This is a genomic window from Citrobacter sp. CK189 (assembly GCF_030333505.1).
Lineage (GTDB): Bacteria > Pseudomonadota > Gammaproteobacteria > Enterobacterales > Enterobacteriaceae > Citrobacter_B > Citrobacter_B koseri.
The window spans coordinates 674,998-789,026 of record NZ_JAOWFV010000038.1 but is presented as its reverse complement, the minus strand read 5'-3'; the positions used below and the strand labels follow the sequence as shown (position 1 = coordinate 789,026).

The window sequence follows — 114,029 nt, the reverse complement described above, 5'->3', positions numbered from 1 at the left end:
ACCTATACTCAGAGCAAACAGAAAGATGGAGATAATAAAGGCGCACCACTCAGCTATACACCAAAACATATGGCAAATGCCCGCGTTAACTGGCAGGCGACAGATGATTTAAATGCCTGGCTTAGCGCCCGCTATCGCGGTAAAGCGCCCCGCTTTACTCAAACCTATGACAATCTCAGTGCGGTACAGCAGAAAGTGTATGATGACAAAGGCGCAAATCTAAAAGCATGGACAGTGCTGGATATGGGGTTATCTTATAAACTGACTAAAGATTTAACCCTGAATACCGCCGTCAATAACGTACTGGATAAAGACTTTAGCGACGTCAAATTATATCAATCTGGCCGTTCCAGCACCTATGCCGGTGATTATTTCCAGACAGCGCAGTCAACGACCGGATACGTTATTCCAGGTCGCAACTACTGGATGTCTTTAAACTATCAGTTCTAATAATACAGCAAGCGTCCATACACTCCGTATGCGGCGCTTGCTTATCTTTTTGTGAGTATAAACAGCCCAAAAACACACGGATATTAATTAATAAATATCTACCCTCACAATATGAATTACCCAATAAAATCAATCTGATTATCATTATCGCACATCTTGAAAAGATTCCAGGCATTAAAAAATAGAGAATAGTCACTGAACAACCCCACTCTTCAATGTGGTATCGCTGAGGCATTCTTTGTTGCGACGCAATTCACAACCAGGAAACCTCGCCGTCATCACCGTTGATTTCATTGATGTAAATCAATTCCCTTCATGCGTAGTTACGCGAAAGTAACAGTGATGTGAATTAGTTGCGAGAAGCACCTTATGTCGATAAAGAACTTTACAGGCAAAACAGTGATAAAAAACATCCGTTTTTCATACAGTTTGCTGAAACAAATAGAGCAAGTGATGGCGAAGGAAAAAACCAGCAATTTTTCTGCATGGGTAAAAGAAGCATGTCGTGAAAAAGCCCTGAATTCCAGTACGCCCAAAGACGTAAATAGAAACAAAAATTAACTCTTTATAGCTACGACCAAAATGAAAAGATGCTTATTTATTAGTAAATACACCTTTATCCTGATATCTATTGGGAATGTTATCTATTTCATTTTGAATTATCACGCATTAGACGCGGTGTTGATCATACTGTTTTATGTCGCTCTGATTTTTACCCCCGTCATTCTCATCCTGCGCGCCTTCTGTGCACAGCATGAGTAACTCATCGAGCATGATTCATAAACGTTCATCCATGTAAACCTGGCTTCACACGGCACTCTGACGCACAAAAATTAACATACCAATCAAAAAACCCTGGACGCACTCGGTACAGAGTATGTTATGGTTTGGACAGGATATGGAAAATTCGAGTAACTTTCGTGTGGTTTCGGGTTAGTATCTGAAAACACACTTCAAAACAAACAGATAAAAAGAGACCGAATACGATTCCTGTATTCGGTCCAGGGAAATGGCTCTTGGGAGAGAGCCGTGCGCTAAAAGTTGGCATTAATGCAGGCTAAGTCGCCTTGCCCTTTAAGAATAGATGACGACGCCAGGTTTTCCAGTCCACGACGAAAGTGGCCGGTAAAAAACGACCGTTGTCAGCCGCAACAACGAAAAAACCGCAAGTTCCTCTGCATGAGGCTTGCGGTTTTTTATTGGAAATCAGAAAGATACTTCTGGTAATTAGCAGAGCTTTTCCGCGCGTTCAATAAACGGTGCCAGGCTCATTTTTTCACCCGGTTTTGCCGGATCGTCAATCTGAATGACGGTGATAGCCTGCGCGTTGGTTTTGCCGCTTGCAACTTGCTGCTCTGCAACATCGTTCAGCGGGTATTGCACCAGCGTGCTCGGGTTGATGACATACAGGGCATGGCCCGGTCGGCAGGTTAGCATCACCTCTTCGCGGTTAAACGCCCACTTGTCTTTACCCACTTCAAAGCGGCTCACGGTGATAACCTGAGGCGCCGCCAGCGCAGCGCCTGAACTTGCCAACAAGAGCAGAGAGAGAATCATTTTTTTCATGAGTTTTGCCAGTCCATCAGAAGGGTTCCAGGGTTGCGAACAGGCTGACAATCGCCAGCACAACGGCTCCAATTCCCCATTCAATCTGAGTCATCCAGATAAACCAGAGATTCGCGCGGCGATTTTCCTGCCGCATACGTGGTACGAGAACATACCGGTTCGTTAGCGCAATTGCCACCATTAGCAGGACAAGGACACATTTTAACAAAAGAAACTGCCCGTACGCGATATGCCAGGGGGCGGAAAACCCCGTAATAAAAAGCACATTTGCGATGCCGGTGCACAATACGCCCGCGACAAACAGATGACCATAGCGGGAGAAACGCATCATTGTTTCGATGGCCTGTTGTCGCCAGCGGCCTTGCGCCATACGCATACAGTAGATAACCGGCAGCAGGCCGCCAAACCAGGCCGCAGCGCACACCAGATGAGTCGCATGGTTAATCTGCTGTACCGCGCCCACCACGCCATCATTCAGCGTGGCGTGGCCAACGCCTGCCAGCAACATAAACTGGGCAATCATCAGGATGAGCAGCAGACGCGGTAAATTTCTCGGCACAACCAGCGTCATGACCAACGTGACAAGCGCGAGAATAATCTGCCACAGCCATACGCCGCCAAATTGAGTCTGTAAAACCGCGCCCCATATCGAAACCGAGATTACGTCCTGCCAGCCCGCCCCCATTAGTCCACCCTGGATCGCCAGCATCAGCGTCGCGCTGACAAAGCTCCACACGGCAGCGTGCTGTTGCAGGCGCAGAAAGCGGCGCGTCATCAGGCGACGAACAGAAACCGGCGCCAGCCACGCGCCATATAACGCGCAGCCAAACACCAGCATCATGGCGCTAAAATGGATAAAGCGAAGCGCTACCCAGGTAAACGTCAGCATGATTACTTCACGCTAAAGGTGTATTGCCCTTTTGTCTTATGACCGTCAACCGACACCACATGCCAGTTAACCGTATAGGTTCCGGGATTAAGCGTCTGATCCAGAGGAATAATGAGCTGTTTCGCATCCTGCTCATTGCGCTTCGCAGGCCGCGTTTTGATGCTTTCCTGCTTTGGCCCGGTCAGCGTCGCCCCGCTGAAGCCAGGCTCAATGCCTTCGGAGAAATTCAGCGTCAATGCCTGCGGCGCGGCAGTCACCTCAGCGTCAGCCGCCGGGTATTGGTGCGTCAGATGCGCATGTGCCCAGGCCGCAGGCGCCGCCAGCGTTGAGGCGAGGAAAAGGAGAGCATAGCGCAAAGAAGGTGCAGTAGAAGCCATATCAATTATTCCTTTTTGTTATGTCTGATTTACAGAGAATAACCTTCTATAATGGTCGAGTCGAGAATCATCATTTCCGGCTTGCCATTGAGGCGCACTCTTAGTAACTTTTGCGCGCCATTGATGATAAGGAGAAGCGTATGCAAACGAACCTGGCTCAACTTGAACAAGCTGACATGGATAAGATCAACGTTGACCTGGCCGCAGCCGGTGTGGCGTTTAAAGAGCGTTACAATATGCCCGTCGTGGCAGAAGTCGTTGAACGTGAACAGCCAGAACACCTGCGCGAATGGTTTCGTGAACGTCTGATTGCCCACCGTCTGGCGTCGGTTTCCCTGTCACGCTTACCTTACGAACCTAAAGTTAAATAAACTTATATAGCGTTACACTTCCTTACACATGAGTTGCTACAGTATAAGTACATTCTTAAACTAAGATTTAAGGATGATTGTAGACACTATGAAAAGGAAATCATTATGTCACACTGGAAAATCGCGGCGGCGCAGTATGAACCACCTCGCGCCACGCTGGCAGAACATGTCGCGCACCATCTGCAATTTGTTGAGATTGCTGCCAGCCAGCAATGCGAACTCCTGGTATTCCCTTCCCTGTCGTTAACCGGATGCAACGATACGGCGCAGGCGCTCCCTGTCCCGCCCGATGAGTCCTTATTACAGCCGCTTGCTTATGCGGCATCCGCGTACCGCATGACGATTATTGCCGGGCTGCCGGTTGAGCATAACGGCCAGTTAGTCAGAGGCATTGCCATTTTCGCCCCCTGGGTGACATCGCCGCTGATCTTTCATCAAAGCCACGGCGCCTGCGTGGCCCGCCACCGGAAAACGATAAGCGTGATGGATGAGCAGCCGGAAGGCATTGATATCGATCCCGCCTTTTCGTTATTCACCACCAGCCAGTGCGTCAGCGAACATGATTTATTTACCTCCACCTCCCGGCTACAACGTTTTTCGCATCGCTTCGCCATTGCCGTGTTGATGGCAAACGCCGGAGGCAGCAGCGCGCTATGGGATGAAAGCGGCCAGCTCATTGTCCGCGCGGACAGCGGTTCTCTGCTGTTAACAGGTCAGCATACGACACGGGGTTGGCAAGGCGATATCATTCCATTACGCTAGGTGTTTTCGGTCGGGAGCACCCCATGTTGCGAGTTATAGATACGGAAACCTGCGGACTACAGGGCGGGATTGTTGAGATTGCCTCTGTCGATGTGGTGGCGGGGAGAATTGTCAATCCAATGAGCCATCTGGTTCGTCCCGACCGCCCCATCAGTCCGCAGGCGATGGCGATTCACCGTATCAGTGAATCGATGGTTGCCGATAAACCCTGGATCGAAGATATCATTCCGCTCTATCACGGAAGCGAATGGTATGTCGCGCATAACGCCAGTTTCGACCGGCGTGTACTGCCAGAGATGCCGGGAGAGTGGATCTGTACCATGAAGCTGTCCCGCCGGTTATGGCCGGGGATCAAATACAGCAACATGGCGCTCTACAAATCCCGTAAGCTAAGCGTGCAAACACCGCCCGGCCTTCATCATCACCGCGCATTGTATGACTGCTACATCACGGCGGCATTGCTGATCGATATTATGAACACGTCAGGCTGGACGGCGGAACAAATGGTCGACATTACCGGACGCCCGGCTCTGTTAACGACATTTACGTTTGGCAAATATCGCGGCAAAGCCGTTTCTGAAGTCGCCGAGCGCGATCCGGGCTATCTGCGCTGGTTATTTAATAACCTTGACAACATGAGCCCGGAGCTTCGTTTAACGCTTAAACACTATCTGAGCGACGCCTGAGCGCCTGCCTGCCCTGGCAACGTGCCCTGAGCGAGGCCAATCAGAAAAGCGAATTCCAGCGCCACTCCCTCATACGCTTTAAAACGCCCGGACTTCCCGCCATGCCCGGAATCCATATCCGTACACAGCAACAGCAGGTGGTCATCCGTTTTCAGTTCGCGCAGTTTAGCGACCCATTTGGCGGGTTCCCAGTATTGCACCTGCGAATCATGTAACCCGGTGGTAACCAGAAGATGCGGATAGTCCTGCGCGGTGACGTTGTCGTACGGACTGTAGCTTTTCATATACGCGTAGTATTCCGCATCCTGCGGATTTCCCCACTCTTCGAACTCTCCCGTGGTTAAAGGGATAGATTCATCAAGCATTGTCGTCAGGACGTCAACAAACGGCACCTGCGCGATGACGCCATGAAAAAGTTCAGGACGTTCGTTAATCGCGACGCCCATCAACATGCCGCCCGCGCTGCCGCCCATGCCATAGCAAAATGAAGGCGAGCCGTAGCCCAGTTTCAGCAACGCGTCGCAGGCATCAAGATAGTCATTAAACGTATTTTTCTTTTTCAGAAACTTACCGTCTTCATACCACTGATGACCTAACTCACCGCCGCCGCGAACATGCACGATGGCGTAAACAAACCCGCGATCCAGCAAACTTAACCGACTGCTGCTGAAATCAGCATCCATGCTGGCGCCATAGGAACCGTAGCCGTAGACAAGCAGTGGATTTTGCCCCTTGCGGAAATGTTTTCGATGGTAAACCAGCGAAACCGGAACCTCTACGCCATCCCGGGCGACAATCCACAGGTGCTCGCTCTGATAATTCACAGCGTCAAATCCCGGCACATCCGTTTGTTTGAGCACGCGCCGCTCGCCGGTATCCATGTCCAGCTCAAACAAGGTGTCCGGCGTCGTCATCGATGAATAACCATAACGTAAGCGGGACGTTTCCGGTTCAGGGTTATAGGCAAGCCAGGTGACGTAGGCCGGATCGTCGAACGCAATCCCCGTAACTTCACGCGTTTTACGGTTAATCTGCCGCAGGCTGGTCAAACCACGCTGGCGTTCTTCCACCACCAGCCAGTCAGTAAAAAGGGTAAACCCTTCCAGCATGATGCTCTCGCGCGGCGCAATCAGCTCTTCCCAGGCGTTTTCATCACGTACCCGGCTGCGATACAGACCAAAGTTTTTTCCGTGGCGATTGGAACGCAGATAAAACTTATGCTGGTAATGATCGAGACTGTATTCATGATCTTTACGCCGCGGTAAAAACGAGAAGGGTTCCGCATCGGCCAGTTCAGCATCCAGCAACAGCACTTCACTGGTGGTCGCACTGGCGAGATGGATCACCACATAATGCTGAGAGGTGGTTTTGTGCAAACTGACGTAAAAAGCGTCGTCCTTTTCTTCATAGACCAGTTGATCCTGCGTGGCCGGCGTACCCACGGTATGGCGCCATACCTGGTAAGGCAGCAACGTGGTGCCGTGTTTACGCACGTAGTAAAGCGTCAGCGAATCATTCGCCCAGACAAACTCTGGCGCCACGTTATCCAGCAGTTCCGGGTACCAGTTACCGCTTTCAAGATTACGAAAACGCAGCCCATACTGACGACGGGAAAGATAATCTTCCGCCAGCGCCATGATGGTGTTGTCCGGCGTAATGGCCATTCCACCGAGGGTATAAAACTCGCTGTGGGCTGCTCGCTGATTCGCATCCAGCAATAAATCCCACGCATCCGACTCTTCACTTCGCGCCGGCTGGCGTTGGTAAATAGCATATTCACACCCTGGCTCATAAATCTGCCGGTAGCGATAACCATTTTTGACGTAAGGTGCGGAAACATCTCTGGGCGGAATGCGATCGATAATCTCTTTCAGCACGCGATCCTGTAACGCCTGCTGTGACGCCATGACCTGATGTCCATAGGCGTTTTCCTGATGCAGATAGTCAAGGACATCAGGCTGCGAGCGGGAGTCGTCTCGCAGCCAATAATAGTTATCGACACGGGTGTCGCCATGCAACGTCATGGTGTGCGGAATACGGGTGGCTTTTGGTAGCATGTCTTTGTTCTTTTGTCTTTAAACACCCTATAAGGGTGGCAAAAGTCACGCACGATGCAAGCGAAACATGCTATGCAGGGGATTACGTTAGCCTGGCAGAGCCTGTTTTTGCTGTTGCAGATCCTGCTCGATGCCATCCCGCACATCCTGAGGAATTTTCAGCGCATCGCCCAACGCATTCAGATAACTGCGCTCCATAAAATGGTCGATATCAATGGCGGCACAGCTCAGGAAGTAAATTTCCAGCGCCTCTTCCTCATTACGGATGCCTTGCGCCAGACGCTGCGGATCGAGCGGCTGTTCAATCGCCTGTTCGATAAGCACACGTCCCTGCTCCTCCACCCCGGCTTCACGCAACTGGCGTTCGATGGCTGCACGCTCCTGGCTATCGATATGCCCGTCGCTTTTCGCCGCAAACACCAGGGCGAGGATCAACCGCTCGGTTCGTTGGTCCAGCGGCGTACTCTGCGCGCCGAATTGCGGCTCATCCTGATGCGCAGCACGTACCCTCTCTTTGTATTTGTTCCATAAGACGGTGCCTGCCACCGCGCCGCCGCCAACCAACAGGGCGCTGGTGCCATATTTAGTCAGTAACTTACGGGAAGATTTATTGGCGACCAGTAAACCGGCCAGACCGCCTAACGCGCCGGGAACCAGCAGTTTACTCAACCCTTGTTCGCCTGAAGAAGATGCAGAGGCTCCGTTTTGCCCGAGAAGAGATTGTAATTGGTTTAGCCAGTTAGCCATTTTACCCCTCAAATACAAACGATGAATCGTCAAAGCGTACTTGAGGGGATGTCAGGAAGTGTCTAATTCAGCAAAAGATGCGCAAATTTGCCATTAGCGGGGCTGGTATTCCGCGGTTCCGGCTTTGCAATCAACCTTTACCAGATAATGAAGATCGGCACTTTTCCCGCGAACAGTCAGAGGAACCGTCCAGTTACCCTCTTTGCCGGTAATATCCTGAGTGTTGACCCACACCACCGGATTCGCCTGTCCGACCTTTTTTTGGTCATCAGCCCAACGTACGATACGGTTTTGCTGATAATCGCGCTTTACGCTGGCGGCGATCCCATCAGCGTTCAGCCCTTCACAGGTCGGGAATTTCACCGATTTGCTGGCCGTATCGGCAGCGAAGACCGATACGCTGGCGGACAACAACAGCAGGCTCAACAGCGCTCCTCTTTTTTTATTCATACTTTTCTCCTTATATCTCCTTCGTCTTTCAGGCTGCATGTTTGCAACGCGAAATCCACGGGCATAGCACAATGATTCAGGAAAAAGCATGGTACAAAACGTCAGGAGCGCAAGTCAGACTCAGGCTGCTTGCGTGTCATCCTCCGTCGTCGCATCGCTTTTAACCACCTGCGGCGACGGCAATTTGCCGGTTTTCAGGATCGTGCTCAATACGTCTTTTTGTTCAGCCAGCCACAGAGAAAGCGCTTCGCGCTGTTCGTCTTCCATCGCTACCGGAGACTGCTCAAGCCATGTGTCGAGCAGGTCTGCCGTATCAAGCATTTTGTCATACGCATCGGCGTCCTTTTTGCTGGTAAACGACATTTTTTCCTCACCTTCCCGAATGACCACGTATTTAACTTCAACCGCCATTTTTGCAGCCTCTCAATTACCTGTAATTATGTACAGTATATTACTTTTCAGTAATGAAATCAACCTGGCAATAAAGACAGACGCAAACGTTTTCGTATATACTGCGCCCAGTTAAATCAGGGGATATATTTTATGACGTTATTAGGCACCGCGCTGCGTCCGGCGGCTACGCGCGTAATGTTATTGGGTTCAGGCGAACTGGGAAAAGAAGTGGCGATCGAATGCCAACGCCTGGGTGTGGAAGTTATCGCGGTGGATCGCTACCCGGATGCGCCTGCGATGCACGTCGCCCACCGTTCACACGTCATCAATATGCTGGATGGCGAAGCGCTGCGCCGCGTGGTTGAACGCGAAAAGCCGCATTTCATTGTGCCGGAAATTGAAGCTATCGCGACGGACATGCTGGTAGAGCTGGAGCAGGAAGGACTGAATGTGGTGCCTTGCGCCCGGGCGACGCAACTGACGATGAACCGTGAAGGCATCCGTCGTCTGGCGGCAGAAGAGCTGGCGTTGCCGACCTCTTCTTTCCGATTTGCCGACAGCGAAGAACGCTTTCGCGAGGCGGTGGCGGAGATCGGTTTTCCCTGCATCGTGAAGCCGGTGATGAGCTCTTCCGGTAAAGGGCAGAGTTTCATCCGCAGCGCCGACCAACTGTCGCAGGCATGGGAATATGCCCAACAGGGCGGCCGCGCTGGCGCAGGGCGCGTGATTGTCGAAGGCGTGGTTAAATTCGATTTTGAAATCACTCTGCTGACCGTCAGCGCCATAGACGGCGTCCATTTTTGCGCCCCTGTCGGCCATCGTCAGGAAGACGGCGATTATCGTGAATCCTGGCAACCGCAGCAGATGAGCGATCTGGCGCTGGCACGCGCGCAGGAGATCGCCCGCAAGGTTGTTCTGGCGTTAGGCGGCTATGGGTTATTTGGCGTCGAGCTTTTTGTCTGCGGCGATGAGGTGGTCTTTAGCGAAGTCTCCCCGCGACCGCATGATACCGGCATGGTGACGTTGATTTCGCAAGATCTGTCAGAGTTTGCCCTGCACGTTCGCGCTTTCCTCGGCCTGCCCGTGGGCAAAATTCGTCAGTATGGCCCTGCCGCGTCCGCCGTTATTTTACCGACGCTTACCAGCCAGAATGTAACGTTTGATAATGTACAAGCGGCCGTCGGAGCGGGTTTACAGGTGCGGTTCTTCGGCAAGCCGGACATCGACGGAACTCGTCGGTTAGGCGTCGCGCTGGCGACAGCGGAACGCGTTGAAGAGGCCGTTGAGCGTGCAAAATACGCGGCGGCACAGGTGAAAGTCGCGGGGTAAAAAAATGCCGGATGGCGCTGCGCTTATCCGGCCTACAACCCTATAAAACGTAGACCCGGTAAGCGTCGGCGCCACCGGGCATTTGAGCTTACTGTTTCGCGCCTTCTACCGCTTCGCGAGCCAGTTTCGTGATGCGATCGTAGTCCCCCGCTTCCAGCGCGTCAGCCGGAACCAGCCAGGAACCCCCGATACACAGAACGCTTTTCAGCGCCAGGTAGTCACGGTAGTTCGCCGGAGAGATACCGCCAGTCGGGCAGAAGCGTACCTGAGAGAACGGACCTGCGATCGCCTGCAACGCTTTGGTGCCGCCGTTAGCTTCCGCCGGGAAGAATTTGAACTCTTTCAGGCCGTAGTCCATACCCAGCATCAGTTCGGAAACAGTGCTGATACCTGGAATCAGCGGAATGGTGCCTTCGGTCGCCGCTTTCAGCAGAGGCTCCGTCAGGCCCGGGCTGATAGCAAACTGCGCGCCCGCTTCCGTCACTTCCGCCAGCTGTTGCGCGTTCAGAACCGTACCCGCACCGATGATCGCTTCCGGCACTTCTTTCGCGATAGCACGGATGGCATCCATCGCACACGCGGTACGTAAAGTCACTTCCAGAACGCGCACACCGCCTGCAACCAGCGCTTTTGCCATCGGCACAGCGTGTTCCAGTTTGTTCACCACGATCACCGGTACAACCGGGCCTGTGGTCAGGATTGCTTCTGCACTTGTTTTCCAGTTTTTCATCAGAGTTTTCTCTCGCCTGAGTACAAAATTTGTCGTCTTAAAACGTCATACAGGTTGCGCCCTGCTCGGCGCCGGACAGTTTTTCACGCAACGCGCTGAACATCTCACGGCCTGTACCGATGCGCGATGCGCTCAGGTCAGGAATGTGAGGCTGGCGAGCGGCAAGTTCCGCATCATCAACCAGCAGCGTCAGTTCGCCTGTCTGTCCATTCACACGAATAATGTCGCCATCGCGTACTTTCGCCAGCAGCCCGCCATCATAGGCTTCCGGGGTTACATGGATTGCTGAAGGCACTTTACCTGAAGCACCGGAAAGCCGTCCATCGGTAACTAACGCAATTTTGAAACAACGGTCCAATAATACACCAAGTGGCGGCATGAGTTTATGTAATTCTGGCATTCCGTTCGCTTTTGGTCCCTGATGGCGCACAACCACCACGCAATCGCGGTCAAGCAGACCCGCTTCAAAAGCCGGTAAAACATCATGCTGACTTTCAAAAACAACCGCTGGCGCTTCAATAATTTGATTTTCAACCGGCACCGCAGACGTTTTCATGACCGCGCGGCCAAGGTTGCCGCTCAGCACTTTCGTTCCGCCGTGGTGGGAGAACGGCTTATCAAAGGTGGCAATCACATTGCTGTCCAGGGATTTCGCCACCCCTTCGCGCCAGTCCAGTTCACCGTTGTTCAGCCACGGTTCGAAGGTATAGCGAGACAGACCAAAACCCGCCACGGTATTCACATCTTCATGCAGCAGTCCCGCATTCAGCAGTTCACGCATCAGTGCCGGTACGCCGCCTGCCGCCTGGAAGTGGTTAATATCTGCCGGGCCATTCGGATACAGACGCGCCATCAACGGTACGATTTCCGACAGATCGGAGAAGTCATCCCAGTTAATCAGGATACCTGCCGCCCGCGCCATCGCGACGAGGTGCATGGTGTGGTTGGTTGAACCGCCGGTTGCCAGCAGCGCCACAATGCCGTTCACGACCACTTTTTCATCAATCATCTTACCGATCGGCATCCATTCGTTGCCGTTACCGGTCAGGCGCGTCACCTGGCGCGCGGCGGCAGCGGTCAGCGCTTCACGCAACGGCGCGTCCGGGTGAACAAAGGATGAGCCGGGCAACTGCATCCCCATGAACTCCACCACCATCTGGTTGGTGTTGGCGGTGCCGTAGAACGTACAGGTGCCTGGCGCGTGGTAAGAGGCCGCCTCAGATTCCAGCAGCGCCATGCGATCGACCTTCCCTTCCGCATATAACTGGCGGATACGCACTTTTTCTTTATTAGGCAGACCGCTTGCCATCGGGCCGGAAGGCACGAAAACAGATGGCAGGTGGCCAAATGACAACGCCGCCATCGCCAGACCGGGGACGATTTTGTCACACACGCCAAGGAACAGCGCACCATCAAACATATTGTGAGACAGCCCCACCGCCGCCGACATTGCGATCACTTCGCGGCTCAGCAGAGAAAGCTCCATACCGTCCTGCCCCTGCGTCACGCCATCACACATCGCAGGAACGCCGCCAGCGACCTGGCCTACCGCATTCGCAGAATGCAGCGCTTTGCGGATGATTTCTGGATAGTGCTCATACGGCTGATGAGCGGAAAGCATGTCGTTGTAAGAGGTGATGATCCCGATATTGTTACGCAACATGCTCTTCAGTGACGCTTTGTCGTCAGGCTGGCAGGCGGCAAAGCCGTGCGCCAGGTTACCGCATGCCAGCTGCGAGCGATGAACAGTGGATGTTCTCGCTTGTTCAATACGGGCGAGGTAGGCAGAACGTGTCTCACGCGAGCGTTCGACAATGCGTTTTGTTACGCGTAACAAATCTGGATTCATAGAGGCTCCTGAAATTTATTTGTCTGTGCCGCCGATTAACAAAGGGTTTCAGTAAGGTTAAATATTGCTGAATCGCTTGTTATATGGCGCACTGGGGCAAAATCACTTCCGGCAGTGTAATAAAAAAAGCCCCGCGGGTGAATCCACGCGAGGCTTAAAAGTGCAAAAATTGTTCTACAATCTGTGTTAGATCATGTTACCGGTAAAATAACACCTATGGGCTAGATGGAATTTTACTCAAACTCATTCCAGGAACGGCCATCACGGGTGATCATCGCCACCGAAGCGACCGGCCCCCAGGTCCCCGCCTGATACGGTTTTGGCGCATCATTATCCATTTCCCAGGCTTCAGTGATGGAGTCCACCCACTTCCAAGCTTCTTCAACTTCATCACGACGCACGAACAGCGCCTGAATACCGCGCATGGTTTCCAGCAACAGACGCTCGTAAGCATCCGCCAGATGCGTTTGATTGAAGGTTTCGGAGTAGCTCAGATCCAGCTTGGTGATCTGCAAATTATGCTTGTGATCCAGACCCGGCACTTTGTTAAGCACCTGGATATCCACACCTTCATCAGGTTGCAGACGGATGGTCAGCTTGTTCTGCGGCAGATCCTGCCAGGATTCTTTGAACAGGTTCAGCTCAGGCGTCTTGAAGTAGACGACAACCTCAGAGCATTTGGTCGGCAGACGTTTACCGGTGCGCAGGTAGAACGGTACGCCCGCCCAGCGCCAGTTGTCGATGTCCACGCGAATCGCCACAAAGGTCTCGGTGTTGCTGCTCTTGTTCGCTCCCTCTTCTTCGAGGTAGCCCGGCACTTTTTTGCCCTGAGCAAAACCGGTGGTGTATTGCCCGCGAACCGTTTTCTCGCGCACGTTCGAGCGATCGATGCGGCGCAGCGACTTCAGCACTTTCACTTTCTCATCGCGAATGCTGTCGGCCGTCAGATCGGACGGCGGCGACATCGCAATCATGCACAGAATTTGCAGCAGGTGGTTCTGGATCATGTCGCGCATCTGGCCCGCCTGGTCGAAGTAACCCCAGCGACCTTCAATGCCCACCTCTTCCGCAACGGTAATTTCCACATGATCAATCGTGCGGTTGTCCCAGTTATTCACGAACAGCGAGTTGGCAAAACGCAGCGCCAGCAGGTTAAGAACGGTCTCTTTGCCCAGATAGTGGTCGATACGGTAAACCTGGCACTCTTCAAAGTACTCGCCCACCTGATCGTTGATTTCACGCGAGGTCGCCAGCGAGGTGCCCAGCGGTTTTTCCATTACCACGCGAGCCGGTTTAGCGTTCAGCTTCGCTTCACCCAGACCTTTACAGATGGCGCCAAAGGTGCTCGGCGGCATCGCAAAATAGTTAATGGTGGTGCGCGATTTTTGATCCAGCATGGCTCCCAGGCGACCGAACGCCTCAGTGTCGTTAACGTCCAGATTGCAAAAATCCAGACGGCCGCTCAGGGTATCCCACAAGCCTTCATCAATCTTTTCTTTCATGAAGGTTTCGAGCGCTTCGCGAACCACTTTGGTATAGGCATCTTTGTCCCAGTCCGCGCGACCCACCCCGATAATACGGGTATCCGGGTTAATCTGACCGGCTTTCTCCAGTTGATACAGGGAAGGCAGCAATTTTCGGCGCGCCAGGTCGCCTTTCGCGCCGAAAATGACCAGGTCACATGCCTGGGCTGTTTGCGTTACCGCCATGTCATTCTCCTCAGTTAAATATCCCGGTGCTTTTGCCAGGGTATAGTTGTAATTTTATTACAATGCACTGTACTGCTTTTACGTGAATCCCGAAACTGTAAACGCTTATCCACCCGTGCGATTCGGGCGATCTTCGGTTTTCCCGCGGTAAATAGCCGTAAAACAGATAAAAAAATTGTCGTTTTCGTACATGTAACAGACAGCTAAAATCAGACACCGATCATGTAATGAAAAAAAACAACAACTATTCTATCCATTTTGCCCCCTTCCCGGATGCTCAGGGGTAATATCTAACAAAATCGCATCTCGATTTCCCACATCATTGAAATCGTTATTAACTGTGAGCTTTTCTACATCATGAATATGCTAGAAAAAATCCAGTCTCAACTGGAACATTTGAGCAAGTCAGAACGTAAAGTAGCCGATGTTATCGTTGCCTCCCCCGACCGCGCGATTCATTCAAGTATTGCTACGCTGGCCCAGGAAGCGAACGTCAGTGAGCCTACCGTGAACCGTTTTTGCCGCAGCATGGATACGCGCGGCTTCCCTGATTTTAAACTGCATCTGGCACAAAGTCTGGCGAATGGTACCCCTTATGTTAATCGCAATGTGGATGAAGATGACAGCGTTGAGTCCTATACGGGGAAAATCTTCGAGTCTGCGATGGCCAGTCTGGACCACGTTCGCCAGTCGCTGGATAAATCTGCGATAAACCGTGCCGTCGATTTGCTCACCCAGGCGAAGAAAATCGCCTTTTTTGGCCTGGGTTCCTCTGCGGCCGTGGCGCACGACGCCATGAACAAGTTTTTTCGCTTCAACGTGCCGGTGATCTACTCCGACGACATTGTCCTGCAACGTATGAGTTGTATGAATTGTAGCGATGATGACGTGGTCGTGCTCATTTCCCACACCGGCCGAACCAAAAGTCTGGTGGAACTGGCGCAGCTGGCGCGCGAAAACGATGCGATGGTGATTGCGCTAACCTCTGCCGGAACGCCGCTGGCACGAGAAGCAACGCTGGCAATTACCCTTGATGTGCCGGAAGATACTGACATTTATATGCCCATGATCTCTCGACTTGCTCAACTGACCGTGATAGATGTGCTGGCAACAGGATTTACTTTGCGTCGTGGGGCAAAATTCAGAGATAACTTGAAGCGTGTCAAGGAAGCGCTCAAGGAATCGCGTTTTGATAAAGAATTACTCATCAAGAGTAATGACAGCTAAAAGCAATAACAATGTTCTATCCTTTTCGTCATTCGGATACGTTCATTTTTAACCGTTAAGGTCTCAGAACGACCGGATCAATGTTCACGCAACACCAAGTTGTTTCAGTCAACGGAGTATTACATGTCCAGAAGGCTTCGCAGAACCAAAATCGTTACCACGTTAGGCCCGGCAACTGACCGCGATAACAACCTTGAAAAGATTATCGCTGCTGGCGCGAACGTCGTACGTATGAACTTCTCTCACGGCACGCCGGAAGATCACAAAGTGCGCGCGGATAAAGTTCGTGAGATTGCCGCCAAACTGGGGCGTCATGTGGCGATTCTGGGTGACCTCCAGGGGCCAAAAATTCGTGTATCCACCTTTAAAGAAGGCAAAGTTTTCCTCAATATCGGCGATAAATTCCTTCTTGATGCCAACCTGGGCAAAGGCGAAGGCGACAAAGATAAAGTCGGTATTGATTATAAAGGTCTGCCTGCTGACGTCGTGCCTGGCGACATCCTGCTGCTTGATGATGGTCGCGTACAGCTAAAAGTGCTGGAAGTTCAGGGCATGAAAGTCTTCACCGAAGTGACCGTCGGCGGCCCGCTCTCTAACAATAAAGGGATCAACAAGCTGGGCGGCGGTCTCTCCGCCGAAGCGCTGACCGAGAAAGATAAAGCGGATATCGTTACCGCAGCGCAGATCGGCGTGGATTATCTGGCGGTCTCCTTCCCGCGCTGCGGCGAAGATCTGAATTATGCGCGTCGCCTGGCGCGCGATGCAGGTTGCGACGCCAAAATCGTCGCGAAAGTAGAGCGCGCGGAAGCCGTCTGCGACCAGAACGCAATGGACGACATTATTCTTGCATCAGACGTGGTGATGGTTGCGCGTGGCGACCTCGGCGTTGAGATTGGCGATCCTGAACTGGTCGGGATTCAAAAAGCGCTGATTCGCCGCGCTCGTCAGTTGAATCGTGCGGTGATTACCGCCACGCAGATGATGGAATCGATGATCACCAACCCAATGCCGACCCGCGCGGAAGTAATGGACGTGGCGAACGCCGTGCTGGACGGCACCGACGCCGTCATGCTGTCGGCGGAAACGGCGGCAGGACAATACCCGGCAGAAACCGTTGCGGCAATGGCGCGCGTTTGCCTGGGCGCAGAAAAGATCCCGAGCATCAATGTCTCTAAACACCGTCTGGATGTCCAGTTCGACAACGTTGAAGAAGCGATCGCAATGTCCGCCATGTATGCGGCGAACCACCTGAAAGGGGTAACGGCGATTATCTCCATGACCGAATCCGGTCGTACGGCGCTGATGACTTCGCGTATCAGTTCCGGCCTGCCGATTTTCGCCATGTCCCGCCATGAACGCACGCTGAACCTGACCTCTCTTTACCGTGGCGTTACGCCGGTTCACTTTGACAGCGCGGCAGACGGCGTTGTCGCGGCAAGCGAAGCGGTTAACCTGCTGCGCGATAAAGGCTATCTGGTTTCGGGCGATCTGGTTATCGTGACCCAGGGCGACGTGATGAGCACCATCGGCTCCACCAATACCACGCGTATCCTGACCGTCGAGTAATCGTTGGTGATAAGCCTGATGGCGCTTCGCTTATCAGGCTTACAGGCCGGGTAACAAAAAAGCCTCTCTGACGAGAGGCTTTTTTTATTTGATGGGATACCACTCTTTGCGCTTATACGGCTGAATTTCACCCGGTTTGCGGGTTTTGAGCAGTTTCAGAATCCAGGTATATTGCTCAGGATGCGGTCTGACAAAAATCTCCACCTCTTCATTCATCCGTCTGGCGATAGTGTGGTCATCCGCAGTCAGAAGATCGTCCATCGGCGGTCGCACCTGGATGGTCAGACGGTGCGTTTTACCATCATAAACCGGGAAAAGCGGCACCACGCGAGCACGACACACCTTCATTAACCGGCCAATGGCTGGCAGCGTCGCTTTGTAGGTCGCGAAGAAATCAACAAACTCACTGTGTTCCGGGCCATGATCCTGATCCGGCAGATAGTATCCCCAGTAGCCCTGACGGACAGACTGGATAAACGGCTTGATGCCATCATTGCGCGCATGCAGGCGGCCGCCAAAACGACGACGGACCGTGTTCCAGACATAGTCAAATACCGGGTTGCCCTGGTTATGGAACATCGCCGCCATTTTCTGCCCCTGGGACGCCATCAGCATCGCGGGAATATCCACGCCCCACCCGTGCGGCACCAGAAAGATCACCTTTTCATTATTCCGCCGCAGCTCATCAATGATCTCCAGCCCCTGCCAGTCGACGCGCTTTTGCAGTTTTTCAGGCCCACGAATCGCCAGCTCAGCCATCATGGTCATCGCCTGTGGCGCGGTCGCAAACATTCTGTCGACAATAGCTTCACGCTCTGCTTCGCTGTACTCAGGAAAACACAGAGATAAGTTGATCAGCGCGCGACGCCGGGCGCTTTTCCCCAGACGTCCGGCAAAACGTCCCAGCTTCGCCAGTAAAGGATCGCGAAACGACGCGGGCGTTAATGCAATACCCGCCATTGCGGCCACGCCCAGCCAGGCACCCCAATAGCGTGGATGACGAAAAGATTTCTCAAACTCAGGGATGTACTCAATGTTATTTTTTTTCGTTTCCATGCTTTTCCAGTGTTTGATGCCACGAAAAGTAAATCTGTTGATAGTGTAGCGGCGCGCTGTGCGCCACACAAAATAAAAAAGCCGGTACGCATCGCGTACCGGCTCCATAAGCGTATTTATTAATCGAAGCGCAACTGCGGCAGGACTTCTTTAACCTGCGCCAGATAAGCACGGCGATCAGAACCTGTCAGCCCTTCGGTACGCGGCAGTTTTGCCGTCAGCGGGTTAACAGCCTGCTGGTTAATCCAGACTTCATAGTGCAGATGCGGCCCGGTAGAGCGCCCGGTATTGCCTGACAGCGCGATACGATCGCCACGTTTCACTTTCTGCCCAGGTTTCACCAGCAGCTTACGCAGGTGCATATAACGCGTGGTGTAAGTACGGCCGTGACGGATAGCGACATAATAACCTGCCGCGCCGCTGCGTTTCGCTACCACGACCTCACCGTCACCGACCGACAGCACAGGCGTACCTTGCGGCATCGCAAAATCGACGCCTTTATGCGGCGCAACGCGACCGGTCACCGGGTTCAGACGACGCGGATTAAAGTTTGACGAAATGCGGAACTGCTTCGCCGTCGGGAAGCGCAGGAATCCTTTCGCAAGCCCTGTGCCGTTTCGGTCATAGAACTTACCGTCCTCCGCGCGAATCGCGTAATAATCTTTTCCATCTGAACGCAGACGCACGCCCAGAAGCTGGCTCTGTTCACGCTTGCCATCCAGCATTTCACGCGACATCAACACAGAGAACTCATCGCCTTTTTTCAGCTTACGGAAGTCCATCTGCCACTGCATCGCTTTAATGACGGCGCTGACTTCTGCGCTGGTCAAACCGGCGTCTTTCGCACTGGCGACAAAGCTTCCGCCAACCGTGCCTTTCATCAGGCTATTGACCCAGTCGCCCTGCTGCATTTCGCTACTCATTTTGAAACCCGTTCCGCTACGATCGTAGGTACGCGTTTCGCGGCGTGAGACTTCCCAGGTCAGGCGTTGCAAATCGCCGTCTGGCGTCAACGTCCAGGAGATCTGCTGGCCGATTTTCAGATTACGGAGTTCCTTATCCGCAGCGGCCAGTCGGCTGATATCGCCCATATCAATGCCATACTGATTCAAAATGCTGCTCAGCGTATCGCCAGTGGAGACAACATATTCATGCACGCCCACTTCGCCAGACGTTTTGTCGTCCAGCTCATCCTGTGGGATCGCTTCATCTTCCTGCGCCGCCTGATCAATCGGTTCGCTGGCCTCAGGCAGCAGCGAACGAATTTCACTCTTTTCCAGTTCGATAGTTTTGACGATGGGCGCAGAGTCAGGGTGGTAAACGTAAGGCCGCCATACCGCGACGGCCAGTGTCAGAACAGTAAGCGACCCCAGCATAACGCGGTGGGGTCGGGGCAGATTATTAAATGCCAGGGCGACAGAGCGGGCTATCTGTTGCACGTATTCACTTCCTCATTAATCTCCTTTCAGGCAGCTCGCATACTGGTTGGCTAATTGATTCAGAAACGCTGAATAGCTTGTTTTACCCAGTTTAATGTTCGTTCCGAGGGGATCCAACGTTCCCATTCGAACGGATGTCCCTCTCGCAACGGCTTCAACGACCGCTGGCCTGAACTGTGGCTCAGCAAAAACGCAGGTTGCTTTTTGCTCAACCAACTGTGTTCTTATTTCATGTAAACGCTGCGCACCAGGTTGAATCTCAGGGTTCACGGTAAAGTGACCAAGCGGAGTTAGCCCATAATGTTTTTCGTAGTAGCCGTAGGCGTCATGAAAAACGAAGTACCCTTTCCCCTTGAGCGGTGCGAGCTCGTTACCTACCTGCTTATCGGTTGCGGCTAATTGTGCCTCAAAATCCTTCAGGTTGGCGTCAAGTTTGGCTCGACTTTGCGGCATAAGTTCCACTAATTTTTCATGGATTGCAACCGCTGAAGCCCGCGCTATCTCTGGGGAAAGCCAAAGATGCATGTTGTAATCACCATGATGGTGATGTGCGTCACCTTTTTCACCGTGCGCATGCCCGTGATCGTGATCGTCATCGTCGTCATCAGCGCCTTTCATGAGTAGCGGTTTCACGTCGGCGAGCTGCGCAATCGTTACCTGTTTTCCGTCAGGAATGTTCTTTACTGACTTTTCCATGAACGCTTCCATCTCAGGGCCGATCCAGACAACTAAGTCCGCGCCCTGTAAGCGTTTTACGTCAGACGGACGCAGTGAATAATCATGCTCAGACGCCCCATCCGGCAATAAAACCTGGGTGTCCGTGACGCCATCGGCAATGGCGGAAGCGATGAAACCTAAGGGCTTGAGAGAGGCGACAACGGCGGCATTTGCGGCCTGTGTTGCACCACCCCATAGCGCAGCGGATAATGCTGCGAAAAGAAGCGTATTTTTATGTAACATAATGCGACTAATCATCGTAATGAATGTGAGAAATGTGATATTATAACATTCTATGACTTCTGCAAGCCTAAAATTGACATGACGACTTTGGTTTCACTGGAAAATGTTTCGGTCTCTTTCGGTCAACGCCGCGTCCTTTCTGACGTGTCGCTTGAACTCAGACCAGGAAAAATTTTGACGCTTCTCGGCCCAAACGGCGCCGGGAAGTCTACGCTGGTACGCGTAGTATTAGGGCTGGTAGCGCCTGATGAAGGGCTGATCAAGCGCAACGGGCAGTTGCGTATTGGCTATGTCCCGCAAAAACTGTATCTCGACACCACGTTGCCGCTGACGGTAAGCCGCTTTTTACGCTTACGCCCCGGTACGCAAAAAACCGACATTCTTCCTGCCCTGAAACGCGTTCAGGCCGGACACCTCATTGACGCCCCCATGCAAAAGCTGTCCGGCGGTGAAACCCAGCGCGTTTTGTTAGCCCGCGCGCTGCTGAATCAACCACAGCTGCTGGTGCTGGATGAGCCGACTCAGGGCGTGGATGTCAATGGTCAGGTCGCCCTGTACGATCTCATTGACCAGCTGCGGCGCGAGCTGGATTGCGCGGTGCTGATGGTCTCGCACGACCTGCATCTGGTGATGGCGAAAACGGATGAGGTGCTGTGTCTGAATCACCATATCTGTTGCTCCGGCACCCCTGAAATCGTTTCCATGCATCCTGAATTCATCTCTATGTTCGGGCCGCGCGGCGCAGAACAGTTGGGAATTTACCGTCATCATCATAATCATCGCCACGATTTACAAGGTCGTATCGTACTGCGCCGGGGAAATGGACACTCATGATTGAACTGTTATTGCCTGGCTGGTTAGCCGGGATCATGCTGGCCTGCGCCGCTGGCCCGCTGGGCTCGTTCGTGGTCTGGCGTCGAATGTCCTATTTTGGCGATACGCTGGCGCACGCCTCGCTGCTGGGAGTCGCTTTTGGGTTGCTGCTGGACATCAACCCGTTCTATGCGGTGATTGCCGTTACGCTGATGCTGGCAGCCGGTCTGGTGTGGCTGGAGAAACGCCCTCACCTCGCTATCGACACGCTTCTCGGCATTATGGCGCACAGTGCCCTGTCGTTAGGTCTTGTGGTCGTCAGCCTGATGTCCAACATTCGCGTGGACTTGATGGCTTATCTGTTTGGCGACCTGCTGGCCGTGACGCCGGAAGACCTGATTTTCATCGCCATCGGCGTGGTTATCGTGCTGGCGATCCTCTTCTGGCAGTGGCGTAATCTGCTGTCGATGACCATTAGCCCGGATCTGGCTTTTGTCGATGGCGTGAAGTTACAGCGCGTTAAGCTCCTGCTGATGCTGGTCACCGCATTGACTATCGGCGTGGCGATGAAGTTCGTTGGCGCGTTGATCATCACCTCATTGCTGATTATTCCTGCCGCCACGGCGCGTCGCTTTGCCCGTACCCCGGAGCAGATGGCTGGGGTTGCCGTTGGTGTGGGAATGATAGCGGTTACAGGCGGTCTGACGTTTTCTGCGTTTTACGACACGCCGGCAGGCCCGTCAGTGGTGCTGTGTGCCGCGCTGCTGTTTATCTTCAGCATGATGAAGAAGCAGGCGAGCTAAGCGTGTGTTTCCCGGTGGCGCTCCGCTTACCGGGCCTACGGCAGGCCGGATAAGGCGTAGCCGCCATCCGGCCTAACGCACATAAGTTAAGGCATTTCCGGCGGCGTTATTCCAAAATGATTCCACGCCCGCACCGTCGCCATTCGCCCGCGCGGGGTTCGTTGCAAAAAGCCCTGCTGAATCAAATACGGTTCCAGTACGTCCTCAATCGTTTCACGCTCTTCGCCAATGGCTGCGGCCAGGTTATCGAGACCGACGGGGCCGCCAAAGAATTTATCGATTACGGCCAGCAGCAGCTTGCGGTCCATATAGTCAAACCCTTCCGCATCGACATTCAGCATATCCAGCGCCTGAGCGGCGATATCCGCAGAGATGGCGCCGTTATGTTTCACTTCGGCAAAATCACGTACGCGACGCAACAGGCGGTTGGCGATACGCGGCGTACCGCGAGCGCGGCGGGCAACCTCCAGCGCGCCTTCATCGCTCATTTCCAGCCCCATAAACCGTGCGCTGCGCCCGACGATGTGTTGCAGGTCAGGCACCTGATAAAACTCCAGACGCTGAACAATACCGAAACGGTCACGCAGCGGCGACGTCAATGACCCGGCTCGCGTGGTGGCGCCAATCAGCGTAAAAGGCGGCAGATCGATTTTTATCGAACGCGCAGCAGGCCCTTCGCCAATCATGATGTCCAGCTGATAATCTTCCATTGCCGGATACAACACCTCTTCCACCACCGGTGATAAACGGTGGATCTCATCGATAAACAGCACATCATGAGGTTCAAGGTTGGTCAGCATCGCCGCCAGATCGCCCGCCTTTTCCAGCACCGGGCCAGACGTGGTGCGCAGGTTCACGCCCATTTCATTGGCGACAATGTTAGCCAGCGTCGTTTTCCCCAGCCCCGGCGGGCCAAAGATCAGCAGGTGATCGAGCGCGTCGCCGCGCAGCTTTGCCGCCTGGATAAAGATCTCCATTTGCGAACGCACCTGAGGCTGACCAATGTACTCTTCCAGCAACTTCGGGCGAATGGCGCGATCGGCAACCTCTTCCACCTGGGTTCCACCTGCTGAAATCAGGCGATCTGCTTCTATCATCCTTTACCTCATAACGCGGCGCGGAGTGCTTCGCGAATCAATGTTTCACTGCTGGCGTCAGGGCGGGCAATTTTGCTCACCATGCGGCTGGCTTCCTGTGGTTTATAGCCCAGCGCCACCAGCGCAGCAACCGCTTCTTGCTCCGCATCATCCGTTGCCGGACTTGCCGGAGAGGTCAGCACCAGGTCGGCGGCAGGCGTAAAGAGGTCACCGTGCAGGCCCTTGAAGCGATCTTTCATTTCAACGATCAGGCGTTCTGCGGTTTTCTTACCAATACCCGGCAGTTTCACCAACGCGGCGGGTTCCTCGCGCTCAACGGCATTCACAAACTGCTGAGCCGACATCCCGGAGAGGATCGCCAGCGCGAGTTTCGGCCCGACGCCGTTCGTTTTGATCAGTTCTTTAAACAGGGTTCGCTCCTGTTTATTGTTAAACCCATACAGCAACTGCGCATCTTCACGCACCACAAAATGGGTGAATACGGTCGCTTCTTTTCCAGATTCCGGGAGCTCATAAAAACAGGTCATCGGCATATGGACTTCATAGCCTACGCCGCCCACCTCAAGTAATACCAGCGGGGGTTGTTTTTCCAGAATAATGCCTCTGAGTCTGCCTATCACATTGCGCTCCTGCGTTGGGGCCGAAAAAGTAAAGTGGTATCATAAAAAAAGGCTGGATAGATATCCAGCCTCATTTGTCATTATCGTAGCCGCCCACGCGCCAGATTGAGCCGCGAGTCACTCATTTGCATCGCGTTCTGGCTAACGTGGCAGTGGGTGATGGCGATAGCCAGCGCATCCGCCGCATCCGCCTGGGGATTTGCCGGGAGTTTCAGCAACGTGCGCACCATGTGCTGTACCTGGCTTTTCTCGGCGCTGCCGATCCCGACAACGGTTTGCTTCACCTGACGGGCGGCATACTCAAACACCGGAAGATCCTGGTTTACCGCCGCGACAATCGCCACGCCGCGCGCCTGACCCAGCTTAAGCGCGGAGTCCGCGTTCTTCGCCATAAACACCTGTTCAATCGCGAAATAGTCCGGCTGGAACTGGGTGATGATTTCCGTCACGCCCGCATAAATCAGCTTCAGACGAGACGGTAAATCATCCACTTTCGTGCGGATACACCCGCTGCCCAGGTAAGTCAGTTGCCTGCCCACCTGACGAATCACGCCATAACCCGTGACGCGTGAACCCGGGTCGATACCGAGAATAATAGACATCACGCGCCTCCGATTAGAACGGAATTAAACCACGTCATTATAACGTAGCCGCAACCTCATCAGAGATCTCACCGTTATGGTAAACTTCCTGCACGTCGTCGCAGTCTTCCAGCATATCGATCAGACGCATCAGTTTCGGCGCGGTTTCCACATCCATATCCGCTTTGGTGGACGGGATCATGGACACTTCAGCGTTGTCCGCTTTCAGACCCGCAGCTTCCAGCGCGTCGCGCACTTTGCCCATCTCTTCCCATGCGGTGTAGACGTCAATCGCACCGTCATCAAAGGTCACAACGTCTTCCGCACCGGCTTCCAGCGCGGCTTCCATGATGGTGTCTTCGTCGCCCTGTTCGAAGGAGATCACCCCTTTTTTGCTGAACAGGTAAGCCACGGAACCGTCAGTACCCAGGTTGCCGCCGCATTTGCTGAAAGCGTGACGCACTTCCGCAACGGTACGGTTACGGTTGTCAGACAGGCACTCAACCATCACAGCCGTGCCGCCAGGACCGTAACCTTCATAGATGATGGTTTCCATGTTCGCATCATCATCGCCGCCGACGCCGCGCGCAATCGCACGATTCAGCGTATCGCGGGTCATGTTGTTCGACAGCGCTTTATCGACTGCCGCACGCAGACGCGGGTTAGCGTCCGGGTCGCCGCCGCCCAGTTTGGCCGCCGTCACCAGCTCACGAATGATTTTGGTGAAAATTTTACCACGTTTAGCATCCTGCGCTGCTTTACGATGTCTGGTGTTGGCCCATTTACTATGACCTGCCATAAATAATATCTCCAAAAAGCGCGCCTTCTCAGGCGACGTTAATTACAAACTCTTCAATCGCCTGCCGGTTACTCCACGACTTGGTTAACTGCGCGGCTTCATCCGCATTAACCCAACGATAGGTCAGATGTTCGGTGAACACGATCTCTCGTTCAGAGGGAAGTGCCAGGCAAAACCAGGATTCAGTATTACGCTCAATTCCCGGCGCGTAGCGATGACGTAAATGTGAAAAAATCTCAAATTCCACCGTGCGCTGACAGTCAATTAAGGTCAGTTGCTCTGCTGCAACATCTATTGTGACCTCTTCCTTTACTTCGCGCATAGCGGCTTGCGACGCGGTTTCGCCCTCTTCCAGACTGCCGGTAACCGACTGCCAGAAATCAGGATCGTCGCGTCGCTGTAACATCAGCACTCTCCCGGTGTCCTTTGCATAAATCACGACTAACACCGAGACAGGCTGTTTGTATGCCATATCAGTTATTCTCGGCCTTCTTAACGACATCAATACCCAGCTCAGCCAGCGCTGCCGGGTTCGCGAAACTTGGCGCTTCGGTCATCAGACAGGCAGCGGCAGTCGTTTTCGGGAAGGCGATAACGTCACGGATATTGTCGGTGCCGGTCAGCAGCATAGTCAGACGGTCCAGACCAAACGCCAGACCCGCATGCGGCGGCGTACCGTATTTCAGCGCATCCAGCAGGAAGCCGAATTTCTCGCGCTGTTCCTGTTCATTAATACCCAGAATACCAAACACGGTCTGCTGCATGTCGCCACTGTGGATACGCACGGAGCCACCACCGACTTCATAACCGTTGATCACCATATCGTAGGCGTTAGCAACCGCGTTTTCCGGTGCGGCTTTCAGCTCGGCGGCGGTCAGGTCTTTCGGTGAGGTGAACGGATGGTGCATCGCCGTCAGGCCGCCTTCGCCGTCATCTTCAAACATCGGGAAGTCGATAACCCACAGCGGCGCCCATTTGGCTTCGTCGGTCAGGTTCAGATCTTTACCCACTTTCAGACGCAGCGCGCCCAGCGCATCGGCAACCACTTTTTTGTTGTCGGCGCCGAAGAAAATCATATCGCCGTCTTGCGCAGCGGTACGATCCAGAATCGCTTCCACGATTTCCGCGTTAAGGAACTTCGCTACCGGGCTGTTGATGCCTTCCAGACCTTTCGCGCGTTCGGTGACTTTAATATAAGCCAGCCCTTTCGCGCCGTAGATCTTAATGAAATTGCCGTAGTCGTCGATCTGCTTACGGCTTAAGCTTGCGCCACCCGGCACGCGCAGAGCCGCTACGCGACCTTTCGGATCGTTAGCCGGGCCGGCAAAGACGGCGAATTCTACAGATTTCAGCAGGTCGGCAACGTCCACCAGTTCCATCGGGTTACGCAGGTCCGGTTTATCGGAACCGTAACGGCGCTCGGCTTCGGCGAAGGTCATGATCGGGAAGTCGCCCAGATCCACGCCTTTCACTTCCTGCCACAGATGGCGTACCAGCGCTTCCATCACTTCACGCACCTGCGGCGCAGTCATGAAGGAGGTCTCGACGTCGATCTGGGTAAATTCAGGCTGACGGTCAGCACGTAAATCTTCATCACGGAAGCATTTTACGATCTGATAGTAACGGTCAAAACCGGACATCATCAGCAGCTGTTTGAACAACTGCGGAGACTGCGGCAGCGCGTAGAATTTACCTTTATGGACGCGCGAAGGCACCAGGTAGTCACGCGCGCCTTCCGGCGTCGCTTTGGTCAACATCGGGGTTTCGATGTCGAGGAAGCCGTGGTCGTCCATAAAACGACGCACCAGGCTGGTGATTTTGGCACGGGTTTTCAGGCGTTGAGCCATTTCCGGGCGACGCAGATCCAGATAACGGTATTTCAGACGCGCTTCTTCGGTATTGACGTGATTAGAGTCAAGCGGCAGAGAATCTGCACGGTTGATGATCGTCAAATCGGACGCCAGCACTTCGATTTCGCCCGTCGCCATGTCGGCGTTGACGTTTTTCTCGTCACGCGCACGCACGGTGCCGGTCACCTGGATGCAGAACTCATTACGCAGTTCAGAAGCCAGCTTTAACGCATCCGCACGATCCGGATCAAAGAAGACCTGTACGATACCTTCGCGGTCGCGCATATCGATAAAGATCAGGCTACCAAGATCACGACGACGGTTGACCCAACCACACAGAGTCACCTGCTGCCCCACGTGGGACAGACGTAGCTGTCCGCAATATTCTGTACGCATGAGATATCCCTTAACTTAGCCGCTGGCGGATTGTTGCCTGCTTTACAGGCGACGTTGTCGCAGCTTTAGCTGAATGTCACAACTGAATGAAAAAAGGCGGCTATTATACTGGAAATTCTGCCGCACGATAAGTCCGATACTGACTGTACGCGTGTTTGCTACGCGGTTATTGCGTATTCTCACAAAAATTAACAATATTTGTCGTCACTTTCCTTCGGGAACGCGCTTAAGGTGTAGCGGAATCATCTATTTTACAGGAGTCATCATGCTGGAACTGAACGCCGCAACCACTGCCCTGGTCGTTATTGATTTACAGGAAGGGATCTTACCTTTCACTGGCGGCCCCCATGCGGCAAGCGATGTTGTCGCCCACGCAGCGAAACTGGCCGCAAAATTTAGGGCAAATGGCTCGCCGGTGGTGATGGTTCGCGTCGGCTGGTCCGACGATTATGCCGACGCGTTAAAGCAACCCGTCGATGCCCGGGCGCCAGCCAACGCGCTGCCGGAAAACTGGTGGCGTTATCCGGCGGCGCTCGGTAAAGGCGACAGTGACCTGGAAGTCACCAAGCGTCAATGGGGCGCGTTCTATGGCACCGATCTTGAGTTACAATTACGCCGCCGGGGAGTCGACACCATCGTGCTGTGCGGCATCTCCACCAATATCGGCGTAGAATCCACCGCGCGTAACGCCTGGGAGCTGGGTTTTGGTCTGGTGATCGCCGAAGATGCCTGTAGCGCCGCCAGCACGGAACAGCATCAAAGCAGCATGACACATATTTTTCCGCGTATCGCCAGAGTGCGCAGCGTGGAGGAGATCCTTAACGCGTTATGATCTACATCGGATTACCGCAATGGTCGCATCCTAAATGGGTGCGTCTGGGTATCACCAGTCTTGAAGAGTATGCCCGCCACTTTAACTGTGTGGAGGGCAACACCACCCTGTATGCGCTGCCGAAAGCAGAAATTGTCGAACGCTGGCATGCGCAAACAACGGACGATTTTCGCTTCTGCTTTAAGTTCCCCGCGACGATTTCGCATCAGGCCGCGCTGCGTAACTGCGACGATCTTGTGCAGGAATTTTTTACCCGCATGTCGCCGCTGGAGGCAAGAATTGGTCAGTACTGGCTGCAACTCCCCGCGACGTTTTCACCGCGCGACCTCCCTGCGCTCTGGCGCTTTCTTGACGCGTTGCCAAAGGCATTCACCTATGGCGTCGAAGTGCGCCATCCCGTGTTTTTCGCCAAAGGCGAGGAAGAACAACAGCTCAATCGCGGCCTGGTTGAACGCGGGGTGAATCGGGTGATCCTCGACAGCCGCCCGGTACACGCCGCGCATCCTCATAACCAGGCCATTCGCGAAGCGCAACGCAAAAAACCTAAAGTGCCGGTCCATGCCATCGTGACTGCGAAGCATCCGTTGATCAGGTTCATCGGCAGCGACAATATGGTGCAAAATCAGACATTTTTTGCCGACTGGCTGGCGAAACTCCCGCGGTGGGAAACGACCTCTACGCCGTATCTTTTTCTACACACGCCAGATATCGCGCAGGCTCCCGAGTTAGTGAATACATTATGGGAAGATTTACGCGCAGCCTTGCCCGGCATTGGAACCGCACCGTCTATTCCACAGCAATCTTCTCTTTTCTGAAATTGCCACCTATCATAGACAGTGCCATCAGGCATTTTAAAGGGAGTTTGTATGGTAAGCGCGCTATATACCGTATTAGGTGCGTTGTTGTTGATGAAGTTCTCTTTTGATGTTGTCCGACTACGGATGCTGTATCGCGTTGCCTACGGTGACGGCGGTTTTAGCGAACTGCAAAGCGCCATCCGCATTCACGGTAATGCGGTGGAATATATTCCTATCGCTGTCGCGCTGCTGCTGTTTATGGAAATGAACGGCGCCGAAACATGGATGGTGCATATCTGCGGGATTATTTTAATCGCTGGTCGGCTGATGCATTATTACGGTTTCCACCACCGTCTGTTTCGCTGGCGGCGTTCCGGGATGAGTGCGACCTGGTGCGCCTTGTTGCTGATGGTGCTGGCGAATCTTTGGTATATGCCCTGGGAGTTGGTTTTCTCCTTGCATTAGCGCACAATACGCCACTTTATTTTTCCCGGATTTTTACGTTATGTCTCACCGCGACACGCTTTTTTCTGCGCCTATCGCCAGTCTGGGCGACTGGACCTTTGATGAACGGGTAGCTGAAGTCTTCCCGGATATGATCCAGCGCTCTGTTCCCGGCTATTCCAATATCATCTCCATGATTGGCATGCTGGCCGAACGCTTCGTACAACCCAATACGCAGGTCTACGATTTAGGCTGTTCACTGGGCGCTGCGACGCTCTCGGTGCGTCGTAATATTCATCATGCCAACTGTAAAATCATCGCCGTCGACAACTCCCCGGCGATGATTGAACGCTGCCGCCGTCATATCGACGCTTACAAAGCCCCGACCCCGGTTGAGATTGTGGAAGGCGATATTCGCGACATCAGCATCGAGAACGCCTCAATGGTGGTGCTGAATTTTACCCTGCAATTCCTTGAGCCGCTTGAGCGCCAGGCCTTGCTGGATAAGATTTATCAGGGTCTGAATCCGGGCGGCGCGCTGGTGCTGTCGGAAAAGTTCAGCTTTGAAGACACAACGGTTGGCGAATTGCTGTTCAATATGCACCATGACTTTAAACGCGCCAACGGCTACAGCGAACTGGAGATCAGCCAGAAGCGCAGTATGCTGGAAAACGTCATGCTGACCGACTCGGTTGAAACCCACAAAGCGCGTCTGCATCAGGCTGGTTTCGAGCATAGCGAACTGTGGTTCCAGTGCTTCAACTTTGGTTCGCTGGTGGCGCTGAAGTCCGGGGTGCCCGCATGATCGAGTTCGGTAACTTTTATCAGCTGATTGCCAAAAGCCCGCTTTCTCACTGGCTGGAAACCCTGCCTGCGCAAATCGCGACCTGGCAGCGCGATCAGCATGGTCTGTTTAAGCAGTGGTCGAACGCGGTGGAGTTCCTGCCGGAATTAACGCCGTACCGTCTGGATTTATTGCACAGCGTCACTGCCGAAAGCGAAACGCCGTTGAGCGAAGGCCAGCTTAAGCGTATCGACACCCTGCTGCGAAACCTGATGCCGTGGCGTAAAGGCCCGTTCTCTCTGTATGGCATCAATATTGATACCGAATGGCGTTCCGACTGGAAATGGGATCGCGTTTTGCCGCACCTGTCCGATCTGACCGGCCGCACCATTCTGGATGTCGGCTGCGGCAGCGGATATCACATGTGGCGCATGATTGGCGCGGGCGCGCATCTTGCCGTGGGAATCGACCCGACGCAGTTGTTCCTGTGTCAGTTTGAAGCGGTACGAAAATTGTTGGGCAACGACCAGCGCGCGCATCTGTTGCCGCTGGGCATCGAGCAGCTTCCGGCGCTGAATGCGTTTGATACCGTCTTTTCAATGGGCGTGCTTTACCACCGTCGTTCTCCGCTGGAACATCTCTGGCAACTGAAAGATCAACTGGTGAAAGACGGCGAACTGGTGCTGGAAACCCTGGTGGTGGAAGGCGATGAAAACACCGTGCTGGTGCCAGGCGACCGCTATGCGCAGATGCGCAACGTCTACTTTATCCCTTCCGCGCTGGCGCTGAAAAACTGGCTGGAGAAATGTGGTTTTGTCGATGTGCGGATTGCCGATGTCTGCGTGACCTCCACCGAGGAGCAGCGTCGCACCGGATGGATGGTCACCGAGTCGCTGGCTGATTTCCTCGATCCGAATGACCACAGTAAAACCGTCGAAGGTTACCCTGCCCCGCTGCGCGCGGTGCTAATTGCGCGCAAGCCGTAGTCTTTTTGCCAGAAAGCATATTTTCTCCAAAATAGTTCAAGTTGCAGCAAGGCGGCAACGCAGTAAGTCCCCGGGAGCGTAGATAACTACGTGACCGGGGCGAGCGAGGCAGCCAACGCCGCTGCGGCTTGAAATATGAAGGAGAAAAAAAGGCCCCTGTTGAAATGGCAGGGGCCTGGTACGAGCAAGCATCATATTGGGCGACATGATGCAACGGTAAAAATCAATTGGCCTGATGGCGCACAATGACTCCTTTCATTTCAGCAACCGCCGCCCCGTCTACCGCATAGCGCGAATACTCGTCCGCTTGTGCGTCAGTTGACATGGACAATCCATGATTGCGATAACGCATTGGTGAGGCTTGCCACGCTCCTGCGGAGCTGTGCACTTCCTGCACCCCGGCATCAAGGAAACGTTGCAGATTCTCTGAACGTACCCCTGCTCCGGCCATAATGATTGGAGCATCGCCCTGCGCAATAAGTTCCATAATTATTGGCAAACCGTGCACCGCATCTGATTTTTGCCCTGAAGTGAGCACTCTGGCGACACCCAAATCCGCGAGATTCTTCAGTGCATTGAATGGATTAGCGCACATATCAAACGCGCGATGAAAAGTGACGGCCAGCGGCCCGGCGGCGGCCATTATTTTCTCCATTCGCGCGAGATCCACATTGCCATCGACATCCAGCACGCCAGTAACCAGACCGGGAAATCCCAGTTCTCTGACAGTACGCACATCCTCAAGCATTGCGGCAAATTCACCATCGCTATAACAGAAGTCGCCGCCGCGAGGACGAATAATGGGATGCACCGCAATCGCGACATGCTGGCGAACCGTGCGCAGCACGCCCAACGATGGCGTCAGTCCCCCCTCTTTTGGCGCCGCGCACAATTCAATGCGATCCGCGCCATTTTGCTGCGCGGTGAGCGCACATTCCATGCTGTAACAACAGATCTCCAGTAACGCCATGTTCACTCCTTTTTAGCGTTTTCGCGCGTCACGTCAGTCGGCTGACTGTTCGCTTGCCACAATGGCCTCAATTGACCAGGGATGAAATTTAATGGTCACCTTGCCGTCGGTCACGGCCAGCGTCGGGTTCGGCAGACGCTCGCGCGCCCCTTTCGGCGAACTGGTTTTCACGACAATGCCCGGCTGGCTCAGCCCCTCGTCGGACAACAGCGCCAGTGCCCGCGCGTTCAGGCTCTCCGGCTCGCCCGGGAGGACAATTTCGATATGTTCCCAGCCTTCATGCGGGTAGCGTTTTTCACCCGGCCACGGCAATTCAACAATCGAAAACCGCCAGTGTTCGACGCAAACAGGCTCATGTAATTTGAACAGGCAGATCGGCCTGCCGTTGATGATATTTTCCGACAGCAGCTCGCCGCACTGTTCAAATCCGCGACGCCAGCGCTCAGCGGTCGCATTCTGGTGGCAGCGCAAAGAAATGTGATCGGCTTCAAGCGGTGCGAAATCCAGACCGAGGCGAGTGGAAAGTTCTCTGAACGCCAGAGTGAATCGCGGTAAATCTGCGGAAATATCATGCAGTTCGTCAATAGTCTGCCAGTTCGCCATAATCAAAACTCTTATCGGTGTACAAAGTCGCTAATTTACTCTGTTGTGCATCGCCAACCAACCGCTGATTTCTTTGAATATAAAATGAATGCTTATGCATAATTTTATTGCGCATATTTCCAGCGATACGGCGCGCGCGCAATGCTGACGCCAACGGGCATTTGCAGTATACTCCCGCCCTAAATTCTTAAACTGGCGCGGACTCAGTTAATCCGCGTCTTACACGTAAGGTATTCCGGTGAATATTCAGGCTCTTCTCTCAGAAAAAGTTAGTCAGGCCATGATTGTTGCAGGCGCGCCTGCAAATTGCGAACCGCAGGTTCGTCAGTCAGCAAAAGTACAGTTCGGCGACTATCAGGCCAACGGCATGATGGCAGTTGCTAAAAAACTGGGTATGGCGCCGCGACAACTTGCAGAGCAGGTGCTGACTCATCTGGATCTCAACGGCATCGCCAGCAAGGTTGAAATCGCAGGTCCTGGCTTTATCAATATTTTCCTCGACCCGGCATTTCTTGCTGAACATGTTCAACAGGCGCTGGCTTCTGAGCGTCTGGGCGTGGCTAAGCCTGCGAAACAGACCGTGGTTATCGACTACTCCGCGCCTAACGTCGCGAAAGAGATGCATGTCGGCCACCTGCGCTCCACCATCATCGGCGATGCCGCCGTGCGCACGCTGGAGTTCCTCGGCCATCACGTTATCCGCGCTAACCACGTCGGCGACTGGGGAACACAGTTCGGTATGCTTATTGCCTGGCTGGAAAAACAGCAGCAGGAAAACGCAGGTGAAATGGCGCTGGCCGACCTCGAAGGTTTCTACCGTGATGCGAAAAAACATTACGATGAAGACGAAGCGTTCGCCGAGCGCGCGCGTAACTACGTGGTGAAACTACAGGGCGGCGACCCGTACTTCCTCGACATGTGGCGCAAGCTGGTCGACATCACCATGACGCAGAACCAGATCACCTACAATCGCCTGAACGTTACGTTAACCCGTGACGATGTGATGGGTGAAAGCCTGTATAACCCGATGCTGCCCGGCATCGTCGCCGACCTGAAAGCTCAGGGTCTGGCGGTTGAAAGCGAAGGCGCAACCGTTGTTTTCCTTGATGAATATAAAAACAAGGAAGGCGAACCGATGGGCGTGATCATTCAGAAGAAAGATGGCGGCTATCTCTACACCACCACCGACATCGCCTGCGCGAAATACCGCTATGAAACGCTGCATGCGGATCGCGTGCTGTACTACATCGACTCCCGCCAGCATCAGCACCTGATGCAAGCATGGACCATCGTACGCAAAGCCGGTTACGTGCCGGATTCCGTGCCGCTGGAACACCATATGTTCGGCATGATGCTTGGTAAAGACGGCAAGCCGTTCAAAACCCGCGCGGGCGGTACGGTGAAGCTGGCCGATCTGCTGGATGAAGCACTGGAACGCGCACGCCGTCTGGTGTCCGAGAAGAACCCGGATATGCCTGCCGACGAGCTGGAAAAACTGGCCAACGCGGTTGGTATCGGCGCGGTGAAATATGCGGATCTCTCCAAAAACCGCACTACTGACTACATCTTCGACTGGGACAACATGCTGGCGTTCGAAGGCAACACCGCGCCATATATGCAGTATGCCTATACCCGCGTGCTGTCCGTGTTCCGTAAAGCGGAGATTGACGAGAGCGCCCTGTCCAGCGCGCCGGTCGTTATCCGTGAAGATCGCGAAGCCCAGCTGGCTGCGCGCCTGTTGCAGTTTGAAGAAACGCTGACCGTGGTCGCGCGTGAAGGTACGCCGCATGTGATGTGCGCCTACCTGTATGATGTTGCCGGTTTGTTCTCTGGCTTCTACGAGCACTGCCCGATCCTCAGCGCGGAAAACGAAGAGGTTCGTAACAGCCGTCTGAAACTGGCGCAACTGACCGCGAAAACGCTGAAACTGGGTCTGGATACGCTGGGTATTGAGACCGTAGAACGGATGTAATCACATCGAGTGATGTGAAAACCCGCGCTATGTCGCGGGTTTTTTATTTTCCCGAATGACCGCCCTCGTAGGCCTGATAAGCGAAGCGCCATCAGGCGGTAAGGCGCACCTTGCCGGATGGCGGCGTAAACGCCTTATCCAGCCTACGAGAAACGGCTACGTTAACTGTAATTTGTAACGACTCACAAGGAATGACACATTTCCGTAGAGAGATGGAACATCTTTTGTCTGTCATGCCGGTGACGCCTCCGTATTATTAGGCGGCGAATTTATCGGGTGTGGACAATGACGTTTAAAGATTTTGCTGCGGAAGAAAAACTCTTTCTGAGACGCGTGATAGTGGCCTTTGGCCTGGTGGTTGTCTGCTTTGGCGTCCTGATTGTCAATCTCTACGATTTACAAATCCGTCAGCATCAGTATTACACGACCCGCTCAAACGAAAATGACATCAAAATGCTGCCCGTCGCCCCGACGCGCGGCATCATCTACGATCGCAACGGTATTCCGCTGGTGCGCAATATCACCTGGTATGATATTTCCGTCACCCCATACAAAATTGCCGACATGGACGCGCTGTTACGTCAGCTTACCCCTCTCGTGGATCTCACGCCTGATGATATTGCGGCCTTTCACCATGCGTTGAAATCAGGCAGCCGCTATCGCCCGGTGGTATTGAAAAACGCGCTGTCGGACGTCGAAATTGCCCGCTTTTCCGTTAACCAGTTCCATTTCAACGGCGTGACGATCAACAGTTATGAAGACCGTCAGTACCCCTACGGCGCGGAGCTGGCGCATGTGCTCGGTTACGTGTCGAAGATTAACGACAGCGACCTGAAAGCGCTGGATGAAAAAGGTCTGGCTGAAAACTATGCCGCCGATCACAACATCGGTAAGCAGGGCATTGAACGCTATTACGAAAATGATCTGCACGGCAAAACGGGCTACCGGGAGGTCGAAGTGGATAACCACGGACGCATCGTGCGCCTGTTAAAAAATGTCCCGCCCGTTGCCGGCAAAGACATCCACCTGACGCTGGATTTACATCTACAGGAATATATAGAAAGCCTGCTTGCCGGTCAGCGCGCGGCAGTGCTGGTCGAAGATCCCCACGACGGTTCAGTGCTGGCGATGGTCTCCACGCCCAGCTATGATCCAAACCCGTTTGTGAAGGGCATCAGCCATCAGGATTACGGCAGGTTACTGCATGATAAAGATCTGCCGTTGATTAACCGCGTCACCCAGGGGCTGTACCCGCCCGCCTCCACGGTGAAACCTTATATCGCAATGTCTGCGCTGTTAAACGGCGTTATCACGCCGCAAACCACCTTCTTCGGCGCGCCGACCTGGACGCTCCCCGGCACGCAACGTCATTACCGCGACTGGAAAAAAACCGGCCACGGTATGCTGGATGTCACCAAAGCGATTGAAGAATCCGCAGACACCTTTTTCTATCAGGTTGCCTGGATGATGGGGATCGATCGCATTAACACCATGCTCGGTCAATTTGGTTACGGTAAGCCCACCGGTATCGATCTGGATGAAGAGTATAACGGCCTGCTGCCCAGCCGCGAGTGGAAAGAGAGAGTACATAAAAAAGCCTGGTATCAGGGGGATACGATTTCAGTCGGTATCGGCCAGGGGTACTGGATTGCCACGCCGATCCAGATGGTGAAAGCGATGGTAGCGCTGATCAACAACGGGAAAGTGATCGCCCCTCACCTGCTTCAGAGTGAAGTGTCCGGCAAGACCGTCATGCCCTGGCAGGAGCCTCAGACGGAAACGCAGATTGCCGATGCCGCCTCGCCTTATTGGGGGCTGGTGCGACAGGCGATGTTTGGTATGGCAAATGCGCCGAATGGCACCGGTTATAAATTCTTCCACACCGCTCCCTACGGTATTGCGGCCAAAAGCGGCACTTCGCAAGTGTTCAGTCTGAAAGAAAACCAGACCTATAATGCGAAAATGATCCCCATCCGTCTGCGCGACCATGTGTTTTACACCGCTTTCGCGCCGTATAAAAACCCGAAAGTCGCGGTGGCGTTGATTCTGGAAAACGGCGGCAGCGACGGCGTGACCGCCGCGCCGGTGATGCGGCAAATCATGGATCACCTTTTTGCGCCGCAATAACAGCACATGCCGGATGGCGGCGTAAACGCCTTATCCGGCCTACAAACTGCGTCGAACCGTAGGCCCGATAAGCGCAGCGCCATCGGGCGTCCCTCTCAAAAATACTTACGCAAATACTCTGTCAGACACAGTATCGCCATCGCCTGCCCGTACGGCATTGATGTCAGCGGAATGTCGCGATAGAAATCCAGATCGTGCCCCATTCCCGTGCCAAAGGACGTTTGCAGCAGCTCGCCTTCCGGCGAAATGTGTTTCACGATACCGCGAATCGCGCTTTCAGCCGTCTGCGCATATTCCGCCCCAACATAGCGTTTACGCACCGCTTTCAGAATGCCGTAGGCGAAACCCGCCGTTGCCGAGGCCTCCAGATAGGAATCAGGATCGTCCAGCAGGGTATGCCATAGCCCACTCTCATCCTGACAATTTGCCAGCGCGGCGATCTGCGCGTTCAGAACCTGAATCAGATAGCGGCGAACCGCGTTCTTCTCCGGCAAATCGACCAGTTCCAGGAAATCTGGAATCACGATGGTAAGCCAACTGTTACCCCGCGCCCAGCGAGCCCTGGCAAAGTTATGATGTCCATCATAACTCCAGCCGTGGAACCACAGACCGGTCTCTTTATCCATCAGGTTCTGTACGTGCAGCAGGAACTGATAAATCGCCTCTTCCACATACTCCGGGCGGTTGAGCAGTTTGCCAATCTTCGCCAGCGGCATCACCGTCATCATCAGCGTGTCATCCCACATCTGCTGATGGTTTTCTTCCGCCAGCGTCATGTGCTGCATACCACCATGATCGGTGCGCGGCATCTCATTCATCGCCCACTCCGCCCAGGACTCAAGCCAGGGCAGATACGCCGGGTTACGCGTCTCTTCATAGCGATACGCCAGCGTCAAAAACGGCGCCATCGTGTTAACGTTTTTGGTGGTCGCGCCTTCGGCGAAACGCTCGGCAAACCAGTTATCGATAATGTCGCGCATTTTCTCATCACCGGTCTGTTGATAATACTGATGCATACCGTACAGACCGACGCCATGCGTCCACTCCCATCCTGCCCAGCCTTTGGTATCAATCACCCGGCCATCGTCCAGGCGCAGCAGAAATTGTCCGCTCTCATCCCTGATATTGACCAGATTGTTCGTCACCGTCTGAATCAAGGCTTGCAGCGCTTTCCGGGAGATAAATCGCTCCGGCTGACGTAATAATGGGCTGTGTTTGACGGGCCAAACTTTCATATCCTTAACCTCTGTTCAATGTCGAATTCAGCGCAGCGCCCTGTTGAAGCGAAGGCGCCGCAGGTTTATTACGGTTCAGATAACCAATATTGTTGTTACCCCACAGTGATTCATACGGCATACCGGAGAGCATCTCGACGGTCGCACGCGCCTGCGGCGTGATGGCTTCCGGCATCACCCGGCCCGACTCACGCATTTTGGCGGTCTCTTCACGCAGGGTGCCGTGCGTTTGCAAATTCAGTTTGAAACGCAAAGAAACCAGGAAACCAAAGGCCAGCACGGACAGCGTGCCGCAGCTCAGAATCAGCAGAATGGTATGACTGACCGCTTCAGGCTGTATGCTCTGCCCTGATACAAAACCAGACATCTGCATCACAATCCCGACCAGCATGACGGCCCCGGCCTGAGAGGCTTTACGGGTCAGCGTCATGATGCCCGCGAAGATCCCTTCCCGCCGTTGACCGGTAATCACCTCATCAACATCGGCAATATAGGTGTAGGTATTCCACGGCACATAGTTGATCCCGCCGCGACCAAGCCCCGCCAGCGCTGAGATCAGCAGCAGCAGCGAATAAACATCGCTTAAGCCCGCATAATAAAGAACGGCATAAGAGAGAGAACTCAGACCAAAGAGCACCACGACCATCCGGTATGACGGCGCGGGCCCGAAGCGAATGCACAGCGGGATCATGGCAATCACCGCAATGAACTGGAAGATAGCCATCGTACCGAGCAGATTCGACGCCAGTGAGGCTTCCTGCATCAGGACAAAAACAACATACCAGGTAAAGACGGCGTTAAAGACGTCCTGTGCGATATATCCCCCAAGATACATCCCCAGATGCTGGCGGAAAATCTTGATGCGCAGCGTCGAGCTCAGCTCAACAAACAAACGACTCATACTCTGGCTGAACGTCAGGCTTTTCTTCTCTTCCTCCGCGCGCAGCGCCGCCTCCGTCCACTCTTCGCGCGGGCGCTCCCAGGTAAAGAACCACACAAAAGTCAGCATCAGCGCGCACAGCACCGAGAACACCAGGCTGGCATAGAAAAAAGAAACGGGGTTGTCTTTACCAAAGGCAGTCAGCAGGATGCCCGGCAGGAACGAGGCCAGAATCGCAGACATCTGCGCCATTGAGATACGCGCCCCGGAGAACCGGGTCTTCTGTTTGAAGTCATCGGTCATTTCCGGCACCAGCGTCTCGTAAGGGACAAGAATCATGGTGTAGACAATGTCGAACAGCAGATAAGTCAGCAGGTAGTACCAGAATCCCATATCGCCAACCCACATGAGCGAGTAGCTAAAGACGCATGGAATACCCAGCAGAATAAAGAATTTACGACGGCCAAAGCGTCTGCCGAACCAGGTCGACCCGAAGTTATCGGTCAGAAAGCCCATCAGCGGGCTGACGACCGCATCCAGAACCCTCGCGGCAGCGAAAATGAATGTCGCCTCAATCGGCGTAAGGCCACAGAAGGTCGTATAGAAATAGAGTAACCATGCGGCGGTTAATGCAGTGGTTCCTGCGCCCAGAAAATCGCCCGAACCATAGGCTAAATAATTCGCCAATCCAATTTTACGTGTTTTCATGCCGTTAACCCTGCAAATTGTTGGGAGACCCCCGGCATATTGGCTTCGCCAAAGGGAGTTTTTACACGGCCACAGTAAAAGCTAACAGGAAGTGAAACCTTTTCATTTTTGCCACACCATCAGACGAGATGGCAAAAATACAAAGAGTCTGGCAACGCGCGTCACCGATTTATAAAACAGCGTTTCTATTGAATCAAAAGATGGGGTCAAAATTGTGAGGCAGCCAGCACGTTGTCTGCTGGCTGCTGTTGGCGCGGAGAGTTAACGATAGTTTACAATCACCTGATTACGCTGCACTTTTAATGCGGGAATCAGTCGCCCGCCGCCCGGCACCTCCCACACGAAGCGCAACGGTTCAGCGGCAGGCACATTCGCGAACCCGTGGGTGGTTCCGCTCTGTCCGTCCAGCTCCACGCAACGGGACTGTGAACACAAACGCACCCGAAGCCCCGCCGGCGTCGGGCCATTCAGTTCATAGCGCCAGGCGACCAGCGTCATTAAACCGGACACCGGCTGGCCTGACGACAATGGAGCAGACGACGCCGACACCCCACGATGGTTCAGGGTAATGCCGATACTGCTGGCCCGCCACGCCCCTTCTCCGGCGGCCTGTACCGCCAGCGGAAATAACAATAAACCGAGTAATTTACGCATTATTTCCCTCCAATTGTCGCCGTCATACGGATGTTGCGATTATCAGAAAGCTCCATGTTCGACAACACCACCAGCTGCGGCAAACTCCGGCGTAAAAAGCGCGACAGCAGCGGGCGTAGCGCGTGGTTCACCAGCAGAACCGGCGGCGCGCCCAGCATTTCCTGACGGGACAGCGCCTCCTGGGTTTGCGCCAGCAAGCGATCGGCCAGCCCCGGCTCAAGGCCGCCACCGCCCTGTAACGCCTGCAACAGCAGGCGCTCCAGCGGAGTATCCAGCCCAATCACCTGCACTTCGTCATTGCCCGGGAACCACTGCTGCGTAATCGCCCTGCCCAGCGCCACACGCACCACGGCGGTTAATTCATGCGGATCGCTTTGCAACGGCGCATGTTCCGCCAGCGTTTCCAGAATCGTGCGCATATCACGGATCGGCACTTTTTCATCCAGCAGGTTCTGCAACACTTTATGCAGGGTCGTGAGCGTTACAACGCCAGGCACCAAATCTTCCGTCAGCTTTGGCATCTCTTGTGATACGCGATCCAGCAGTTGCTGCGCCTCCTGGCGACCAAACAACTCTGCGGCAAACTGACCAATCAAGTGGTTAAGATGCGTCGCCACGACGGTGCTGGCTTCCACCACGGTGAAGCCCTGAATCTGCGCCTGCTCTTTCAGCGCGCTTTCGATCCAGATGGCGTCCAGGCCAAAAGCGGGATCGACAGTCTGTTCGCCCGGCAGCGTTCCCGCCGCCGTGCCAGGGTTAATCGCCAGCCAGCGCCCCGGATAGGCGTCGCCGCTGCCAATTTCTACCCCTTTCATCAGAATGCGATAGCGCGCTGGCTGTAAGTCCATATTGTCGCGAATGTGTACCACCGGCGGCAGGAAGCCCATATCCTGGGCAAACTTTTTACGAATACTGCGGATTCGCCCGAGCAGTTCGCCGTCCTGCTGGAAATCCACCATCGGGATCAGGCGGTAGCCCACCTCCATGCCCAGCGAATCTTCAAGCTGTACATCGTTCCAGGTGGCTTCAACCACCGAATTATTTTCCGGCATCTTGACGGCCTGCGGCTCTGCCGGTGGTTTTTGTTCACGCCCGCGCAGCCACCAGGCAAGGCCCAATAGCGCCGCCGTAAACATCAGGAACACCAGGTTTGGCATCCCCGGCACCAGACCAAGCAGGCCGAGAACCGATGCGCTGAGCAGCATCACGCTCGGGTTGCTGAACAGTTGCCCCACCATCTGTTCGCCCACATCCTGGTCGGTGCTCACGCGGGTGACGATAACGCCCGCCGCCGTAGAGATCACCAGCGCCGGGATTTGCGCCACCAGGCCGTCGCCGATCGTCAGCAGGGTGTAACTTTCCGCCGCGTGCCCCATGTCCATCCCGTGTTGCAGAACCCCCACCAGCAGGCCGCCCACGATGTTAATGACCATGATTAAGATACCGGCGATGGCATCCCCGCGCACAAACTTACTCGCACCGTCCATTGACCCGTAGAAATCCGCTTCCTGCGTTACTTCAGCACGCCGTTTTTTCGCTTCATCTTCGCCAATCAGACCAGCGTTCAGGTCGGCGTCGATCGCCATCTGCTTACCGGGCATCCCGTCCAGCACGAAACGCGCGCCCACTTCCGCGATACGCCCGGCGCCCTTGGTGATAACCATAAAGTTGATGATGACGAGAATGACGAACACCACAATACCGATCGCAAAGTTGCCGCCGACCAGGAAGTGACCAAACGCCTCGACCACTTTCCCCGCCGCCGCTGCACCGGTATGCCCTTCCATCAGGATGATACGGGTTGACGCCACGTTCAGCGCCAGGCGCAACAGCGTGGTGAAAAGCAATATTGTCGGGAATGCGGCAAATTCCAGCGTGCGCTGGGTGAACATCGCCACCAACAGCACCATGATCGACAGCGCGATATTAAAGGTGAACAGCAGGTCGAGGATGAAGGCGGGCAGCGGCAGCACCATCATCGACAAAATCAGCAGGATGAGGATCGGCCCGGCAAGAATTTGCCATTGCGTGGATTTCAGGTTGCTGGGCAGGCGCAGCATCGCGACCAGATTAGCCATCAGTATTCTTCTCGTTCATAAAATCCAGTGCTTCGGGCACAGGAAGATTTTCAGGTTGTGGAGGACGTTGTCCACCGGCAAGACGCCAGCGTTTGAGCTGCCATACCCATGCCAGCACTTCTGCCACTGCGGCATAGAGCTGGCCGGGGATTTGCTGACCAATTTCAGCATGCCGATACAAGGCGCGCGCCAGCGGGGGCGCTTCTAAGGTCGGCACCCGATGTTCCGCGCCGATTTCGCGAATGCGCAGAGCCACCAGTCCCGCGCCTTTGGCGACCACTTTTGGCGCACTCATTTTGTTTTCGTCGTACTGCAACGCAACCGAGTAATGCGTCGGGTTAGTCACGATGACATCCGCTTTGGGCACATCTTCCATCATGCGACGCTGCGCAGCCGCACGCTGCATCTGGCGAATTTTCCCTTTGATGTGCGGATCGCCTTCACTCTCTTTAAATTCATCGCGAATATCTTTACGCGACATCCGCAGTTTCTTCAGGTGGCTGAAGATCTGAAAAACGACGTCAAACGCCACCATCGGAATCACGCCCAGTACAACCAGAAGCGCGCACAGCCCGACTAAATCAAGCGCGTTGCCCATCGCCGTAACCGGAGATTCCGCCATCAGGCGCATCATCTCCGGCCAGTGATGCCAGAGATAAAATCCCGCCACGCTTCCCACCAGCGTCGATTTCAGGATTGCTTTCAGCAGTTCCGCGCCGGTCTGGGCGGAGAACATGCGTTTAATCCCCGATAGCGGATTCAGTTTTGAAAATTTGGGTTGCAGTGATTTACCGCTGAAAATCAGGCCGCCGAGCATGACCGGCGAGATCAGCGCGACCAGCACAACGCCAGTGATGAGCGGCAGCAACGCAATCATCGCCTCTTTAATCAGCAAAATAATCTGCCCGAGGATCAAATTGGGGTCGTTCACCATGCTGTGATCGAAACGCAGCCCAGCCGACAACATCCCCGCCAGGCGACGCGCCAGCGACTCACCGCCGATCCAGATAATGCAAACGCCCACCAGCAAAATCAGCAGTGAGGTCAACTCCTTCGATCGGGGGACTTGCCCTTCCTCCCGCGCTTTTTCAAGTCGGTGGGGTGTGGGGGCTTCTGTTTTGTCGTCGTCGCTCTCTTCTGCCACTGCATACGCCTGCTGCCATTACGTTGCATCGATCATGCCAGAACACGCCGCAGTCAATAGGCGGAATAGCCCCCATAACGCCCTCTTTTTGTCTTGTTTGTCAGCAAGCGGATTTTCTCTGCCGGTCAGGCGTCTTATTTTCGGAATAAGGGAAGTGGGATCACATTTCATTGACATAAAATACAATGAGCATTTATATAAACCTGTATTACGGAGGTTAATTTCGCCTTCTGACATCAAGATCAAAGAAGTCTTTAAAATATATTACCTGGTTTTCATTTCTTCAATTTATATTTTCACCAGAGAAAAAATACTTTATTACAATATTTATGCACAGAAAGCAGGCGACACTGACGGTATAATAGCCTTCATTGATTCACAGAATATATTTCAAATTCACACATATAGATATAATTTAATATTGACCCCGTTTTCTATTTGCAATAAATTCACCCCATCTGAAACTGAACAATTTCATATCATGGATATCACCGTTAAGGAACTACAGTTATGAACGCAAGAGGACATATTATATCAGGCGCACTGCTGGCACTGGCGTCAACGGGAACCTTCGCCGCCGAACTGAATGCCGGTACGATTCACTTTACAGGACAAATTATCGAACCCAGTTGTGAGATTCAGGGCGATGATGGAACGAACAGCACCGTGCCATTAGGTACTTACCCCACCTCGCTTTTTTCCACTCCAGGAACTGAATCAACGCTTGCCCCCTTTTCCATTGTATTAGTGGATTGCCCACTTAAAAGCGATGGTCTGCCCGCCGTTCAGTTAACGTTTAACGGGACAACCGCCCTGACAGGTTCTTCGACATTACTGGATGTCAGTAAAATCACTACCGCCGGAGATACGGCGGCAACAGGGGTCGGTATTGCCGTTAGCCCGGAAAATAAAGACACGCAACTCATTACAATGGATGGAGGAGAAGGACAGGTGTTTATCGAATTACCCACTCTGACGGGCGACTCTGTTCAGGCGAATTTCAATGCCCGTTATAAATCATTCGCGCAAACCGTCACTGCGGGCCCGGCCGATGCGGACATGACCGTAAATATACTTTATCGTTAATAACCTGACTTTACTCATTGATAAAATCCATAGCATCTTCTGGCATTAACAGATTTATTTCAGGAAGGCGAATCTGATAATAGTCCGAAAATGGACCCGGACTATTATCTCCCCCGCTTTTATATGTCCACTTAATATAAGTTAAGGTTATGCGTACTGTATCTCAGGTTTTATTATGCCTCCCTGTAATATTAACATCATTTAGCCATGCCGCTGGAATTCAGGTTGGCCGCACGCGCATTATTTATGACGCAGGGAAAAAAGAGGTCGCCCTTCCGCTGGTCAATAAAGAGAAGGAACTGCCGTGGCTGATCCAGTCATGGTCCGATACCGGCGACGGTAAAACGCGTGGGCCTTTTATTGTCACGCCGCCACTGTTCCGTCTTGACCCGCAGAAAGAACAAAGCCTGCGTATTGCCTGGAATGGAACCGCGCTTCCCACAGACCGGGAATCCCTGTTCTACATGAATGTGCGCACAATTCCCGGTACAGCCAAAGAAGACGATGATAAAAACGTGTTGCGTCTGATTTACAAAACGCGTCTGAAATTGTTCTGGCGTCCGAAGGGCTTGCAAGGTACGCCCACCGAGACCTGCAAGAACCTGCATTTTGTTCGTCGCGGCGAAATGTTAACGGTGGTCAATGAAGGCGCGTTTCACAGCATCTTTGACAGTCTGCTGCTCGGCAACACCAGACTTGAGAAAGCCGATATGGTCACTCCCAGGTCCAGCGTGCAAATCCCGGTGCCGAAAAGCGCCTCGGGAAACACCGTTAGCTGGCGTTGCATTACGGATTACGGCAACGCCTCTGACAAATATACTGTCACTCTGGCTCGGGATTAAACCACCTTATGGCTTTTGGCCCACCTCTTTTACGTCAGCGTCTCACCCCACTGGTGCGTTGCCTTGGCGGTATGTTGCTGGTCTCTTCCTGTGTCGCGAACGCGCGCGAGTATCGCTTTTCGCCTTCTGCGCTGGAGGGGAATATGCTGACGCAGCAGGATATCGATCTTTCCTTATTTTCTAAATCCAGTGCGCAATTGCCCGGCGTCTACGCTTCCCGGGTTATGATTAACGATGTGCGCCTGGATGATGCGGATATCACCTACCTCGGCACGCCTGGCGGCGAACTGACGCCGCAGCTCACGCCGGATATGCTAAGAAAATGGGGCGTGGCGGTCGATAAATATCCTGAATTAGCCGCACTCAATGCGGCGAAGCCACTGCCTGAACCGTTGAGCGCGTATATCCCACAGGCGCTGGCAACGCTCGATTTCTCCGTTATGACGCTGCGCCTTAGCATCCCGCAGGCCGCCATTGCCGGCACGGGTAAAGGTTATATTGATCCGTCACGCTGGGATGACGGCGTCCCCGTCGCCTTTGTCGACTACGCCTTTTCCGGTTCACAAAACCAGGACGACACGCAAAACAGCACCACTAACCAGTACCTGAATATGCGCAGCGGCACCAATATCGGTGGCTGGCGGCTGCGCAATTACGCCACCTGGAGCGACACTGACGGCAGCCATCACTGGGAAACCATCAACACCTATTTGCAGCACGATATTGACGCCCTGAAAGCGCAGTTTACCGGGGGAGAAAGCAACACCCGGGGCGACGTTTTTGACAGTCTGCAATACCGTGGCGTCAATATCGCCTCTGATGAAGAGATGCTGCCTTACAGCCAGCGCGGCTACGCGCCGGTGATTCGCGGCATCGCCAGCTCCAACGCCGAAGTGTCGGTACGTCAGAACGGTTATCTCATCTATCAGCAAAACGTCGCGCCGGGCGCATTTGAAATTAACGACCTTTATTCCACGACCAACAGCGGCGATCTGGAAGTCACGGTAAAAGAGGCCGATGGCACAGAGCGCCACTTTACCCAGCCTTATTCCAGCGTCGCCGTGATGCAGCGTCCTGGGCATATGAAATATGAAGTTACCGCGGGTCGCTATCGCGCAGACAGCGGAAGCGAACAAAATGAACCGGACTTCGTGCAGGGTAGCCTCATTTATGGCCTGAACAATAGCGTCACGCTGTTCGGCGGCGTAACCGCCGCGCAGGATTATCAGGCGATGAACAGCGGAGCTGGCCTCTCCCTTGGCATCGTCGGGTCGCTTTCCGCCGATGTGACGCTGGCGAAAACCCAGCTTGATGATGACACTCAGCACACCGGCCAGTCTTATCGCCTGCTCTACTCCGGGAAAATTGACACCACGGAGACAAACTTTACGCTGGCCAGCTACCGCTACTCTACCCGTGGTTATTACAGTTTCGCCGACGCGAATCAAAAGTACGACGATCATGAAGATGATCTGCTGTTTCGCTTTAACAAACGCAACCGGATTCAGGCCAGCATAAGCCAGAACGTGTCCGGCGCCAGCCTTTACCTGAACGGTTATCAGCAGGATTACTGGGGCACCGCCTACAAAGAGCGCAGTATTTCGGCGGGCCTGAATACCACGATTAAAAATATCAGCATCCACCTTGCTTATACCTACAGCAAAAGCAACGGCGAAGAGAGCGACCAGATGATCGCCTTCGGCTTCAGCGTGCCGTTAAGTCAGTGGCTACCGGGGGCCTGGAGCAGCTACAACATCAGCAATAACAAGCATGGCTACACCCAGCAAAATATCGGGTTAAACGGTACGCTGCTGGACGATGAACGCCTGAATTACGCCTTCCAGCAGAGCCATTCCAACCATGACGGCGCAGACACCAGCAGCGTATACGGTAGCTATCGCTCACAATATGCCAACCTCAATGCGGGTTACTACACCTCCTCTGACGATACGCAGCGCTTGAGTTACGGCGTCAGCGGTGCGATTGTCGCCCATCCACACGGTGTCACGCTGGCTCAGCCTTTAGGCAGTCAGTTTGCTATCGTCAACGCCAACGGCGCATCGGGCGTACGCTTCCAAAACCAGCGCGGCATTCAGACTGACTGGCAGGGCAACGCCATCATCCCGTCATTAAGCCCCTATCAGGAAAACCGGATTCGCGTCGACACCAGCAGCCTGCCGGAGGACGTTGATACCAGTGAAACCGCCGTGACGGTGATTCCTTCGCGCAATGCCGCCGTTTCCGCCGCTTTTGATGCGCATGTCGGCTATCGCACGCTCATAAAATTAACCCGCCCGAATGGCATGACGGTGCCTTTTGGCGCGATGGCGACGGTCGACGCCCTCGCCATCAGCGGCATCGTGGATGATACGGGTACGCTTTACCTGGCCGGGGTCGCCGACGACGTTCAGTTAAGCGTCAAATGGGGAAATTCACAGGATCAACAATGCACAGCCCACATCACGCTGGATCGCGAACACCACGCGGTCAGCCCGACCGGCATCCATTACCTCAGCGCGACTTGTCAGCAGGAACCGCAAAATGTTAAGTAAAATGGGAAAATACGCACGTCTTTCATTGTCCGCAGCAGGTCTTTGCCTGATGGCGTCCGCAACAGCCCAGGCCGCAACCATTCTGCGTGACTGCTTTACCGCGCCACAGTATTACAGCGTCACGTTCAGCAACGAAATCAACGCAAACGACAACACGGCCAACAATATTGTTAAATTTGATGAGCATATTGTCGGGAACGGCGTTGAAATGGCGGCAAACTGCACATGCCCTGGCAATGTGTTTGAATCAACGGCAATAATGGAATTGACGCTGGCCGGAAGCCCGCTTAATGCCGGTATCGCCGGGTACGGTTATCTGACTGAAAACATAGATATTGATGTTGCAGGTTATAGCGATGCCGTTAATTCTCTGGACGGTACCGGCCTGATTCAGATCAGCATTAACCAGTATCCGACGCCGGTGTCGTCGATGGGGAAAGTGATCGAGTCAATGAAACCCACCGAAGGTTCCGCCAGCGTCTGTAGCGACAGCACCCATCCTGGCGCGCCCGCCCCCGCGAAGCGAACGTTCAGATGGAATGTTATCGCCGCCACGTTTTATATCAAAAAGCCCATTCTCGGTATCGAAGTCATTCCCCCAACGATACTCGTGCAAAACTACGCCTGTCTCTATTTTGACTCAGGAAGCTGCGACGCTGGCAGCGCACAGCACGTATCAAATATCTGGCTGAGTGGCTCACTCTCTGCCCCGCTGAGCTGTACGATTAATGCCGGAAGCACCATTGAGGTTGATCTGGGGAAAATTGTGAGTAAACAGTTTGTCACCAGGGGTCAGCCTCCCGAAGGCTACGCCCTGAAAAACGTTGATATCTCTTACCACTGCGACGGCAATGCCGTGGGAAATACCGACAGAATCAAGCTAACGCTCAGCGCCGACCAGGGGGTTGTAGACAGCAGCGATCCCCTGATAGCCAAAATGCTCGGCAGAGACGACCTGGGAGTGAGAATCTTTAGTGAGGACAACCAAAATGTTGCGCTGGACGGCACCTTTGAATTTCCGGTGACGATGGATGAGCAAGGTAACGGCGCGGTACGCATCAAAGCCGCATCGGTGAGCACGACCAGCGCAACGCCAGCGCCCGGCGAATTTGAGGGCAATGTGACGGTAAAAATGGATCTGCGCTAAACGTTCCTCAGGTTGTCGGCACAACCTGAGGATACCTTACCGCATCAGAACCCGAGGCTATCCAGCAGGTCATCCACCTGATCCTGGCTGGCGACAACGCCGGCTTTGGTGGTGTCGACCTGTGGGCCATTGAGCAGGCTTTCATTCTCGCGTTTCGGACGTGAATTTTGCTCAGGGATGTTTTCCAGCAATACCATCAGCAGCTGGCGCTCAATCTCCTGGATCACATCCATCATGCGCTTGATAACCTGACCGGTGAGATCCTGGAAATCCTGCGCCATCATGATGTCCAGCAGTTGCGCATTGGTGAAGCTGGTATGCCCCGGCACATCACCGAGGAATTTACGCGTATCCGTAACCAGTTCGCGGGCGTCGGCGAGTTCAATCGGGTTTTCGAACCACTCATCCCAGCGTTTGGTCAGCGCTTTGGCGCCCTTCTCCATTTCATCCTGGTGTGGCTGAGAGGCTTCAACGCTGTTCAGCGCACGTTCCGCCGCCTGCGCCGTCATCTGTACAACATAGTCCAGACGATCGCGCGCGTCAGGAATCGCTTCCGCCGCTTCTGCTATCGCCTGATCCAGCCCCAGTTCGCGCAGGCTGTCACGCAGCATTCGGGTCAGACTGCCGATGCGCGCAATGATGTCCCCTGCTGAATGCTCATCAACAGGTTTAATTTGTGGTTGCATCATACTCAGACCCTCACATGCCCAGTTTCTCAAAAATTTTGTTGAGTTTCTCTTCCAGCGTCGCCGCAGTGAACGGTTTCACCACATAGCCGCTGGCACCCGCCTGCGCAGCCGCAATAATGTTCTCTTTCTTCGCTTCTGCGGTCACCATCAGCACCGGCAATGACGCCATTGCGCCATCAGCGCGAATCGTTTTCAGCAGTTCCAGACCGTCCATGTTGGGCATGTTCCAGTCAGAAATTACGAAGTCAAAGCCGCTTGCCTGCAATTTGTTCAGTGCGTCAACGCCATCTTCGGCCTCTTCGACGTTATTGAAACCCAGCTCTTTTAGCAGGTTGCGCACGATGCGACGCATGGTGGAAAAGTCATCCACAACCAGAAATCTGAGCTCTTTGTCCGCCATAAAAAAATACTCCTCGTTAAATACGTATTGCCTGTCCGGCACTGATTTTCGCCAGCATCTGCTGGCTTACCTGGCTAAGATCGACCACTTCGCTCACGCCACCCATATTGATGGCCTCGCGCGGCATGCCGAACACCACACAACTTGCTTCGTTTTGCGCGATAGTCCAGGCGCCAGCCTGGTGCATCGCTAACATTCCGGCCGCGCCATCGTTGCCCATACCGGTAAGGATGACCCCTACCGCATTGCGCCCCGCATGTTTCGCGACCGAATGAAACAGCACATCCACTGACGGGCGATGGCGGTTAACCGGCGGCCCGTCATGAATTTTGATTTGATAGTTCGCCCCGCTGCGCGTCAGTTCCATATGCTTGTCGCCGGGGGCGATGTAGGCATGGCCAGGCAACACGCGTTCGCCGTCTTCCGCCTCTTTCACGCTAATCTGGCAGAGCTTATTTAACCGCTCGGCAAACGAACGGGTAAAACCGGGCGGCATATGCTGGGTGATGATCACCGCCGGACTGGAAAGCGGCAGCGGTTGCAGCACATGACGTATGGCCTCGGTTCCCCCCGTCGAGGCGCCAATCGCGATCAGTTTTTCAGAACTGAGCAGCGGCCCCGCTTTTAGCGTCACAGGCGCAGCCATCGGCTTATGCGCCGCCAGGCGAGCGCGTGACGCGGTGCGGACTTTCTCTGCGATCATCTCGCTGTACGCCAGCATCCCCTCGCGAATGCCCAACTGAGGCTTGGTGACAAAATCAATCGCCCCCAGTTCCAGCGCGCGCAGCGTCACCTCTGAACCTTTCCCGGTCAGAGAGGAGACCATAACCACCGGCATCGGACGCAGACGCATCAGTTTCTCAAGAAAATCGAGACCGTCCATGCGCGGCATTTCCACATCCAGCGTCAGCACATCGGGGTTATATTTTTTGATTAAATCCCTGGCAACCAGCGGATCGGGCGCCGTCGCCACCATTTCCATATCGCTATGGCTGTTAATAATTTCGGTCATGATTTGGCGCATCAGCGCTGAATCGTCAACCGACAACACCCTGATTTTACTCATGCTTTGTCCTTACTTAGCGCATACACCGTCTGTCCGCGCAGGCTAAAGTCGCGCACGAGGTTGCTAAAGTTTTCTGAGTGACCCGCAAACAGCAGTCCGTCAGGCTTAAGGAGTGGAACAAAACGACGCAGAATGTCCTGCTGCGTTGTTTTATCAAAATAGATCATGACGTTACGGCAAAATATCGCGTCGAATGGCCCGGGAACGTTGTACTGTTTATCCAGCAGGTTGAGGGTGGAAAACTCAACGTAATTAGCCAGTTCCTGTCGCACGCGCACCAGCCCTTCATGCGGGCCTGTACCGCGCATGAAATAACGCTGCAACTGTTGTGGCGACAGCGTTTTCAACTCGTCCTGACGGTAAATCCCGCTTCTCGCCTTTTCCAGCACTTCGGTGTCGATATCGCTGGCGAAAACTTTCCAGCGCCCCGGCGCCATCCCTAAGGCATCCGCCAGCGTAATAGCGATGCTGTAGGGTTCCTCTCCGGTAGAGGCCGCCGCGCTCCACACACGGTATTCCCCGTTGCGGCGACGCGCGTGATCCGCCAGTACCGGGAAGTGATGCGCTTCACGGAAGAAGGCCGTCAGGTTAGTGGTCAATGAGTTAATAAAAGCCTGCCACTCAGCGCTGTTCTGGTTGGCTTCCAGCATGCTGAGATAACGGCCGAAATCATCCAGCCCCAGCGTTCTCAGGCGACGGACCAGGCGGTTGTAAACCATATCCCGCTTGTGGTCCGCCAGCACGATTCCCGCGCGCTGGTAGATTAATTGACATATCCGACGAAAATGCGCGTCAGACAGCGCGAGGCGCTGTGTCATCTGTAACAATAATGACGTTTGCCCGGTGGGCAGCGATGATGTCATAGCGCCTTCTCAATCACATTCAGGATACAACGGGTACCGCTTGCGGCGGCGCCGACTCTTGTTGTGTTACGACTTGCTCTTCAAGCTTAAATACCGCGACACGGGCAGAGAGATGGTCTGCCTGGTTCGCTAACTGATCGGTGGCGGCGGCGGCTTCTTCGACAAGCGCGGCGTTTTGTTGCGTCACCTGATCCATCTGGCTGACGGCTTGCGCCACCTGCTCAATTCCTCTGCGCTGTTCATCGGAGGCCGAGGCGATTTCGCCCATGATGTCGTTCACCTGGGTTACCGAGCTGACGATCTCCGTCATGGTATTCGCGGCGGTGTCCACCAGTTGCGATCCCTGATGCACACGGTTTACGGACTCCTCAATCAATCCTTTAATCTCTTTGGCCGCCTGTGCGCTGCGGCTCGCCAGGTTACGCACTTCGCCTGCGACAACGGCAAAACCGCGCCCCTGCTCACCGGCCCGCGCCGCTTCGACCGCCGCATTCAGCGCCAGAATATTGGTCTGAAACGCAATGCTGTCGATAACCCCGATGATGTCGCCAATTTTCTGCGAACTGGCGGCAATATCCTGCATTGTGCTGGCCATACGCGAAGCCTGGTCGCCGCCTTTTTTCGCGGTATCCGCCGCGCTTTTCGCCAGACCGGAGGCCTGACGGGCGTTATCGGCGTTCTGCCCGACCGTTGCCGTTAGCTGCTCCATACTGGCTGCGGTTTGCGCCAGCGACGCCGCCTGCTGTTCGGTACGTGACGACAGATCGTTATTGCCCATCGCGATTTCCGAAATGCCAGTATGCATCGCTAAACTGCCCTGCCGCACGTCGCTGACCGTTTCGCGCAGCGCCTGCTGCATGGCCTTCAGGCTGGCGAAAATAGCGGAAATCTCGTTGCGCCCATACACGGCGATCGGCCGCGCCAGGTTTCCGTCCGCAATGCTGTCAAAATGGCTGCCGATAATCGCCAACGGCTGAACAATCATTTTGCGTGACCAGAACAGCGCCCCGGTGGTTAACAACGCTGCGACGATCACCATCGTGATAAAAATGATCGCCGAGCGGTGATAATTGTCTTTTCCCTGTTCGCTGGCCGTCTCCAGAACACGGTTAATATCCTGCTGCCAGGTCGTGACGTTGGCGTCAAAGGCGTCCTGCGATGCCTGTACCGGCGCGGTCAGAAAATCCGACAGCTGGTTGCTTTCAAGCCAGGTGGCCTGATGCTCCAGATCGCTATACCACTGCGTATAACTCTTTTCCGTGGCGGCCTGTAACGCTTTCCCCTCTTCCGTACTCGCCTCTGTCGCCATAAAACCTTTAAACACAACGCCGGACTGCGCCAGGCTTTCCCGGGCGGTGGTCATCAGCTGTTTGATATCCTCGGGCGGATAGCTCAGCGCGGTTAACGTCCCGGCTTTATTCAGCGCGGTACTGGCCTGTAATAAAATGGCGCGTGTTTGCGCCAATGCTGCGCGTTGCTGATTACTCTGCTCGACCTGGTTCAGACTCTGAAAACCATCGCGAAATGCCCAAAAGGACAAGCCATTACTGCCAATCTGCAAAACACCGCAGAGGATCAAGATTAAAAACAGCGTGGTCGAGATTCGAATACGATTAAACATCAACGCTCCCATTAGGCGGCAAAGGCCACGATTAAAAGACGATCAAAATGTTTCCCAGTGAGTATCTTGTTCAGTTGCAAGCTGGCGCGGTTGCGCTGTACGCGGCGCCGCTGTGGTTGTATTCAGGTCTGTTTTTACGGTTAATGGACGAGATGCCAGACGAAACGCGGATACCGCCATCGTTAAACGGCTGGCCTGCTCTTCCAGCGCGGCCGCTGCGGCCGCCGACTCCTGCACCAGCGAGGCGTTCTGCTGCGTGACGCGATCCATCTCAGAGACGGCCAGCGCCACCTGATCGATCCCGCGGCTTTGCTCATCGGAAGCCGACGCGATTTCACCCATGATGTCCGTCACGCGGGTCACGGCGTTAACAATGTCTCTCATCGTTTCACCGGCGCTTTCCACCAGCACGGAGCCGGTATCCACCCGCGAAACGGAATCTTCAATGAGCGCTTTGATCTCTTTCGCCGCCTGCGCGCTGCGGCTTGCCAGGTTACGCACTTCCCCTGCCACCACCGCAAACCCGCGCCCTTGCTCCCCGGCGCGCGCGGCTTCAACCGCAGCGTTCAGCGCCAGAATATTGGTCTGGAATGCAATGCCGTCGATAACGCTGATGATGTCGGCGATTTTCTTCGAGCTGTCGGCAATTTCATGCATGGTGTTGACCACGCCATCCACCACTTTCCCACCGTGTTGCGCAGTGTCGGAGGCGCTTTGCGCCAGGTGCGACGCCTGACGGGCGTTGTCGGCGTTCTGTTTCACCGTCGCGGTGAGCTGTTCCATGCTGGCAGCCGTCTCTTCCAGCGCCGACGCCTGCTGCTCGGTGCGGGAGGAGAGATCGGTGTTGCCCGTAGCGATTTCGCTGGTGCCGGAATAGATGGCGTCAGACCCTTCACGTACCTGAGTCACTGTCTCTATCAGCGAACGCTGCATATGATCAACGGTTCCCGCCAGTTCACCGATCTCATTGCGCCCGGAGACGGTCAGCGTATTGGTCAGGTTGCCGCTGGCGATGTCACGAATATGAGCAATCACTCGCGCCAGCGGATTCAGCAAGGTATGACGAATGCCGTACCACACCACAACCAGAATCAGCACCAGGACAACCGCCAGAATACCCAATTGCCACTGGGCAAAATGGTAGTCACGCGCGCTCTCATCAAACGCCTTGCTGTACAGTTTTTCGCTCACGCCAGCGTATTTGCCCAGCGCTTCGCCAAGTGCGTTCTGCATCCCCTGGGTTGGCTGCGCGAAGTAGGCATCCATGTTGCCGTTTTCGAGGAACTGAACCAGTTCCGCCAGCGCCGCATGGTATTGCTGGTATTTTTCATCCACATTGCCGCTGGCTTCCGCCATCTCCGGCAGCGGATTAATATTTTTGAAGTTGGCATAATGCGTTGCCGCCTGCTCCAGCGTGCTTTTGGCGTTTTTCAGCAGGTCGTTTTTCGCGCTGCTCTGCTGATTAGAGGCATCCATCATCATGCGGGCCGAAGAACGGCTCAGGTTAATACGCGTTTGCAGCATGAGATCCCATGTCGAGGTCAGTTCGCTCTGCTGCTGGCGTAAATCATTTGAAATAACAAAACTTTGCTGGTTCTGCTGTAATGACGAAAACAACAGACCACCGGAAACAAGCTGTAGCAGTGCGAAAACCCCCAGCACCATCATCAGCATTGTGACAACGCGGATACGGTTAAACATAAGGCACCTTCCTGAAAACGAGTTATCAACGTTATCGGCACCAGAGAAGAGAACTTTACATTTGCGAAAAGGAAATAGAAGCAGGAAGCGCCGATCGGCAGATCGCGGCTGGCGGTTTTGGGGCGGCAACCAGACATTGACAGAAAAACATCATTATTATCATTATATTAACATTCATCACCCTCCTGGACAGTTTGCATTTTGCCGACAAAAACGATTCTTATGTGACCCCGATCACATAAGCACAGCCGTCAGAACACAACAAAATGAATAAATAATAAAAAATAGTTGTATCCCCCTGCGCTTTAATTCAATTTATATGATGAATATTTCAGTGCGACTCAATAAATAAAACAAAAGCGTTACTGACAACAACATGTTAAATCCAGCCAGAGGGCTTTTCAGTGGCAAGTGCAAACAAACTCACGTTATTTATCGTGATCTTCATGCTGGCAGGCATCCTGTCAGGCGCGGTGATTCACTCTTACGCGTCACAGGAGGCGATCGCCGCCTGGTCCGATAACATCACGCTCCTCACCGATATTTTCTTACGGCTCATTAAAATGGTGATTGCCCCGCTGGTCTTCAGCACGCTGACCGTGGGCATCATGCGTCTGGGCGAAACCGCCACTATCGGCCGCGTTGGCGGTAAAGCGATGGTCTGGTTTATCAGTTCTTCCGTGTTGTCCATTCTGGTGGGGCTGTTTATCGTGACGATTGAGCATCCGGGCAGCGGTCTGAATCTGGCAATTCCGGCAGAATCGGTCGACACCGGGCTTGCAGTGGGCGGTATGAGCTTAAAAGGATTCCTGTCGCACACCATTCCGACCAGCATTGCCGGGGCGATGGCCAATAATGAAATTTTGCAGATCGTCGTGTTTTCCATGTTCTTTGGTATTGGCGGCGCGTCGCTTGGCGAGAAATTCAACGCGCCGCTGGTCGCCGCCCTGGATGTGGTTTCACATATTATGCTGAAGGTGACCGGCTACGTGATGTACGTTGCGCCGTTGGCCATTTTTGCCGCGATCTCCTCGGTGATCGCCACCCAGGGGCTGGGGATTCTGCTTAACTACGCGTCGTTTATCGGCGGCTACTATGTGGCGATTCTGCTGACCTGCCTGGTGCTGCTGGCCGTGGGCTATATGGTGCTGAAAAAAGAGGTGTTCCGGTTAGTCAGCATGTTGAAAGATCCGGTGCTGGTCGCCTTTACTACCAGCAGCTCTGAAGCCGCTTACCCGAAAACGCTGGAACAACTGACGAAGTTTGGCTGCTCACGCAACATCGTGTCGTTTGTGCTGCCTATTGGTTACTCCTTTAACCTCGTCGGCTCAATGGTGTACTGCTCTTTCGCGTCGATGTTTATCGCGCAGGCTTATAATATTCATCTCTCTTTTGCGGAAATTACGGTGCTGATGCTGACGCTGATGCTGGCGTCAAAAGGAATTGCAGGCGTGCCGCGTTCTGCGCTGGTGGTGCTGGCCGCCACGATTCCGAGCTTCAATATTCCGGTGGCGGGCATTTTGTTGCTGATGGGGATTGACCATTTTCTTGATATGGGACGTTCCGCCATTAACGTGTTAGGAAACGGGATTGCCACCGCGATGCTGGCGCAGAATGAAGGTTTGCTGGAAGAGGACGCGGAAGAACGCGTTCCGCAGCAGTTAGTGGGGTAATGTATTTGCCGGATGGCGGTGTAAACACCTTATCCGGCCTACATACGGCGATGTGTCATGTGTAGGCCGGATAAGCGAAGCGCCATCTGGCACAAACAGAGAGCGCTTCACCCGTAGGCCGGATAAGCAAAGCGCCATCCGGCACAAACAGAGAGCGCCTCACCCGTAGGCCGGATAAGCAAAGCGCCATCCGGCACAAACAGAGAGCGCCTCACCCGTAGGCCGGATAAGCGAAGCGCCATCCGGCACGGGCAGTCAACGGTTATGCAACGTGGGAAGCGGCGATATCAAGCAGCGCCATCTCATCGCTGTTCAGCAGTTTCTCAATGTTCACCAGGATCAACATACGTTCGCCAAGCGCGCCCAGACCGGTCAGATATTCCGTAGACAGGGTAACGGCAAACTCCGGCGCCGGGCGAATTTGCTCCGCCGTCAGCGACAGCACGTCAGACACGCCGTCCACCACAATCCCTACCACGCGTTGTCCCAGATTCAACACGATGACCACCGTGTTATCGTTATACTCAACGTCGCCCTGGCAGAACTTCACGCGCAGATCGACAATCGGCACAATCACGCCGCGCAGGTTCGTCACCCCTTTAATAAAAGAAGGCGTGTTGGCGATGCGCGTGACCTGATCGTAGCCACGGATCTCCTGCACTTTCAGGATGTCGATACCGTACTCTTCATCTCCCAGTGTAAATACCAGGAATTCCTGACCTGACGGCTCGCCGGCCAGTTTGGTTACATTACTCATACCGGTCATATAATTACCTTTCTCACTCAATCAGGCGGCTGTGATCGCCATACGTTGTTCACGGTTTAAACCCTGCAATGCGGAGACATCAACGATCAGCGCCACGCTGCCGTCGCCCAGAATCGTCGCCGCAGAAATGCCTGGCACCTTGCGATAGTTGCTTTCCAGGTTTTTCACTACCACCTGGTGCTGTCCAATAAGCTGATCAACCAGCAGTGCGTAACGGCGACCGCCGCTTTGCAGGATCACCACAATGCCCTGCGTGGCTTCAGTTTTGGCGCCAACGACATCAAAGACCTTCCACAGTTCCACCAGCGGCAAATACTCGCCGCGCACTTCCAGTACGCGCTCGCCTCCGGCCAGCGGGTGCAGATCGTCTTCACGCGGTTGCAGCGATTCCATTACCGCATTCAGCGGCAGAATGAACACTTCGCCCGCCACGCGGACGGACATCCCGTCCAGAATAGCCAGCGTCAGCGGCAGCAGAATGCGAATGGTGGTGCCCGTCCCCTGCTTCGACTGGATTTCAACGTGGCCGCCCATCTCCTGGATGTTACGTTTCACCACGTCCATGCCCACGCCGCGACCGGAAACATCCGTCACCTGCTCGGCGGTGGAGAAGCCCGGCGCAAAAATCAACATGCCCACTTCTTCATCGGTCATGTTTTCGTTGACCGCCATCCCCTGAGAGACAGCTTTCGCCAGAATGCGCTCGCGGTTCAGCCCCGCGCCGTCATCGGTCACTTCAATGCAGATATTGCCGCCCTGGTGTTCAGCGGAGAGGATCAGATTACCGATCGCATTCTTCCCGGCTTCAAGGCGTGTTTCCGGCATCTCGATACCGTGATCGAGGCTATTGCGCACCAGGTGGGTTAATGGGTCGATAATGCGTTCAATCAGACTTTTATCCAGTTCCGTCGAGCTGCCGACGAGGGTCAGTTCAACCTGTTTGCCCAGTTTCCCCGCCAGGTCGCGCACCAGACGCGGGAAGCGGCTGAAGACGTACTCCATCGGCATCATACGAATCGACATCACCGACTCTTGCAGATCGCGGGCGTTACGTTGTAACTGACCCATGCTGGTGATGAGATCGCCATGATTAACCGGGTCCAGTTCATTAGAACGCTGGGCCAGCATTGACTGAGTAATCACCAGTTCGCCGACCAGGTTGATCAACTGGTCTACTTTCTCAACCGCCACGCGAATACTGGTTGACTCTCGCTCACGGGCCGGCTTTTCACGCTCGGCGCGCCCGGACTGCGGTTCGCTGGCGGCGGCTTTGGCAACAGGAACCACTGCGGTCGGTTGCGGCGTAGTTGCCACAGCAACAGGCTCCTCGACCTGCGCGACCGGGGCTGAGGAGACCGTCTCAAAGGCTATCTGATCGGCTTCAATCACAAAGCAGAGCACCGCAATGATGTCATCTTCCGCAATCGTGCCGTCGAGGGTCGCGGACAGCGAATCCGCGCCTTTCACCACATCCGTTAAGGTGGCCAGGTTGCCCAACTCTTCTTCAAGCAGATCGACTTCATTGGCTTTCAGGCGCGAAAGAACCACGCGCAGTTTGCTCTCTTCCGCGCTGTTTTCCTGTGCGACTGCCTCTTCCTGTATCGCCGTACCGTCGACGACGCTCAGTTTGGCAGCGTTAACCACCGCCGGAGCGGTTTCCCCTTTCGCCTCAAGCGCTAACTGACGTAACGCGTTGCAGATATATTCGAAGCTTGCGGCATCCGGCTCTTCCGAGCTTTTATAGGCGTCGAGCTGTTCCTGCATAATATCTTTCGTTTCCAAAAACAGGTTGATAATGTCGGTATTGAGCTGCATCTCACCGCGCCGGGCTTCATCCAGCAGGTTTTCCATCAAGTGGGTTGTTTCCTGCAAAACGGTAAAGCCGAAAGTACCTGCGCCGCCTTTAATGGAGTGCGCCGCACGAAAAATGGCATTCAGTTGCTCAGAGTCCGGGGCTTCAGGTGCCAAATCAAGCAGGTGCTGCTCCATGTCAGCCAACAGCTCGTCAGCTTCATCAAAAAATGTCTGATAAAAATCGCTAATATCCATGCTCACGCTATCACCTCGGATTGGCTGGTGGCGATGTGGGAACGCTTACCGGCGGGAGTGCCGCTGGCTGTTGTAAGACACTTACCGGCTCATTCTGGCTTTCAGCGTTTTCATGCAAAATGGCCTCTTCTGCCTGCTTGTTCAACACCAGCAGACTTATACGGCGGTTGATGGCGTCATCAGGACCGCGATCGCTCAGACGCATCGTGGCGGCCATGCCTACCACCCGTAATACTTTTCCATCATCCAGACCGCCAACCACCAGCTCGCGACGCGAAGCATTGGCGCGGTCGGCCGACAATTCCCAGTTGCTGTATCCCCGTTCGCCGCTGGCGTACGGGAAATCATCCGTATGACCGGAAAGGCTGATGCGGTTAGGAATACCGTTCAACACCGGCGCAATACCACGCAGAATGTCACGCATGTAAGGTTCAACCTCCGCGCTGCCCGTCTTAAACATCGGGCGATTCTGGCTGTCGATAATCTGAATGCGCAGCCCTTCCTGAACCAGGTCAATCTTCAGGTGCGGCCGCAATGCGCGCAGTTTGGGATCGGACTCAATCAGCTGATCCAGGTCGCCGCGCAATTTGCTCAGACGGCTCTGCTCCATACGCTTTTTCAGTTCATCAATATTGGGTTGCTTGTTCACTTCACCCTGCTGCTGGGTGTAGTCCTCGCCGCCGCCGGGGATCGGACTTTCACTGTTCGCGATGCGATGTCCGCCCGTTATCGCTGTTGCCAGTGGCGTACGGAAATATTCGGCAATTTGAATCAATTCTTTAGGACTGGAGATAGAAATCAGCCACATGACGAGGAAAAAAGCCATCATCGCCGTCATAAAGTCGGCATAAGCAATTTTCCAGGAGCCATGCGCCCCGCCGTGACCCTTATGTTTCCGCCGTTTTACGACGATAATTGGATGGGGCTGATTCTTCATGCTTCCTCGGTCGTCGTCTGCTGCTGGTTCGGGTTTCTCACTGCGCGTACGTGCTCTTCCAGTTCAATGAACGAAGGACGTTCGCTGGAATACAATGTTTTACGACCAAATTCGACGGCGATCGGCGGCGCATAACCGTTCAGGTTAGAAAGCAGTGTGATTTTTACGCACTGCATCATTTTGGTGGTTTCAGCGCTCTTTTGACGCAGCACGCTGGCGAGTGGCGAGATAAACCCATAGGCCAATAAAATCCCGAGGAATGTCCCCACCATCGCATGGGCGATCAGCGCCCCCAGTTCAGCCGCCGGACGATCAGCGGAAGCCAGCGCATGGACAACCCCCATGACCGCCGCAACGATACCAAATGCCGGTAATGAATCGCCCATCAGCGCCAGGCTGTTGGCAGGAACTTCCGCCTCGCTTTCGTGGGTTTCAATTTCCTCATCCATCAGCGCCTCAATTTCAAAGGTATTCATGTTGCCGCTGATGATCAGGCGCAGATAATCGACGATAAAATCAAGCATGATCGCGTCGGCCAGAATACGCGGATAGCTGGCAAAAATTTCACTCTCTTTCGGGTTTTCAATGTCACGTTCCAGCGAGAACATCCCCTGCTGGCGCGATTTGGCCATCAGGCGATAGAGCAACGCCAGCAAATCCATGTACATCGCTTTTGTGTATTTCGAACGACGAAACAGTAACGGGATCGCCTTTAACGTCCCTTTGATCGCTTTGCCGTTGTTACCGACAATGAATGCCCCGATCCCCGCACCACCGATGATGACGAATTCAGCCGGTTGATAGAGTGCTCCAAGGTGTCCGCCGGTCATCATGTAACCACCGAAAACTGTACCGAGAACTACCAGGTAACCTAATAAGATAAGCACGACATCATCCTTCCGCTGTTGACTAAAACAGGATGTACAGTCGGGCGAATAACACGTCGGCAAGGCAAAAAAAAGCAGCGGTAATCACTTACCGCTGCTGGAGTGTTTGTCCACACCGTATCGGTTAAACAGCCTGTTCGATCTGTTCATCCAGCAGTTGTGGAATAATATCGGCAGCATTTTGGGAAAGTTTACGTCTTTTTACTGCGCGGGACGGCGGCTGGCACAAACTACAGGCAAAACTCCCCGCAGGCTGATGCGCATGGGTAATAAAATTCCCGCCACAGCAATTACAGGTCGATAATTCAAGCAGCCCGCTTTCCACGAAACGCACCAGCGTCCATGCGCGTGTTAACGCCAACAATGGCCCGTCTTCCGCCTGCGGGCACTGTTCCAGATACAGACGGTACGCTTTAATGACCGCATCCACGCCGCTGCACAGACCGGTTTTGAGTAAGAACTGCCAGGCGTTGCAAAACATGGAGGCATGAATGTTTTGCTCCCATGTCATAAACCAGTCCGTTGAAAAAGGAAGCATACCTTTTGGCGGAGGACTGCCGCGTAACTCTTTGTATAATTTGATGAGGCGACCACGACTTAACTGCGTTTCGCTTTCCAGCATTTGCAAACGGGCGCCCAAAGAGATCAATTCCATCGCTAACTGGATATCGCGAGCTTCCTGAACAATGCTTTTTTCACTCATCATCAAGCCCTTTTCTTACGCGCCGCATCATCGGCCTGATTCACATCGTGTAACAGGCGTGTTGAAAGCATGATACCGGTATGAATTTGCTGAAGATCGTCAACGCGAGAATCCTGGGTCAGCTGGGTAACTGTCTGGTGGTTGTCAAAACGGAAATGACATACCAGCTGGTTCGTTTCGGCCAGTTTAACCATTTGTGGAAGAGTCAGAGTACCCAACGTGTTCGCCATCTCTTCACTGATACCAAGGCGGAACATCGCGGATGCTTTGTCCTGAACGATCAGACGCTGTGCAAGGAGTAAATATGACAGATTGATGTCATAAATGTGTTTCAGCAACTCGGATGTATGCATTGTTCCCATCCAGAATAACCAACTTTATTTTTATGCGGTGTAACCGCACCCCGTGATGTCGCCGGGAATCCCCGGTAAAAAAAGCAAAAAGGTCAAATGCATAGCCACGCCCAGGCACCGATGCATACAGTAAACCCCCCCTTAATGGGGTGTCAGGTTTTTACACGTTTACATGATTTATTACAAAATGCCTAAGATTTTTCCTAATTCGACGCAACTATACTCGTCAGCACGAACACATACAACGGAGCCGGGCTGCGAATTTGAGAAATATGTGATCCAGATCACATAAATCATCCAAATACTTAACATAAATCCATCAGTTGAACTTTTATTTTGATTATTTTTTAGCCTTTCGTTCAGTTTTTCTATTCCAGATACACGAATATGTGCGTAAATAATCACTCATGCGTTATGTTTAGCACCGTTAAAATAACATCTGAAAATATCCCCCTTCCTGAATATTCCTGTCGGGGACATAAAATAATTTAATCGTTTCTAAACAACCACTTAAATATTAAGCAGGGTTAACCAATAGACGGTATCTATGATGCATAACAAGTTAATTTTTGTTACATCGTAATTAACATTTTGTTTTCATAATTGGTCGATTTAAGTTAAAGCGCGTAATAACGTTTACAATGTGCGTTATGCCACTATTCCATTTATAAGAATAATTAATGAATTATTATGATAACCTTCACACTATCGTCACAGGAAAACATTGCAGAATTCGGCTAAACAGAGTAAAGCTGAAGAAGAAACCTCATATTCTTGCAATAAGGAGCGAGTTATGAGCTATACGCATATTCTTGTCGCCGTCGCCGTTACCCCCGAAAGTCAGCAGCTGTTAGCGAAAGCTGTCTCCATTGCTCGTCCCGTCAATGCCCGCATTAGCCTGATTACCCTCGCCTCTGATCCCGAGCTGTATAATCAATTCGCCGCCCCCATGCTGGAAGATTTGCGGGAGGTGATGCATGAAGAGACGCAGGATTTTCTCGACAAACTGAGTGCGAAGGCAGACTACCCGATTGAACAAACATTCATTACTTACGGGGAGTTAAGCGCGCATATTCTGGATGTGTGTCGTAAGCAGCAGGTGGATTTGGTCATTTGCGGCAATCATAATCACAGCTTCTTTTCGCGAGCGTCCTGCTCAGCGAAAAGTGTCGTTAGCGCCAGTGAAGTTGATGTATTGCTGGTTCCGCTTGCCGGTGATTAGCGGGCGTCAGGCAAGCTTTGGGAAGGTGGCGACCTTATTGCGATGCAGCGTTTCTGCGCTACGTGGCGCGACATCCTTTAGGTCGCGAATAAACCGTTGCTGCCAGTGATTAATATCATTTTTAATAATCGTCTCAAGCATTTCCGCGTGGCGTGAAATGCGTTCGGCAAGCGGCATGGTCAACGCGCGGTGGAGCGCCACGGCCACATCGTCCCGATCATAAGGGTTAACAATGAGCGCGGACGTCAACTCATTCGCCGCACCGGCAAACTGTGACAAAACGAGAACGCCGGGATTTGCCGGGTCCTGCGCGGCGACAAACTCTTTCGCGACCAGATTCATACCATCCCGCAGCGGGGTCACTAACCCGACATCCGAGTAGCGGAACACCTTCATCAGCAGCTTGCGATCAAAGTGCTGGTTAAGATAGTAGAGCGGCGTCCAGCCAAGCTGTCCATATTTACCATTGATACGCCCTGCTTCCGTCTCCAGTTGATGGCGGATATCCTGGTAAGCCTGCACTTCACCGCGCGAGGTCGGCGCTATCTGCGTATAGCGAATTTTCCCGTGGTGCTGGGGGTATTTCTCCAGCAGCGCTTCATACGCCTGGAAACGCTCCGGTAATCCTTTGGAGTAATCCAGACGCTCGACGGAAAAAATGTTTTGCACATTTTTCAGCTCCGCTTTTAGCTGCGCCAGTTTCGGCGGTAACGGCCCGGAAGCCTGTTGTGCGATCTCGTCAGGTTCAATGCCAATAGGATAGACCTCAGTACGGAAGGATTTTCCCCATGCCGAGTGGCTCTTACTGCCGCGCGTGGTTACTCTGGTCTGGCTTGACAGACTGTCCAGAAACGCCAGGCGGTCGTTTTCCGTCTGGAATCCTAGTAAGTCAAAATCACACAGTTGTTCCAGCAGCGTATCGTGCGGCGGCAAGGCATTGAAAATTTCCGGCGTCGGGAAAGGGATATGCAAGAAAAAGCCGATGCGATTATTCACGCCCCGCTTGCGCAATTCACTGGCAAACGGCAATAAATGATAGTCATGAACCCAGATAATATCGTCATCTTTCAGTAAGGGCAGCAGCTTATCCGCCAGCAGCGCATTCACCCGTGAATACCCTTCCCACGCGGGGCGCTGGAACTGCACCAGATCGAGTCGATAATGGAAGGCAGGCCATAAGACCGCATTCGAAAACTGGCAATAATATTCCTCGTAGTCCTGCTCGCTCAGATTAAAAGACGCCCAGGTCATATTGCCTCGTGTGACCTTTTTTAACGGCTTATCCTCGTTGCCCGTCTCGCCACTCCAGCCGAACCACAATCCGCCCGCCGCTTTCAACGCGCCCAGTACGCCAACTGCCAGGCCACCCGCGCCGCCTTTATTATCCGGGGGAGCAATTCGATTAGATACTACGACTAAACGACCCATAGCCATCTCTCCTGTCATTCATTAATTTTTTTTCTTGTTGTGGATTGTTAATTTCTTCCAGCCAGCGCCAGACCTCAGGAACGCCTGCCAGACGTCCTGTTGCCCGGGTCGCCCCGGCACCCACTTTGACTGAAATCCCTCCCAAATTATTGACGACGTCAAAGCCCGCCTCATCCGTCAAGTCATCGCCCACAAAGACAGGGATACGCCCTGCAAATGGCGCTTCTTGCATAAACGCGGCAATGGCCTCCCCTTTGTTCGCGCCTTTCGGTTTAATCTCCACCACGCATTTACCCGGCTGAAGCGCAAGCTGCGGCCATTTCTGCGTAATGTGCTGCGCCAGCGCCAGCAACGTCGCCTCATGCTGCGGCGCCTGCCGGTAATGCAGCGCAAAGGCCATGCCTTTCGCTTCCAGTTCCGCCCCTGGAAGATTTCCCAGCGCGGCGTGCAGCTGCGCGCTGACATCGCGTGCTATCGCCTGCGGAAGGCGCACGATATGGGTATTACCATTGATGTCACGGCGTTCCGCCCCATGCACCCCGGCGAGGGGAAAGCAAAAGGGGGCTGAGAGCGCATCAAGTTCAGCCATTGAGCGCCCTGAAATCAATGCCAGCGCCCCTGCGTTATGCGTCGAGAGGCGGTGTAACAGCTGGAGAATATTGTGCGGCACCACCACCTGATCCGGGTGTGGTTTAATCTCCGCCAGCGTCCCATCAAGATCGAAAAAATAAGCATAGTTTGCGGACAGTTCGGGGGATACGGTTAACGGTTCTGCCACCCTGTTCTCCTCCTTAATCATCGTTTTTGAGGCGCGCGGATCGGCCCCATTAGCCATGTAAGTATAGACAGTGTGACGCTGCTCGCCATTTAGAAAGACAATAGCCAGCCGGGGTAGCGGCTGGCTATCGGGAGGAGCTAAACTAAATAGTTACGGTTTATTTCATTAAACGGTGCGCTTCGCCTTTTGTTTGTAACGGTCGAAGATTACCGCTGCCAGCAGGATTAAGCCGCGCACGACGTACTGTGCAAAGGGGGAAATGTTCAGCAGGTTCATGGCGTTTTCCACCGTCCCCAGGATCAACACCCCCGCGACCACATATGAGATTTTTCCGATGCCGCCCTTGAGGGAGACACCGCCTAATACGCAGGCTGAAATCACAATCAGTTCATAACCAATGGAGGTCATTGGCTGGCCGCTGGTCATACGCGACGCCAGGATAATCCCCGCCGCCGCCGACACCAGCCCGGAGAGAACGAAGATAATGATCTTCGTGCGTACTACCGGCACCCCGGCCAGACGCGCCGCTTCTTCATTCCCGCCAATCGCCAGCGTATTGCGGCCAAACGTGGTTTTATTCAGCAATAAACCAAAGATAACCAGGCACCCTACCGTTAACCAGATCGGCGCAGGCAACCCAAACCAGTTGGCATACCCGAGGGTGAAGAAGCGCTCATCTTCAATCCCTACCGCTTTACCGTCAGAGATGATATAGGCCAGACCACGAACAATCTGCATCGTGGCGAGCGTGGTAATCAGGGCGTTGATCTTTAAACGCGCGATAACAAAACCGTTCACCAGTCCGCAGAGTATGCCCAGCAGCAGCCCGGCCGCCACGCCAATCCACAGGCTTTCGGTCATATTGATGACCACGGCGGTGGTGACGCCAGCACAGGCAATCACCGAGGCGACGGAGAGGTCAAAATCGCCGGACGCCAGACAAAACAGCATCCCACACGCCACCATACCCGACATCGAAATCGCCAGCCCCAGCCCCTTCATGTTGATGAACGTGGCAAAGTTAGGCACAAAGATCGCACACGCCAGGAACAGGACGGCGAACACCACCAGCATGCCGTATTGATCCCAGATACGCCCGAAGCTAAACGGCGACTTAGGTGCGCCAGAACCGGATGTAGTTACAGAAGACATCTTACTCTCCTTTACTCAGGCGACAGCCTGGCTGACTTTAGGCATAGCAAGGCTCAGGGCCTGCCGTTCATCCGCCTGTTCATGAAGTAATTCACCGGCGATCTCACCTTCACGCATCACCACAATACGGTCGGCAACACCAAGAACTTCCGGCAGATCGCTGGAGGCAAACAGCACGGCCACACCGCGCGCCGCCAGCGCGTAAATAACGTTGTAGATCTCGTGTTTTGCGCCGACATCGATACCGCGCGTCGGCTCATCAAGCAAAATGACTTTCATCTCTTCCGATAACCAGCGTCCCAGAATCGCCTTCTGTTGATTCCCCCCGGAGAGATTCATAATGAGTTGCTCAGCACCTGGCGTTTTTATATTGAGGGAGCGAATATGGTGTTCGGCATTGCTCTCTTCCCAACCGTTATTGATCAGGCACCCGCCCAGCACATGCTTACGTCGGGCGCTGATGTTGATATTGTCGCGAACCGAATGCACAGGAATGATCCCCTCCGCTTTGCGATCTTCCGGGCACAGCATCATGCCTGCCGCAATCGCGTGCGCCGGTTTGCGGATATCAATGGGCTGCTCATCAATGAACACCTGCCCTCCGGTGATGCGCGTTCCGCCGAACAGCCCTTTCATTAATTCACTGCGCCCGGCGCCAACCAGACCAAACAGGCCGACAATTTCGCCGCTGCGCACGGATAAGCTGACAGGCGCGCGAACGCCCGGCGCTTTCACCTCTTGCAGCCGCAGCCGCTCTGCGCCACAGGCGCGAGGCTGCCAGCCGTAGATATCGCCGAGATCGCGCCCAACCATCGCCTGAACCAGCGCGTCATGGTTAACCTGCGGCATATCGGTAAACGTTTTAACGTAGCGGCCATCTTTAAACACGGTAATGGCATCGCTCAGTGCAAAGATCTCTTCCATACGGTGCGACACATACAGAATGACGCGCCCTTCTTTGCGCAGTTCGCGAATTACCCGGAACAGGTTCTCGATCTCCCTGGCGGAGAGCGAGCTGGTCGGTTCATCGAAAGCGATAATTTTGGCGTTACGCGCTAACGCTTTCGCAATCTCCACCATTTGCCACTGGCCAATCGAGAGGTATTTCAGCGGGGTATCCGGGGAGATATCCATCCCCAGATGTTGTAACTGAAGACCGGCTTCGTAGTTGAGCAGCGTCCGGTTAACAATCCCCCCTTTATGCGGGAGCTGGCCGAGATAGATATTCTCCGCAACGGTCATTTCCGGCACGAGGTGCAGTTCCTGGTAAATAATGGCGACACCGGCATTCAGTGCAGCCGTGGTGTCGGCAAAGGTCATCTCTTGCCCACGGATCGCCAGCGATCCCGTGGTTGGCGCATAGTTGCCGCTGAGAATTTTTAAGAGTGTGGACTTCCCGGCGCCATTTTCGCCCATCAGCGCATGCACCTGACCGGCATAACAGTCAAAACTGATATCCGTCAGCGCCTTAACGCCAGGGAACGTTTTCCCGATGCCGCGAAATGAGAGATATGGGGTGGGCTGTTGCATAACGTCTCCGTGAGTCAGGATTTTGCCGGATGACGGCGTTGCCTTATCCGGCCTACTGAATACGCAATTCGCAGGCCGGATAAACCGTTTTCGCGTCGCCATCCGGCATTTGTGTTACTTGCCGCCTAAACCTTTTTTCGCCAGTTCTTCTTTGAAGTTGTCACGGGTGATCAGCACCACGTCGGTCACTTCAGTGAATTTTGGCGGTTCCGCATCTTTGGTTACCCAGTTGTAGAGCATTTCACTGGATTTATAGCCGTGTACGTCCGGGCTGGGCAGCAACGAGCCGTAGAATCCTGTCGCCTGCGCTTTTGACAGTTCGCTGATCGCATCCACACCGTTAATGCCGATGCCGATAACGTCCGCCGCCTTAAAGCCCTGACCTTCGGTGGCGCGCACACCGCCCAGCACGGTGTTGTCATTCATGCCGACAATCAGCCAGTGTTTCACTTCAGGGTGTTGAACCAGCATAGAGTTAGCGGCATCGAATGCGCCGGGAATATCATTGGATTTCGTTGGAACCTGATAGATCTGTTTTTCCGGGAAGCCCGCAGCTTTCAGCGCGTCCATCGAGCCGGATGTGCGGCGACGCGCGGTATCCAGTTCATTAGCGGTAATCGCCATCACCGCCGTTTCCTTCACATCCCAGCCGCGGTTTTGCATCTCCTTATACAGCTCCTGCCCCTGGCGCTCGCCAATTTTCGTGGCCGCCATCATCACCAGCGGTACGGTGTCCATTGGCTTACCTTTCGCGTTGACGAACTGATCGTCCACGGCGATTACCTTCATGTCATACCCACGCGCCTTCGCAACGATCGCTGAACCCAGTTTCGGGTCCGGGGTACAAATAACGAAGCCTTTTGCCCCACTCGCCGCCAGGCTGTCGATGGCGTTCAGGGTTTTCTCACCGTCCGGCACCGCAATTTTAATGACCTCAAAACCCAGATCTTTCCCGGCTTTATCGGCAAATTTCCATTCTGTCTGGAACCAGGGTTCCTCCGGTTGTTTCACCAGAAAACCGAGCTTCATGGTTTCCGCGATAGCGGATTGTGACATAACGGCAGCCAGACCGATGGCTGCCAGCGCTTTAGTAAATTTGTGCATGGTTAACTCCAGCTTTAGCGTTCTTTTATGTAGGGTAAAATCGAACGATTCTTTGTAATTTAGCCGTAAAACAAGGTATTACCTTAAAAGCCAAGGATTGATACCCGTGCTGGTGTTAGTTGTAGCGGGAAATTGATTCTCCATAGGAGAGCGGCATCACACCGCAGAATTACAGTAATTGCGTACATAAATTCAGCGGAAAATGACATAAAAAAAGAAGGTTTTGTCAGACAAATAAAAAAGGGGTAGCAGATTAGTCCATAACATCAGCCAGCAAATCCTTGTCCCCGAATGCAGGCGCATCCGGGGAAATATGCTTTACCAGGCATAGTAAATATGATCGGCATGATCGCGAACAGAAGCGTCATCCCCTGACAGACGAGCAGCCAGCGTCAGCGCAAAATCAAAAATATGCCCTAACCCTTTGCCGCTCAAGAGATTGCCATCTTCCACCACCGGCGCATCAACATATTCACCGTTAGTCACATTTTCCCATAGGTCGCCAGAGCAGACGTAACGGCGCCCTTTCAGCAGACCATTGCCCCCCAGCACACGCGCTGCGGCGGAGCAGACCGGACAGATCAGTTTACCCGCAGCGTCATGGCGGGAAACGAAGTCGATCACCTGCGCGCTGGCGGCCAGATTAGCGCTCCCCTGCGGGCCGCCGGGCAAGACGATGGCGTCATACAACGTGTCCAGACGCCCGGCGAGGGTGTTGTCCGCAACCATTGGAATATCGTGATAACTCACTACCGCGCGAGATTCCGCGCAGGCCAGCGTTTCAACATCAATATTCAGGCGACGCAGAATATCAATAGTGACCACGGCTTCTGCTTCTTCGAATCCTGGCGCCAGCAGGACAGCGACCTTTTTCATTTACGACTCCTCGCTTTACTCGTGTTAATCACACCGAAATGACGAATTGTTCATTCGGTTATATTTAAAAAATGGGCAAAAATGATCTGGCGCAAAAAACGTTGTCGATAATTTCGGCCAGAACTGTTTCGCCCGCTAATTATTCGATCCTAACACGCCGGTGTATTTTCTTTTGTGATATGAAACATCATTTCAAAAATAAATATCAAATTAAAATCACGTAAAATCAATCATATATATCAACACTCGTTATATTCTTACATTCGCCGTCAGCGATATACCTTCAGCAAACTGTAAAAAAATATAAACATTTGGATTTAAGGATTTTCTTATAGCCGTACTGGCGCTATGCTTATTTTCGATCGGCAACGGAATCAGCTTTTTGATCACATAAAGGACCGGCAGAACGGATTTATTCTGCTAACAGTATTCATTGCGCATACATGAGTAACGCGCATCACCCTTTCTGGAAATAAGGATATTGATATGGCGACAGCTGGAATGGTTCATAAGCTCAACACCCAAATGAACCTTGAGTTTTACGCATCTAACCTCTACCTCCACCTGAGCGACTGGTGTTTTGACCACAGTCTGACCGGCACGGCGACCTTTCTTCGTACCCAGGCGCAGGGAAACGTGACCCAGATGATGCGCATGTTCAATTTTATGAAGAACGCAGGCGCCAACCCCATCGTGAGAGCCATTGATGTTCCCGGCGAAGAGTTAACCTGTCTTGAAGAGTTATTTCAAAAAACGCTGGATGAGTATCAGCAACGCGCCAGTACGCTCTCACGCTTAACCGACGAAGCCAAAGCAATGAATGACGCGCCAACGCTCAACTTTCTCCACGACCTGGAAAAAGATCAGCAGCAGGATGGCGTTCTGTTACAGACGATTCTCGATGAAGTTCGCAGCGCAAAACGCGCGGGATTGTGTATGGTGCAAACGGACAAACACTTACTCAACGTCGTCAACTATCAACACCACTAACCGCTATATTGCCACGACGTTACGCCTCCCGTGCCGGGAGGCTGTTACGCAGTCGCTTTACTTTAGTGCGCTTCGTCCTGCGGCGTGAATTTCAGTTCAATCAACGCAATCGCCTTTTGAATGGCCCGCATAGTAACCGGGTCCGCAGCGGCAGGGTGGCTGGTAAAATCGATGTTTTTCAACTGACTGGACATCTTCTCCCGAACTTCAACCGGGGCAATAACGTCAATAACATCCAGAATCTGTTTGATAACTAACTGGCAGGCAACAACGTCAGAGACCAGTTCCTGATCGGCGTTCAGTGGTTGGGACATAGTAAGCTCCTTATAGAAAGGCCGCCATAGTACCCATTCAGGAGAAGAAACGGTAGCAAAGCAAACGCGGTAAGCCGGATAAACGCCGCGTTATCCGGCTGGCATGACACATTAACCGAGAATGTCGCGAACGAACGCTTCGATCTCTTTATCCTGGCAATTGTCAAAGAAACACTGCTGGAAACGTGGGCCGGAGACCGCCGTTTTCACCAGTTCAGGATCGATGGCGCGCAGCGTATCCAGATAGTTTTCTTTCACCACCGCCGCTTTCACCTGGTTCAGAATGCCCGCGTTACGCACCTGCGGTTCTTTACGTTCTGGTGGATACCCTTCCCCGTTACGGCCGGTGAATGCTTTTTCAAAGATGAAACGCACATTCAACTCCGCACCCCAGCCAAAGCCTTTTGCGAATGGCAGAGAAAGCGCATTACCGTTGTTAATCTGCGCAAACAGGAACGCATCCGCCGGGTCGATGCAGTAGCCGCACACCACGCCCGGATGAATATTCAGCGACATCAGCGCGCCCTGCCCGGTGCCGCAACCCGTCACAACAAAATCCACCGCTTTGGCGTTAAGCAGAATGCTGGCCATAATACCAAGGTGGATATAAGTCAGATGATGGTCGTTTTCATCGCTCATCCCGACGTTGAAAACAGGGAATCCCTTTTCATCCGCTACCGCTTTAAGCTCGCGATGAATGGTGGCATTTTTAGCTGCCTGGCTGTTTTCCATCATCAGTGCAATTTTCATTCTGTCTTCTCCTGAATGCGTCGCGGGAACCCCCGCCGTGAGTCGTTGACGTATACGTCACATTACTATCTCGCAAACATACTTTCAAATTTAGTGAAAAATGGTTTTAAAAAATTAAGATGTGCTCACACTTTTCCCGTATCGCACAAAGAGCCGGTGTCGTTGGGATTAATCATGGACAATTCTTAAGCTATTCAGGCCATTGAATGTCTACTGTTCAAGATAGGATGTGCTGTCACCGGATTCTCAGAGCGATATTATGAAAACCTTTATCCTTGGCCTCTCACTCATAGCCCTGACGGGATGTACCCTCACCAAGCAAGCGCAGGTCAGTGAAACCAACCCGACAAGCGGGATTGTCCGCCTCAGTTATAACCAGGCGATGATGCAAACGGCGCGCGCAGATGATTATGTTGCGCACGGTACGGCGACACGCGAATGTCAGCAGATGGGATACGCCAACGCCATCGCATTCGGTCAGCCAGTGTCAACCTGTAGCGTTTATGCCGGTTCGCTGTGCATGAACACCAGAATCACGCTGTCTTATCAGTGTCAGGGCGTAGCCATCCAGCCAATATCCGCTGGCGGGTATTAATATCTTTAGCCAGCATGACGCTGCTGGCTTTAATTATTCTCATTGCATATTTTTATATTTAATAGCGTTAATGCGTTTTATTCCCATTCGCATTTTTAATAATTAAATTTATTATTTTACCTTTTGCAAATAATTAAATAACAAATTATAGTGACGCCACATCAACGTATAATGATTCTTTGTGGAGCGGAACCATGCTGAAAACAGAAATGATCGACAAACTGAATGAGCAAATGAACCTTGAATTATATTCTTCTCTGCTCTACCAACAGATGAGCGCATGGTGCAGCTACCATAGCTTTGAAGGGGCGGCAGCGTTCCTGCGTCGTCACGCGCAGGAAGAGATGACGCATATGCAGCGCCTGTTCGATTATCTGACCGATACCGGTAGCTTACCGTGCATCAATACGATCTCTTCGCCTGCTGCCGAATATGCTTCACTGGATGAACTGTTCCGCGCCACCTACGAACACGAACAATTAATTACGCAGAAAATTAATGAACTGGCGCATGCCGCGATGACCAACCAGGATTATCCGACATTCAACTTCCTGCAATGGTATGTCGCTGAACAGCATGAAGAAGAGAAGTTATTTAAATCTATTATTGATAAATTAACGCTGGCAGGAAAAAGTGGTGAAGGTCTGTACTTCATCGATAAAGAACTGTCTACGCTTGATACCCAAAACTAAAATTAAACGGTGAGGCCCCCTCACCGTTTAGGCTCAATGACGGCAGATCTTGCTTTCGTGCGTAGAGAAGCCGTCATCCTTCGCAATAAACTTACCCTTCGCCGCCAGAAACGCCACCAGCTCCGCCGCCGTCATATCAGCAGCCGAACAGGTATGAAAACGCGCCTGTTCACCAAAACGCGCCGTAATCGCCGCTTCCAGGCTGGCATTCGAATACTGCTCGCCTGACTCAATCATCATATTCAGCACTTCGTGGCCGTGAATAGAATCCATACATCCTCCTCAATAAAGCCTGTAGCCTACCGGGAGCCGGTGAATACCGCTTTGCGCTAACGCAGGTTTACATGCACAGCCGATGCAATCGTGGTGGCGCACGCCTTCATGCCAATTTTCGTAAACAATGGTATACACATGTTGTAACGGTCATTTGACGAAAATAATGTTATGCCTTACCCTGCGCCGCAGATATAACCGTTGATTATCTCTGGGACAGAGGAAAGCGTGAAAAATAGAACTCTGGGTAGTGTTTTTATCGTGGCGGGCACCACTATCGGCGCCGGTATGCTGGCGATGCCGTTGGCCGCCGCTGGCGTTGGTTTCAGCGTCACACTGGCGTTATTGATTGGGTTATGGGCATTGATGTGCTACACCGCGCTGTTGCTTCTGGAAGTATATCAGCATGTTCCGGCAGATACCGGGTTAGGAACGCTGGCAAAACGCTACCTCGGACGTTATGGGCAATGGATCACCGGCTTTAGCATGATGTTTCTGATGTATGCGCTCACAGCGGCCTATATCAGCGGGGCTGGCGAACTGCTGGCCTCAAGCATCAGCGACTGGACGGGTGCCGATATGTCTCCGGCGATGGGCGTTTTGCTGTTCACCGTGGTTGCCGGTGGCGTCGTGTGCGTCGGAACCTCGCTGGTCGATCTGTTCAACCGCTTTCTCTTCAGCGCCAAAATTATTTTCCTGATCGCCATGCTGGCGCTGCTGATGCCGCATATTCATAAAGTGAATCTGCTTACGCTGCCGCTGCAACAGGGTCTGGCGTTATCAGCAATTCCGGTCATTTTTACGTCGTTCGGTTTTCACGGCAGCGTACCCAGCATCGTCAGCTATATGAACGGTAATATTCGCAAACTGCGATGGGTGTTTATCACCGGTAGCGCAATCCCGCTGGTGGCATACATTTTCTGGCAGCTTGCCACGCTCGGCAGTATCAACTCCTCTACCTTTATGGGCTTGCTGGCCGATCATGCCGGGTTAAATGGCCTGTTGCAGGCCTTGCGTGAGGTGGTTGCCTCGCCGCACGTTGAACTGGCGGTGCATCTGTTTGCCGACCTGGCGCTGGCGACATCGTTTTTGGGTGTGGCGCTGGGATTGTTTGATTATCTGGCAGACCTGTTCCAGCGACGTAACACCGTTGCCGGGCGTCTGCAAACCGGCGCGATTACCTTCCTGCCGCCACTGGCGTTCGCACTCTTTTACCCACGCGGCTTTGTGATGGCGCTGGGATACGCTGGCGTCGCGCTGGCGGTGCTGGCGTTGCTGATCCCTTCCCTGCTCGCGTGGCAAAGCAGGAAGCATAATCCGCAGGCAACGTATCGCGTCGCGGGCGGCGTTCCGGCATTAGTCCTCGTCTTTACCTGTGGGATAGTGGTGATCGGCGTACAGTTTTGTATCGCCGCCGGGCTACTGCCTGAAGTGGGATAAAACAAAAGGGGCGTTAAGCCCCTTTTTTGTGTTTAGTGCAGACAGCACTGTTTATATTTTTTACCGCTGCCGCAGGGGCAAGGATCGTTGCGCCCCACCTTTACTTCCGCTCTTACCGGCACCTGCACCGGCGTTTCCTGCGGGTGCGCCATCCAGTACGCGTGTAAATCCAGGGCCGCCAGACGAATCGCGTTAACGCTCTCTTCAAACGCCTCTGGTGACATTTTTTCAACCACGGCGAAGTTCTCTTCCGTACCGTGCAGCGCAATGGCTTTCAGCGCGGGTTGTAGCGTATCCGGTAAGGTGGACCAGTCAGAGAGCGCGACCCCGCGCATATAGCCAAAGCACCACTCTTCCACGATGGTCAGCTCATGACCTTCGACTTCACGCAGACCGAACAGCGGTTCAAACTGTTCCGGGAACTCATTAAGCCTGTCTGCCGTATCCGCCATATGCTGAAACGCCAGTTCCATAAAACGCGTCATCTCCTTTTCAGAGGACCAGCGCGGAACATACTGCGCCCCACCCCATACCGCGACCAGCCATTGCTCTGGCTCAATCTCATACGGCGAACTGAGTACAGCCGTCAGTAAACCATCCAACTCTGACACATCCAGAATCGCGTGATCGGTATTGTACTTTGTCAGTACATCATCCAGCCATTCCAGCTCGCTTTCGTTTAACGGTCCTGTTTTCATAACGCTTTTCCTCAGTGAAATACTCTCGCCCGCAATTATCTTACATGGCTGACGAAGTAAGGGATACTTATTGGGGAAGGAATGGCAGACAAGATCATCAGCGAACAGATGACAGACACAAAAAAACCACCCGGAGGTGGTTTTACGACACTGCTTATTGCTTTGATTATTCTTGTCTTTCCCATGGTACCCGGAGTGGGACTTGAACCCACACAGCGCGAACGCCGAGGGATTTTAAATCCCTTGTGTCTACCGATTCCACCATCCGGGCTCGGGAAGAAAGTGGAGGCGCGTTCCGGAGTCGAACCGGACTAGACGGATTTGCAATCCGCTACATAACCGCTTTGCTAACGCGCCATATTCTTCAGGCTTTTCAGCCGGACACCCGCTATTGCCGATGTCTTTAAACTGGAGCGGGAAACGAGACTCGAACTCGCGACCCCGACCTTGGCAAGGTCGTGCTCTACCAACTGAGCTATTCCCGCATCATCAAGTAACTTTGTTAATCACTTGATTTTGTTATCGTCTGGCAACCTGCGCCGCCGTTCGATGCGTTGCATTCTACTTACCTGACGCAACGAGTCAACGATATTTTTCGCCACCCACGATCGTTTGCTGAAATTTGCGGCGAAACGATCACTGATCAAGCAAATCCCCGCGTGCAGCGCTCAAATACTGGAACATAGACCACAGCGTCAGCACGGCAGCAACGAAGAAAAGCGCGATCCCGGCATATTCCACCCAAATGTTTGGACGCCACAGCAGCCACGCCAGCGCCGCCATTTGCGAGGTGGTTTTCACTTTGCCGATCCAGGAGACCGCCACGCTGCTGCGTTTGCCCAGCTCGGCCATCCATTCACGCAGCGCGGAAATAATAATTTCACGCGCAATCATGGTCGCGGCAGGCAGCGTCACCCACCAGCTGTGATAATGCTCCGTCACCAGCACCATGGCGATCGCCACCAGCACCTTATCCGCCACCGGATCAAGGAACGCGCCAAAACGCGTGCTCTGGTTCCAGCGACGCGCCAGAAAACCGTCGAACCAGTCGGTCACGGCGGCGATACAGAAGATTAGCGCAGTAACGAAGGGAGCCCATGTAAATGGCAGATAAAACACCAATACAAAGAATGGGATCAGAATGACGCGAAACAGCGTGAGCAACGTAGGGATATTAAATTGCATAGTGACGGGTAACTATCTGTTGTCAGAGAAATTACCCCTATGTTGCTACAGAGACCTCAATGTTTCAACGAGTAGAAGATCTTTTCTGCCAGACCTTGCGAAATACCCGGCACTTTTGCAATTTCCTCAACACTCGCGTTACGTAGTCCTTGCAAACCGCCCATATATTTCAACAGCATTTGTCGACGTTTTGGCCCGACGCCTTCGATAGTTTCCAGCGTGCTGGTGTTTTTCACCTTCGCCCGTTTTTTGCGGTGCCCGCTGATGGCGTGATCGTGCGATTCATCGCGGATATGCTGAATAACGTGCAGCGCAGGCGAATCCGGCGGCAGGCTAAAGCCCTCCCCCTCGGGTTCAAAGAACAACGTCTCCAGACCGGCTTTACGATCGGCACCTTTAGCAACGCCCAACAATAAAGGATGATTTTTATCCCACGGCACATCCAGTTCAGCAAAAACGGTCTTCGCCTGACCAAGCTGGCCTTTACCGCCATCAATCAGAATAACGTCAGGAATCTTACTTTCTTCAATCGCCTTGCCATAGCGTCGGCGCAGAACCTGATTCATCGCCGCATAATCATCGCCCGGCGTAATTCCGGTAATGTTGTAGCGACGATACTCCGCACGCAGCGGCCCGTTAGCGTCAAAAACCACGCAGGAGGCCACCGTCTGTTCTCCCATCGTGTGGCTGATGTCAAAACACTCCATCCGCTTCACCGCAGGCAGCTTCAGCACGCTTGCCAGCGCGGTCAGACGCTGCGTGATCGTCGATTGCTGCGACAGTTTGCTGATCAGCGCCGTCGCGGCATTGGTTCGCGCCAGCTTCAGGTAACGAGCGCGATCGCCGCGCGGTTTGGTCTGCACATTAATGCGCCGCCCGGCCAGTTCGGACAAAGAGTCCGCCAGCAGCGTTTTATCGCTCAGGTTGAAATCCAGCAGGATCTCTCCTGGCAGCGTGCGCATCTGGCTGCCTTGCAGATAGAACTGGCCGACGAACGTTTCCACCACTTCGCCCAGTTCCGTCCCGTTCGGCACTTTCGGGAAATAGCTACGGCTGCCCAGCACCTTGCCCTGGCGGATAAAAAGCACATGCACACAGGCCATACCCGCATCGAACGCCACGCCGATAACGTCCAGATCGTCGCCGGTATTGGAGACAAACTGTTTCTCAGTAACGCGGCGCACAGCCTGAATTTGGTCGCGTATGCGCGCGGCCTCTTCAAATTCCAGATTCTGGCTGGCTTTTTCCATTCGGGCGATCAATTGGGTCAGAACCTGATCGTCTTTCCCGGATAAAAACAGCCGAACGTACTCCACCTGCTGCGCATACTCGTCTTCACTCACCAGTCCTTCTACGCACGGCCCGAGGCAGCGGCCAATCTGATATTGCAGACAAGGACGCGAGCGGTTGCGGTAGACGCTGTTTTCGCACTGACGAATGGGAAAGACTTTTTGCAGCAGGGCCAGGGTTTCACGCACGGCATACCCGTTCGGGAACGGGCCAAAGTATTCACCTTTGGCATGTTTCGCCCCGCGATGCATTGCCAGGCGTGGATGGGTGTCACCGCTGAGAAAGATGAAAGGATAGGATTTATCATCGCGCAATAACACGTTATAGCGCGGTTGATACAATTTGATGTAGTTGTGTTCGAGCAATAGCGCTTCGGTCTCGGTATGCGTCACCGTGACATCAATTTGCTGAATTTGCGCAACCAATGCTTCGGTTTTTCGCGAAGCAAGGTTGCTGCGGAAATAGCTGGAAAGCCGTTTTTTCAGGTCTTTCGCTTTACCGACATAAATAACCGTACCACCGGCATCATACATACGATAAACGCCGGGTTGGCTGGTCACGGTTTTTAAAAATGCTTTCGCATCAAACAGAACACTCACTAGCTTGTTAACGTCTCCGCATTACACAGGCCGTGGCGAATTGCCAGGTGAGTCAACTCAACATCACCATGAATGTTTAGTTTACTGAACATTCTGTAGCGATAGCTGTTCACCGTTTTAGGACTGAGATTCAGTTGTTCCGAGATCTCATTAACCTTCTGGCCTCTGGTGATCATCAGCATAATCTGCAACTCGCGTTCAGACAAACTGGCAAAAGGCGTTTCTGTTTTCTCAGGCTCAATCTGGCTCAGCGCCATCTGTTGAGCGATATCTGAAGCAATATAACGCTGCCCGGAAAAAACCGAACGAATCGCGCTGACCACTTCCTGAGGCGCAGCGCCTTTACTCAGATACCCTGCGGCTCCGGCCTGCATGACTTTCGCCGGTAGCGGGTTTTCCGTATGGATCGTCAGCATGATCACTTTAATATCAGCGCTTGAGCGGGCAATTTTGCGCGTCGCCTCAAGACCGCCGATTCCGGGCATGTTCATGTCCATCAGCACAACGTCGACGGCGTTCGCGCGGCACCACTTTACGGCGTCCTCGCCACAACAGGCTTAACCGACAACCTTTATGCCCTTTATATCTTCCAGAATGCGTCGTATCCCTGCGCGCACCAGTTCGTGGTCATCAACAAGAAGAACGTTGATCAAAGGAATATCTCCAGAATAGGGATAACGCTACTGATAGTTAATCAGCCCTATATTAGCGGGTTTTATCTCAACTTTGAAACGTAAAAAACGTGGGGCATTCGATTTTGCTCTCGTTTTTGGAAATTAGATTGTACGCTTCGTGGAAACTCCCACAGCTAACGGCCTTTTTTTACCCTCTATTTCTGCATAATAGTTTCAGAATAGTGACAAAAAATTCACTCACTTCCGTCGAAATGCTAAATAGGCAAGTAACTTTGTAACAATAATTAACGCGCGAAATACGCGAGGTAAACAAAAAAATGAGGAAAATATATGCCTCGCAAGGCGTTGTTTATTTTAATGGCGCTGGTTTGATTTGCGATCAAAAAACAACCACTGCTATTTTTGGCGCAGCTTATGGTATACTCCGCCGCCTTAACATTTGCCATCGCACTTTTTCACTGAAACATAACGAGGAAAATAAATGAGTACGCCTGATTTTTCCACTGCCGAGAATAATCAAGAACTGGCCAATGAAGTCACCTGCCTGAAAGCCATGTTGACCCTGATGCTACAGGCAATGGGGCAAGCCGACGCAGGGCGCGTGATTCTTAAGATGGAAAAACAGATCGCGCAGATTGAAGATGAAACGCAGGCCGCGGTATTTTCCAGTACTGTTAAGCAAATTAAACAAGCTTACCGCCAGTAACAGGAAACCGGCTGAGAGTGAAACTTTCAGCCGGTTTTGCGTCTGGCACGCAGAACATTCGTTTTTTCAGATCAGGCCCGTCGCGGCCGCATAGCAGGCAATCTGCGTTTTATTCGGCGCGTTAAACTTTTTCTGCATGTTTTTCTGATGAAAGTTAACGGTGTTCTCTGAGATGGACAGAATCATCGCGATCTCTGATGACGTCTTTCCTTCCGCCGTCCACTTCAGGATCTCTTTCTCTCGCTTACTGAAGCGCATTTCTGGCGTCATCACCATTTCATCCTCCAGCCGCGTCAGCGCCGACAGGCTCTCACGCACCAGCAGTTGCAACCGGAGTTCAATTTCATCATGTGCAAACGGCGCATGGCGGGCGCTCGCCCGGGAGACAGAGAGGAAGCCCAGCGCCCGATTCGGCAGCATCAGGCATTGCGTCGCCCCCCGGCGTAGACCATGAGCGCGCGCCGCGTCCCATAGCGACTGCGCTTCGCTAAATAAGGCATCATTCCATGCCAGATGCCCCTGGCGGAAATTTTCCGGCTTTAATACCGGATCAATAGAGAAATAGTTTTCAGACTGATAATGCGCCACCCACGCTTGCGGGTACGTGGTGTGAACGGAGATTTTTGGCCGCGTAAACGGGACGGGATGGCGAACACACAGCGCATAATAATCATATTCAAGCTGCTGTGTCTGATGTTGTAATTCAGTGTAGACATCTTCTGCCGTCGCCATTTCCTGAAAGCGTACCAGCATACTCCGTCGCCAGGTGAAGAAATCATTTTCCTGCATACTAAACGGTAACACCCCTGAGATTGATAATCATTATAATGTTTAAAACAAGCTAACACATAAATGAAGTTTATATGTAGAAAATATCGGTCAGATGGCGAATTACTTGAGGTGTGTTTCACCCGGCGGGAGAACACAAAGGGATTACGGCTATAATCAGGCGGGTATTATTGATATTTATTTAAATACACTCGCCCAAAACGGGATTATTTCAGGCGAGTGCGCGAAAACACTTATTGCATCAGGAACTTCTCAAGAAACTGACGCGTGCGTGGTTGCTGAGGATTGGCAAATAACGGTTTGGCCGCGCCCTGCTCCACAATGCGCCCCTGATCCATAAATATCACCCGGTCAGCCACGTCGCGCGCAAAGCTCATTTCATGCGTCACGATGACCATCGTGCGCTTTTCCTGCGCCAGCTGGCGTATCGTACTGAGCACCTCCCCCACCAGCTCAGGGTCGAGCGCGGAAGTCGGTTCATCAAACAAAATCACCTCCGGGCGCATCGCCAGCGCGCGGGCAATCGCCACACGCTGCTGCTGCCCACCGGACAGACGACGCGGATAGCTGGTCTCTTTCCCGGCCAGTCCTACCTTCGCCAGCAGTTCCCGCGCTAATGCCGTTGCTTCGGCTTTGGGCTCGCCTTTCACAATCACCGGCCCTTCAATGATGTTCTCCAGTACGGTACGGTGCGGAAACAGATTAAAGTTCTGGAATACGAACCCCACATGCTGACGCAACTGGCGAATTAGCCCTTTTTGCTTGTTTAACGAGCTTGCGGTATCAATGGTAATGTCGCCCACTTTGATGGTGCCCGCCTCAGGCTGCTCCAGCAAATTAATGCTGCGCAGCAGCGTTGTTTTACCGGAACCGCTGGGGCCGATAATCGCCACCACCTCACCAGGTTTCACCTCCAGGTCGATGCCGTGCAACACCGTCTGACCGTGGAACTTTTTCACCAGGTTTTTAACTTCAATCGCACTCATTTTGGATCTCTCTCCTGGCGGTTAAGCTGCTCTTCAAAATAGTTTTGCAGCGCGGAAAGTACCGTCGCCATCACCCAGTAGATCAGCGATGCCGCCAGATACATGGTGAAGACTTCCAGCGTACGCGAGGTAATCAGCTGCGCCTGACGGAACAGTTCCGGCACCTGAATCGTCGCGGCCAGGGAGGTATCTTTCACCAGGCTGATGAAACTGTTGCTCAGCGGCGGCAACGCCACGCGGGCGGCCTGCGGCAAAATCGCGCGACGCAGCGTCTGCCACGGCGTCATACCGATACTTGCCGCGGCTTCCCACTGACCTTTGTCGATAGAAGAGATCGCCGCACGCAGCGTTTCCGAAGTGTAGGCTGCGGTATTCAGCGACAGGCCAATCATCGCCGCCGGGATCGGGTCCAGCTCAATGCCAAACTGCGGCAGGCCGTAGTAGATCATAAAAAGCTGGGCAATCAGCGGCGTACCGCGAAAAATGGAGATATAAAAACGCGCCAGCCAGCGGACAGGCAGCAGGGGCGACATGCGCATCAGCGCGAGAATGAAGCCCAGCAGCAGGCCGAAAAACATCCCGCCAATACTCAGCTGTAGCGTAAATACCGCACCTTTAAGCAGATACGGCAGCGAGTCAATCACCAGTTGGATACTTTCTTGCATGAGTGTTTTTCTACCCGGAAGTTACACGTGAGGATGGTAGGCAAACAGCGCTGGCGCCCCACCGGTATGAATAAAGAGAATCGGACCTTCATCTTTGAAGCGCTTCTGGCTGATGCCATCGATCAGGCCCGCCATCGCTTTCCCCGTATAGACCGGGTCAAGCAGAATGCCTTCCAGGCGCGCCAGCAGCTTCACGGCCTCCATCCCCTCTTCATTCGGCGTTCCGTATCCCGGCGCGAAATAGTCGTCCCACAGCAGGATGTCCGCCGAGGCGGTCAGTTCCAGCTCTTTAGCAATCGCTTGTTGCAGCGTAACCACTTTGGGCTTCTGATCGATAACCTTGCGCGACACGGTCACGCCGATCAACTCAACATCTGGCATCAGTTGTTCCAGACCTACTGCCAGCCCGGCGTGCGTACCGGCGCTTCCCGACGCCACCACCACGGAGGACAGCTGTACCGCGCCCTCGCACTGTTGGGCGATTTCCAGCGCGCTTTCCACGTATCCCATCGCACCTAATGGGCTGGAGCCGCCGACCGGAATCACATACGGCCTGAACCCCTGCGCCTCAATACGGGTCGCCAGTTCCTGTAGCTGGGCGTCAGGATCGGTCAGCGCGTCGCACATCTCAATTTGCGTGTTAAAAAGGTCCAGCAGCAGACGATTGCCGTTGGTCAGGTAGTTTTCCGCCGTCGTACCGATGGGATTTTCCAGTAACGCAACGCAGTGTAATCCCAGTTTTGCCGCTACCGCCGCCGTCTGGCGAACGTGGTTCGACTGGATGGCGCCCGCCGTAATCAGCGTATCCGCGCCTTCACGCAGCGCATCGGCAGCCAGAAATTCAAGCTTACGCAGTTTATTCCCGCCCATCGCCATCGGCGTTACGTCATCGCGTTTAATGAAAATGTCGCGACCCAGATAATCAGATAAACGCGGCAGGTATTCGAGTGGCGTTGGTGCGCCAATAAATTCCAGGCGTGGGAACCGCGTTAAATTATGCAGTGGCATAAAGCCTCCGGTATTCATTGTTGTGATGTTCTTTTTATTATGCACGTTCAAACGGATGAAATAAAAAAGGCGCCGTATTAAAGCGCCTTTTTTTGCAATTATGACGATTATTTAGTCACATCTGCGCCAAACCATTTCTCAGACAGCGCTTTCAGCGTGCCGTCTTTCTGCATATCGGCAATGGCGCCATCTACCGCTTTCAGCAGATCTTCATTGCCTTTACGCAGCGCCACACCGGCTTCCTGACGGGAGAACGCTTCGCCGGTAACGGCCAGCGTGTCTTTGGTTTTCTTCACCAGATCCAATGCGGCCAGGCGATCCACCAGAATAGCGTCAATACGGCCTACGCGCAGATCCTGGTATTTCGTCGGATCGTCATCATAGGTGCGAATGTCTACACCCTGTACGTTCTGGCGCAACCACTCTTCGTAGTTTGTTCCCAGACCAACGCCGACCTTCTTACCTTTCAGGTCAGCCGCCGTGTTGATGCTGCCTTCATTGCCTTTTTTCACCAGCGCCTGAATACCAGAAATAGTATAAGGTGTTGAGAAGTCGTATTTTTTCTTACGTTCGTCGGAGATAGTGACCTGGTTGATAACCACATCAATACGTTTGGAATCCAGCGACGCCAGCATACCGTCCCATTTGGTCGGTTTCAGCGAGGCTTTTACGCCGAGGTGTTTCGCCAGTTCTTCTGCGAACTCCACTTCAAACCCGGTCAGTTTGCCGTCATCACCCTGGAAACTGAACGGCGGGTAAGTCCCTTCCAGGCCTACCAGCAGCGTGCCGCGCTCTTTTACTTTGTTTAACAGACCTTCATCTGCATAACTCTTCACGCTCATCCCGGCGACAAGTGCAACTGCCATCACACCCATCAGAGCCTGACGTCCCAGAAGTGCTAATTTCATAGTTACCCCGAATGTTGTCATTAATGACCGTAGTGTAGAGGGTTTGCTGCTAATCACAAACACGACTCCGCTACATGTTATTCATTTTTAATATATATCAGAAGTAGCCATCCGGGATGATTTCTGCATCTGTCCGGCATGCGTATGCGTTTTATACTGTTCGTACTTACGCAGCGCGATCCGATAGTTATTAGTGCTGGTTTCGGGTAACCACGGGGCCAGGTTTTCATCAAGAAAACCTTCCTGTAGCAGGTCGTGAGAAATGTTCTGTTCGGTGAGATGGTTGCCCAGGCGACGCAGGCGCACGACATATTCACGCACGGTGCCGTGGCTCATTTCGGTTTGCTCAAACAAGAATTGTTTAAAACCGATGATGTCAAAGAAGTCACTCTGCTCTTTGCAGTGCAGATCGCCGCAGAAACGGCACAGCGCCGACCACTCCTTCTGCTCCTCCTGCCATTGTGCGTCGTCCATCAGCGTATCCAGGCGGGAAATCGCGATTTTATTGACAATCTGCCCCCGGCGAACCAACGTGATCCTGTCGAGCAATTTATGGCAATGAGCGCAATGCGTCTGGCTGTGTTTAAAGTCTTTGAGGTAGCGGCTTAGTGGCCGTCTTTTAGATTGCTGCACCGTCATGAGAACTCCTGGTAGTCAATACGTTGTGCGGCACTATTAAGGGGCGACGACGATCGCCCTTTATAACTTACCCAGCTTGGTGCGTAGACGCTTGATGGCCTGGCTGTGCAACTGGCTTACCCGTGACTCGCCGACTTCCAGCACCGCGCCAATCTCCTTCAGATTGAGCTCTTCCTGGTAATACAGCGTCAACACCAGCTGTTCGCGTTCTGGCAACGATTCAATCGCATCCATCACACGCTGGCGTAAATTGCTCTCAAGGAGCTGTTGTAACGGGTTTTCCTGCTGGTGTTCTTCCGTCACCAGCTCAATGCTATCGCCATGCTCTTCCCGCCACTCGTCATAAGAGAAGAGTTGGCTGTTATTGGTATCAAGCAACATCTGACGATACTCTTCCACAGGAATAGCCAGCCGCTCCGCCACCTCAGTTTCCGTCGCGTTGCGCCCTAATTCCTGCTCCAGTTGCCCCATCGCCTGCGCCACTTCGCGAGCATTGCGCCGGACGCTACGCGGCACCCAGTCACGGCTGCGTAGTTCATCCAGCATCGCTCCACGAATACGCTGCACTGCGTAAGTGGTAAATGCCGTTCCTTGCAGAGCGTCATATCGGTCAACTGCATTCAATAACCCGATACCGCCCGCTTGTAGCAGATCGTCCAGTTCCACGCTCGCCGGCAAACGCACCTGCAGGCGCAATGCTTCGTGACGCACCAGCGGTACATAACGCTGCCACAGCGAGTGTTTATCCATTACACCTTCAGCGGTATACAGTGAATTCACGATAAACAGCCCTGCGTTAGTTGAGTTATCGGCATGATTATCCGTTTCTGCAGTGCGTTCTATCGGCAGAATAATGTATGAAAATGGCTGTTATTTAAGGGTTTTATTTTAACCCTTTGAATAACTGAGACTTTTGAGACTAAACACAAATTTTGCTATCCATCGCATTTTCACTAAAAAAACTTCATACCGTTTTTACAACCTAATATTTCCATGCAAAGCGTAGTCAGACATAAAGGTCATGCAATTTTTTCCATTTTGCTGTCAGACGCTACCAGAGCGTAATGGCGTATAATTTCCACAATGTGATGTAAATCAGCATCTGAAAGTTCAGGAAACATCGGTAAACACAATATCTGTTCTGACATGTTAACCGCCATCGGTAGATTATGCGGTTGTGCCGAAGGAAGATGTCGATACATAGAAAATGAACTGATCAGCGGATAAAAATATCGCCTTCCGTGGAAACCTGCTGATTTTAGGGTATCATATAGCGCATCACGACTTAATGGATATTGTTCATTCACGGTGACAGGGAAATAGGCATGATTCCATTCAATATCCTCCGCTGCTAAAAACACATCAACGCCAGGAACATCTTGTAATAACTCACAATAACGATGGTATTTTTTGCGTCGTTTTCGTAGCGCCTCATCAATGTGTTTTAATTGAACAAGTCCAAATGCAGCTTGTACCTCATTCATTTTGGCATTAATGCCTGGCGCAACAACGGTCGTTTCATCAGCAAAACCAAAATTTTTCAGATAATCAATGCGCTGCTTCATTCTTGCGTCAGGACAAATGATTGCGCCACCTTCGAATGTATTGAAGACTTTAGTCGCATGGAAACTCAGGATTGATAAATCTCCATACTTTAAAATGCTCTGGCCAGTTTTCTTTACACCAAAAGCATGCGCCGCATCATAAATAACTTTTAAGCCCCAGGCATCAGCAATATCCTGAATTCTGTCTACATCACAGGGCAGTCCATAACAATGGACGGGCAGAATTGCAGTCGTTGCCGGAGTAATAAGTTTTTCGATTTGCGCAGGATCGATATTACAGGTGACGGGATCAATATCAGCAAATACTGGCGTCAGCCCATTCCAGAGTAAAGTATGAGAAGTTGCGACAAATGAATAAGGTGTCGTAATCACTTCACCCGTGATTCTTAATACCTGGAGTGCGGTAAGTAATGCCAGCGTACCGTTCGAAAAAAGGCAAAGATGTTCAACACCAAGATACTCTGCAAGCGCCGTTTCAAGCTGTTGGTGAAACGGGCCGCCATTGGTGAGTTGTTTATTCGCCCATATATCTTCAAGATAGGGTATGAACTCTTCCAGTGGTGAAAGCAATGGGCTGGTAACAAAAACGGGGTCTTTCATCGTCACTCCCAGAGAGGCAGCGCTCTGCTGTTAATCATTTCCTCAGCATAACGTTGCTCTCTGAATTCAATGACCTGAATACCCATTTAATTAGGCGCTATTTATTGTAAATTGGCTAGGCTGGTCCTGCACAACCTCTTCTGCCACGCAGAATGAAGAAGGCATTTCGCCGCGACAGTATCGTCCCCAAGCTTCTCTTACTGCACGTTGTAGATACACTGCTGGTGAACCACCGTGTAAGCCTTTACGTCGTATACGATCACGCATTCCTAGTCGAATCGCGTTCAAACCTTCAATGTCTTTAGCAACCTCCAATGCACGGGAAATGTATTCGCGGGTTGAGCTCACCACAAACCGATCCAAATCGAATTGACGCAGATTAGACGCTCCCTGGCGGGAAACAAAAGTCCCACCCACGAGGGTCAGACTCACCACCCCCATTTGCAGCGCAAAGTTGGTAGTTGTCCCTCCCGGATAAGGGAAGGCATCAAGTAACATATCAACTTCAGCATGCATACGTAAATATTCAGAAATGCCTGTTCTTTTTCTGAAAATCAATCTGTTACTATTAATACCATGTTCTGCAAATCGCTGCTCGTAGCGGGCGATCATGTCATCATCTACCATATTACCAATAAGCATCTGCGCGCTGCCGTGCTGGTTTAGCACTTCAGCCCAGCAGACCAGTACTTCATCATTAATTTTATTAGGTCGATTAAAACTACCGAATGTAAATCTGCCGGTCTCCAGAACTGGAGATGGCGTCACATCAGGCGCATGTTGAAACAGTGTAAATTGCTCATTAAAGGGAAGATGAATGAGTGCTTCTGTGAATTGACTATCCAGTTCACCTGGCTGCGACATTTTGTTATGCGCCAAATAATAATCGATCTGCTGAAGGCCTGTTGTCCCAGGATAGCCAAGGAACGACATGGAGACTGGTGCAGGTCGCAAGCCAAACATTTGCAATCGATTGAAGTTAGTGTGCCCTGAGAGATCGATAAGCACATCGATTTGGTCATCATTAATCTGACGCGCAAGTTCAACCTGACTTAAATGTGCCACTGAACGCCAGACCGCCGTTTTTTCTTTGAGCTGATCGGATATACCATCTTCTTTACTGTAAGTATGGTACGCATACAATTCATATTCTCGGGTATCAAATGACAACCAGATTGGCAAAATGAAGTTGCTCACCGGATGATTACGTAAGTCACCGGAAACAAAGCCAATACGCAATCTACGCGTGGGATCGTTAGTTTGTGGATACTGGAACAGCACATTTTGTTGCTTCGCCCATTCGGTGACCCGCTGTCCATATCGACAATGTTCTTTGAACACATAATCAGCACTGCTGCGGTGATGATGCAACAAAGCAAACAGGTAATTAGTCATGTAATTCAAGTCAGACGGCGCAAGTTCGCTGGTTTTGCGTAACCAAATCAATGCCTCGTCCTGATTCGACTGATCGGCATAAATATTCCCCATCAAAGATGCGGCCATTATATAGCCCGGTTCAATCGCAATCGCTTTTTCAAGGTATCCACTCGCCTGTTGTAGTTGCCCTTTTTCCATCGTTATTCGGGCAATAAACGTCCAGATTTTATAATTTTTATCGTCATGACGTAAGCATCGCCATGCCAGTTTTTCAGCATGCCAGTTATTCTCAAGCTTAATAAGTAACATGACAAATTGCTGGTAGTACTGTAAAGTTCGCGCTTCAAGAGCAAAGAGATGCATGAATGCATCCAGCGCTTTAGCATGATCCTGCATCCCCAGATACGTTTGTGAAAGCTGATACCAGATCCCCGGATTATTCGGCTCCACCTGCTGCAGTTCCAGCATATAGTGCAATGCCTGCTGGTACTCATGACGACCGAAGAAACCGTTAACTTTCTTCATCTGTTTATTATCAAGATAATCACGGCCTGCCTGTGGTAAAAATGCTATACGACGCGAACTTGATTGTTCAAAAAGAGAACTGCTGAATAACAATAGCGGGCCAATAGAACCAATACTCTCCTGAGCATCTTGTGCCAACAACATTTGCTGATAGTACCTTTGCCATGCCTGAGGTGAGCCCATTAGCAGACCTTTATGACGCAAGTTCTCCAGTTGTTGGTAGTTCTCTGCATTAACTTTCAACTCTGACTGTCTAAGTAGCGCCCTCTCTTCCGGTGTGATATCAACAGTTTCGTACCAGAAGTTAAACAGTATATTCTCCACATGCTCTGAACCCATCAACGCGACAACGCTTTTATGTCCACTCACCATTCGCACAGCATTACGCTGCCAGGCATCTATACCCTTACAGGTATGTAGTGCAGGAATACCCTTCATAAACAGCGAACGCATTACACGCATAACAGCCTGACGATGTGGGGCAAGTTCATCCCCGGGTATGGCGGTCTGCGACACAATGTCATCAAAGGATAGACTGTAAGGCCACACTTCACCTAACAGGTCGAGCACCGTTAACGTTAGCGGATGACTGATTTGCAGGAACTTACCATCATTGGTGATATGACCGGTTGTACCCTCTTCATGGGAGAAATAACGGCGGAAATTACCAGCCCAGTTCAGATGCTCAAGTTCGCTAAGTTCAGGAGCAGAAGTAATATAGGACTGGTGTTCTGCAACTACCAACAGGCTAAAACGTTCGCTACGGCTGGTGGCAAAATCAAGATACTGCTGACGCAACACCTTGTTATCCTGTGGACAAATCGTATTGAGCATGACTTGCACATTGTCGCCATAGAATTCAGCTATCTCTGTCCAGGGCTGAGCATCACCGAGGTAGCAGAGACCGTTTTGTTCCACCATCTGATTAAAATCAACCAAATAGTTAGCCTCATTCATACCACTTAAGTAGCGCAACGCCAGAGTGGTATCGCTGAGCGTATCCAGGGTTTTCAGTACAGATTGTAGTTTGTCATTTTGCAACCCTGTCGAACCGAGGGCCAAAAATGTCGCTATCGCCCGAGCACTATTGACTTGCTCCTCGTAGGAAGTAGCCAGGCTGCTATGTAGCAACATCGCATCTCTTAACGTCTCGTCATGGCGTGCGCCTGGATGGCACGGCCAACGAATGGCAATAATACCTTGCGAAGAAAGAGACTGCCGACACCAGGCGATAATGACCTGACGGCTGGGGTGGTCCAGATAGGTTAAATCACCCTGCACAAAAATATAATCTTGTTTTCCTACATCCAGTTCAACAAGCTGATTCAGCGATAATGCACCGAGCTGGACATTGTCTGCCCCTGCTGCCTGGCGCAACACTTCGCCCTGCTGAACACTTTCATCATCAATATCAATACCGATAACTTTCGCATCAGGATTGGCAAGGGCAAACGGTAAGAGGTTATCGCCGCGTCCGCAGCCTAAAATAAGCACTCGCGCCTTGTGAGATGGCAAGCTTTCGAAGCCATACAGAGAGGCCATCGCACAAATGTGCTCAGGATTTGCTATAGGGTCTGGATGCAAACTAAAAGGAATACCCAAAGAGTGAGAGGTCTCAATGACTTCATGAGTCGTCATACACCGTTCCTGTAATGTCGAACAATTGCTTCACTATATAAAAGCAACGCTCCGGCCAATACGGCAAACATAAGGCTATGAAGGGGCTATTTCCGCCATTGTCCGAAACAAAAAAGCCAACCCGAAGGTTGGCTTTTTTCTGCGAAGAGGGATTAACGCAGCAGGGACAGCACGTTCTGAGGAACCTGGTTGGCCTGCGCCAGAACAGAGGTACCCGCCTGTTGCAGGATCTGTGCACGAGACATATTGGACACTTCAGTCGCGTAGTCAGCATCTTCAATACGGCTACGTGCAGAAGACAGGTTGTTCACGGTGTTACCCAAGTTGGTGATGGCAGATTCAAAACGGTTTTGAATTGCACCCAAGGAGCTACGGAATTCGTCAACTTTAGCCAGAGCCTGGTCAATTTTATCCAGCGCACCAGAGGTCGCACCAGTAGTCATGCTCTTGAAGCTTAAAGAATCAGTATCAATAGTGAAAGCTGCAGTTGTAGGTGTAGAAGTATCCGCAGACTGCGAATCAAGCGCTACATAGAAACTTGCGTTAGAACCATCAGCAATCTCGAAACCATTCGCTTTCAGGTTGTTAGACTCAGCTGCGCTACCAGCAGATACAGTCACTTTCGCAAACAAGTTGCCTTTTTCATCTTTGTAAACATTTGCATCGTCAAATGCAACGTTAGCTGTAGATACGCCCAGACGAGTTGCCAGAGCATCGCCAGTTTTCTCTTCAACAGTAGCACTGGAAACCTGAGTGGTGTCGCCGTAGAAACCTTTGAAATCTGAAGCGGTTGCAGCAGATATTGTACCTTTCGGGCCGTTAACGTTAAAACTATCCAGACCCAAAGTTTTAGAGGTAATTTCTTGCAGGTTGATATCGATGGTTTCGCCATCGTTAGCACCAACCTGGATGGTCAGAGTCTGATTTTTACTCAGAATTTTGGTACCGTTGAACTGAGTTTGACCAGATACGCGATCGATTTCGCTTAAACGCTGTTTAATTTCGTCCTGGATAGAAGACAGATCGGAATCGGAGTTAGAACCGTTAGCAGCCTGTACGGACAGTTCACGGATACGCTGCAGGTTGTTGTTGATTTCGTTCAGAGAACCTTCAGTAGTCTGAGCAACAGAGATACCATCGTTGGCGTTACGGGAAGCCTGAGTCAGGCCTTTGATGTTTGAAGTGAAGCGGTTAGCAATTGCCTGACCAGCAGCGTCATCTTTCGCGCTGTTGATGCGCAGACCGGAAGACAGACGTTCGATAGCAGAGCTCAGGCTCCCCTGAGATTTGTTCAGGTTGTTCTGGGTCAACAGCGACAGGCTGTTTGTATTGATGACTTGTGCCATGATCTTTTCCTTATCAATTTACATCTTGATGTTTATTGGGCTGTTGCCCACGGTTTCTCACCGTAACCCATGTATCGGCACCTTAAATTCGAACTTTAGAAAATTTTTTGTTTTCGGGATCTTTTTTTTAGCCCATGAAATACCCGCTTTATACGTCATTATTCTGCGTATTATTTTCATAAAAATATCATTAAACTTTGCCTCCAGATTGCCGATAACGCGGTTAACTACTGTTTGCAATCACAAGGAATACGGCATGGCTTCATTTACATCATTAGGCGTAGGCTCAAACTTACCGCTGGATACATTGCTGACGAACCTGACCACTGCTGAAAAAAAACGTTTAACTCCGATTACCCAGCAGCAAAGCGCAAATACAGCCCGCCTGACGGCATACGGAACACTTAAAAGTGCATTAGAAAAATTTCAAACAGCCAATACCGCACTTAACAATGCAGACCTATTTAAAAGTACCAAAATCACCAGTAGCACTACAGACTTAGGCGTTGCCACCACCGCTGGTGCGTCACCGGGACTGTATACAGTTAGCGTAACGAAGCTGGCGCAAGCGCAATCGCTGACGACCGATCTGGATGTCAGCTCACAAAAAGATAAATTAGGCGATCTGACCGCAGGTACCCGTACACTGACAATTGAGCAAAAGGGCCGCGAAAAACCGTTAGAAATTAAACTGACGAACGATCAGACATCATTAGAAGGGATTCGCGATGCGATTAACGATGCAGACAGCGGGATCTCTGCCAGTATCGTTAAGGTAAAAGAAGGCGACTACCAATTAGTTTTAACCGCTGAAACCGGTACTGACAGCGAGATGACTATCTCAGTTGACGGTGACAGCAAGCTGAATGATCTTCTTGCCTACGACAGTACAACTGGTTCGGGCAATATGAAACAATTAGTTGCGGCCCAGAACGCGAATTTAACGGTAAATGGTATTGATATTGAGCGTCAGAGTAACACCATTACTGACGCACCGCAGGGGGTAACCTTAACCCTGACAAAAGAAGTAACTGACGCAAAAGTCACCGTGACCAAGACCAATGATAAGTCTACTGAAGCTATTAAAGCGTGGGTCGATGCCTATAACGCACTCATTGATACCTTCAGTACGTTGACTAAATACACGGCCGTTGATCAAGGCGCTGAAGAACAAGACTCGTCAAACGGTGCGCTGTTAGGTGATAGCGTTGTACGTACTATCCAGACTGGGATCCGCGCTCAGTTCGCTAATGGCAACAGTACCTCAACATTCAAAACATTAAATGAGATTGGTATTACGCAAGACGGGGCAACCGGTAAATTAAAAATTGATGATACCAAGCTGAAAAAAGCACTGGACGAGAATACCGCGGCTACACGCGAACTTTTGGTTGGTGATGGAAAAGAAACCGGTATCACTACCAAAATTGCCGAACAAGTAAAAAGTTACCTGGCTGATGACGGCATTATTGATAGTGCGCAAGACAACATTAACGCTACGCTGAAAAAGCTGACTAAACAATATCTGGCGGTTAGCTCCAGCATTGACGATACTATCGCACGTTATCAAGCCCAGTTCACGCAACTGGATACCATGATGAGCAAACTGAATAACACCAGTAATTATCTGAGCCAGCAATTTACTGCAATGAGCAATTCCTGATAACACGAGGTAACCATGTACACCGCGAGCGGTACCAAAGCTTATGCTCAAGTCAGCGTGGAAAGCGCCGTAATGAGCGCCAGTCCGCACCAGTTGATAGAGATGTTGTTTGACGGCGCGAATAGCGCCCTGGTGCGCGCTCGCCTGTTTTTAGAACAAGGCGACATCGTCGCTAAAGGCGAAGCATTAAGTAAAGCCATTAACATTATCGATAATGGCCTTAAAGCGGGTTTAGATCAGGAAAAAGGCGGTGAAATTGCCGCCCATCTTTCAGACTTATACGACTATATGATCCGCCGTTTGCTACAGGCAAACTTGCGTAATGACAGTCAGGCCATTGAAGAAGTGGAAGGGTTACTCGGCAACATTGCGGAAGCCTGGAAGCAGATTTCACCGAAAGTATCTTCCCAGGAGTCTCGTTAATGACCTCAGCCGTGGAGTTTATCAACCGTTGGCAGCGTATTGCGCTGCTTAGCCAATCGTTGCTGGAACTTGCGCAGCGAGGGGAATGGGATCTATTACTGGAGCAGGAAGTCACTTACCTGCAAAGTATTGAAACGGTTATGGAAACACAAACTCCACCGGGCATTACGCAAAGCCTTCAGGATATGATTGCGGGATATATCAAACAGACGCTGGATAATGAGCAACTTTTGCGCTCGTTACTTCAGGAACGACTGGATGAGCTTAGTAATTTGATCGGTCAATCAGCCCGTCAGAAGTCACTGAATAACGCCTATGGTCGGCTATCCGGTATGTTGCTGGTTCCTGACGTCCCTACCGCCCCACAATAATTTTTATCCACCTGTGAAAAATCATCCATACTCCAGAAGTTGGCCTGACGGCTTCTGGAGCACGGAAGATGAAAAACCCCACGCTATTGCAGTACTTCCACTGGTATTACCCTGACGGCGGCAAGCTCTGGCCAGAACTGGCTGAGCGCGCTGGCGGCCTCAATGATATCGGCATTAATATGGTCTGGTTACCGCCCGCCTATAAAGGCGCGTCCGGCGGATATTCCGTAGGTTATGATTCGTATGACCTGTTTGATCTGGGTGAGTTTGATCAGAAAGGAGCTGTCGCCACAAAATATGGCGACAAAGCGCAGCTGCTGGCCGCCATTAAGGCGCTAAAACAAAATGACATTGCGGTTTTGCTCGACGTGGTCGTCAACCACAAAATGGGCGCGGATGAAAAAGAGTCCATTCGCGTACAGCGGGTCAATGAAGATGATCGCACGCAAATCGATGACGAGATCATCGAATGTGAAGGCTGGACGCGTTACACCTTCCCTGCCCGCGCCGGTCAATATTCGCAGTTTATCTGGGATTTCAAATGCTTCAGCGGTATTGATCACATCGAAAACCCGGACGAAGACGGCATCTTTAAGATCGTCAACGACTACACTGGCGACGGCTGGAACGACCAGGTCGATGATGAGATGGGTAATTTCGACTATCTGATGGGCGAAAACATCGACTTTCGCAACCATGCGGTCACCGAGGAGATCAAATACTGGGCGCGTTGGGTCATGGCGCAAACCCATTGCGACGGCTTCCGCCTGGATGCGGTCAAACACATTCCGGCCTGGTTTTATAAAGAGTGGATAGAACACGTCCAGGAGGTTGCGCCAAAGCCGCTGTTCATTGTGGCGGAGTACTGGTCTCATGAAGTGGACAAGCTACAAGCCTATATCGATCAGGTGGATGGAAAAACCATGCTGTTCGACGCGCCGCTACAGATGAACTTCCACGAAGCCTCTCGTCAGGGGCGTGATTACGATATGAGCCAGATTTTCACCGACACGCTGGTGGAAGCCGATCCTTTCCATGCCGTAACGCTCGTGGCAAATCACGATACCCAACCGTTACAGGCGCTTGAAGCGCCCGTTGAAGCCTGGTTTAAGCCGCTGGCCTATGCGTTGATCCTGTTGCGGGAGAACGGCGTACCGTCAGTGTTCTACCCTGATCTCTACGGCGCACATTACGAAGATACGGGTGGCGACGGCGAAACCTACACCATTGATATGCCCGTTATCGAACAGCTCGATCAACTGATTCTCGCGCGCCAGCGTTTTGCCCACGGCATCCAGACGCTCTTTTTCGACCACCCCAACTGCGTTGCCTTTAGCCGTAGCGGTACAGACGACGATCCTGGCTGCGTGGTCGTACTTTCCAACGGCGATGACGGCGAGAAGACCATTACGCTAGGTGAAAATTACGCCAACAAGACCTGGCGTGATTTTTTAGGCAATCGGGAAGAGCGCGTAACCACCGATGAACAGGGTGAGGCCACGTTTACCTGCAACGGTGGCTGCGTCAGCGTATGGGTCATTGAAGATGCACTGTAAGTACAGGAGAGAACACCGGCCGGGTAAGCGTTAGCGCCCCCGGCATCAACATGATTACCGCCAGCGTTTACCGAAAATGTTTACGGTAACTGACTTGCGAGCGGATGTTTCGATAAATAGTCGGCGCATTCGGTCGTGGGTCGGTCCACGCGTTGCAGCGTCATACCATCATATTCCAGCGTGTTCCCTTCACGCTCAATCTCATAGAGTTCGCGCTTCACCGTAACGTTGGTTAAATCACCGGAAAGCAGCGTCAGTTTACCCGGCAGGGCAATCACCCGCTGCCACTGACGGCAATCCAGGGTATCTCCCTCTTTGGTCACCACCAGACTGGCTATCGCCTCGGGGCTCACCAGTTTGCGCTGAGGGCCTTTTGACTGCCAGTATCCTTCCAGTCCGGCTGGCGCTGGCGTCTTCACCACATCGTTATAATTCTGTACCTCTGCACACCCGGTAAGGACCAGAAATGCGCCAACGATCGCTATTTTTTTCATCATTCATCCTGCATGCGAAGAAAACAGGATTGTGGCATTAAAGCCCTGATGTCGCCAGCCTTTCAGGGCCAACAAGTAATATTGATCCAGTCGATATTACTTCTTATTAGTAGTAGGCAAAAAATCTGATCGGTGTACTATCCGCTCTTCTTTTATTTTCCTTCTGAGTTCAGAGGCTAAGAAAGCATGTCATGGCAACAATTCAAACAAGCCTGGTTAGTTAAATTCTGGGCGCCTGTCCCTGCGGTCATCGCAGCAGGTATTCTCTCCACTTATTATTTCGGTATCACCGGTACGTTCTGGGCTGTTACGGGCGAATTCACCCGCTGGGGTGGACAAATCCTCCAGCTGTTTGGCGTTCATGCTGAAGAGTGGGGTTACTACAAGCTGATCCATCTGGAAGGTTCCCCTCTTACCCGCATCGACGGGATGATGATCCTCGGCATGTTCGGCGGCTGCTTTGCCGCGGCACTGTGGGCCAACAACGTTAAATTACGTATGCCGCGCAGCCGTATCCGCATTATGCAGGCGATTATCGGCGGGATGATTGCCGGTTTTGGCGCGCGCATGGCGATGGGCTGCAATCTGGCAGCCTTCTTCACCGGTATTCCGCAGTTTTCTCTTCATGCCTGGTTCTTTGCGCTGGCAACCGCCATCGGCTCCTGGTTCGGCGCACGCTTCACGCTACTGCCCATATTCCGTATCCCGGTCAAAATGCAGAAAGTCTCCGCTGCCTCGCCGCTGACGCAGAAGCCGGATCAGGCGCGCCGCCGTTTCCGTCTGGGGATGCTGGTCTTTATCGGCATGATCGGCTGGGCGCTGCTGACGGCGATGAACCAACCAAAACTGGGGCTGGCCATGCTGTTCGGCGTGGGTTTTGGTCTGCTGATTGAACGTGCGCAAATTTGTTTCACCTCGGCCTTCCGTGACCTGTGGATCACTGGTCGCTCCCATATGGCGAAAGCCATCATCTTCGGGATGGCGGTGAGCGCTATCGGAATTTTCAGCTACGTGCAGTTAGGCGTGGAAGCGAAGATTATGTGGGCTGGCCCAAACGCCGTTATCGGCGGTCTGCTGTTTGGTTTTGGCATCGTGCTGGCGGGCGGGTGTGAAACCGGCTGGATGTACCGCGCCGTGGAAGGTCAGGTGCACTACTGGTGGGTAGGTCTCGGCAACGTTATCGGCTCCACTATTCTGGCATATTACTGGGATGATTTTGCCCCGGCGCTGGCAACCCGTTGGGACAAAGTGAATCTGCTCGACACCTTCGGCCCGCTGGGCGGCCTGCTGGTCACTTATCTGCTGTTGTTTGCCGCGCTGATGCTGATAATCGGCTGGGAAAAACGTTTCTTCCGTCGCACCGGGTTAACCCCTGCTAAGGAATCCGCATGAAAAATATCGTTCCTGATTACCGTCTTGATATGGTTGGCGAGCCCTGTCCTTACCCGGCCGTCGCCACGCTGGAAGCGATGCCGCAGTTAAAAAAGGGAGAAATTCTGGAAGTGGTGAGCGACTGCCCGCAATCCATCAATAATATTCCGCTGGATGCGCGCAATCACGGCTATACGGTGCTGGATATTCAGCAGGATGGCCCAACGATTCGCTATCTGATTCAGAAGTAATTAAACGGGGAACAGAGATGTTCCCCTTCTTGTATTCCTTCGTTTGTTGAGCATTTAACGCGTTATGCTAGTAACGGGATAGCATGCAAACGTAACAACCTCAACATTTACTCACTGGAGGGATTAATCATGAGTCAAAACCCGTTTGATCCTGGATATTATAATGAGAATGAACTTAGACAATTTGGCTTTAAGTCGGTAGGTGAAAACGTACAGGTCGCTAAAAACTGTACGATTATCGGCCTGGAAAATATCATTATTGGTCATCATGTTCGTATTGATGGCTACACTACGCTTGTAGCAGTTAACCAAGGGTATTTACATATCGGGTCATATGTTCATATTGGCGGCTATAGTGCAATCTTCGCTGGAGCAGGTGTTGTGTTAAGCGATTTTAGCGGGCTATCGCAAGGTGTAAAACTTTACACAACCAGTGATAATTATGATGGTTCAGTAATGACAAACCCAACTGTTCCGGCAAAATATACTGGTGTGATACGGGCACCAATCTTAATAGAAAGACATACCATAATAGGTTCTCAATCAATCATTATGCCAGGTGTGACGGTTGCCGAAGGCTGTGCAGTAGGCGCTAATTCATTCATCACAAAAAATACCGAAGCATGGTCTGTTTACTTTGGCTCTCCGGCCAGACGACTTAAAGCACGGAAAAGAACACTGCTTGAAAGTGAACAACAATTTCTGAATAACCTCTGAGGCAGAAAAACGGACAGTACTTCTTCATCGACAAGCATAAGTCCCAGAGATTACAAAAAATAAAATGACAGTTAATTATTAGGTGATATGTGAATATTGATACAGAAAAAGACTGTATGGGCGTAGATTCAAACCATCCGATGGCAAAACACTTTGATGTTCTGACATATAAAGATGGGTTATTCAGTACCCTGCCTAAGGGCTTCTTTCAGGATTGGCTAGGGATGCCTTCTAATGTTGGGACTATGTCCATAGGTAAATGTTCAGGATTTGGAGTCGGTTCAATTGTAAAATACGATGCGGGGAAACAGAATCTGCGCGTAGGAAGGTTCGTTTCCGGAGGGTTAAGACTAAAGTTTATCCTCAATGGCCAACATGAAACTAATACCATGTCTACCTCCATGTTTTCGTATTTTCATCCGGAACTCCGTAATCCGCAACCGCCACAATATAGCGATACCATCATTAAAAACGATGTCTGGATTGGAGACGAAATATTGATGCTAGGCGGAGGTGAAATAAATAATGGTTGTATCATCGGCGCCCGTTCTGTGCTGCCCCCCAATTTCAGGTCCGAGCCTTACGGTATCTATGCAGGTAACCCGGCACGCTTAATCCGTTTCAGATTCTCCGAAAAGATCATTGAATCTCTTAACGATCTGGCCTGGTGGGACCACTCAGATCTCGTTAACTGGTTAAGGCGCATTAATTTATACTTTTTGTATGACTTTAACGAAGATGAAGCGAAGACTCTTGATCTGCTTGCAGAAGTCAAAGCTATCAAGATGAAGTGGCAGGCTAATTAATTTCTCTCACCACCCGGCATGTTGAATCATGCCGGGCATGATTATCGTCTTCAGTGCCAAAGGCGCTAAACCTGCATCGACATCACTTCCTGGTACGCCGACATCAGTTTGTTGCGCACCTGAATGCCCATCTGCATTGAGACAGACGCTTTTTGCATATCGGTCATCACATCATTAAGCGCAATGCCTGGCTCACCCAGAGTAAATTTTTCTGCCTGTACGCGCGCGGTGGTTTGCGTGTCACTGATGCGATTCAGTGCCGCATGCAGTTGACCGGCAAAACTTACGGTTGGTTGTGGCAGCGCGTCTTGCGCCCGTGCGGACATCGCCGTTGCCTGTAGCTGGCTGATGACCCCTTCAATCCCCTGTATTGCTGACATGCTAATCCCCTGGATGATTTTTTACACAGCAGAGATTACCAGTTTGTCAATAAGATAAAGGCGCTAAATAGCGATAAAAAACCTCGGTTTTTGGCGCATAGAAAAATTCGAAACCGCAAATAATGAGACCGTCAATTTTTCGAGTTTGCTGACCCGGGAGTGAGTCTTGTTCCACTTTGCAAAAAACGCCGTCCACGATCAGTCACGAGGTGCGAGATGAGTGCGACTGCATCGACTGCAACCCAACCTAAACCTCTCGAGTGGCTTAATCGCCTGCGCGCGAATCCCAGAATTCCTCTGATTGTGGCGGGATCAGCCGCCGTTGCCATCATCGTTGCTATGGTTTTGTGGGCGAAAGCGCCAGATTATCGCACGCTGTTCAGCAACCTTTCCGATCAGGATGGCGGGGCCATTGTCACGCAGTTGACCCAGATGAACATCCCTTACCGCTTCACCGAAGGAAGCGGGGCGATTGAAGTGCCTGCCGATAAAGTGCATGAGCTTCGCCTGCGCCTGGCGCAACAGGGATTGCCAAAAGGCGGCGCTGTCGGCTTCGAGCTGTTAGACCAGGAAAAATTCGGCATCAGCCAGTTCAGCGAGCAGGTCAATTACCAGCGCGCGCTGGAAGGCGAGCTGGCCCGCACTATCGAAACCCTGGGGCCGGTAAAACGCGCCCGTGTCCACCTGGCGATGCCGAAACCTTCTCTGTTCGTGCGCGAGCAGAAATCCCCTTCCGCTTCCGTAACGGTCAATCTTGAACCAGGCCGCGCGCTGGATGAAGGGCAAATCAGCGCGGTGGTGCATCTGGTATCCAGCGCCGTTGCGGGTCTGCCGCCAGGTAACGTCACGCTGGTCGATCAGGGCGGTCATCTGTTGACTCAGTCCAATACCAGCAGCCGCGATCTGAACGACGCGCAGTTGAAATACGCCAGCGATGTGGAAGGACGCATTCAGCGCCGTATCGAATCGATCCTTTCGCCAATCGTCGGCAATGGCAACGTCCATGCTCAGGTTACTGCGCAGCTGGATTTTGCCAACAAAGAGCAGACGGAAGAGCAATACCGTCCGAACGGCGACGCATCGCAGGCCGTGTTGCGCTCACGCCAGCTTAATGAAAGCGAGCAAATCGGCTCCGGCTATCCGGGCGGGGTACCGGGTGCGCTGTCGAATCAGCCTGCGCCGGCGAATGCTGCGCCGATCAGCACACCGCCTGCTAATCAGCAAAACGCGCAGAACACGCAGACGACCAACAATGCGAACAGCAATGTGCCGCGCAATACGCAGCGCAACGAAACCAGTAACTATGAAGTGGATCGCACCATTCGCCACACCAAACTGAACGTGGGCGATGTGCAGCGACTCTCCGTGGCGGTCGTGGTGAACTACCGCGCCCTGCCGGACGGCAAACCGCTGCCGTTAACCACGGAACAGATGAAGCAGATCGAAGATCTGACCCGAGAAGCAATGGGCTTCTCCGACAAACGCGGCGATACCCTTAACGTGGTGAATTCACCGTTTACCGCAACGGACGACCTGGGCGGCGAACTGCCATTCTGGAAACAGCAAGCCTTTATTGAGCAGTTGATCTCCGCAGGTCGCTGGCTCCTGGTTCTGCTGGTTGCCTGGATTCTGTGGCGCAAAGCGGTTCGACCGCAGCTTGCTCGCCGCGCTGAAGAGACGAAAGTCGCGCAGGAACAGGCGCAGGTTCGTCAGGAAACCGAAGAAGCGGTAGAAGTTCGCCTCAGCAAAGACGAACAGACCCAGCAGCGCCGGGCGAACCAGCGTCTGGGCGCAGAAGTGATGAGCCAGCGTATTCGCGAAATGTCAGATAACGATCCGCGCGTCGTGGCGCTGGTCATTCGCCAGTGGATGAATAACGATCATGAGCAATAAACTTACCGGCACCGATAAAAGCGTCATCCTGCTGATGACCATTGGCGAAGACCGTGCGGCAGAGGTGTTTAAGCACCTCTCCACGCGCGAAGTGCAAACCCTGAGTTCGGCAATGGCGAACGTGCGCCAGATTTCCAACAAACAGCTGACCGATGTGCTGGCGGAATTTGAGCAAGAAGCCGAACAGTTTGCCGCACTCAACATCAACGCCAACGAATACCTGCGTTCCGTGCTGGTTAAAGCGCTGGGTGAAGAGCGTGCCGCCAGCCTGCTGGAAGATATCCTCGAAACGCGGGATACCGCCAGCGGTATTGAAACGCTCAACTTTATGGAGCCGCAAAGCGCCGCCGACCTTATCCGCGACGAACACCCGCAGATTATCGCCACCATCCTGGTGCATCTCAAACGCGGCCAGGCCGCCGATATTCTGGCGCTGTTCGACGAACGTCTGCGCCACGATGTCATGCTGCGTATCGCGACCTTCGGCGGCGTACAGCCAGCCGCACTGGCGGAACTGACCGAAGTGTTGAATGGTCTGCTCGACGGTCAGAACCTCAAGCGCAGCAAAATGGGCGGCGTGAGAACCGCGGCAGAAATCATCAACCTGATGAAAACCCAGCAGGAAGAGGCGGTTATCAGCGCCGTACGCGAATTCGACGGCGAGCTGGCGCAGAAAATTATCGACGAAATGTTCCTGTTCGAAAATCTGGTGGAAGTCGACGATCGCAGCATCCAGCGTCTGTTGCAGGAAGTGGATTCCGAGTCGTTGCTGATCGCCCTGAAAGGCGCCGAGCCGCCGCTACGCGAGAAATTCCTGCGCAACATGTCGCAGCGTGCTGCCGATATTCTGCGCGACGACCTCGCCAACCGTGGCCCGGTACGTCTGTCTCAGGTGGAGAACGAACAGAAAGCCATTCTGCTTATTGTGCGTCGTCTGGCGGAAACCGGCGAAATGGTAATCGGCAGCGGCGAGGATACCTATGTCTAACGAATTGCCGTGGCAGATCTGGACACCGGACGATCTCGTCCCTCCCCTGGCCGAGTTTGTGCCAATGGAGCACCGCGACGAACCGATAGCCATCGATGACGAACCGGAGCTGAGTGCCGAACAGCAGCTTGAGCAGCAACTGGCGCAGCTGAAAATGCAGGCGCACGAGCAAGGGTATAACGCGGGCCTCGCCGAAGGTCGCCAGAAAGGCCACGAACAGGGCTATCAGGAAGGATTAGCGCAAGGGCTGGAGCAAGGCCAGACGCAGGCGCGCGCTCAACAGGCGCCGCTGAATGCCCGAATGCAGCAACTGGTCAGCGAGTTTCAGAATACGCTGGACGCGCTGGACAGCGTGATTGCCTCGCGCCTGATGCAAATGGCGCTGGAAGCCGCTCGCCAGGTGATCGGCCAGACGCCTGCGGTGGACAACTCCGCGCTCATTAAACAGATCCAGCAATTATTGCAACAGGAACCGTTGTTCAGCGGGAAACCGCAATTGCGCGTTCACCCGGATGATTTACAGCGCGTCGAAGAGATGCTCGGGGCCACGCTCAGCCTGCACGGCTGGCGTTTGCGCGGCGATCCCACGCTGCATCATGGCGGCTGTAAAGTGTCCGCCGATGAAGGCGATCTGGACGCCAGCGTCGCCACGCGTTGGCAAGAACTCTGCCGCCTGGCGGCTCCCGGAGTCGTCTGATGACTACGCGCCTGACCCGCTGGCTGAATACGCTGGATAACTTCGAAGCCAAAATGGCGCAGCTCCCGGCGGTACGTCGCTACGGGCGGTTGACCCGCGCCACCGGTCTGGTGCTGGAAGCCACCGGCTTGCAGCTGCCGCTCGGCGCGACCTGCGTCATTGAACGGCAGGACGGGACGGAAACACGCGAAGTGGAAAGCGAAGTCGTCGGCTTTAATGGCCAGCGGCTGTTTTTAATGCCGCTGGAAGAGGTCGAAGGCATTCTTCCCGGCGCACGCGTTTACGCAAAAAATATTGCCGGGGAAGGTCTGCAAAGCGGAAAACAGCTGCCGCTCGGCCCTGCCCTGCTGGGGCGCGTGCTGGACGGCGGCGGCAAGCCGCTGGATGGTCTTCCCGCGCCAGACACCACGGAAACCGGCGCGTTAATCACTCAGCCATTCAACCCCTTGCAGCGAACGCCCATTGAGCATGTGCTGGATACCGGCGTCCGCCCCATCAACGCGCTGCTCACCGTCGGACGCGGACAGCGTATGGGGCTGTTTGCCGGTTCCGGCGTGGGTAAAAGCGTTCTGCTCGGCATGATGGCGCGCTATACCCGCGCGGACGTTATCGTCGTCGGGCTGATTGGCGAACGTGGCCGCGAAGTTAAAGATTTTATCGAAAACATTCTGGGCGCTGACGGGCGCGCGCGTTCGGTGGTGATTGCCGCGCCTGCGGATGTCTCGCCACTGCTGCGAATGCAGGGAGCGGCCTATGCCACGCGTATTGCCGAGGATTTCCGCGACCGCGGGCAGCATGTACTGCTGATCATGGACTCCCTGACCCGCTACGCGATGGCGCAGCGTGAGATTGCGCTGGCGATCGGCGAACCGCCTGCGACCAAGGGGTATCCGCCTTCGGTCTTCGCAAAATTACCTGCGCTGGTGGAACGTGCGGGGAACGGCATTCACGGCGGCGGCTCCATCACCGCGTTTTATACGGTATTGACCGAAGGCGACGATCAGCAGGACCCGATCGCCGACTCGGCGCGTGCGATCCTGGATGGACACATTGTGTTATCCCGTCGTCTGGCCGAAGCCGGTCACTACCCGGCCATTGATATTGAAGCGTCGATCAGCCGTGCAATGACGTCGCTGATCACCGAGCAACACTATGCACGCGTACGGAATTTCAAACAGTTGCTGTCCAGTTTCCAGCGTAACCGCGATTTGGTGAGCGTCGGCGCGTATGCCAAAGGCAGCGATCCCATGCTGGATAAAGCCATTGCGCTGTGGCCGCAGCTGGAGGCGTTTTTGCAACAAGGTATTTTCGAACGAGCCGACTGGGAAGATTCTCTCCAGGCGCTGGAACTGATTTTCCCGACGGTGTGATGAAGCAGGAGGGCATAGGTCATGGCACAACATGGTGCGCTGGCGACATTAAAAGATCTGGCCGAGAAAGAAGTGGATGATGCCGCTCTCTTATTAGGGGAAATGCGACGCGGATTCCAGCAGGCGGAAGAACAACTGAAAATGCTGATCGATTATCAGCATGAGTATCGCAACAATCTCAATGCCGATATGGGCCAGGGGATTGCCAGCAACCGCTGGATTAACTATCAGCAATTTATTCAGACGCTGGAGAAGGCCATTGAGCAGCATCGCCAGCAGCTGACGCAGTGGACACAAAAAGTGGACGTGGCGCTGAACAGCTGGCGTGAAAAGAAACAACGGCTTCAGGCCTGGCAGACCTTACAGGACAGACAAAGTGCGGCAGCGTTATTGGCTGAAAACCGCCTGGACCAGAAAAAAATGGATGAATTTGCTCAGCGTGCTGCAATGAGGAAAACCGAATGATCACCTTGCCCCAACTGATCACGACCGACACAGACGTAACGACAGGCCTTCAGGCTGGTAAAACAGCCGATTCAGCCCAGGATTTTCTGGCGCTGTTAGCCGGTGCTTTGGGCGCAGGCGACGCGCAGGGTAAAGATGCCCCGCTTTCGCTTGCCGATCTCCAGGCGGCAGGCGGCAAACTGCAAAAAGGATTGCTGCAAAAAAATGGCGATACGCCGCAGACGACAGCGCTGGCCGATCTTCTGGCGCGCCAGGATCTGCTGACGGATGACGCCACAGCAGACCTGACCGAGGCACAGCAGTTGCTGTCCACGCTGACGCCTTCGCTGAAAAGCAACGCCCTGAACGCGTTAAGTAAGACTGCCCGGCAGGACGACAACGCACCGGCGCTGAGCGATGAGGACCTCGCGAATCTGAGCGCGCTCTTCGCCATGTTACCGGGCCAGCCGGCGCTGACGCCAACCACGCGAACCGCGTCGGCTGAAGGCGCACTCTCCGCCCCGGCATCGCTGCGTGGCGATACGCGCGCCGCTATGCAGGATGCGGTCGCCGGGCTGACGACGGGCGAGCTGAAAAAAGGGAAAGTGGATGCCGCGCCTGACGTCACCGCAAACTCAGCAAGCAACCAGCCGGTAACGCCGCTGGTCGCCGCCGCTGCCGCTAAAGCCGACATGGAAAGCACGCCTTCTCCGGTCACGACCATTGGCGCCATGACCACGCCTGGCGGTATGACGACGCAGACGCAACCCGCGCCTGTCGCAGCCGCCCCGGTGCTCAGCGCGCCGCTGGGCAGCCATGAGTGGCAGCAGTCATTAAGCCAGCATGTGACGCTATTTACCCGCCAGGGGCAGCAGAGCGCGGAACTGCGTCTGCACCCGGAGGAACTGGGGCAGATTCAAATCTCCCTCAAAATGGATGATAACCAGGCGCAACTGCAAATGGTGTCAGCGCATAGCCACGTTCGCGCCGCACTGGAAGCCGCGTTACCCGTACTGCGTACCCAACTGGCGGAAAACGGCATCCAGCTGGGACAAAGCAGTATCAGCAGTGAAAGTTTCGCCGGACAGCAGCAGTCGTCATCCCAGCAGCAGCACGCTTCCCGCGCACAGGGACAAGAGGCTTTTGCCGCCGAAGATGACATCGCACTGACGACGCCGGGCTCGCTCCAGGCTGCCGCTCGCGGCGATGGCGCGGTGGATATCTTCGCCTAACGCCAGAGGTAGCATGATTATCCGCGTCTTTTCCACGCTTTGCCGTGGACAGGACACGGGATAATCAGCCAATAAGCTGTACCGAAACAGGAAGCCCGTATCTGATGACTGACTCCGCGATTAACAGAAAGAGCAAACGCTCAATTTGGATCCCTTTGCTGGTGTTGATTACTCTTGCCGCCTGCGCAACCGCCGGCTATAGCTACTGGCGGATGCAGGAGCACCCGACCGCCAGCGCTAGCGCGGCCCCGCCACCGCCGCCAGCGCCCGTATTTTTCGCGCTGGATACGTTTACCGTCAATCTGGGCGATGCCGATCGCGTGCTGTATATCGGGATTACGCTGCGCCTGAAGGACGAAGTGACGCGCGCGCGTCTGAGCGAATACCTGCCAGAAGTGCGCAGCCGTCTGTTGCTGCTGTTTTCGCGTCAGGATGCCACTGCGCTTTCGACGGAAGCCGGGAAGCAGACGCTGATCGCGGCAATCAAAGAAACGCTCTCTACTCCGCTCGTTGCTGGACAACCGAAACAGGAAGTCACCGACGTTCTTTATACAGCTTTCATTCTGCGGTAAAGACATGGGCGATAGTATTCTTTCTCAGGCTGAAATCGATGCGCTGCTCAACGGCGACAGCGAGGCCAAAGACGAACCCACCCCTGGCGGCGTGGGCGACAATGATATTCGTCCTTATGATCCTAATACACAGCGTCGCGTGGTGCGCGAGCGCCTACAGGCGCTGGAGATCATTAACGAACGTTTCGCGCGTCAATTCCGTATGGGACTGTTTAACCTGCTGCGTCGCAGCCCGGATATTACCGTGGGCGCGATCCGCATTCAGCCATATCACGAATTTGCGCGTAATTTACCCGTACCGACCAACCTGAACCTGATCCATCTGAAGCCGCTGCGCGGTACGGGTCTGGTGGTGTTCTCGCCGAGTCTGGTGTTTATCGCCGTGGATAACCTGTTTGGCGGCGACGGGCGTTTTCCGACCAAGGTGGAAGGTCGTGAGTTTACGCATACCGAACAGCGCGTTATCAACCGCATGCTGAAGCTGGCGCTTGAAAGCTACAGCGACGCGTGGAAAGCGATCAACCCGCTGGAAGTGGAGTACGTTCGCTCTGAGATGCAGGTGAAATTCACCAATATCACCACCTCTCCGAACGACATTGTGGTGAACACGCCGTTCCACGTCGAAATTGGCAACCTGACAGGCGAGTTCAACATCTGCCTGCCTTTCAGCATGATTGAGCCGCTGCGGGAGCTGTTGGTGAACCCGCCGCTGGAAAACTCACGTCATGAAGATCAGAACTGGCGCGACAATCTGGTGCGTCAGGTTCAGCATTCAGAGCTGGAGCTGGTGGCGAACTTTGCTGACATCCCGCTGCGCCTTTCCCAGATATTAAAGCTGAAACCCGGCGACGTGCTGCCGATTGAAAAACCCGACCGCATTATTGCTCATGTGGACGGCGTACCTGTACTGACCAGCCAGTATGGCACCGTGAACGGTCAGTATGCGTTGCGCGTAGAGCATTTGATCAACCCGATTTTGAATTCGCTGAATGAGGAACAGCCCAAATGAGTGACATGAATAATCCGTCCGATGAGAATACCGGCGCATTGGACGATCTGTGGGCTGACGCGTTAAACGAGCAAAAAACAACGACCAGCAAAAGCGCGGCCGATGCCGTCTTCCAGCAGTTGGGCGGCGGCGACGTCAGTGGAAACCTACAGGATATCGATTTAATCATGGATATTCCGGTCAAGCTGACCGTGGAGCTGGGTCGCACGCGCATGACCATCAAAGAGCTGCTGCGCCTGACGCAGGGTTCGGTGGTCGCACTGGACGGACTGGCAGGCGAGCCGTTGGATATTCTGATTAACGGCTACCTGATTGCCCAGGGTGAAGTCGTGGTGGTCGCCGATAAATACGGCGTGCGCATCACGGATATCATCACGCCGTCTGAACGTATGCGTCGTCTGAGCCGTTAAGCATGAAAACCCAGGCTACCGTTTCACAGCCCTCTGCCGTATCAGGCTCGCCGTTAGTTCAGGTGAGCGGCGCGCTGTTTGGGATCATCGTGTTGATTCTGGTCGCAGCCTGGGTCATTAAACGCCTGGGGTTTGCGCCCAAAGGCGCCGGTACGCGAGGGTTGAGAGTGTCAGCCAGCACCTCGCTGGGCCCGCGTGAGCGCGTGGTCATTGTCGATGTTGAAGACGCTCGGCTGGTACTGGGCGTCACGGCCACGCACGTCAATGTGTTGCATACCCTCCCCCCTGCGCCTGTCGTTGCAGAAGAAAAACCGGCCGCCCCTGCGGATTTCCAGGCCATGATGAAGAGTTTGTTGAAGCGTTCCGGGAGATCCTGATGCGCCGTTTGTTATCCCTCACGCTAATGGCTTTGTGGTTTATCAGCCCTGCCGCGTTCGCACAATTACCCGGACTGGTCAGCCAACCGCTACCCGGCGGCGGGCAAAGCTGGTCCCTGCCGGTACAGACGCTGGTCTTTATTACGTCACTGACGTTCCTGCCCGCCATTTTGCTGATGATGACCAGCTTTACCCGCATCATTATCGTCTTCGGCTTGCTGCGAAACGCGCTGGGAACGCCCTCTGCGCCGCCAAACCAGGTGCTTCTCGGGCTGGCGCTGTTCTTGACGTTTTTTATTATGTCGCCGGTTATCGACAAAATTTACGTGGATGCCTGGCAGCCTTTCAGCGAAGAAAAGATTTCCATGCAGGAAGCGCTGGAAAAAGGCGCTCAGCCGCTACGGGAGTTTATGCTGCGGCAGACCCGTGAGGCTGACCTGGGCCTGTTCGCGCGTCTGGCAAACAGCGGCCCGCTACAGGGGCCGGAAGCCGTGCCGATGCGAATTTTGCTCCCGGCCTACGTCACCAGCGAGTTAAAAACCGCTTTTCAGATCGGTTTTACGATTTTCATCCCCTTCCTGATTATCGATCTGGTTATCGCCAGCGTGTTGATGGCGCTCGGGATGATGATGGTGCCGCCGGCCACCATTGCGCTGCCGTTTAAGCTTATGCTTTTTGTCCTGGTCGACGGCTGGCAGTTGCTCGTTGGCTCTCTTGCTCAAAGTTTTTACAGTTAGAGGCGCGAAATGACACCCGAATCGGTCATGATGATAGGCACGGAGGCAATGAAGGTCGCGCTTGCGCTTGCCGCGCCTCTGCTGCTGGTTGCGCTGTTTACCGGCCTTATCATCAGTATTTTACAGGCCGCCACCCAGATCAACGAAATGACGCTGTCATTTATCCCGAAAATTGTGGCGGTATTTACGGCGATTATTGTGGCGGGCCCCTGGATGCTTAACCTGCTGCTGGATTACGTGCGTACGCTGTTCAGTAACTTGCCGTATATCATCGGATAAGACGCGATGTTGCAGGTCACAAGCGATCAATGGTTATACTGGCTTAACCTCTACTTCTGGCCGCTGTTACGTGTACTGGCGCTGATCTCTACCGCACCGATCCTCAGTGAACGCACGGTTCCCAAACGGGTAAAGCTGGGGCTGGGGTTTATGATCACTCTCATTATCGCCCCTTCACTCCCGGCGAATAATGTGCCTGTTTTTTCCACCGAAGCCTTATGGCTCGCCATGCAGCAAATCATGATCGGCATTGCGCTAGGGTTTACCATGCAGTTTGCCTTTGCTGCGGTGCGTACGGCGGGGGAATTCATCGGTCTGCAAATGGGTCTCTCTTTCGCCACGTTTGTTGACCCGGGCAGCCGCCTCAATATGCCGGTACTCGCCAGAATCCTCGATATGCTCGCCATGCTGCTGTTTCTTACGTTTAACGGCCATCTGTGGCTGATTTCGCTGCTGGTAGACACCTTCCATACGCTGCCTATCGGCGGCGACCCGGTCAACAGCAATGCGTTTCTGGCGCTCGCCCGGGCAGGCGGACTGATCTTCCTCAACGGACTCATGTTAGCCTTGCCGGTCATTACGTTACTGCTCACCCTCAACCTGTCGCTCGGGCTATTAAACCGTATGGCTCCGCAGTTATCCGTATTTGTTATTGGCTTCCCGTTAACCTTATCCGTCGGCATTTTGTTAATAACCGCGCTCATGCCATTAATTGCCCCTTTCTGTGAACACTTATTCGGTGAAATTTTCAATTTGCTTGCTGATATCGTTAGCGAAATGCCGACAACCAATAACCCATAATTTTTATCCTGTCTTACTAAGGATTTTCCTAAATTTAAAATCTAAAAACATCTACCAGGATATATCTGCTGCGCTTTATTTGTTTTTACCTTACTCACATAACATAACATTTACTTTACTTTGAGAAGATTCCTGGCAAATTATACGTAACTTTACGGGATAGTAAGTTCGCCTGAAAACAGCGAAAGCGTCATCTTAGGTCACTATTATTGTTCCGTTGGGTTGTGATGAGATATTCAGGTAAGGGGAATTATCGTTACGCATTGAGTGAGGGTATGCCATGTCAACGATTATTATGGATTTATGCAGTTACACCCGGCTAGGTTTGACCGGGTATCTGGTAAGCAGAGGGGTGAAAAAAAGGGAAATCAACGACATTGAGACCGTTGACGAACTCGCCATCGCTTGTGACTCACAGCAGCCTTCTGTGGTGTTTATTAATGAGGACTGTTTCATCCATGATCCATCTAACAGTCAGCAAATAAAGCAGATCATTAATCAGCATCCCAACACGTTATTTATTGTTTTTATGGCAATTGCTAATGTGCATTTTGATGAATACTTATTAGTAAGAAAAAACTTATTGATTAGTTCAAAATCAATTAAGCCCGATTCTCTGGATGATATTCTTGGCGATATTCTGAAAAAAGAGACGGATATTGTAGGAGTAGTAAATTTACCTACGTTATCTTTAAGCCGTACTGAATCCAGTATGTTGCGAATGTGGATGGATGGACAGGGAACAATACAGATTTCAGATCAAATGAATATCAAGGCAAAGACGGTGTCATCCCACAAAGGGAATATTAAACGGAAGATAAAAACGCATAATAAACAGGTTATCTATCATGTCGTGCGGCTGACGGATAACGTGACAAACGGAATTTTTGTTAACATGCGATGAGGCCCCCTGACTGGTGGATATTCCACCAGTCAGGGTAAAAGCGACAAAATCACATTACTCTGTTTTTTCCACAAAGATCCCATCCTGATGGCCTGACTCATTGAAGAACCAGATACCGAGCGGGTAGTCTTCCAGCGAAACCAGGTACATCGTACCTTCACTAAACTCTTCAACCGCCAATACCACGCCTGGCCGACGAGGGCCGCCGTCTGTTTTGACTGTTACCCGATCATTCACCTTCATCAATTATCCTCCTGTGGCTTTGTGCCAGTGTAGAACAAATTCCTTTTTCTGGCAGCGTCTGCCGCGCGTGATTGCTGGTTTTCTCAACGGTCTATACTTACAGATGCCACGGTTAAATGAGGTACTGAAGATGAAAACCGCGAAAGAGTACAGCGAAACGGCCAAGCGCGAAGTCAGCGTTGATGTTGACGCCCTGCTCGCGGCGATCAATGAAATCAGCGAGAGCGAAATTCATCGCAGCGCTGATGATCCTGAGAAAGTCAGTGTGGATGGCCGCGATTATCATACATGGCATGAATTAGCGGATGCGTTTGAACTCGATATTCATGATTTTAGCGTCACGGAAATCAATCGCTGATCTGGGGTGAAAAAAATCCCGGCTCGCAGAGCCGGGATCAAACTTGCTTATGCAAGAAGCACTTGAAAATTCGTTACACCAGAAAATCTGATGTGCGTTTTACCTTATCTGCAATTTTTTTGTATGACAAGCAAATATTTCTCGCAGAAATGATTAATACAGCTAATGGTTCAGCGTGTATCAGGCGACGGCGCGGGATGGTCGTCACGGACACAAACCTGATTGCGCCCGGCCTGTTTTGCCAGATACAACCGGCGAT

The 114,029-nt window shown here is 52.9% G+C and carries 116 protein-coding genes, 3 tRNA genes and 1 pseudogene (2 of these 120 only partly in view); 52 read left to right on the top strand and 68 right to left on the bottom strand.

Annotated elements, in window-relative coordinates; all coding sequences use genetic code 11:
* Positions 1 to 450: the final stretch of a TonB-dependent receptor gene (locus OGV83_RS13715; RefSeq protein WP_200096870.1), read on the top strand. The gene continues 1,638 nt to the left of window position 1, outside the view; the window shows 450 of its 2,088 coding nt (coding positions 1,639-2,088); its start codon lies beyond the left edge, outside the window; it ends in the stop codon at positions 448 to 450.
* A gap of 369 nt (positions 451 to 819) precedes the next feature.
* A complete protein-coding gene (locus tag OGV83_RS13710; RefSeq protein WP_012132027.1) occupies positions 820 to 1,011 on the top strand; it encodes a YlcI/YnfO family protein in 192 nt (63 codons plus the stop codon).
* Between the two features lie 666 nt (positions 1,012 to 1,677).
* Here OGV83_RS13710 and OGV83_RS13705 read toward each other — a convergent pair.
* From OGV83_RS13705 to yobA, 3 genes are read right to left on the bottom strand one after another with little or no spacing between them, the layout of a single operon-like run.
* Complete coding sequence (locus tag OGV83_RS13705) at positions 1,678 to 2,016, bottom strand: YebY family protein (RefSeq protein WP_012132024.1); 339 nt, start codon at positions 2,014 to 2,016, stop codon at positions 1,678 to 1,680.
* 16 nt (positions 2,017 to 2,032) lie between these two features.
* Complete coding sequence (gene copD, locus OGV83_RS13700; protein WP_286464008.1) at positions 2,033 to 2,908, bottom strand: copper homeostasis membrane protein CopD; 876 nt, start codon at positions 2,906 to 2,908, stop codon at positions 2,033 to 2,035.
* Complete coding sequence (gene yobA, locus OGV83_RS13695) at positions 2,908 to 3,282, bottom strand: CopC domain-containing protein YobA (protein ID WP_012132022.1); 375 nt, start codon at positions 3,280 to 3,282, stop codon at positions 2,908 to 2,910. Before yobA ends, copD begins: the two co-directional genes overlap by 1 nt.
* A gap of 140 nt (positions 3,283 to 3,422) precedes the next feature.
* Between yobA and OGV83_RS13690 the strand changes: the two genes are divergently transcribed.
* From OGV83_RS13690 to exoX, 3 genes are all read left to right on the top strand, one after another.
* Positions 3,423 to 3,653, top strand: coding sequence for a DNA polymerase III subunit theta (locus tag OGV83_RS13690; protein WP_024130259.1), 231 nt, complete (start codon positions 3,423 to 3,425; stop codon positions 3,651 to 3,653).
* A gap of 105 nt (positions 3,654 to 3,758) precedes the next feature.
* Positions 3,759 to 4,415: a carbon-nitrogen hydrolase family protein gene (locus OGV83_RS13685; RefSeq protein WP_024130258.1), complete on the top strand. Its 657-nt coding sequence runs from the start codon at positions 3,759 to 3,761 to the stop codon at positions 4,413 to 4,415.
* A 23-nt stretch (positions 4,416 to 4,438) separates the two neighbouring features.
* The gene (gene exoX / locus OGV83_RS13680; RefSeq protein ID WP_012132019.1) at positions 4,439 to 5,101 is read left to right on the top strand and encodes an exodeoxyribonuclease X; all 663 of its coding nucleotides are present in this window, start codon (positions 4,439 to 4,441) and stop codon (positions 5,099 to 5,101) included.
* Here exoX and ptrB read toward each other — a convergent pair.
* The 4 genes from ptrB to yebG all read right to left on the bottom strand — a co-directional run bounded on the left by ptrB (position 5,083) and on the right by yebG (position 8,766).
* Entirely contained in the window at positions 5,083 to 7,158 is a 2,076-nt protein-coding gene (gene ptrB, locus OGV83_RS13675) for an oligopeptidase B (protein ID WP_200023442.1), read from the bottom strand. The genes exoX and ptrB overlap by 19 nt on opposite strands.
* Before the next feature lie 87 nt (positions 7,159 to 7,245).
* Complete coding sequence (locus tag OGV83_RS13670; protein ID WP_058669276.1) at positions 7,246 to 7,905, bottom strand: tellurite resistance TerB family protein; 660 nt, start codon at positions 7,903 to 7,905, stop codon at positions 7,246 to 7,248.
* Between the two features lie 93 nt (positions 7,906 to 7,998).
* Positions 7,999 to 8,355: a protein YebF gene (gene yebF / locus OGV83_RS13665; protein ID WP_047463192.1), complete on the bottom strand. Its 357-nt coding sequence runs from the start codon at positions 8,353 to 8,355 to the stop codon at positions 7,999 to 8,001.
* Positions 8,356 to 8,475: 120 nt separating this feature from the next.
* The gene (gene yebG, locus OGV83_RS13660) at positions 8,476 to 8,766 is read right to left on the bottom strand and encodes a DNA damage-inducible protein YebG (RefSeq protein ID WP_012132015.1); all 291 of its coding nucleotides are present in this window, start codon (positions 8,764 to 8,766) and stop codon (positions 8,476 to 8,478) included.
* Between the two features lie 132 nt (positions 8,767 to 8,898).
* Between yebG and purT the strand changes: the two genes are divergently transcribed.
* Positions 8,899 to 10,077 carry a formate-dependent phosphoribosylglycinamide formyltransferase gene (gene purT / locus OGV83_RS13655; RefSeq protein ID WP_286463809.1) on the top strand — a complete coding sequence of 393 codons (1,179 nt, stop codon included), beginning with the start codon at positions 8,899 to 8,901 and terminating at the stop codon, positions 10,075 to 10,077.
* A gap of 88 nt (positions 10,078 to 10,165) precedes the next feature.
* On the opposite strand, the gene kdgA is transcribed toward purT, so the two are convergent.
* The 3 genes from kdgA to zwf all read right to left on the bottom strand — a co-directional run bounded on the left by kdgA (position 10,166) and on the right by zwf (position 14,365).
* Positions 10,166 to 10,807: a bifunctional 4-hydroxy-2-oxoglutarate aldolase/2-dehydro-3-deoxy-phosphogluconate aldolase gene (gene kdgA / locus OGV83_RS13650; protein ID WP_012132013.1), complete on the bottom strand. Its 642-nt coding sequence runs from the start codon at positions 10,805 to 10,807 to the stop codon at positions 10,166 to 10,168.
* A gap of 37 nt (positions 10,808 to 10,844) precedes the next feature.
* Positions 10,845 to 12,656, bottom strand: a complete 1,812-nt coding sequence (gene edd, locus OGV83_RS13645) for a phosphogluconate dehydratase (RefSeq protein WP_049008840.1) — start codon at positions 12,654 to 12,656, stop codon at positions 10,845 to 10,847.
* 233 nt (positions 12,657 to 12,889) lie between these two features.
* Positions 12,890 to 14,365, bottom strand: coding sequence for a glucose-6-phosphate dehydrogenase (gene zwf, locus OGV83_RS13640; protein ID WP_012132010.1), 1,476 nt, complete (start codon positions 14,363 to 14,365; stop codon positions 12,890 to 12,892).
* A gap of 357 nt (positions 14,366 to 14,722) precedes the next feature.
* On the opposite strand from zwf, the gene hexR reads away from it, so the two are divergent.
* Together hexR and pyk are read left to right on the top strand one after the other, a co-directional pair.
* The gene (gene hexR / locus OGV83_RS13635; RefSeq protein WP_012132008.1) at positions 14,723 to 15,592 is read left to right on the top strand and encodes a DNA-binding transcriptional regulator HexR; all 870 of its coding nucleotides are present in this window, start codon (positions 14,723 to 14,725) and stop codon (positions 15,590 to 15,592) included.
* 123 nt (positions 15,593 to 15,715) lie between these two features.
* Entirely contained in the window at positions 15,716 to 17,158 is a 1,443-nt protein-coding gene (pyk, locus tag OGV83_RS13630; RefSeq protein WP_012132007.1) for a pyruvate kinase, read from the top strand.
* A gap of 84 nt (positions 17,159 to 17,242) precedes the next feature.
* Here pyk and lpxM read toward each other — a convergent pair whose 3' ends face one another.
* The 3 genes from lpxM to znuA form a co-directional block, all read right to left on the bottom strand.
* Positions 17,243 to 18,214: a lauroyl-Kdo(2)-lipid IV(A) myristoyltransferase gene (gene lpxM / locus OGV83_RS13625; protein ID WP_024130256.1), complete on the bottom strand. Its 972-nt coding sequence runs from the start codon at positions 18,212 to 18,214 to the stop codon at positions 17,243 to 17,245.
* Between the two features lie 119 nt (positions 18,215 to 18,333).
* Positions 18,334 to 19,653: a murein DD-endopeptidase MepM gene (gene mepM / locus OGV83_RS13620; protein ID WP_024130255.1), complete on the bottom strand. Its 1,320-nt coding sequence runs from the start codon at positions 19,651 to 19,653 to the stop codon at positions 18,334 to 18,336.
* Positions 19,654 to 19,668: 15 nt separating this feature from the next.
* Complete coding sequence (gene znuA, locus OGV83_RS13615; RefSeq protein ID WP_047463184.1) at positions 19,669 to 20,613, bottom strand: zinc ABC transporter substrate-binding protein ZnuA; 945 nt, start codon at positions 20,611 to 20,613, stop codon at positions 19,669 to 19,671.
* Positions 20,614 to 20,691: 78 nt separating this feature from the next.
* Between znuA and znuC the strand changes: the two genes are divergently transcribed.
* On the top strand, positions 20,692 to 21,447 hold the full coding sequence (gene znuC / locus OGV83_RS13610) for a zinc ABC transporter ATP-binding protein ZnuC (protein WP_012132002.1): 756 nt from the start codon (positions 20,692 to 20,694) through the stop codon (positions 21,445 to 21,447).
* The gene (znuB, locus tag OGV83_RS13605; RefSeq protein WP_112001998.1) at positions 21,444 to 22,229 is read left to right on the top strand and encodes a zinc ABC transporter permease subunit ZnuB; all 786 of its coding nucleotides are present in this window, start codon (positions 21,444 to 21,446) and stop codon (positions 22,227 to 22,229) included. The genes znuC and znuB overlap by 4 nt, the downstream gene beginning before the upstream one ends.
* 86 nt (positions 22,230 to 22,315) lie before the next feature.
* Here znuB and ruvB read toward each other — a convergent pair whose 3' ends face one another.
* The 6 genes from ruvB to aspS form a co-directional block, all read right to left on the bottom strand.
* Positions 22,316 to 23,326, bottom strand: coding sequence for a Holliday junction branch migration DNA helicase RuvB (gene ruvB, locus OGV83_RS13600; RefSeq protein WP_012131998.1), 1,011 nt, complete (start codon positions 23,324 to 23,326; stop codon positions 22,316 to 22,318).
* 8 nt (positions 23,327 to 23,334) lie between these two features.
* Positions 23,335 to 23,946 carry a Holliday junction branch migration protein RuvA gene (gene ruvA / locus OGV83_RS13595; RefSeq protein WP_012131997.1) on the bottom strand — a complete coding sequence of 204 codons (612 nt, stop codon included), beginning with the start codon at positions 23,944 to 23,946 and terminating at the stop codon, positions 23,335 to 23,337.
* Positions 23,947 to 24,026: 80 nt separating this feature from the next.
* Positions 24,027 to 24,548: a crossover junction endodeoxyribonuclease RuvC gene (gene ruvC, locus OGV83_RS13590; RefSeq protein ID WP_012131995.1), complete on the bottom strand. Its 522-nt coding sequence runs from the start codon at positions 24,546 to 24,548 to the stop codon at positions 24,027 to 24,029.
* 37 nt (positions 24,549 to 24,585) lie between these two features.
* Positions 24,586 to 25,326 carry a YebC/PmpR family DNA-binding transcriptional regulator gene (locus OGV83_RS13585; RefSeq protein ID WP_115609222.1) on the bottom strand — a complete coding sequence of 247 codons (741 nt, stop codon included), beginning with the start codon at positions 25,324 to 25,326 and terminating at the stop codon, positions 24,586 to 24,588.
* Between the two features lie 28 nt (positions 25,327 to 25,354).
* Positions 25,355 to 25,798 carry a dihydroneopterin triphosphate diphosphatase gene (gene nudB / locus OGV83_RS13580; protein WP_012131993.1) on the bottom strand — a complete coding sequence of 148 codons (444 nt, stop codon included), beginning with the start codon at positions 25,796 to 25,798 and terminating at the stop codon, positions 25,355 to 25,357.
* A 1-nt stretch (position 25,799) separates the two neighbouring features.
* Positions 25,800 to 27,572 carry an aspartate--tRNA ligase gene (gene aspS / locus OGV83_RS13575; protein WP_012131992.1) on the bottom strand — a complete coding sequence of 591 codons (1,773 nt, stop codon included), beginning with the start codon at positions 27,570 to 27,572 and terminating at the stop codon, positions 25,800 to 25,802.
* Positions 27,573 to 27,837: 265 nt separating this feature from the next.
* Between aspS and OGV83_RS13570 the strand changes: the two genes are divergently transcribed.
* The 5 genes from OGV83_RS13570 to cmoB are packed head-to-tail and all read left to right on the top strand — an operon-like array spanning position 27,838 to position 31,415.
* Positions 27,838 to 28,404: a hydrolase gene (locus OGV83_RS13570; protein ID WP_286463807.1), complete on the top strand. Its 567-nt coding sequence runs from the start codon at positions 27,838 to 27,840 to the stop codon at positions 28,402 to 28,404.
* Positions 28,401 to 29,219: a DUF72 domain-containing protein gene (locus tag OGV83_RS13565; protein ID WP_114847790.1), complete on the top strand. Its 819-nt coding sequence runs from the start codon at positions 28,401 to 28,403 to the stop codon at positions 29,217 to 29,219. The genes OGV83_RS13570 and OGV83_RS13565 overlap by 4 nt, the downstream gene beginning before the upstream one ends.
* 51 nt (positions 29,220 to 29,270) lie before the next feature.
* A complete protein-coding gene (locus OGV83_RS13560; protein ID WP_012131989.1) occupies positions 29,271 to 29,666 on the top strand; it encodes an MAPEG family protein in 396 nt (131 codons plus the stop codon).
* Between the two features lie 40 nt (positions 29,667 to 29,706).
* On the top strand, positions 29,707 to 30,450 hold the full coding sequence (gene cmoA, locus OGV83_RS13555; RefSeq protein WP_049010371.1) for a carboxy-S-adenosyl-L-methionine synthase CmoA: 744 nt from the start codon (positions 29,707 to 29,709) through the stop codon (positions 30,448 to 30,450).
* Complete coding sequence (gene cmoB / locus OGV83_RS13550; RefSeq protein ID WP_049010369.1) at positions 30,447 to 31,415, top strand: tRNA 5-methoxyuridine(34)/uridine 5-oxyacetic acid(34) synthase CmoB; 969 nt, start codon at positions 30,447 to 30,449, stop codon at positions 31,413 to 31,415. Before cmoA ends, cmoB begins: the two co-directional genes overlap by 4 nt.
* 223 nt (positions 31,416 to 31,638) lie before the next feature.
* Here the strand turns inward: cmoB and cutC are convergent, their stop codons facing one another.
* On the bottom strand, positions 31,639 to 32,385 hold the full coding sequence (gene cutC, locus OGV83_RS13545; protein ID WP_104868536.1) for a copper homeostasis protein CutC: 747 nt from the start codon (positions 32,383 to 32,385) through the stop codon (positions 31,639 to 31,641).
* Between the two features lie 33 nt (positions 32,386 to 32,418).
* Complete coding sequence (locus OGV83_RS13540) at positions 32,419 to 32,988, bottom strand: VOC family protein (protein WP_200053887.1); 570 nt, start codon at positions 32,986 to 32,988, stop codon at positions 32,419 to 32,421.
* A 238-nt stretch (positions 32,989 to 33,226) separates the two neighbouring features.
* Here OGV83_RS13540 and argS point away from each other — a divergent pair, with 238 nt between their 5' ends.
* On the top strand, positions 33,227 to 34,960 hold the full coding sequence (gene argS / locus OGV83_RS13535; protein WP_286463804.1) for an arginine--tRNA ligase: 1,734 nt from the start codon (positions 33,227 to 33,229) through the stop codon (positions 34,958 to 34,960).
* A 285-nt stretch (positions 34,961 to 35,245) separates the two neighbouring features.
* A complete protein-coding gene (mrdA2, locus tag OGV83_RS13530) occupies positions 35,246 to 37,087 on the top strand; it encodes a peptidoglycan DD-transpeptidase MrdA2 (protein ID WP_286463801.1) in 1,842 nt (613 codons plus the stop codon).
* A 95-nt stretch (positions 37,088 to 37,182) separates the two neighbouring features.
* Here mrdA2 and bglB read toward each other — a convergent pair whose 3' ends face one another.
* From bglB to flhB, 5 genes are all read right to left on the bottom strand, one after another.
* A complete protein-coding gene (gene bglB / locus OGV83_RS13525) occupies positions 37,183 to 38,322 on the bottom strand; it encodes a beta-galactosidase BglB (RefSeq protein WP_286463799.1) in 1,140 nt (379 codons plus the stop codon).
* A 4-nt stretch (positions 38,323 to 38,326) separates the two neighbouring features.
* A complete protein-coding gene (locus OGV83_RS13520; protein WP_012131978.1) occupies positions 38,327 to 39,910 on the bottom strand; it encodes an MFS transporter in 1,584 nt (527 codons plus the stop codon).
* 261 nt (positions 39,911 to 40,171) lie between these two features.
* Positions 40,172 to 40,564: a flagellar protein FlhE gene (gene flhE, locus OGV83_RS13515; RefSeq protein WP_286463798.1), complete on the bottom strand. Its 393-nt coding sequence runs from the start codon at positions 40,562 to 40,564 to the stop codon at positions 40,172 to 40,174.
* Entirely contained in the window at positions 40,564 to 42,642 is a 2,079-nt protein-coding gene (gene flhA / locus OGV83_RS13510) for a flagellar biosynthesis protein FlhA (protein WP_012131976.1), read from the bottom strand. Before flhA ends, flhE begins: the two co-directional genes overlap by 1 nt.
* Complete coding sequence (flhB, locus tag OGV83_RS13505) at positions 42,635 to 43,786, bottom strand: flagellar biosynthesis protein FlhB (protein ID WP_012131975.1); 1,152 nt, start codon at positions 43,784 to 43,786, stop codon at positions 42,635 to 42,637. Before flhB ends, flhA begins: the two co-directional genes overlap by 8 nt.
* 510 nt (positions 43,787 to 44,296) lie before the next feature.
* On the opposite strand from flhB, the gene OGV83_RS13500 reads away from it, so the two are divergent.
* From OGV83_RS13500 to OGV83_RS13485, 4 genes are all read left to right on the top strand, one after another.
* Complete coding sequence (locus OGV83_RS13500; RefSeq protein WP_012131973.1) at positions 44,297 to 44,872, top strand: fimbrial protein; 576 nt, start codon at positions 44,297 to 44,299, stop codon at positions 44,870 to 44,872.
* A 149-nt stretch (positions 44,873 to 45,021) separates the two neighbouring features.
* Complete coding sequence (locus OGV83_RS13495) at positions 45,022 to 45,714, top strand: fimbrial biogenesis chaperone (protein WP_012131972.1); 693 nt, start codon at positions 45,022 to 45,024, stop codon at positions 45,712 to 45,714.
* 8 nt (positions 45,715 to 45,722) lie between these two features.
* Positions 45,723 to 48,266 (top strand): fimbria/pilus outer membrane usher protein, encoded by a 2,544-nt coding sequence (locus OGV83_RS13490; protein ID WP_286463797.1) that lies wholly within the window; start codon positions 45,723 to 45,725, stop codon positions 48,264 to 48,266.
* On the top strand, positions 48,256 to 49,413 hold the full coding sequence (locus OGV83_RS13485) for a fimbrial protein (protein ID WP_286463795.1): 1,158 nt from the start codon (positions 48,256 to 48,258) through the stop codon (positions 49,411 to 49,413). Before OGV83_RS13490 ends, OGV83_RS13485 begins: the two co-directional genes overlap by 11 nt.
* 44 nt (positions 49,414 to 49,457) lie before the next feature.
* On the opposite strand, the gene cheZ is transcribed toward OGV83_RS13485, so the two are convergent.
* From cheZ to tar, 6 genes are read right to left on the bottom strand one after another with little or no spacing between them, the layout of a single operon-like run.
* Positions 49,458 to 50,102, bottom strand: coding sequence for a protein phosphatase CheZ (gene cheZ, locus OGV83_RS13480; RefSeq protein WP_012131968.1), 645 nt, complete (start codon positions 50,100 to 50,102; stop codon positions 49,458 to 49,460).
* A gap of 10 nt (positions 50,103 to 50,112) precedes the next feature.
* Positions 50,113 to 50,502 (bottom strand): chemotaxis response regulator CheY, encoded by a 390-nt coding sequence (cheY, locus tag OGV83_RS13475; protein ID WP_012131967.1) that lies wholly within the window; start codon positions 50,500 to 50,502, stop codon positions 50,113 to 50,115.
* A 16-nt stretch (positions 50,503 to 50,518) separates the two neighbouring features.
* Positions 50,519 to 51,568, bottom strand: a complete 1,050-nt coding sequence (cheB, locus tag OGV83_RS13470) for a protein-glutamate methylesterase/protein glutamine deamidase (RefSeq protein WP_012131966.1) — start codon at positions 51,566 to 51,568, stop codon at positions 50,519 to 50,521.
* Positions 51,565 to 52,431, bottom strand: a complete 867-nt coding sequence (cheR, locus tag OGV83_RS13465; protein WP_047463139.1) for a protein-glutamate O-methyltransferase CheR — start codon at positions 52,429 to 52,431, stop codon at positions 51,565 to 51,567. The genes cheB and cheR overlap by 4 nt, the downstream gene beginning before the upstream one ends.
* 19 nt (positions 52,432 to 52,450) lie before the next feature.
* Positions 52,451 to 54,052 (bottom strand): methyl-accepting chemotaxis protein IV, encoded by a 1,602-nt coding sequence (tap, locus tag OGV83_RS13460; protein ID WP_286463793.1) that lies wholly within the window; start codon positions 54,050 to 54,052, stop codon positions 52,451 to 52,453.
* A 42-nt stretch (positions 54,053 to 54,094) separates the two neighbouring features.
* Entirely contained in the window at positions 54,095 to 55,753 is a 1,659-nt protein-coding gene (tar, locus tag OGV83_RS13455; RefSeq protein WP_275055802.1) for a methyl-accepting chemotaxis protein II, read from the bottom strand.
* A 404-nt stretch (positions 55,754 to 56,157) separates the two neighbouring features.
* On the opposite strand from tar, the gene OGV83_RS13450 reads away from it, so the two are divergent.
* Positions 56,158 to 57,426 carry a dicarboxylate/amino acid:cation symporter gene (locus OGV83_RS13450; protein ID WP_047463133.1) on the top strand — a complete coding sequence of 423 codons (1,269 nt, stop codon included), beginning with the start codon at positions 56,158 to 56,160 and terminating at the stop codon, positions 57,424 to 57,426.
* Between the two features lie 262 nt (positions 57,427 to 57,688).
* On the opposite strand, the gene cheW is transcribed toward OGV83_RS13450, so the two are convergent.
* The 6 genes from cheW to flhD form a co-directional block, all read right to left on the bottom strand.
* Complete coding sequence (gene cheW / locus OGV83_RS13445) at positions 57,689 to 58,192, bottom strand: chemotaxis protein CheW (protein WP_024130249.1); 504 nt, start codon at positions 58,190 to 58,192, stop codon at positions 57,689 to 57,691.
* Between the two features lie 21 nt (positions 58,193 to 58,213).
* Positions 58,214 to 60,247 (bottom strand): chemotaxis protein CheA, encoded by a 2,034-nt coding sequence (gene cheA / locus OGV83_RS13440; RefSeq protein WP_058669286.1) that lies wholly within the window; start codon positions 60,245 to 60,247, stop codon positions 58,214 to 58,216.
* A gap of 4 nt (positions 60,248 to 60,251) precedes the next feature.
* The gene (motB, locus tag OGV83_RS13435; RefSeq protein WP_012131957.1) at positions 60,252 to 61,178 is read right to left on the bottom strand and encodes a flagellar motor protein MotB; all 927 of its coding nucleotides are present in this window, start codon (positions 61,176 to 61,178) and stop codon (positions 60,252 to 60,254) included.
* Complete coding sequence (gene motA / locus OGV83_RS13430; RefSeq protein WP_049010960.1) at positions 61,175 to 62,065, bottom strand: flagellar motor stator protein MotA; 891 nt, start codon at positions 62,063 to 62,065, stop codon at positions 61,175 to 61,177. Before motA ends, motB begins: the two co-directional genes overlap by 4 nt.
* A 124-nt stretch (positions 62,066 to 62,189) precedes the next feature.
* Positions 62,190 to 62,768 (bottom strand): flagellar transcriptional regulator FlhC, encoded by a 579-nt coding sequence (flhC, locus tag OGV83_RS13425; RefSeq protein ID WP_024130246.1) that lies wholly within the window; start codon positions 62,766 to 62,768, stop codon positions 62,190 to 62,192.
* 2 nt (positions 62,769 to 62,770) lie between these two features.
* Positions 62,771 to 63,121 (bottom strand): flagellar transcriptional regulator FlhD, encoded by a 351-nt coding sequence (gene flhD / locus OGV83_RS13420; RefSeq protein ID WP_024130245.1) that lies wholly within the window; start codon positions 63,119 to 63,121, stop codon positions 62,771 to 62,773.
* 793 nt (positions 63,122 to 63,914) lie between these two features.
* Between flhD and uspC the strand changes: the two genes are divergently transcribed.
* Positions 63,915 to 64,343: a universal stress protein UspC gene (gene uspC, locus OGV83_RS13415; protein ID WP_012131952.1), complete on the top strand. Its 429-nt coding sequence runs from the start codon at positions 63,915 to 63,917 to the stop codon at positions 64,341 to 64,343.
* Between the two features lie 6 nt (positions 64,344 to 64,349).
* Here the strand turns inward: uspC and otsA are convergent, their stop codons facing one another.
* The 6 genes from otsA to OGV83_RS13385 form a co-directional block, all read right to left on the bottom strand.
* Complete coding sequence (gene otsA, locus OGV83_RS13410) at positions 64,350 to 65,771, bottom strand: alpha,alpha-trehalose-phosphate synthase (protein ID WP_024130244.1); 1,422 nt, start codon at positions 65,769 to 65,771, stop codon at positions 64,350 to 64,352.
* Positions 65,746 to 66,549, bottom strand: a complete 804-nt coding sequence (otsB, locus tag OGV83_RS13405) for a trehalose-phosphatase (protein ID WP_024130243.1) — start codon at positions 66,547 to 66,549, stop codon at positions 65,746 to 65,748. Before otsB ends, otsA begins: the two co-directional genes overlap by 26 nt.
* A 165-nt stretch (positions 66,550 to 66,714) precedes the next feature.
* Positions 66,715 to 67,701 carry an arabinose ABC transporter permease AraH gene (gene araH, locus OGV83_RS13400; protein WP_024130242.1) on the bottom strand — a complete coding sequence of 329 codons (987 nt, stop codon included), beginning with the start codon at positions 67,699 to 67,701 and terminating at the stop codon, positions 66,715 to 66,717.
* 15 nt (positions 67,702 to 67,716) lie between these two features.
* Positions 67,717 to 69,231: an L-arabinose ABC transporter ATP-binding protein AraG gene (araG, locus tag OGV83_RS13395; RefSeq protein ID WP_286463791.1), complete on the bottom strand. Its 1,515-nt coding sequence runs from the start codon at positions 69,229 to 69,231 to the stop codon at positions 67,717 to 67,719.
* 114 nt (positions 69,232 to 69,345) lie between these two features.
* Positions 69,346 to 70,335, bottom strand: a complete 990-nt coding sequence (gene araF / locus OGV83_RS13390) for an arabinose ABC transporter substrate-binding protein AraF (protein WP_112001987.1) — start codon at positions 70,333 to 70,335, stop codon at positions 69,346 to 69,348.
* Positions 70,336 to 70,653: 318 nt separating this feature from the next.
* Positions 70,654 to 71,211, bottom strand: a complete 558-nt coding sequence (locus OGV83_RS13385; protein WP_286463789.1) for a DJ-1 family glyoxalase III — start codon at positions 71,209 to 71,211, stop codon at positions 70,654 to 70,656.
* A gap of 486 nt (positions 71,212 to 71,697) precedes the next feature.
* On the opposite strand from OGV83_RS13385, the gene OGV83_RS13380 reads away from it, so the two are divergent.
* Positions 71,698 to 72,201, top strand: a complete 504-nt coding sequence (locus tag OGV83_RS13380; protein ID WP_012131943.1) for a non-heme ferritin-like protein — start codon at positions 71,698 to 71,700, stop codon at positions 72,199 to 72,201.
* 62 nt (positions 72,202 to 72,263) lie between these two features.
* On the opposite strand, the gene yecJ is transcribed toward OGV83_RS13380, so the two are convergent.
* Both yecJ and OGV83_RS13370 read right to left on the bottom strand, forming a co-directional pair.
* A complete protein-coding gene (gene yecJ / locus OGV83_RS13375; RefSeq protein ID WP_012131942.1) occupies positions 72,264 to 72,515 on the bottom strand; it encodes a DUF2766 family protein YecJ in 252 nt (83 codons plus the stop codon).
* Positions 72,516 to 72,626: 111 nt separating this feature from the next.
* Positions 72,627 to 73,265, bottom strand: coding sequence for an RpiB/LacA/LacB family sugar-phosphate isomerase (locus tag OGV83_RS13370; protein WP_047463111.1), 639 nt, complete (start codon positions 73,263 to 73,265; stop codon positions 72,627 to 72,629).
* Positions 73,266 to 73,524: 259 nt separating this feature from the next.
* Here OGV83_RS13370 and OGV83_RS13365 point away from each other — a divergent pair, with 259 nt between their 5' ends.
* Both OGV83_RS13365 and ftnA read left to right on the top strand, forming a co-directional pair.
* Entirely contained in the window at positions 73,525 to 73,860 is a 336-nt protein-coding gene (locus OGV83_RS13365) for a YecR-like family lipoprotein (protein ID WP_047464021.1), read from the top strand.
* Positions 73,861 to 74,054: 194 nt separating this feature from the next.
* Positions 74,055 to 74,552 carry a non-heme ferritin gene (gene ftnA, locus OGV83_RS13360; protein WP_012131939.1) on the top strand — a complete coding sequence of 166 codons (498 nt, stop codon included), beginning with the start codon at positions 74,055 to 74,057 and terminating at the stop codon, positions 74,550 to 74,552.
* Between the two features lie 33 nt (positions 74,553 to 74,585).
* On the opposite strand, the gene OGV83_RS13355 is transcribed toward ftnA, so the two are convergent.
* Positions 74,586 to 74,825, bottom strand: a complete 240-nt coding sequence (locus tag OGV83_RS13355; RefSeq protein ID WP_012131938.1) for a YecH family metal-binding protein — start codon at positions 74,823 to 74,825, stop codon at positions 74,586 to 74,588.
* 228 nt (positions 74,826 to 75,053) lie between these two features.
* Here OGV83_RS13355 and tyrP point away from each other — a divergent pair, with 228 nt between their 5' ends.
* Positions 75,054 to 76,265, top strand: a complete 1,212-nt coding sequence (gene tyrP, locus OGV83_RS13350) for a tyrosine transporter TyrP (RefSeq protein ID WP_286463788.1) — start codon at positions 75,054 to 75,056, stop codon at positions 76,263 to 76,265.
* A 32-nt stretch (positions 76,266 to 76,297) separates the two neighbouring features.
* On the opposite strand, the gene OGV83_RS13345 is transcribed toward tyrP, so the two are convergent.
* The 7 genes and pseudogenes from OGV83_RS13345 to uvrY all read right to left on the bottom strand — a co-directional run bounded on the left by OGV83_RS13345 (position 76,298) and on the right by uvrY (position 80,690).
* Entirely contained in the window at positions 76,298 to 76,963 is a 666-nt protein-coding gene (locus OGV83_RS13345; RefSeq protein WP_049009361.1) for a YecA/YgfB family protein, read from the bottom strand.
* Between the two features lie 184 nt (positions 76,964 to 77,147).
* A tRNA-Leu gene (locus OGV83_RS13340) sits at positions 77,148 to 77,234 on the bottom strand.
* Positions 77,235 to 77,246: 12 nt separating this feature from the next.
* A tRNA-Cys gene (locus OGV83_RS13335) sits at positions 77,247 to 77,320 on the bottom strand.
* Between the two features lie 52 nt (positions 77,321 to 77,372).
* Positions 77,373 to 77,448, bottom strand: a tRNA-Gly gene (locus OGV83_RS13330).
* Between the two features lie 151 nt (positions 77,449 to 77,599).
* Entirely contained in the window at positions 77,600 to 78,148 is a 549-nt protein-coding gene (gene pgsA, locus OGV83_RS13325; protein WP_012131934.1) for a CDP-diacylglycerol--glycerol-3-phosphate 3-phosphatidyltransferase, read from the bottom strand.
* Positions 78,149 to 78,204: 56 nt separating this feature from the next.
* Complete coding sequence (gene uvrC / locus OGV83_RS13320) at positions 78,205 to 80,037, bottom strand: excinuclease ABC subunit UvrC (RefSeq protein ID WP_049011661.1); 1,833 nt, start codon at positions 80,035 to 80,037, stop codon at positions 78,205 to 78,207.
* Positions 80,037 to 80,690 (bottom strand): annotated as a pseudogene (gene uvrY / locus OGV83_RS13315) (UvrY/SirA/GacA family response regulator transcription factor). The gene uvrC and the pseudogene uvrY overlap by 1 nt, the downstream one beginning before the upstream one ends.
* Positions 80,691 to 81,086: 396 nt before the next feature.
* On the opposite strand from uvrY, the gene OGV83_RS21640 reads away from it, so the two are divergent.
* Positions 81,087 to 81,134 carry a hypothetical protein gene (locus OGV83_RS21640; protein ID WP_418222342.1) on the top strand — a complete coding sequence of 16 codons (48 nt, stop codon included), beginning with the start codon at positions 81,087 to 81,089 and terminating at the stop codon, positions 81,132 to 81,134.
* Positions 81,135 to 81,153: 19 nt separating this feature from the next.
* Entirely contained in the window at positions 81,154 to 81,378 is a 225-nt protein-coding gene (locus tag OGV83_RS13305; RefSeq protein WP_012131931.1) for a DUF2594 family protein, read from the top strand.
* Between the two features lie 66 nt (positions 81,379 to 81,444).
* On the opposite strand, the gene sdiA is transcribed toward OGV83_RS13305, so the two are convergent.
* The 10 genes from sdiA to OGV83_RS13255 form a co-directional block, all read right to left on the bottom strand.
* Complete coding sequence (sdiA, locus tag OGV83_RS13300) at positions 81,445 to 82,167, bottom strand: quorum-sensing transcriptional regulator SdiA (RefSeq protein ID WP_012131930.1); 723 nt, start codon at positions 82,165 to 82,167, stop codon at positions 81,445 to 81,447.
* A gap of 233 nt (positions 82,168 to 82,400) precedes the next feature.
* On the bottom strand, positions 82,401 to 83,153 hold the full coding sequence (gene tcyN, locus OGV83_RS13295; RefSeq protein WP_012131929.1) for an L-cystine ABC transporter ATP-binding protein TcyN: 753 nt from the start codon (positions 83,151 to 83,153) through the stop codon (positions 82,401 to 82,403).
* The gene (tcyL, locus tag OGV83_RS13290) at positions 83,150 to 83,818 is read right to left on the bottom strand and encodes a cystine ABC transporter permease (protein WP_012131928.1); all 669 of its coding nucleotides are present in this window, start codon (positions 83,816 to 83,818) and stop codon (positions 83,150 to 83,152) included. Before tcyL ends, tcyN begins: the two co-directional genes overlap by 4 nt.
* Before the next feature lie 21 nt (positions 83,819 to 83,839).
* A complete protein-coding gene (dcyD, locus tag OGV83_RS13285) occupies positions 83,840 to 84,826 on the bottom strand; it encodes a D-cysteine desulfhydrase (protein WP_024130239.1) in 987 nt (328 codons plus the stop codon).
* 107 nt (positions 84,827 to 84,933) lie between these two features.
* On the bottom strand, positions 84,934 to 85,734 hold the full coding sequence (gene tcyJ, locus OGV83_RS13280) for a cystine ABC transporter substrate-binding protein (protein ID WP_024130238.1): 801 nt from the start codon (positions 85,732 to 85,734) through the stop codon (positions 84,934 to 84,936).
* An 87-nt stretch (positions 85,735 to 85,821) separates the two neighbouring features.
* Positions 85,822 to 86,373, bottom strand: a complete 552-nt coding sequence (gene fliZ / locus OGV83_RS13275) for a flagella biosynthesis regulatory protein FliZ (RefSeq protein WP_012131925.1) — start codon at positions 86,371 to 86,373, stop codon at positions 85,822 to 85,824.
* Positions 86,374 to 86,433: 60 nt separating this feature from the next.
* The gene (fliA, locus tag OGV83_RS13270) at positions 86,434 to 87,153 is read right to left on the bottom strand and encodes an RNA polymerase sigma factor FliA (RefSeq protein ID WP_024130237.1); all 720 of its coding nucleotides are present in this window, start codon (positions 87,151 to 87,153) and stop codon (positions 86,434 to 86,436) included.
* Between the two features lie 239 nt (positions 87,154 to 87,392).
* Positions 87,393 to 88,538: a DegT/DnrJ/EryC1/StrS family aminotransferase gene (locus OGV83_RS13265; RefSeq protein WP_286463787.1), complete on the bottom strand. Its 1,146-nt coding sequence runs from the start codon at positions 88,536 to 88,538 to the stop codon at positions 87,393 to 87,395.
* 90 nt (positions 88,539 to 88,628) lie between these two features.
* On the bottom strand, positions 88,629 to 92,078 hold the full coding sequence (locus OGV83_RS13260; RefSeq protein WP_286463786.1) for an O-linked N-acetylglucosamine transferase family protein: 3,450 nt from the start codon (positions 92,076 to 92,078) through the stop codon (positions 88,629 to 88,631).
* Positions 92,079 to 92,230: 152 nt separating this feature from the next.
* Positions 92,231 to 93,424 (bottom strand): FliC/FljB family flagellin, encoded by a 1,194-nt coding sequence (locus OGV83_RS13255; RefSeq protein WP_286463784.1) that lies wholly within the window; start codon positions 93,422 to 93,424, stop codon positions 92,231 to 92,233.
* Between the two features lie 256 nt (positions 93,425 to 93,680).
* Between OGV83_RS13255 and fliD the strand changes: the two genes are divergently transcribed.
* The 4 genes from fliD (at position 93,681) to amyA (ending at position 97,437) form a co-directional block, all read left to right on the top strand.
* Positions 93,681 to 95,087, top strand: coding sequence for a flagellar filament capping protein FliD (fliD, locus tag OGV83_RS13250; protein ID WP_286464006.1), 1,407 nt, complete (start codon positions 93,681 to 93,683; stop codon positions 95,085 to 95,087).
* A 15-nt stretch (positions 95,088 to 95,102) separates the two neighbouring features.
* Positions 95,103 to 95,510, top strand: a complete 408-nt coding sequence (gene fliS, locus OGV83_RS13245) for a flagellar export chaperone FliS (protein WP_115181519.1) — start codon at positions 95,103 to 95,105, stop codon at positions 95,508 to 95,510.
* A complete protein-coding gene (gene fliT, locus OGV83_RS13240; RefSeq protein WP_286463783.1) occupies positions 95,510 to 95,881 on the top strand; it encodes a flagella biosynthesis regulatory protein FliT in 372 nt (123 codons plus the stop codon). The genes fliS and fliT overlap by 1 nt, the downstream gene beginning before the upstream one ends.
* Positions 95,882 to 95,949: 68 nt before the next feature.
* Entirely contained in the window at positions 95,950 to 97,437 is a 1,488-nt protein-coding gene (amyA, locus tag OGV83_RS13235; RefSeq protein WP_286463781.1) for an alpha-amylase, read from the top strand.
* 80 nt (positions 97,438 to 97,517) lie between these two features.
* Here the strand turns inward: amyA and yedD are convergent, their stop codons facing one another.
* Complete coding sequence (gene yedD, locus OGV83_RS13230; RefSeq protein ID WP_047463076.1) at positions 97,518 to 97,931, bottom strand: lipoprotein YedD; 414 nt, start codon at positions 97,929 to 97,931, stop codon at positions 97,518 to 97,520.
* Between the two features lie 186 nt (positions 97,932 to 98,117).
* Between yedD and yedE the strand changes: the two genes are divergently transcribed.
* The 4 genes from yedE to OGV83_RS13210 all read left to right on the top strand — a co-directional run bounded on the left by yedE (position 98,118) and on the right by OGV83_RS13210 (position 101,076).
* Complete coding sequence (gene yedE, locus OGV83_RS13225; RefSeq protein WP_286463780.1) at positions 98,118 to 99,323, top strand: selenium metabolism membrane protein YedE/FdhT; 1,206 nt, start codon at positions 98,118 to 98,120, stop codon at positions 99,321 to 99,323.
* The gene (yedF, locus tag OGV83_RS13220; protein ID WP_000790504.1) at positions 99,320 to 99,553 is read left to right on the top strand and encodes a sulfurtransferase-like selenium metabolism protein YedF; all 234 of its coding nucleotides are present in this window, start codon (positions 99,320 to 99,322) and stop codon (positions 99,551 to 99,553) included. The genes yedE and yedF overlap by 4 nt, the downstream gene beginning before the upstream one ends.
* A 129-nt stretch (positions 99,554 to 99,682) precedes the next feature.
* Positions 99,683 to 100,270 (top strand): acyltransferase, encoded by a 588-nt coding sequence (locus OGV83_RS13215; RefSeq protein ID WP_286463779.1) that lies wholly within the window; start codon positions 99,683 to 99,685, stop codon positions 100,268 to 100,270.
* A 116-nt stretch (positions 100,271 to 100,386) separates the two neighbouring features.
* Entirely contained in the window at positions 100,387 to 101,076 is a 690-nt protein-coding gene (locus tag OGV83_RS13210) for an LbetaH domain-containing protein (RefSeq protein WP_286463776.1), read from the top strand.
* 65 nt (positions 101,077 to 101,141) lie between these two features.
* Here OGV83_RS13210 and fliE read toward each other — a convergent pair whose 3' ends face one another.
* A complete protein-coding gene (gene fliE, locus OGV83_RS13205; RefSeq protein ID WP_012131910.1) occupies positions 101,142 to 101,456 on the bottom strand; it encodes a flagellar hook-basal body complex protein FliE in 315 nt (104 codons plus the stop codon).
* A gap of 216 nt (positions 101,457 to 101,672) precedes the next feature.
* Here fliE and fliF point away from each other — a divergent pair, with 216 nt between their 5' ends.
* From fliF to rcsA, 14 genes are all read left to right on the top strand, one after another.
* Positions 101,673 to 103,349 carry a flagellar basal-body MS-ring/collar protein FliF gene (gene fliF, locus OGV83_RS13200; RefSeq protein WP_047462912.1) on the top strand — a complete coding sequence of 559 codons (1,677 nt, stop codon included), beginning with the start codon at positions 101,673 to 101,675 and terminating at the stop codon, positions 103,347 to 103,349.
* Complete coding sequence (gene fliG, locus OGV83_RS13195; protein ID WP_012131907.1) at positions 103,339 to 104,337, top strand: flagellar motor switch protein FliG; 999 nt, start codon at positions 103,339 to 103,341, stop codon at positions 104,335 to 104,337. Before fliF ends, fliG begins: the two co-directional genes overlap by 11 nt.
* Positions 104,330 to 105,034, top strand: coding sequence for a flagellar assembly protein FliH (gene fliH / locus OGV83_RS13190; protein WP_071258771.1), 705 nt, complete (start codon positions 104,330 to 104,332; stop codon positions 105,032 to 105,034). The genes fliG and fliH overlap by 8 nt, the downstream gene beginning before the upstream one ends.
* Entirely contained in the window at positions 105,034 to 106,404 is a 1,371-nt protein-coding gene (fliI, locus tag OGV83_RS13185; RefSeq protein WP_012131905.1) for a flagellar protein export ATPase FliI, read from the top strand. The genes fliH and fliI overlap by 1 nt, the downstream gene beginning before the upstream one ends.
* Positions 106,405 to 106,425: 21 nt before the next feature.
* Positions 106,426 to 106,869, top strand: coding sequence for a flagellar export protein FliJ (gene fliJ, locus OGV83_RS13180; protein ID WP_012131904.1), 444 nt, complete (start codon positions 106,426 to 106,428; stop codon positions 106,867 to 106,869).
* Complete coding sequence (gene fliK / locus OGV83_RS13175) at positions 106,866 to 108,080, top strand: flagellar hook length control protein FliK (protein ID WP_058669299.1); 1,215 nt, start codon at positions 106,866 to 106,868, stop codon at positions 108,078 to 108,080. Before fliJ ends, fliK begins: the two co-directional genes overlap by 4 nt.
* Before the next feature lie 104 nt (positions 108,081 to 108,184).
* Positions 108,185 to 108,652, top strand: coding sequence for a flagellar basal body-associated protein FliL (fliL, locus tag OGV83_RS13170; RefSeq protein ID WP_047462901.1), 468 nt, complete (start codon positions 108,185 to 108,187; stop codon positions 108,650 to 108,652).
* A gap of 4 nt (positions 108,653 to 108,656) precedes the next feature.
* Complete coding sequence (gene fliM, locus OGV83_RS13165; RefSeq protein ID WP_012131901.1) at positions 108,657 to 109,661, top strand: flagellar motor switch protein FliM; 1,005 nt, start codon at positions 108,657 to 108,659, stop codon at positions 109,659 to 109,661.
* Positions 109,658 to 110,071, top strand: coding sequence for a flagellar motor switch protein FliN (gene fliN / locus OGV83_RS13160; protein ID WP_012131900.1), 414 nt, complete (start codon positions 109,658 to 109,660; stop codon positions 110,069 to 110,071). The genes fliM and fliN overlap by 4 nt, the downstream gene beginning before the upstream one ends.
* A gap of 2 nt (positions 110,072 to 110,073) precedes the next feature.
* Positions 110,074 to 110,448, top strand: coding sequence for a flagellar biosynthetic protein FliO (gene fliO / locus OGV83_RS13155; protein ID WP_286463773.1), 375 nt, complete (start codon positions 110,074 to 110,076; stop codon positions 110,446 to 110,448).
* On the top strand, positions 110,448 to 111,185 hold the full coding sequence (gene fliP, locus OGV83_RS13150; protein WP_012131898.1) for a flagellar type III secretion system pore protein FliP: 738 nt from the start codon (positions 110,448 to 110,450) through the stop codon (positions 111,183 to 111,185). The genes fliO and fliP overlap by 1 nt, the downstream gene beginning before the upstream one ends.
* A 9-nt stretch (positions 111,186 to 111,194) precedes the next feature.
* Positions 111,195 to 111,464, top strand: a complete 270-nt coding sequence (gene fliQ / locus OGV83_RS13145) for a flagellar biosynthesis protein FliQ (protein WP_012131897.1) — start codon at positions 111,195 to 111,197, stop codon at positions 111,462 to 111,464.
* A gap of 6 nt (positions 111,465 to 111,470) precedes the next feature.
* On the top strand, positions 111,471 to 112,265 hold the full coding sequence (gene fliR, locus OGV83_RS13140) for a flagellar biosynthetic protein FliR (RefSeq protein ID WP_012131896.1): 795 nt from the start codon (positions 111,471 to 111,473) through the stop codon (positions 112,263 to 112,265).
* Positions 112,266 to 112,545: 280 nt separating this feature from the next.
* Complete coding sequence (gene rcsA / locus OGV83_RS13135; RefSeq protein ID WP_047462896.1) at positions 112,546 to 113,169, top strand: transcriptional regulator RcsA; 624 nt, start codon at positions 112,546 to 112,548, stop codon at positions 113,167 to 113,169.
* Between the two features lie 54 nt (positions 113,170 to 113,223).
* Here the strand turns inward: rcsA and dsrB are convergent, their stop codons facing one another.
* On the bottom strand, positions 113,224 to 113,412 hold the full coding sequence (gene dsrB / locus OGV83_RS13130; RefSeq protein ID WP_012131894.1) for a protein DsrB: 189 nt from the start codon (positions 113,410 to 113,412) through the stop codon (positions 113,224 to 113,226).
* A 130-nt stretch (positions 113,413 to 113,542) separates the two neighbouring features.
* Here dsrB and yodD point away from each other — a divergent pair, with 130 nt between their 5' ends.
* Positions 113,543 to 113,770, top strand: a complete 228-nt coding sequence (yodD, locus tag OGV83_RS13125; protein WP_024130232.1) for a YodD family peroxide/acid resistance protein — start codon at positions 113,543 to 113,545, stop codon at positions 113,768 to 113,770.
* A gap of 170 nt (positions 113,771 to 113,940) precedes the next feature.
* On the opposite strand, the gene dgcQ is transcribed toward yodD, so the two are convergent.
* Positions 113,941 to 114,029, bottom strand: the final stretch of a protein-coding gene (dgcQ, locus tag OGV83_RS13120; RefSeq protein WP_286463771.1) for a cellulose biosynthesis regulator diguanylate cyclase DgcQ. 1,627 nt of this gene lie beyond the right edge of the window; 89 of the gene's 1,716 nt are visible here — the last part of the coding sequence; its start codon lies beyond the right edge, outside the window — the gene reads right to left on this strand; the stop codon is at positions 113,941 to 113,943.

Excerpts from the sequence above, each read along its gene's own strand:
- OGV83_RS13385 (WP_286463789.1), bottom strand. The coding sequence starts at position 71,211 with ATGAAAAAGGTCGCTGTCCTGCTGGCGCCAGGATTCGAAGAAGCAGAA.
- araF (WP_112001987.1), bottom strand. The coding sequence starts at position 70,335 with ATGCACAAATTTACTAAAGCGCTGGCAGCCATCGGTCTGGCTGCCGTT.
- flhD (WP_024130245.1), bottom strand. The coding sequence starts at position 63,121 with ATGCATACATCCGAGTTGCTGAAACACATTTATGACATCAATCTGTCA.
- fliQ (WP_012131897.1), top strand. The coding sequence starts at position 111,195 with ATGACACCCGAATCGGTCATGATGATAGGCACGGAGGCAATGAAGGTC.
- tcyN (WP_012131929.1), bottom strand. The coding sequence starts at position 83,153 with ATGAGTGCGATTGAAGTTAAAAACCTGGTGAAAAAGTTCCACGGTCAG.
- fliG (WP_012131907.1), top strand. The coding sequence starts at position 103,339 with ATGAGCAATAAACTTACCGGCACCGATAAAAGCGTCATCCTGCTGATG.
- OGV83_RS13210 (WP_286463776.1), top strand. The coding sequence starts at position 100,387 with ATGGGCGTAGATTCAAACCATCCGATGGCAAAACACTTTGATGTTCTG.
- yebG (WP_012132015.1), bottom strand. The coding sequence starts at position 8,766 with ATGGCGGTTGAAGTTAAATACGTGGTCATTCGGGAAGGTGAGGAAAAA.
- OGV83_RS13215 (WP_286463779.1), top strand. The coding sequence starts at position 99,683 with ATGAGTCAAAACCCGTTTGATCCTGGATATTATAATGAGAATGAACTT.
- fliN (WP_012131900.1), top strand. The coding sequence starts at position 109,658 with ATGAGTGACATGAATAATCCGTCCGATGAGAATACCGGCGCATTGGAC.
- fliE (WP_012131910.1), bottom strand. The coding sequence starts at position 101,456 with ATGTCAGCAATACAGGGGATTGAAGGGGTCATCAGCCAGCTACAGGCA.
- kdgA (WP_012132013.1), bottom strand. The coding sequence starts at position 10,807 with ATGAAAAACTGGAAAACAAGTGCAGAAGCAATCCTGACCACAGGCCCG.
- OGV83_RS13255 (WP_286463784.1), bottom strand. The coding sequence starts at position 93,424 with ATGGCACAAGTCATCAATACAAACAGCCTGTCGCTGTTGACCCAGAAC.
- cheR (WP_047463139.1), bottom strand. The coding sequence starts at position 52,431 with ATGACATCATCGCTGCCCACCGGGCAAACGTCATTATTGTTACAGATG.
- bglB (WP_286463799.1), bottom strand. The coding sequence starts at position 38,322 with ATGAAAGTTTGGCCCGTCAAACACAGCCCATTATTACGTCAGCCGGAG.
- cheZ (WP_012131968.1), bottom strand. The coding sequence starts at position 50,102 with ATGATGCAACCACAAATTAAACCTGTTGATGAGCATTCAGCAGGGGAC.
- amyA (WP_286463781.1), top strand. The coding sequence starts at position 95,950 with ATGAAAAACCCCACGCTATTGCAGTACTTCCACTGGTATTACCCTGAC.
- OGV83_RS13485 (WP_286463795.1), top strand. The coding sequence starts at position 48,256 with ATGTTAAGTAAAATGGGAAAATACGCACGTCTTTCATTGTCCGCAGCA.
- znuA (WP_047463184.1), bottom strand. The coding sequence starts at position 20,613 with ATGTTACATAAAAATACGCTTCTTTTCGCAGCATTATCCGCTGCGCTA.
- ruvB (WP_012131998.1), bottom strand. The coding sequence starts at position 23,326 with ATGATAGAAGCAGATCGCCTGATTTCAGCAGGTGGAACCCAGGTGGAA.
- OGV83_RS13490 (WP_286463797.1), top strand. The coding sequence starts at position 45,723 with ATGGCTTTTGGCCCACCTCTTTTACGTCAGCGTCTCACCCCACTGGTG.
- tar (WP_275055802.1), bottom strand. The coding sequence starts at position 55,753 with ATGTTTAACCGTATCCGCGTTGTCACAATGCTGATGATGGTGCTGGGG.
- yedF (WP_000790504.1), top strand. The coding sequence starts at position 99,320 with ATGAAAAATATCGTTCCTGATTACCGTCTTGATATGGTTGGCGAGCCC.
- yedE (WP_286463780.1), top strand. The coding sequence starts at position 98,118 with ATGTCATGGCAACAATTCAAACAAGCCTGGTTAGTTAAATTCTGGGCG.
- OGV83_RS13380 (WP_012131943.1), top strand. The coding sequence starts at position 71,698 with ATGGCGACAGCTGGAATGGTTCATAAGCTCAACACCCAAATGAACCTT.
- fliS (WP_115181519.1), top strand. The coding sequence starts at position 95,103 with ATGTACACCGCGAGCGGTACCAAAGCTTATGCTCAAGTCAGCGTGGAA.
- znuB (WP_112001998.1), top strand. The coding sequence starts at position 21,444 with ATGATTGAACTGTTATTGCCTGGCTGGTTAGCCGGGATCATGCTGGCC.
- fliH (WP_071258771.1), top strand. The coding sequence starts at position 104,330 with ATGTCTAACGAATTGCCGTGGCAGATCTGGACACCGGACGATCTCGTC.
- fliI (WP_012131905.1), top strand. The coding sequence starts at position 105,034 with ATGACTACGCGCCTGACCCGCTGGCTGAATACGCTGGATAACTTCGAA.
- flhA (WP_012131976.1), bottom strand. The coding sequence starts at position 42,642 with ATGGCTAATCTGGTCGCGATGCTGCGCCTGCCCAGCAACCTGAAATCC.
- OGV83_RS13500 (WP_012131973.1), top strand. The coding sequence starts at position 44,297 with ATGAACGCAAGAGGACATATTATATCAGGCGCACTGCTGGCACTGGCG.
- OGV83_RS13710 (WP_012132027.1), top strand. The coding sequence starts at position 820 with ATGTCGATAAAGAACTTTACAGGCAAAACAGTGATAAAAAACATCCGT.
- dsrB (WP_012131894.1), bottom strand. The coding sequence starts at position 113,412 with ATGAAGGTGAATGATCGGGTAACAGTCAAAACAGACGGCGGCCCTCGT.
- purT (WP_286463809.1), top strand. The coding sequence starts at position 8,899 with ATGACGTTATTAGGCACCGCGCTGCGTCCGGCGGCTACGCGCGTAATG.
- aspS (WP_012131992.1), bottom strand. The coding sequence starts at position 27,572 with ATGCGTACAGAATATTGCGGACAGCTACGTCTGTCCCACGTGGGGCAG.
- OGV83_RS13370 (WP_047463111.1), bottom strand. The coding sequence starts at position 73,265 with ATGAAAATTGCACTGATGATGGAAAACAGCCAGGCAGCTAAAAATGCC.
- fliZ (WP_012131925.1), bottom strand. The coding sequence starts at position 86,373 with ATGACGGTGCAGCAATCTAAAAGACGGCCACTAAGCCGCTACCTCAAA.
- OGV83_RS13520 (WP_012131978.1), bottom strand. The coding sequence starts at position 39,910 with ATGAAAACACGTAAAATTGGATTGGCGAATTATTTAGCCTATGGTTCG.
- zwf (WP_012132010.1), bottom strand. The coding sequence starts at position 14,365 with ATGGCGGTAACGCAAACAGCCCAGGCATGTGACCTGGTCATTTTCGGC.
- OGV83_RS13265 (WP_286463787.1), bottom strand. The coding sequence starts at position 88,538 with ATGAAAGACCCCGTTTTTGTTACCAGCCCATTGCTTTCACCACTGGAA.
- flhE (WP_286463798.1), bottom strand. The coding sequence starts at position 40,564 with ATGCGTAAATTACTCGGTTTATTGTTATTTCCGCTGGCGGTACAGGCC.
- OGV83_RS13365 (WP_047464021.1), top strand. The coding sequence starts at position 73,525 with ATGAAAACCTTTATCCTTGGCCTCTCACTCATAGCCCTGACGGGATGT.
- edd (WP_049008840.1), bottom strand. The coding sequence starts at position 12,656 with ATGAATCCAGATTTGTTACGCGTAACAAAACGCATTGTCGAACGCTCG.
- znuC (WP_012132002.1), top strand. The coding sequence starts at position 20,692 with ATGACGACTTTGGTTTCACTGGAAAATGTTTCGGTCTCTTTCGGTCAA.
- mrdA2 (WP_286463801.1), top strand. The coding sequence starts at position 35,246 with ATGACGTTTAAAGATTTTGCTGCGGAAGAAAAACTCTTTCTGAGACGC.
- OGV83_RS13670 (WP_058669276.1), bottom strand. The coding sequence starts at position 7,905 with ATGGCTAACTGGCTAAACCAATTACAATCTCTTCTCGGGCAAAACGGA.
- otsA (WP_024130244.1), bottom strand. The coding sequence starts at position 65,771 with ATGGGTCGTTTAGTCGTAGTATCTAATCGAATTGCTCCCCCGGATAAT.
- fliO (WP_286463773.1), top strand. The coding sequence starts at position 110,074 with ATGAAAACCCAGGCTACCGTTTCACAGCCCTCTGCCGTATCAGGCTCG.
- yodD (WP_024130232.1), top strand. The coding sequence starts at position 113,543 with ATGAAAACCGCGAAAGAGTACAGCGAAACGGCCAAGCGCGAAGTCAGC.
- lpxM (WP_024130256.1), bottom strand. The coding sequence starts at position 18,214 with ATGGAAACGAAAAAAAATAACATTGAGTACATCCCTGAGTTTGAGAAA.
- fliT (WP_286463783.1), top strand. The coding sequence starts at position 95,510 with ATGACCTCAGCCGTGGAGTTTATCAACCGTTGGCAGCGTATTGCGCTG.
- cmoA (WP_049010371.1), top strand. The coding sequence starts at position 29,707 with ATGTCTCACCGCGACACGCTTTTTTCTGCGCCTATCGCCAGTCTGGGC.
- OGV83_RS13305 (WP_012131931.1), top strand. The coding sequence starts at position 81,154 with ATGAGTACGCCTGATTTTTCCACTGCCGAGAATAATCAAGAACTGGCC.
- pyk (WP_012132007.1), top strand. The coding sequence starts at position 15,716 with ATGTCCAGAAGGCTTCGCAGAACCAAAATCGTTACCACGTTAGGCCCG.
- cmoB (WP_049010369.1), top strand. The coding sequence starts at position 30,447 with ATGATCGAGTTCGGTAACTTTTATCAGCTGATTGCCAAAAGCCCGCTT.
- fliK (WP_058669299.1), top strand. The coding sequence starts at position 106,866 with ATGATCACCTTGCCCCAACTGATCACGACCGACACAGACGTAACGACA.
- OGV83_RS13345 (WP_049009361.1), bottom strand. The coding sequence starts at position 76,963 with ATGAAAACAGGACCGTTAAACGAAAGCGAGCTGGAATGGCTGGATGAT.
- yecJ (WP_012131942.1), bottom strand. The coding sequence starts at position 72,515 with ATGTCCCAACCACTGAACGCCGATCAGGAACTGGTCTCTGACGTTGTT.
- araG (WP_286463791.1), bottom strand. The coding sequence starts at position 69,231 with ATGCAACAGCCCACCCCATATCTCTCATTTCGCGGCATCGGGAAAACG.
- araH (WP_024130242.1), bottom strand. The coding sequence starts at position 67,701 with ATGTCTTCTGTAACTACATCCGGTTCTGGCGCACCTAAGTCGCCGTTT.
- OGV83_RS13685 (WP_024130258.1), top strand. The coding sequence starts at position 3,759 with ATGTCACACTGGAAAATCGCGGCGGCGCAGTATGAACCACCTCGCGCC.
- sdiA (WP_012131930.1), bottom strand. The coding sequence starts at position 82,167 with ATGCAGGAAAATGATTTCTTCACCTGGCGACGGAGTATGCTGGTACGC.
- OGV83_RS13260 (WP_286463786.1), bottom strand. The coding sequence starts at position 92,078 with ATGACGACTCATGAAGTCATTGAGACCTCTCACTCTTTGGGTATTCCT.
- fliM (WP_012131901.1), top strand. The coding sequence starts at position 108,657 with ATGGGCGATAGTATTCTTTCTCAGGCTGAAATCGATGCGCTGCTCAAC.
- tcyL (WP_012131928.1), bottom strand. The coding sequence starts at position 83,818 with ATGCAAGAAAGTATCCAACTGGTGATTGACTCGCTGCCGTATCTGCTT.
- fliD (WP_286464006.1), top strand. The coding sequence starts at position 93,681 with ATGGCTTCATTTACATCATTAGGCGTAGGCTCAAACTTACCGCTGGAT.
- nudB (WP_012131993.1), bottom strand. The coding sequence starts at position 25,798 with ATGGCATACAAACAGCCTGTCTCGGTGTTAGTCGTGATTTATGCAAAG.
- OGV83_RS13355 (WP_012131938.1), bottom strand. The coding sequence starts at position 74,825 with ATGGATTCTATTCACGGCCACGAAGTGCTGAATATGATGATTGAGTCA.
- uspC (WP_012131952.1), top strand. The coding sequence starts at position 63,915 with ATGAGCTATACGCATATTCTTGTCGCCGTCGCCGTTACCCCCGAAAGT.
- ftnA (WP_012131939.1), top strand. The coding sequence starts at position 74,055 with ATGCTGAAAACAGAAATGATCGACAAACTGAATGAGCAAATGAACCTT.
- OGV83_RS13690 (WP_024130259.1), top strand. The coding sequence starts at position 3,423 with ATGCAAACGAACCTGGCTCAACTTGAACAAGCTGACATGGATAAGATC.
- rcsA (WP_047462896.1), top strand. The coding sequence starts at position 112,546 with ATGTCAACGATTATTATGGATTTATGCAGTTACACCCGGCTAGGTTTG.
- cutC (WP_104868536.1), bottom strand. The coding sequence starts at position 32,385 with ATGGCGTTACTGGAGATCTGTTGTTACAGCATGGAATGTGCGCTCACC.
- flhC (WP_024130246.1), bottom strand. The coding sequence starts at position 62,768 with ATGAGTGAAAAAAGCATTGTTCAGGAAGCTCGCGATATCCAGTTAGCG.
- hexR (WP_012132008.1), top strand. The coding sequence starts at position 14,723 with ATGAATATGCTAGAAAAAATCCAGTCTCAACTGGAACATTTGAGCAAG.
- dcyD (WP_024130239.1), bottom strand. The coding sequence starts at position 84,826 with ATGCCACTGCATAATTTAACGCGGTTCCCACGCCTGGAATTTATTGGC.
- pgsA (WP_012131934.1), bottom strand. The coding sequence starts at position 78,148 with ATGCAATTTAATATCCCTACGTTGCTCACGCTGTTTCGCGTCATTCTG.
- OGV83_RS13585 (WP_115609222.1), bottom strand. The coding sequence starts at position 25,326 with ATGGCAGGTCATAGTAAATGGGCCAACACCAGACATCGTAAAGCAGCG.
- OGV83_RS13565 (WP_114847790.1), top strand. The coding sequence starts at position 28,401 with ATGATCTACATCGGATTACCGCAATGGTCGCATCCTAAATGGGTGCGT.
- fliL (WP_047462901.1), top strand. The coding sequence starts at position 108,185 with ATGACTGACTCCGCGATTAACAGAAAGAGCAAACGCTCAATTTGGATC.
- tcyJ (WP_024130238.1), bottom strand. The coding sequence starts at position 85,734 with ATGAAATTAGCACTTCTGGGACGTCAGGCTCTGATGGGTGTGATGGCA.
- fliP (WP_012131898.1), top strand. The coding sequence starts at position 110,448 with ATGCGCCGTTTGTTATCCCTCACGCTAATGGCTTTGTGGTTTATCAGC.
- fliJ (WP_012131904.1), top strand. The coding sequence starts at position 106,426 with ATGGCACAACATGGTGCGCTGGCGACATTAAAAGATCTGGCCGAGAAA.
- OGV83_RS13570 (WP_286463807.1), top strand. The coding sequence starts at position 27,838 with ATGCTGGAACTGAACGCCGCAACCACTGCCCTGGTCGTTATTGATTTA.
- exoX (WP_012132019.1), top strand. The coding sequence starts at position 4,439 with ATGTTGCGAGTTATAGATACGGAAACCTGCGGACTACAGGGCGGGATT.
- fliR (WP_012131896.1), top strand. The coding sequence starts at position 111,471 with ATGTTGCAGGTCACAAGCGATCAATGGTTATACTGGCTTAACCTCTAC.
- tap (WP_286463793.1), bottom strand. The coding sequence starts at position 54,052 with ATGTTTAATCGTATTCGAATCTCGACCACGCTGTTTTTAATCTTGATC.
- yedD (WP_047463076.1), bottom strand. The coding sequence starts at position 97,931 with ATGAAAAAAATAGCGATCGTTGGCGCATTTCTGGTCCTTACCGGGTGT.
- ruvC (WP_012131995.1), bottom strand. The coding sequence starts at position 24,548 with ATGTCTATTATTCTCGGTATCGACCCGGGTTCACGCGTCACGGGTTAT.
- cheW (WP_024130249.1), bottom strand. The coding sequence starts at position 58,192 with ATGACCGGTATGAGTAATGTAACCAAACTGGCCGGCGAGCCGTCAGGT.
- OGV83_RS13495 (WP_012131972.1), top strand. The coding sequence starts at position 45,022 with ATGCGTACTGTATCTCAGGTTTTATTATGCCTCCCTGTAATATTAACA.
- motB (WP_012131957.1), bottom strand. The coding sequence starts at position 61,178 with ATGAAGAATCAGCCCCATCCAATTATCGTCGTAAAACGGCGGAAACAT.
- OGV83_RS13560 (WP_012131989.1), top strand. The coding sequence starts at position 29,271 with ATGGTAAGCGCGCTATATACCGTATTAGGTGCGTTGTTGTTGATGAAG.
- cheB (WP_012131966.1), bottom strand. The coding sequence starts at position 51,568 with ATGAGTAAAATCAGGGTGTTGTCGGTTGACGATTCAGCGCTGATGCGC.
- OGV83_RS13540 (WP_200053887.1), bottom strand. The coding sequence starts at position 32,988 with ATGGCGAACTGGCAGACTATTGACGAACTGCATGATATTTCCGCAGAT.
- OGV83_RS13705 (WP_012132024.1), bottom strand. The coding sequence starts at position 2,016 with ATGAAAAAAATGATTCTCTCTCTGCTCTTGTTGGCAAGTTCAGGCGCT.
- fliF (WP_047462912.1), top strand. The coding sequence starts at position 101,673 with ATGAGTGCGACTGCATCGACTGCAACCCAACCTAAACCTCTCGAGTGG.
- yobA (WP_012132022.1), bottom strand. The coding sequence starts at position 3,282 with ATGGCTTCTACTGCACCTTCTTTGCGCTATGCTCTCCTTTTCCTCGCC.
- ptrB (WP_200023442.1), bottom strand. The coding sequence starts at position 7,158 with ATGCTACCAAAAGCCACCCGTATTCCGCACACCATGACGTTGCATGGC.
- cheY (WP_012131967.1), bottom strand. The coding sequence starts at position 50,502 with ATGGCGGACAAAGAGCTCAGATTTCTGGTTGTGGATGACTTTTCCACC.
- yebF (WP_047463192.1), bottom strand. The coding sequence starts at position 8,355 with ATGAATAAAAAAAGAGGAGCGCTGTTGAGCCTGCTGTTGTTGTCCGCC.